The sequence below is a fragment of the Nonomuraea sp. NPDC052116 genome (assembly GCF_040680035.1).
In the GTDB taxonomy this organism is placed as follows: Bacteria; Actinomycetota; Actinomycetes; order Streptosporangiales; family Streptosporangiaceae; genus Nonomuraea; species Nonomuraea angiospora_A.
The window spans coordinates 379214-489565 of the sequence record NZ_JBFAWA010000002.1 but is presented as its reverse complement, the minus strand read 5'-3'; the positions used below and the strand labels follow the sequence as shown (position 1 = coordinate 489565).

Here is a 110352-nt window from a genome sequence, read left to right as displayed (position 1 = left end):
CTTCCGCTCCGAGGCGCTGAGCGCCAGCGCCCCCAGATCCTCGTCGAAGGAGGTGGAGGAGCCGGGGGAGGTGGAGGAGGCGGGGGAGGCGGGGGAGGCGGGGGAGGGCTCCGGGTCGATGGGCAGCGACTCGACCCGGCGCGCCAGCACGCGCTCGGTGACCAGGGTGATCGTGGCGGCCAGCACCAGGGAGGAGGCCAGCGAGAAGAAGTAGTTGGCCAGCGGCGTGACCGTGTAGGCGGGATCGACGGTGTGCGCGGCGGCCGTGGTGAGCCCCGACAGGATGGCGTCGGTCGGCGTGATCAGCGGGCTGGCGTCGTAGCCCGCCGAGATCGACACGAACGCCACCACGATGCCCAGGATCGGGCTGCGCCCCACCGCCCGGAAGGCCAGCGCGCCGAGCGGGATGAGCACGACGTACGCGGCGTCGGAGGCCACGTGCGCCACCATGCCGGTGAACGCCAGCGCGAACGTCACCCACTTCGGCGACACCCTCGACACCCCGGAGCGCAGCACGGCGGCCAGCAGCCCCGAGCGCTCGGCGACGGCGACGCCGAGCATGACGACCAGGATCGTGCCGAGCGGCGGGAACGAGGTGTAGTTCGTGACCGCGTCGCCGACCATCATCCGCACGCCGTCGGCGGACAGCAGGTTCTTGGCCACGACGGTCTTGCCCGTCGCCGGGTTGACCGCCGACACCCCTGCCGCCGCCAGACCCCAGCTGACCAGCGCCAGTAACGCGGCCAGGATGACGAACAGCCAGAACGGATGGGGCAACCTGTTGCCCAGCCGCTCGATCCCGCCCAGCACCCGGAGGAGGCCGTTCAGGGACCGCGAACCTGTCACCGTCTCGGACGCGCTCACGGGCACGCCTCCTTCCCGCATTTCGGTCAACCATTACACGCGGTAAGGAAGCGTCCTGACAAGAGTCAGGTCAAGAGACGGCGACAACCGGCTCCCGGAGCGGCAGCCGTACCTCGAACCAGGTCTCGCCCGGAACCGAGCGCACCTTGATCTCCCCGCCGTGCCGTCCGGCCACGATCCGGTACGAGATGTCCAGGCCGAGACCGGTGCCCTGACCCACGCTCTTCGTGGTGAAGAACGGCTCGAAGATCCGGTCCTTGATCGCCTCGGGCACGCCGGGGCCGGTGTCGCCGATCTCGACGATGGCCTCGTCCTCGTCGTGCGCCGTGCGGATCGTGAGCGTGCCCCCGTCGCCCATCGCGTCGAGCGCGTTGTGGATGAGGTTCGTCCAGACCTGGTTGAGCTCGCCCGCGTAGCAGGGGATGGGTGGCAGCGTGTGGTCGTAGTCGGTGGCCACCGTGATGCCCGGGGGGATCTTGCCGCGGAAGATCGCGACCGTGCTGTCGAGCAGGTCGTGCACGTCGGCCTGCTGGAACGGCGCCCGGTCCATCTGCGAGTACTGCTTGGCCGAGCCGATCAGCGACGTGATGCGCTCGGTGGCCTCGGTCACCTCGTTGAGCATCTGGGAGATCTCGATCGCCTTGGCCAGCCACTGCACCGCGGCGGGAACGCGGTCCTCGCCCACCTTGCCGCGGATCTTCTCCAGCGCCTCGGGCGTGAACCCGGCGTTGACCAGCGCGGGAGCCAGGTCCCACGCGTCCTCGATGCCCAGCGCGTCCAGCGCGTCGCCCAGCTCGTCCTCGGCGTCGGACGTCTCCAGCGGGCTGCGCTGGGGCAGCTTGCCCAGGTTGGCCGTGCAGGACTCCTGCCACTCGATCAGCGTGCGCAGCTTCTCCGGCGGGATGCCCTCCTCGGCGAGCTGGGCGAGCTGGAGCCGCGAGGTCTTGATCAGCGAGCGCAGCTCGCTCGCGGCGCGCACCGCCGCGGCGGCCGGGTTGTTCAGCTCGTGCGTGAGCCCGGCCGTGATCGTGCCGAGCGCGGTCAGCCGCTGCCGCCGGTCGATGACCTCCCTCTGCATCCGCCCGCCCGACAGCATGCCGTCGAGCAGGTGCATCGCCATCGGGAACCACTCGGCCACGATGTAGGCGAACTTCTTGGCTGGCAGCAAGAACATCCGCGTCGGCGCGGTCGTCCGCAGCGTGTGCTGGTACGTCTGCGGCGCCCGGTCGCCGAGGTAGGCGCTGGTGGCGCCGCCGTAGACGCCGGGCTGCGACGCACGGGGCATCGCCACGGTCCCGGCGCTGACCGTCTCGCTGATCATCTGAATCTCGCCCTCGAGCAGCACCGCGAAGCACTCGGCCGGGTCGCCCTGCTGGAGGATCACCTCGTCCTGGCCGAACGTGCGCACCTGGCCGCTGTTGGCCAGCTTGGTGAGCTGCTCGTCGTTCAGCCGCTCGAAGAGGAAGAGTTTGCGCAGTTCATCGATGTCGATGTTGGTCATTGCTTCTCCAAGTAGCGATGCACGAGCGCGACGGCCATCGCGCCCTCGCCGACGGCGGAGGCCACTCTCTTGATCGAGTCGGCGCGTACGTCACCCGCGGCCAGCACCCCGGGCACGTTCGTCTCCAGGAAGTACGGCTCGCGCCGCAGCGGCCAGTTACGCGGCCGCTTCCCGCCCTGCACCAGGTCGGGCCCGGTCAGCACGAACCCCTTCTCGTCGCGTTCGACCGTCTCGCCCAGCCACGACGTGTACGGCTCCGCCCCGATGAACACGAACAGCCACTGCGCGTCGACCGTGCGCTGCTCGCCCTTGGTCGAGAGCGTCAGCCGCTCCAGGTGGTCGTCGCCTTCACCGCCGACGACCTCCGTCTGGAGGTGCACCTCGATGTTGGGGATCGCGGCGATCTGCTCGATGAGGTAGTGCGACATGGACTTCTCCAAACCGTCACCCCTCACCAACAAATTGACCTTGCTGGCGAATCCCGACAGGTAGACGGCCGCCTGCCCGGCCGAGTTGGCCGCGCCCACGATGTAGACGTCGGTGTCCTGGCAGGACGGCGCCTCCGTCAGAGCGGCGCCGTAGAAGACGCCCCGGCCGGTGAACTCGTCGAGCCCCGGCGCGTCCAGCCGGCGGTAGGTGACGCCGGTCGCCAGGATCACCGCGTGCGCGGCGATCTCCCCGCCGTCCTTGAACCCGACCACCCGCGCCTGCCCGCGCGGCTCCAGCGAGACGACCTTGCGCGCGGTCAGCAGCTCCGCCCCGAACTTCAGCGCCTGCCTGCGCGCCCGGTCCGCGAGCTGCTGCCCGGAGACGCCGTCGGGGAAGCCCAGGTAGTTCTCGATCCTGGAGCTCTGCCCCGCCTGGCCGCCCGAGGAGTAGGCCTCGACCAGCACGGTCCGCAGCCCCTCCGAGGCGCCGTAGACGGCCGCGCCGAGCCCGGCCGGCCCGCCGCCGACCACGATCAGGTCGTAGAAGTCGGTGGCCGGCGTGGTCGACAGGCCCACCGCCGCCGCCAGCGTGGCCTGGTCGGGCGACTCCAGGGTGGTGCCCTCGGCGGTCACCACGAGCGGCAGGTGGCAGCCCTCGCCGGCCGCCTTCACCAGCTGCTCGCCCTCCGGGTCCTCCGACAGCATCCACCGGTACGGCACGTGGTTGCGGGCCAGGAAGTCACGCACCTTGTACGACTGAGCCGACCACCGGTCGCCCACCACCCGCAGCTCGGACCGCTCGATCCGGTCCGTGCGCATCCAGGCGTCGAGCTGGCCGTCGATCACCGGGTAGAACTTCTCCTCCGGCGGGTCCCACGGCTTGAGCAGGTAATGGTCCAGATCCACCACGTTGATCGCCTGGATCGCGGCGTCGGTGTCGGCGTAGGCGGTCAGCAACACCCTGCGCGCGTACGGATACAAGTCCATGGCGGCCTCGAGGAACTCCACGCCGTTCATCTGCGGCATGCGGTAGTCGGCCAGGATGGCCGCCACCTCGTCACCCCGCAGCCGCATCTCCCGGACGGCCTCGATGCCGTCCCGGGCCGCCTCGGCGCGGACAATCCGGTATTCCTGGCCGTAGCGGCGTCTCAGGTCGCGGGCCACCGCCCGTGAGACGCCCGGATCGTCATCAACGGTAACGATGACCGGCTTGTCCATGTCTTCTCCCCACTCGTCCCTACTGGAAGCATGTCATGTGCGGGGGAGTCGGTAGGCACTCGCTCATATCATGGTCGGATGCGTACACGCGATCGCATCATCGACGCCGCCGAGCAGGCGATTCGGGAGTTCGGCATCGCGGGTGCCACCACCAAGCGTATCGCCCAGCAGGCAGGCTGCTCCGAGGCGCTGCTCTACAAGCACTTCGCCGGCAAGGAGGCGCTGTTCCTCGCAGTCCTGCTGGAGCGGCTGCCCGCGCTCGGCCCCGCGCTGGAGCGGCTGCGGGAGAGCACCGGGCAGGGCGACCTGGCCGGCAACCTGGCCGAGTTCGCGCTGATGGCGCTGGAGTTCTACACCAAGGCCGCGGCCATCGCCTCCGGCCTGCTGGCCGACCCGTCGCTCATGGCGGGGTTCAGGGGCATGCTGGCCGCCAGCGACATGGGCCCGCACCTGCCGATCCGGGCGCTGGCCGAGATCCTCCGGGCCGAGCAGCGCGGCGGCCGGCTCGACGAGGGGATCGACGCCGACGCCGCCGCGTCGATGCTGATGGGCGCCTGCTTCCACCGGGCGAACCTGACGTACTACATCGAGCTCCCGGAGGCGGACGAGCCCTGGGCCGCCGCGATCGCGCGCACGCTGGTGCGGAAGTGACGCCCGTTACGCGATGACGCGGCTCTCGCCGCCGTCCACGAGCATCGAGATCCCGTTCACGAACGAGGCCCGCTCGCTGGCCAGGAACGCCACCACGTCACCGACCTCCTCCGGGTTGCCGACGCGCCCGATCGGCACCGCCTCGCCCCGCCGGGCCAGCCCCTCCTCGTCGCCCGCCAGCGTCCGCAGCCGGTCGGTGTCGATCGGGCCCGGCATCACGTTGTTGACCAGCACGCCGTCGCGGGCCACCTCGCGGGCCAGCGTGCGCACGACGCCGGCCACGGCCGAGCGGGTGGCGTTGGACAGCGCCAGGCCGTCCAGCGCCTCGCGGGCCGACCTGCTGGTGATCGTGACGATGCGGCCCCAGCCGCGCGAGCGCATCTCGGGCAGGACCGCGTACATCAGGCGTACGGTGCCGAGCAGGTTGCGCTGGACGGCGACGTCCCAGTCGGCCAGGCTCGTCTCGTCGAAGCGGCCGGACGGCGGTCCGCCGGAGCTGGCCACCAGGATGTCGATCGGGCCGAGCACGTCACGCGTCTCCTCGACCACCCGCCGGGCCGCGGCCGGGTCCTCCACGTCGGCCAGCACGGCGTGCACGACCTTGCCGTACTCCTGCAACTGCACGACCGCCTCCGCGAGCCGCTCCGGGTTGCGGGCGGCGACGCAGACGTCGCAGCCCTCCCGCGCCAGGCTCTTGGCGGCGGCGAGCCCGATGCCCGCGCTGCCTCCGGTGACGAGGGCGACCTTGCCCGAGATGCCGAGATCCATAGGGGCGACTATAGATCGTGCGGGAGTGCCGCGACCTCTGCGTCGGGGGTGACGCGGGTGAGCTTGTCGGGGTTGAGCAGGCCGTAGATGCGCGTGATGACGCCGTCGTGGACGTCGATCAGCACGACCTGGCGGTGGCCCGCGACCCGGGTCCAGAGGGCCGGCTGGCCGTTGAGCTCGATCAGCCGGGAGTCGGCGAAGTCGTAACGGCTGAGCAGGCCGTTGAGGAAGGCCATCACCTTGTGGCGCCCGAGGATCGGCCGCAGCGCGGCCCTGACCTTGCCGCCGCCGTCGTTGTAGGACACGACGTCCTCGTGCAGCAGCTCGGTGAGCGCCGCGAGGTCGCCGCCCGCCGCCGCGTCCATGAACTTCGTCAGCAGCTCGGTGTGGTCCTCGGCCGACGGGTGGAACCGGTCGCGCCCCTCGGCGAGCCGGACGGAGGCCCGGCGGTGCAGCTGCCTGGCGTTGGCCACGGAGATGCCGACGATCTCCGCGATCTCGTCGTACGGGAGCTCGAACGCCTCCCGCAGCACGAACACCGCCCGCTCCGGCGGCGACAGCCGCTCCATCATGTGCAGGGTCGCGTACGAGACGGTGTCCCGCAGCTCGGCCGTGTCCAGCGGTCCCGCCTGCGCCGTCATCACCGGCTCGGGCAGCCACGGCCCCGTGTACGCCTCGCGCTTGACCCGCGCCGAGCGCAGCTGGTCGAGCGCCAGCCGCGAGACCACGGTCACCAGGAAGGCGCGCGGCTCCTTGATCTCGCTCCGGTCGGTGCCCTGCCAGCGCAGCCAGGCCTCCTGTACGACGTCCTCGGCGTCCCACATGCTGCCGAGCAGGCGGTAGGCCAGCCCGAGCAGCATGGGGCGGTGCTCCTCGAAGTCCACGGTTGGCATCATGCCCGGTCACCGGCGAGGGTGCCGAAGTGGGGGCGGCCGACGGTTCATGGGTGGAAAAGCCGCGGTAAGCATGATGAGCTTGGCGGGTGGCGAGAAATCTGATCCTGTCAGGAGGCCCGTTCCACGACTTCGCCGCCACGTCGGCAGCGCTCGCGGAAGTGCTGACCGAGGTGGGGGTCGAGTCGGAGATCACCGAGGACATCGCGGGCGCGCTGAGCGAGCCGTCGGAGGTCCAGCTCATCACCGTCAACGCGCTGCGCTGGCAGATGGACCACGACCGCTTCGCCGACCTGCGTGACGAGTGGCGCTTCGCCTTACCGGCGCAGGCCCGCACCACGCTCCTCGATCACCTCGACCGGGGCGGCGGGCTGCTGTGCATGCACTCGGCGTCGATCTGCTTCGACGACTGGCAGGGCTGGCCGCGCGTCCTGGGCGGCTGTTGGACCTGGCCCAAGTCCCACCACCCGCCCCTGGGGTGGACGGGCGTGCGGGTGCACGGCGATCATCCGGTGGTCGAGGGCCTGCGGGACTTCGACGTGGTGGACGAGGTCTACAGCGACCTCGACATCCTGCCGGACGTCGAGCCGCTGGCGTCCTCGAACGGCCAGCCGCTGGTCTGGGCGCGGCCGGTGCGGCGCGGCCGGGTGTTCTACGACGCGCTGGGCCACGACACCAGGTCGTACGACAACGAGGTGCACCGCACGATGCTCCAGCGGGCCGCGCTGTGGCTGCTGAAGCGGCCCGTCACCATCACGGAGTGAACGACCAGCCGCTCCAGCGGGTCACGTCCACGAGGATCACGGGGCCGCCGGGCCGGTGCTCGCGATACTGGCCGTACTTGGCCGCCAGCGCGTCGAGCGCCGGCTCGCGCTCCGGCCCCTCCTCGACGACCGCGGCCAGGCCGTCGGCGCGGGCCCACCACAGCCGGGTCCAGTCGTCCTCGTAGTGGTCGGCCAGCAGGCTGACCCGCGGGTTCTCCCGGATGTTGCGCACGCGTCTCAGGTCGGTGGTGGTCTTCGGCTTGTGATCGATCGCGGTCACCACCCGGTCCGCGACCACGGCGAAGGTGACGGGCACCAGGTGGGGTGTCCCGTCGCCGCTCGCCGTGGCCAGCCGCGCCACCCGCTCGCCCCGGAACCTCGCGCGGGCCCGCTCGCCGTCCATGCGCCCCATTCTCACCGCCGGCGGATCGGTCCGGAACTTACAAGACCGCATGTCGCCGACGTGGGCACGATGAGTCCATGAACGTGAACCTTTCCGCTATCCCCGGCTTCCTCGCCGGGCACGCACGAGTACTGGACCGCCGCCGCTACGACCTGCTCATGGGCGACGGCGACGCCGCCTCCGCGCTGGGCGCGCTGGAGGCCTACCGCAACCCCGACGGCGGCTACGGCTGGGGCCTGGAGCCGGACCTGCGCTCACCCGAGAGCCAGCCTGGGGCGGCGCTGCACGCCTTCGAGGTGTTCGCGGACGTCGCCCCCGTGACCTCGCCGCGGGCCGCGGCGCTGTGCGACTGGCTGGACTCGGTCACGCTGCCGGACGGCGGGGTGCCGTTCTCGCTGCCGCTCACCGTCGGCGAGGCCACCGCGCCCTGGTGGGCGGGCGGCGACGCGGGCACCTCGTCCCTGCAGATCACCTCGATCTCGGCGGCCGCCGCCCACCGCGTCGCGGCCCACGACCCGGCCGTGGCCGCGCATCCGTGGCTGGAGCGGGCCACGCGCTACTGCCTCGACGCGATCCAGGAGCTCGACAAGGCGCCGCACGCGTACGTGCTGGCGTTCGCGGTGCGCTTCCTCGACGCCGTGTACGACACCCAGCCCAGGGCGGCCGACCTGCTCAAGCGGCTCGCCGCGCACATCCCCGCGGACGGGCGGGTGCCGGTCGAGGGCGGCACCGAGTTCGAGACGCTGCGGCCGCTGGACTTCGCGCCCCACCCGGGCGGGGCGGCCCGCGATCTCTTCGAGCCCGACGTGATCGCGGCGGACCTGGTACGGCTGGCGGGGCAGCAGAAGGACGACGGCGGATGGGAAGTGGACTACGCGCGCATCTCCCCGGCCGGGGCGCTCGACTGGCGCGGCGCCGTCACCGTGAACAACCTCGCACTGCTGCGCGAGAACGGCCTCATCTAGGGGGACAGGCGGCGGGCCGACTCCGACTCCTGGGCCATGCGGCGCAGCGCCTCGAACGCCTTGCCGTACAGGACGGTGCCGAGCACCAGGGCCTCCACGGCGGCGTCGCGCGGGCCGTCGAAGGGGATGGTGTTCATCTCGACCTCGGAGACGAGCTTCTGCGCGATCTCGACGTACGGCTTCAGGTCGACGGGCAGGCCGAGCTGGCGCATCCGGACGATCGTCTGGGCCAGCTCGTCCCGGGCGGGGGCGGTAGGCGTGACGTCCCAGCCCTGGCCGGCGACGAGACGGTCCACCTCGTCGCGGGCGGTCTGCCACTCCTCGCCGGGCTCGGGCTCGACCGTGGCGCTCAGAGCGTAGTGGGCGGTGCCGAGCAGCAGGTGCACGGGGAGCGACTCGTCCTCGACGGCCTCGATGATCTTCTTGATCGAGGCGACGGGGAGCCGGCCCACTTCGAGCAGGGCTCGGATCAGGCGGAGTCTGCGCAGGTGGGACTCGTCGTACTCGGCTCTGGTCGCGGCTGTCTGCTCGCCGGGGTGCAGCAGGCACTCGCGGAGGTAGTACTTGATCGTCGGGATGGCCACACCGGACTTGGCACTGAGTTCGGAGATGCGCATCGCTAGATAATAGCGCTATCCAGAGCGGGCGAGGTGCCGGGCGGCGCTGAGGAGCTCGTGGACGTCCGTCTGGCGGTTCCAGAGGAAGACCACTTCCAGCGGCGGCACGTCCTCTTTTATGGGGACAAATGCGAGTGTGTCGGGGATGGTGGTGCCCTCGTGGACGCACAGCGCGTAGCCCGCGCCTTCCTCCACCATGTTGATGACCAGGTCGTGCGTGGCCGCGGCCGGGCCGAGGCGGGGGTGGAGGCGGTGCCGTACGAACCCCTCCAGGAAGCGGCGGGCCCCGGCGACCGCGTCGGACTCCGGCATCACCAGCGGCTCGCCCGCCAGGTCCGCCAGCGACAGCGCCTCGTACGACGCCAGGGGGTGATCGCGGTGGAGCAGCGCGCGCACCGGGAAACGGTGGACCAGCATGCGGGCCACGCCCCTGGGCAGCGAGCCCGGCGCGTAGCCGAGCCCGGCCTGCAGGGTGCCGTCCGCGATGGAGACGATCTGCTCGGCCGTTCCCATGGGGGCCACGCGCAGGTTGGAGGTCTGGAGCTGGGACAGCAGCCGGGCCACCACGTCCGCCAGCCCGTCGGCCACGCCTAGACGCGCGGCCGTGACCCTGTTCCTGGCGGCGGCCACGGCGCGGTCGAAGGCGTCGACCGCCACGGTGGCCTGGGCCAGGAAGGCCTCGCCCGCCTCGGTCAGCTGCACGCCGCTGGACGACCGGCTGAACAACTCGACGCCGATCTCCTTCTCCAGGGCTCTGAGCTGCTCCGACAGCGTGGGCTGTGCGATGTGCAGCGCGGTGGCGGCGCGGCGGAGACTGCCCGCGCGGGCGATCGCCATCGCGTACCGAACGTAGCGTAGATCCATCCCTCACCTCAGCGTGATGATGGGCTTATCGGTTGATCACTCCTCCGTATTACAAGAGGACCTGCCTCCCGTGAAGATATTCAGTTATCCACTGGTGGCGACATTTCCGGATTGGATGTGGTTGACGAGCAAGCGCTTGTCTCGACAGTCGGGGCGGGCTAGCGTGCGTCTACGGAGCGGGCCACCGCGAGGGAGCGCCGTCGCCTGGACTGAGGAGCGCCGGGAGCGGAGCGACCCGAGCGACGAGGGAAGGCGACGGCTTGAAGCGACCGAGCCCGCCTCACGGAGTGAGGCCATCGACACAGCAGCCGTTCGGGGGGTTGGCGGCGGTGGCCGGGGTCGGGATGACGGCGCTGACCAGGGAGTCCGGGCGGAGCGAGCTGGAGCTGGCGGTCGAGGCGTGCCGGGCGGCGTGCGCGGACGCGGGCATCGGGCCGCGCGACGTGGACGCGGTGCTCAGCTACCACCTGAACGACTCCGCCCCCGTCGTCCAGGTCGCGCGGGCCCTGGGCATCGAGCGGCTCGGGTGGCACAACGACATCGCCGGGGGAGGCACGCAGGCGGCGTCGATCCTGGGCGACGCGGCGATGCTCATACACGCCGGGTTGGCGCGAAATATCGTGGTCTATCGGGCGCTCAACGGCCGCTCCGGCAAGCGCATGAACACCGTCTCCACCGGCCCCCAGGAGCGTTTCACGTACGGGCTGGCCGGCCCGATCCCGCTGTTCGCCCTGGCCGCGACCCGCTACCTGCACGACACGGGCCTCACGGAGGAGCACCTGCACGCGGTCGTCGCCCAGTCCAGGGAGAACGCCAAGGCCAACCCCCGGGCCCTGCGCCGCGAACCCCTGGAGCTCGCCGACTACCTCGCCCGGCCGTACGTGAGCACCCCCCTCCGCACGGTCGACTGCTGCCAGGAGACCGACGGGGCCTGCGCCCTCGTGGTCAGCGGCGTGCTCGACGGGCCGCGCGTGCGGGCGGTCGTCCGCGGGGGAGGCCCCGGCTGCTCGTCGATGGACCGCGCCCCGGACGTCACCGCGATCTTCTCGGCGTACGTGGCGCCCATGCTCTGGGAGGCGTCCGGGCTGCGGCCGTCGGACGTGGACGTGGCGCTGCCGTACGACGCCTACTCGTGGCTCGTGCCCCGGCAGCTGGAGGACTTCGGGCTGGTCGAGCGTGGGGATCTGGGGCCGTACCTGCTGGAGCGCCGGCACGCCTGGGTGAACCCGCACGGCGGGCTGCTCTCGGAGGGCTACGTGCACGGCCTGAACAACGTGGCCCAGGCCGTCAGGGAGCTGCGTGAGGGCCGTGAGGTGGCCCTTGTGACGGGGTTCGGGGGCAGCTACGGGAGCGCCGCCCTGCTCGTACGGTGAAAAATCGGCTGAAATGCTGATGAGGCCTCCGACATGTACGGGGTGATCCGATCCCGACGACCGAGGAGGCCGACCATGGGGACCGCCCGTGGATGACGACCGGAGGACCCGGTTCGAGGCCGTTTACCAGCAGACGTACGAGCACATACTCGGCTACGCCATGCGCCGCTGTGACTCGCCGGAGGACGCGGCGGACGTGGTCGCCGAGACGTTCGCGATCGCCTGGCGCCGCATGGACGTGCTGCCGCCGGGCGGCGCGTCCAGATTGTGGCTGTACGGGGTGGCCAGGAACGTGCTGGCCAACCACCGCCGCGGCCAGGCCAGGCACCGCAACCACAGCATGGAGCTCGACGCCGACCTCGCCGACCTGTACGCGCACTCGCCCGAGACCAGTGTCGAGCTGGGCGCGATCGCGCGGGCGTTCGAGCAACTGTCCGAGGACGACCGGGAGCTGATCTCGCTGGTGGCCTGGGAGGGCCTGGACCGGGCCCAGATCGCCACCGTGCTCGGCTGCTCGCGCAACGCCGTCCGCATCCGCCTCCACCGGGCGCGCAAGCGCTTCTCCAAGGCGCTGGCCGCGGCGGGCGTGACCGTCAACCACCTGATCATGGAGTCCGCATGAACAACCTGCAGCACCTCGCCAGGGTCCGCGACGAGGATCTGGCGGGCCAGGCGTCCGGCGCGGGGGCGCGGGCGCTCCTCGCCTCGATCACCTCCGAGGAGCCCGCCGCCGAGTCTGCCATCGGGCCCGCCCGCCGCCGGACCTCTCGGTGGCGTACCCGGCTGGTCGTGGGCGCCGTGGCCGTCACCGGGCTCGCCGCGGCCGCCGTGATCGCCCCCGCCGTCCTCGGCCCGCGCGGCCCCGCCACCTCCTACGCCAACTCCGCCATCGACATCGAGCTGCGCGGCGACATGTACGTGGCCACCATCAAGGACCCGTTCGCCGACTACGCCAAGTACACCGAGGGCTTCAAGGCCGTGGGCCTGAACGTGAACCTGGAGGTCGTGCCGGTCTCTCCCACCCAGGTGGGCCAGATCACGGGCATGCGGCTGAGCGGCCCGCTGGCGGACAACGGCGAGTCCATCACCAACGGCACGTCGCCCGAGGGCTGCGCGTTCGGCAGTGCGGGCTGCGCGATGACCGTCGAGGTGGCCCGCGGCTGGACCGGCTGGGCCTCGGTCCGGCTGGGGCGGGCGGCGCGGCCGGGGGAGAGGTACCAGAACTGGCGCTCGGCCATGAAGAAGGGCGAGATGCTGGCGGGCTACCGCGCCGACGGGAAGACCGTGGGCGAGGTCATGGCCGAGGTTCGCCGGCGCGGCCTCGAGGCGGTCTTCCAGATCATCACCCCCGCGCCGGACAACGACGGCTACGGGGTGGACCCGAAGCAGCAGTCGGCCAAGGTCGGCGACGACTGGATGGTCTGGGAGGTCCAGTCGGAGAAGGCCGGAGTCGTGCGCCTGATGGTGACCAAGGAACGGCTGCCGAAGAACCCCGTCTACGGCGACACGAAGATCCTGGACGAGTAGCCGGGATCAGACGGTGAAGGCGGCGTGCCGGGCCGGTGCCTCGGCGTCCGGGAGCAGGTCCCGGGCCGCCAGCCAGGCCGCCGCCCCCGCCGGGTCACCCGCCGTGACGGCGTCCGCCAGGCGGTCGTGGACCGCTCGCTGGACGGGGCCCTCCGACGTGAGCACGCCGCCTGCGAGCACGATGGGCAGGCCGGGCTCGTGCACCTGGGCCGCCGTGCTCGCCAGCCGGGCCGCGGCCTCGGCGACGAGGGCCCGCGCTTCCGGGTCGCCCGCCTCGGCGGCCTGGCTGACGAGGGGCGCCAGCTCGGCGAGCGCCAGCGGCGGCCGGGCGTGCACCGCCGCCGCGAGCTGCGCGACCGGGTCCTCGCCCACGCCGTCGGGCAGCAGCTGCCGGACGACGAGCTCCGCCAGCCGCCCACCCCCGGCGCTTCGAGCGGAGAGGGCGGTGAGGGCGCGGACGGTGGCGCGGGCGGCGGCGTGGCCGAGCCAGAAGCCCGAGCCCTCGTCCCCGAGCAGCCACCCGTACCCGTCTGCGGTCGCCGTCTGCTCGTGATCGGTAATTTTTGCCGCGATCGCCCCCGTCCCCGAGATCAGCACGGTGCCCGACGGCGAGGAGGTGCCGGCCGCGAACGCGGTCACGGTGTCGCCGACGACCCGTACCGGCAGGCCCTGGGGGAGGAGCGGGCGCAGGACGCGCCCGGCCAGCTCCCGGCACGCCGCCGGATTCCCCGCCAACCCCAGAACCACCGCGTTGACGTGCGGTAACGAGGATGAAGCCGCCTCCCGGACGGCGGCGGTCAGGTGCGCGCAGGCCCGGTCCATGCCGAGCGTCACCGGGTTGGCGCCGGGCGCGTGCCCCCGCCCCACCGGCGCCCCGTCCACCGTGAACAGCGCGGCCCGCGACGAGGTGCCGCCCGCGTCGATCCCGAGTACCAGCATGTCAAAAATTATTGCCCAAACGCCTTGACGGTGCCAGGTCCTGGTCATAATTTTCATCACGTGGAACTACTCAACCGCATCGAGGCCGAGCAGCGCGACATGCCCGAGGCGCTGCGCAAGGTGGCCGAGGTGATCCTGGCCGCGCCCGCCGAGGCCGCCCGGCTGACCATCGTCGACCTGGCCGAGCGGAGCGGGACGTCCACGGCGACCATCACGCGCTTCTGCCGCGCTCTCGGCTTCACCGGGTACGCCGAGCTGCGCGTGGCCGTCGCCACCGAGACCGGCCGCAAGGCCCAGCAGACCTGGCACACCGACATCGGCCAGGAGATCCTCCCCGACGACAGCCTCGACAAGGTGCTCGGCGTCGTGTCCGGCAACGACATCCGCCTGATCCAGGAGACCGCCGACCAGCTCGACCTGGCCGTGGTGGACAAGGCCGCCCAGGCGGTGGCCAGGGCCGGGCGGGTGCTGCTGTTCGGCGTGTCGAGCAGCGCGGCGGTGGCCAGCGAGATGGAGTACCGGCTGCAGCGCATGCGCGTACCGACCTGGAGCAGGTCCGACGCCCACAGCGCGCTGACGGACGCCGCGCTGCTCGGACAGGGCGACGTGGCGATCGGGATCTCGCACAGCGGCCGGACGCGCGAGGTCATCGAGGTGCTCGCGGAGGCGAGCAGCCACGGCGCGATCACCGTGGCCGTCACCTCGCAGCCGCGCTCCCCGCTGGCCGAGGTGGCCGAGCTGGTGCTGACCACGGCCAGCCGCGCGACGAGCTTCAGGTCGGAGGGGTTCGCCGCGATCCACTCGCAGCTCCTGGTGCTCGACGTCGTGTACGTGTCGGTGGCCCAGCGCACGTACGAGCGCACCAGGCAGGCATTCGACGTGACTGTCCGGGCGGTGGCCGGACATCGACTCCCGGAAGGGGATTTATGACAGTAGATCCAGCAAAGTTCGCTCAGCACATCGCCGACCTCGTCCGGACGATTCCGGAAGATCCGGAGATCGCCCGAGCTGCCGGCCTCTTCGCCAAGGCGGTGAGTGGAGGCGGCGTCATCCAGGCGTTCGGCTCCGGCCACTCGGAGGCCGTCGCGATGGAGATCGCCGGCCGCGCCGGCGGCCTCGTGCCCACCAGCAAGCTCGCGCTCAGGGATCTCGTCCTGTACGGCGACGCCCCCCGCTCCGAGCTGGACCGCTACGACCTCGAACGCGACCCGTCCGTCGCCCGCGCCATCCTCGACCTGGCGCCCGTCCATCCCGGCGACCTGTTCGTCATCATCTCCAACTCGGGCGTCAACGGCGTGGTCGTCGAGCTGGCCACGCTCGTCAAGCAGCGCGGTCACGACCTGATCGCGATCACCTCGCGCGCCCACGGCGAAGCCGTCGCGTCCCGCCACCCATCGGGCCGCAAGCTCCTCGACCTGGCCGACGTCGTCCTGGACAACCGTGCGCCCTACGGCGACGCCGTGCTCCCCCTGCCCGACGCGGGCGCCTCCGTCGGAGCCGTCTCCACGATCACCTCGGCGCTGCTGGCCCAGCTCGTCGTGGCTCAGACCGTACGTAATCTGCTCGAAGCGGGCGAGGTGCCGCCGGTCTACCTGTCGGCCAACGTCCCCGAGGGTGACGCCCACAACCTCAAGCTGGAGGCGCTGTACGCCGGTCGCATCCGGCGCGGCGCCTGAGTCCTCCGCAAGCTGTCACGAGCTCTGTTCGGCATGCCCGGAATCCGGGGCCGGACCTCGCAAGGAGAACCCCCCATGTACCGAAATATCGGAAAAGTTGTCCTCTCCTTAGTCCTCCCTCTCGTCCTCGTCGTCGTGGCCCTGGTCGCTCCGGCCAGCGCCCAGCAGTCCGTACGCCTCCAGTACCGCACCAGCGCTCCCGGAGCCACCACCGCCCAGGCCGAGCCCTGGCTCCAGCTCTTCAACGACGGCACCACCACGATCCCGCTCAACCAGGTCAAGATCCGCTACTACCTGACCGGCACGGAGACCTACCGCTTCGCCTGCTCCTGGGCCGTGGTGGGCTGCTCGACGGTGACCGGGCAGTTCGTCCGCCAGTCGGGCGCCGACCAGTACCTGGAGGTCGGCTTCAGCTCCGGCAACCTGGCCCCCGGCGCGAACACCGGCGACCTGCAGCTGCGCTTCTACCGCGCGGACTGGCAGACGTTCACGCAGAGCGACGACTACTCCTACGGGTCCAACACCACCTACACGAACTGGGACAAGGTCACCGTTTACGTCAACGGCCAGCTCGCGTGGGGGCGGCCGAACGGCACCGAACCCACCCCCACTCCCACGCCCACGGTCCCCCCGACGGGCTCGGCGGGCGTGCTGTTCGACGACTTCACGTACACGGGGTCGAGCGACCCCCGCCTCGCCCAGCGCGGCTGGACGGTGCGCTCCAGCTCCGGCGGCCCCGGCGTGCCCGGCGCCACCTGGTCGCCCTCGGCGGTCTCGTTCCCGGGCGGCCTGCTGACGCTCGACTCCACCACGAACGGCACCGCCGCCGGCACCGTCCAGACCGAGCTGTCCACCGCGAACCGCAAGTTCTTCGAGGGCACCTACGCCGCCCGCGTCCGCTTCAGCGACGCCCCGACCAGTGGCCCCGACGGCGAGCACGTGGTGCAGACGTTCTTCACCATCACCCCGCTGCGCTACAACCTGGACCCCGACTACGGCGAGCTCGACTTCGAGTATCTGCCGAACGGCGGCTGGGGCGAGCCGTCCAACATCCTCTACACCACCAGCTGGGAGACCTACCAGGCCGACCCGTGGCAGGCCGTCAACACCCACACCGAGGAGCGCGCGAGCTTCGCCGGCTGGCACGACCTCGTGATCCAGGTCTCCGGCGGCCGGATCAGGTACTACGTGGACGGCCGCCTGTTCGCCGACCACGGTGACATCTACTATCCCGAGACGCCCATGTGGATCATGTTCAATAACTGGTTCATCGATCTTCAGGCCGCCACGGGGACGCGTACGTACCGGCAGCAGGTGGACTGGCTCTACTACAGCAAGAACGAGGTCGTCCCGCCCGCCGACGTCACCGGCCGCGTCGCCTCCCTGCGCGCCGCCGGCACCTCCTTCACGGACACCGTCCCCAACCCGTGACAAGGATCGCCATGAAGAACCGCATCCTGGCCCTGGCGGCCGTGTTCGCGGTGGCCGCGTGCGGCGCCGCCGAGGAGCCCAAGACGTCCGCGGGCCCCGCCAGGCTGACCGTCTGGATCATGGACGGCAGCGTCACGCAGGACCTGCTGAAGAAGTTCGAGACCGAGTACGAGGCGGCGCACAAGGGCGTGGACCTCGACCTCCAGATCCAGGCGTGGGACGGCATCGGCGAGCGCGTCACCGCCGCCCTGGCCAGCACCGACGCCCCCGACGTGATCGAGGTGGGCAACACCCAGGTCGCCCAGTACTCGGCCAGCGGCGGCGTCACGGACCTGACCGGCAAGATCGCCGAGCTCAAGGGCGAGGACTGGCTGCCGGGCCTGGCCCAGCCGGGCAAGGTCGACGGCAAGCAGTACGGGATCCCCTGGTACGCCGCCAACCGCGTGGTCGTCTACAACAAGGACCTGTTCGCCGGGGCCGGCATCAAGGAGCCCCCGAAAACGCGGGATGAATGGCTAAATATCACCGCAAAGCTAAATAAAAACGGAAATCAGGGCATCTATCTGACCGGGCAGACCTGGTACGCCCTGGCCGGCTTCATCTGGGACGAGGGCGGCGACCTGGCCGTCCAGGAGGGCGGCAAGTGGAAGGGCGCCCTCGACACCCCGCAGGCCCTGGCCGGGATGGACTTCTACCAGCGCCTCCAGGCCCTCGGCAAGGGCCCCAAGGACGCCGACGAGGCCAACCCGCCCCAGCACGAGGTCTTCGCCCAGGGCAAGGTGGCCCAGGTCATCGCCGTCCCCGGCATCGCCGCCCGCGTCCTGGAGGTGGACCCCAAGCTGAAGGACAAGATGGGCTTCTTCCCCATCCCGGGCAAGACGGCCGACAGACCCGGCACCGTCTTCACGGGCGGCTCCGACCTGATCATCCCGGCCGCGTCCAAGCGCCAGGAGGCGGCGTACGAGCTGGTCCGGGCCCTGGCCGGGGAGCGGTTCCAGACCGAGCTGGCCAAGACGATGAGCTTCGTGCCCAACCGCACCTCGCTGGCCGGCGTGCTGGACGGCGACGAGGGCACCGCGGCCATGGCGAAGGGCGCCGCGGGCGGCCGCGCCACCCCGAACACCCCCAACTGGGCCGCCGTCGAGGCCACCTCCGTGATCAAGCAGTACATGACCGCCGTGCTCACCGGCGCCGACCCCGCGACGGAGGCGAAGAAGGTCTCGGAGTCCATCACCACGACCCTGAACAGCGGGTCCTGAATGCGCGGCACCAGGAGCCCGTGGCCCTACCTGCTCATCGCGCCCACGGTGGCGGGCGGGGCCTTCCTCCTGCTCTACCCGATGCTCAAGGCCGCGGTGATCTCCTTCCAGCACTTCCGCATGGGGGAGCTGATCAGGGGCGGCGCGGCCTTCGCCGGTCTGGACAACTACGCCGAGCTGCTGGCCGGCGAGGAGTTCTGGCGGGTGCTGTGGCGCACGCTGGGGTGGACCGCGATCAACGTGGTGCTGATCGTGGTCCTGTCCACCGGCGTGGCGCTGATGCTCGCCCGCCTGCGCCGCGGGCTGCGCCTGGCCCTGATGAGCGCCCTCGCCCTGGCCTGGGCCACCCCGATCATCGCGGCCACGACGGTGTTCCAGTGGCTGTTCCAGTCGGAGCTCGGGGTGGTGAACTGGCTGCTGGTCGCGCTCGGGTTCGACTCCTTCCGCGGCTACCCGTGGTTCGCCGACGGCACGGCCACGTTCGCCGTGCTCGTGGTCCTCGTCGTGTGGCAGTCGGTGCCGTTCGCCGCGCTCACCCTCTACGCCGGGCTGACCACCATTCCGGTGGAGCTGTACGAGTCCGCCCGGATCGACGGCGGCACCGGCCGACAGGTCTTCTGGAAGGTCACCCTGCCGATGCTGCGGCAACTGTTCGCCCTGGTCGCCTCGCTGGAGGTGATCTGGGTGGCCAAGTGCTTCCCGCAGATCTGGGTGCTCAGCCAGGGCGGCCCGGACGGCGCCACGACCACCCTTCCGGTGTACGCGTTCAAGATCGCCCGGGTGCTGCACCGGTACGACCTGGGCTCGGCGGTCGCCATGCTCACCGTCGTCATCCTCGCCGTCGCCCTGGTCAGCAACCTGCGAAGGATGGTCCGCCAGTGAAGAGGCTGACGCTCAACGCGGCCGCGGTCGTCGTGCTCGTGATGACGATCTTCCCGGTCTACTGGATGTTCCTGACCGCGTTCAAGCCGACCGGGGAGATCCAGGCGGCCACGCCGACGTTCTGGCCGGCGCACCCGACCCTGGAGCACTTCGTGACGGCGGTGAACGCGCCGGGGTTCTGGACCTACTGGCGCAACAGCCTCGTCGTCACCGTGGTCGCGGTGCTGGTCGCGCTGGTGACGGCGCTGCTGGCGGCGTTCGCGGTGGCCCGGATGCGCTGGCGGGGGAGAGGGGCGTTCGTGATCGCGGTGTTCGCGGCGCAGATGGCGCCGTGGGAGGCGCTGCTGGTGCCGGTGTTCATCATCGCCAGGGACACCGAGCTGCTGGACTCGCTGGCGATGCTGACCGGCGTCTACTTCATGATCACGTTGCCGTTCACGATCGTGACGCTGCGCGGGTTCCTGGCCGCGATCCCGCCGGAGCTGGAGGAGGCGGCGCAGGTGGACGGGTGCGGCCGCCTGGCCGCCTTCCGCCGGGTGGTCTTCCCGCTGCTGGCGCCCGGGCTGATGGCGACGTCGCTGTTCGGGTTCATCACGGCGTGGAACGAGTTCGCGTTCGTGAACGTGCTGATCATCAAGGACCAGGACAAGCGCACGCTGCCGGTGTGGCTGTCGTCCTTCCGCGACGTCTTCGGCACGGACTGGGGCGCCACGATGGCCGCCGCCAGCCTGTTCGCGCTGCCCGCGCTGCTGCTCTTCCTGTTCCTGCAGCGCCGGGTGGGCACCGGGATGACGGCGGGGGCCGTCAAGGGCTGACGGCGGTGAACGCGGTGTGCAGGGCCTTCGCGTCCGCCTCCGGGAGCAGGTCCCGGGCCGCCAGCCAGGCCGCCGCGCCCGCCGCGTCCCCCGCCGTCGTGACGTTCTTGTCCGCCAGCAGCTTCACCACCGCCTGGCGTACCGGACCCTCGCTGGTGAGCACGCTTCCGGCGAGCACCACCGGACCGGACACGTGTACGCGTCCGAGCGTGGCGACCAGGCGCTCGGCGGCCTCCCGCGTGACCTGGAGCGCCGCCTCGTCGCCTGCCTCGGCGGCCTGGCTGACCAGCGAGGACAGCGCGGCCAGGCGCATGTGGTCGGCCTGCGCCAGCCGTACGATGCGGTCGGCGACGGCACGCGGCGCGGCGGGCCGCTCGTCGCCGAGGAAGTGCTCCACCACGAGCTCGGCCAGCGCGCCGGTGGGCGGCGCGCCGCGGTCGAGGGCGCCGACCACCTCCTTGACGGCCTGGCGGCCGATCCAGAAGCCCGACCCCTCGTCGCCCAGCAGCCAGCCCAGCCCGTCGGCGATGGCGTCGAGCCGGAAGCCCACGATCCTGGCCGCCACCGCCCCCGTGCCCGACAGCAGCAGCGAGCCGTCGGGCTCCGGCGAGCCCGCGGCGTAGGCGATCGGCGTGTCGCCCATGTAGCGCGGCCCCTCCGCGATGCCGTGCCCGGCCCAGACCTTCGCCAGCTCGGGCACCATCTCCGCCACGTGCCCCGCCACCCCGGTCAGCGACGCCACGACCCGCCGGCCATCATGCGCCCCCAGCGCCTCACCGAGCGCGGCGGCCACGTTGGCCACCGCCTTGCCCAGCCCGTGAGCAGTGGGATTGCCCGCGCCAGCCCGGGCGTAGCCGACCCTGGTGCCGTCGAGCGCGTGCACGGCGACCCGCGTGGACGTGGCCCCGGCGTCGACACCGACCACTAGCGATTCAGTCACGGTCCGAGTCTGGGGGTTGACGCGGACCGGAAGCAAGAATAATTTTCGCCAGAAGACCGGGTATTCGGAAGGAATATTCGTGACTTCAGGAGCGCTTGGGCGCGTCGAAACAGAACTACCCGGTTTGCCGGAAGCTTTGCGCAGAGTCGGCGAGGTGATTCTCGGCGATCCTGCCGAGGCGGCGCGTTCGACCATCATCGCGCTCGCCGAGCGGGCCGGCAGCTCGCCGGCGACCGTGACGAGATTCTGCCGGGCGTTCGGCTTCTCGGGGTACGCCGAGCTGCGCGTCGCGCTCGCCACCGAGACCGGCCGGGCCGCGCAGGCGGGCTGGGGAGCGGGCGTCGGCCACGAGATCGGCCCGGACGACCCGCTCGACTCGGCCATCGAGGTGATGGCCGCCGCCGACGCCAGGCTCATCCAGGACACCGCCGCGCAGCTCGACCTCGACATCGTCGCCAAGGTGGCCGACGCGATCGTGGCCGCGCCGCGCGTGCTCCTGGTCGGCGTCTCCACCAGCGGCAACGTCGCCGCCATGTTCGAGGGCCGGCTGCGCCGCATCGGCGTCCCCGGCTGGAGCGCCGGCGACGCGCACGTGGCCCTGTCGGAGGCGGCCCTGCTCAAGGACGGCGACGTGGCCATCGGCATCAGCCACCGGGGCCGCACCCGCGAGGTCATGGAGGCGCTGGCCGAGGCCGGCAGCCACGGCGCGCTGACGGTCGCGGTCACCTCCTTCGCCCGCTCGCCGCTGGCCGAGCTGGCAGACCTGGTGCTGACCACGGCCAGCAGGGAGACCACGTTCCGGCTCGGCGGGCTGGCCGCCGTCCATTCGCAGCTGTTCGTGCTGGACGCCGTGTACGTGGCGGTGGCCCAGCGCACCTACGAACGCACCAACGAGGCGTTCGAGCGCACGATCAGCGCCGTGGAGAGCCATCGGGTGGAGAGAGGCTGAATGACGTACGCAACCGAGGTCCTCGATCTGGCACGCCAGGTCACGGAGAGCCAGGCCGAGCCGGTACGGGAGGCGGCCGCGCTGATCGTGGCCTCGATCCGGGCGGGCGGCGTGGTCAACGCGTTCGGCTCCGGACACTCCGAGGCCATCGCCATGGAGATCGCCGGACGGGCCGGCGGCCTCGTCCCCAGCAACCGCCTCTCGCCCAGGGACCTCGTCCTGTACGGGGGCCACGCGCCCGGCGTGCTGACCTCCGAGCTGGAGCGCGACCCGGCCATCGCGCACGAGATCTACGACCTGGCGCCGGTGGCGCCGCAGGACGTGTTCGTGCTGATCTCCAGCTCCGGCGTGAACGGCACGGTCGTCGAGCTGGCCACGCTCGTCAAGGAGCGCGGGCACCCGCTGATCGCGCTCACCTCGGTCAAGCACAGCACTCAGATGACCTCGCGCCACCCGTCGGGCCGCAAGCTGCTCGACCTGGCCGACGTCGTGCTGGACAACGGGGCGCCGTACGGCGACGCCATCCTCGAGCTGCCCGGCGGCGGCACGTACGGAGCCGTGTCCACGGTCACCTCGGCGCTGCTCGCGCAGATGGTGGTCACCCGGGCGGTGGACGAGCTCGTGGCCATGGGCGAGACGCCCCCGATCTACATGTCGGTCAACGTGACCGGCGGCGACGAGCACAACAAGGCCCTGGAGAGCCGCTACGCAGGCCGTATCCGACGCGGATCATAGAAAGTCAGGAGCAGTCATATGCCCAACACCCCCCATATCAGCCGGCGTGAGCTCCTTCGCGGCGCCGCACTCGTACCCGTGGCCGGCGCGCTGGCCGCCTGCGCCACACCGGCCGCCAAGCCCACCGCGTCGTCCTCGGCGGCGCCGGTCGCGACCAGCGCGGCCAACCCGTTCGGCATGGCGGACAACAAGCCGCTGGAGGTGTGGATCTTCGACGGCGGCTTCGGCCAGGACTACGCCAAGAACATCCACCAGCCGCTCTTCAAGAGCAAGCACCCGAACGTCGAGATCAAGCACAACGCGACCAAGGAGATCACCAAGGTCCTCCAGCCGCGCTTCGCCGGCGGCAACCCGCCGGACGTGATCGACAACTCCGGCGCGAACGCCATGGACTTCGGCGCGCTCGCCCAGGACAGCCAGCTCCAGGACCTCACCCCGCTGCTCGACGCGCCCAGCTGGGACGACCCGAACACCAAGGTCCGCGACACCATCGACCAGGCCGTCATCGACCTCGGCACGTACGACGGCACCTTCAGCGTGCTCGGCTACGTGAACTACATCTTCGGCATCTGGTATTCGCAGAAGGCCTTCCGTGACAACGGCTGGGAGGCCCCGAAGACCTGGGACGAGTTCCTCAAGCTCTGCGAGACCATCAAGAAGTCCGGCAAGATGGCGCCCTTCACCTATGCCGGGAAGTTCCCGCAGTACCTGTACGAACCGCTGCTCACCATGGCCGCCAAGATCGGCGGCGCCGAGGTGCTCGTCAACATCGACAACCTCGAGGACGGCGCCTGGAAGAGCGACGCCATGAAGACCTCGGCCACCGCCTGGGCGGAGATCGGCGCCAAGTACCTCATGGAGGGCACCGCCGGCCTCGACCACGTGCAGACCCAGACGGCCCAGAACAAGTACAAGGTCGCCATGCTGCCCTCCGGCTCCTGGCTGGAGAACGAGCAGAAGACGACCACCCCGGCCGACTTCGAGTACGGGATGTTCCCGATCCCCGACTTCGGCAGCTCCGACAAGCTGCCGTACGGCAGCCTGCACAGCCAGCCGAGCGAGAACTTCATCGTGCCCTCCAAGTCCCCCAACCCCCAGGGCGGCATGGAGTACCTGCGGGCCATGCTGTCGAAGAAGGCGGCGGGCGACTTCAGCGAGATGGTCAAGACGGTCTCCGTGGTCAAGGGCGCGGGCGAGGGACGGCAGCTGTCGCCGGGCGCCGAGAGCGCGACCAAGGCGTTCGCCGCCGCGGGCACGAACGTCGTCTACTACCGCTGGCAGACCTGGTACGCCCAGCTCAAGGACGAGGCCATCGCCGCCACCGGCGAGCTGATGACCGGCGGGCTCAAGCCGGACGCCTACCTCGAGCGCCTGCAGAAGAAGGCCGACGAGATCAAGAACGACTCCTCGATCAAGAAGTACAAGCGTTGATGATCTTCAACAGGTATCGCCGCGGGCTGTTCATCACCTCGTTCCTGGCAGCCCCGGTGATCCTTTACCTGGTCTACGTGATCTCGCCGTACATCCAGGCGTTCTACATCGCGATGACCGACTGGCGCGGCGTGACGGCCACGCCCACGTTCATCGGCCTGGACAACTTCAAGCGGCTCTTCGGCGACGGCACGTTCTGGAAGGCCGTCACGCACAACGGCGCGCTGCTCGTGCTGCTGCCGCTGATCACGATCGTCATCGCCCTGTTCTTCGCCTTCCTCCTCAACGTGGGCGGCGCGCAGGGCACGTCGGGGATCCGCGGGTCGAAGTTCTACCGCGTGGTGTTCTTCTTCCCGCAGGTCCTGGCCGTCACGGTGGTGGCGGTGCTGTTCCAGCAGGTGTTCCGGCCGGACGGCAGCGGCATGCTGAACGGCCCGCTGATGGCGCTCGGGGTCAGGCCGATCGGCTTCCTGTCCGATCCCGACGTGGCGTTCTGGTCGGTGCTGGGCGTCATGGTGTGGCAGGCGGTCGGCTTCTACGTGGTGCTCTTCTCCGCCGGCCTGGCCTCCATCCCCAGGGACATGTTCGAGGCCGCGCAGATCGACGGGGCCGGCCGGGTGAGCCTGTTCTTCCGCATCACGCTGCCGCTGCTCTGGGACACCGTACAGGTGGCCTGGGTCTATCTGGGGATCCTGGCGCTGGACGTGTTCGCGATCGTCTGGGTGATGACCGACCAGCACGGCGGCCCCGACTGGTCGACCACGGTCATGGCCGCCGAGATCTACCGCAACGCGTTCCAGTACTTCCGCTTCGGCTACGCCTCGGCGCTGGGCGTGATCATGTTCCTCTTCACCGTCGGCTTCGCGATCCTCTCGCTGCGCCTCTCGCGGCGCGAACGAATCGAGTACTGATGACAACGACGATCTCGTGGACGGCGGCGAACTCCCGCAGGCTCGCCCGCCAGGAGCGCAGGCGCCGGCTCGGCCCGCTGGGCGTGCTGACGCATGTCGCGCTGCTGGTGTGGGCGCTGCTGGTGATCGTGCCGATCCTGTGGACGTTCCTGGCCTCGGTCAAGAGCGAGGACGAGATCTTCGGTGACGCCTGGTCGCTGCCGGCCACGCTGCACTGGGACAACTTCGCCAGGGCCTGGGAGCAGGCGCACATCGGGCAGTACATGCTCAACAGCGTCATCGTCGTGGCGTTCAGCACGTTCGGGACGATGCTCATCGGGTCGATGGCGGCGTACGTGCTGGCGCGTTATCCCTTTCGCGGCAACCGGGCGATCTACCTGCTCTTCGTCTCGGGTCTGGCCTTTCCCGTCTACCTGGCCCTGACCCCGCTCTTCTTCGTCGTCCAGAACATGGGCAACGTGCCGCTCATCGGCCCCTTCATCGGCCTGAACACGCATGCGGGCCTGGTCCTGGTCTACATCGCGTACTCGATGCCGTTCACGGTCTTCTTCCTGTCGGCGTTCTTCCGTACGCTGCCCACGGCGGTGGGGGAGGCGGCGATGGTGGACGGCGCGTCGCACACCCGCGTCTTCTTCCAGATCATGCTGCCGATGGCCAAGCCGGGCATCATCAGCATCACGATCTTCAACATCCTGGGCCAGTGGAACCAGTACCAGCTGCCCCTGGTGCTGCTGCAGGAGCGCGACAAGTGGGTCCTCCCCATGGGCATCGCCGACATCTCCACCGCCGCCGGATACGACCAGGACTGGTCGGCCCTCTTCGCCGCCCTGACCCTGGCGATCCTGCCGATGCTGGCGGTCTACACGGTCTTCCAACGTCAGATCCAGAGCGGCCTGACCTCTGGAGCCCTCAAGTAGCGGGGGCTTAGGCTGCGGGGTGTGACTGGCGAAATCCGCGCGCTGCTGGCCCGCCATCTCCCCGACTATCGGGTGCGCTCCATCGATCGGCTGGGCCAGGGCCTCGACAACACGGTGTACGAGGTCAACAACGAATTACTGGTACGGCGTAACAAGGCGACGACCCCCGAGGAGAACCGCCAGGAGGTCGCCCGCCTGGCGGCCGTCAGGGAGTTGTCCCCGCTACCGGTCCCCGAGGTGGTCTTCGCCGACGACGAGTCGGGGGCGATCGCGTACAGCAAGCTCCCGGGCGAGCCCCTCAACCGGCACCCCGCCGCCGACCCCCGGCTCCTGGCGCAGCCTCTGGCCGAGTTCCTCAGCGCCCTGCACGGCGCCTCTCCTGACAGGATGCGCGACCTCGCGCCGCTGGACACCTACCCGGCGCTGACCCTCCTCCAGGACGCGGAGCTCGACTACCGCGACGTCGAGGCCCACGTCCCGGAGGAACAGCGCCACCTGGTGGAGCGCTTCCTCCGCGAGCCGCCGCCGGACGAGGCCGGCGAGCTCCGCTTCTGCCACAACGACCTGGGCACCGAGCACCTGCTGACGGACGCGGCCACCAGCACGATCACCGGCGTCATCGACTGGACCGACGCCGCCCTCACCGACCCGGCCCACGACTTCGCCCTGATCTACCGCGACCTGGGGCCCGAGATCTTCGAGCTGACGGTGTCGCACTACGCCTTCTCCCTGGACGAGGCGGACCGCGCCCGGATCCTCTTCTACGCGAGATGCGCACTCATCGAGGACCTGGCGTACGGCCTGAGCACAGGCCCCCACCACTACGCCGAAGCCGCCCTGACCCACCTGGCCTGGACCTTCGGCTAGGTCGCGCAAGCGCCACCCACCCGTCGCCCGATTCCGGGGTGGGCCTGCTGGAGCCCGCCCCGAGCGGTCCTCGCTGCGCTCGTCCCGGGACGCGCCTGGCGGCGCGCACGGTCTTCGCCTGGGGCGCTTCGCGCTCAGGCGTCGCCCCCAGTCGGGCCTGGTCCCGACCCCTGGAGGCCTTCGCTCCGCGAAGACGTCCTTATCCAGGCGCAGGCTTCGCCCGCGCCCGCCTTCAGAAATCCTTGGAAGAGCAGCCTTGAAGACGCGGACGCCGAAGAGCGGCATCTCGCTGGGCGCCGGGTGAGCAGGAGCTCCCTGCGGAGATTCAAGGGCACCGGCTTGCCAAGGTGACAGCGGAGGGTAAAATCTCAGACACCAAGAGCTACGATTGCGGTGTGAGGAGCTGCCGGTCATGGTGCGCCCGATGCCTACACTGGACATCGTGTCGGCCCCTGTGCCCCTTCGCGGCTCTGCGGCGGCAGTCGCCTATCTGCTGGCGACCGCCCGGGCGACCGGCACGCGTGTGAGCCGCACCAAGCTCTCCCATCTCCTCTATCTGGCCGACCTCCGCGCAGTCGAGCGGGGATTGCCCGCCGGCTCCGGCCTCGAATGGCGTTGGAGCGCCAGCGGTCCCCACAGCTTCCGTCTGGTCGAGGTCGAGCGTGACCTTCGTGAGGCGGGCGTGATCATCCTTGATGAGAGTGCGGATCCTTTCGCCGGTCGTCGTGAGTGGACCATTCACCTGGTCGATGTTCCTCGGACGGTGGTGAGCGTCGAGTTCGCCATGATCATGCAGGCCGTTCTGGCCGACTACGGGCGACTTTCACCAGGCCAGTTGTGTGACCTCACGTGCCAGACGCTTCCCATGAGGGAGGCGAGTAGACAGCGTCGGGCCGACGCGCGACTAGACCTTGCTGGAGGGCCACCTCTGCCCGACCTGGGCTCCGGACTGGCTTCGCTCCGCCGGTGGGTGGAGCGCAATCCGCTGCCTGAGGACGAGCCTGGTGGTATCGAGGATCTCGCGGAAGAGATCCGTCACCTCGCAGAGCATCGGGCGGAGGCGATCCGCCGACTCTTGGAGGAGTAGGTGCCGGGGCCCTACATCGTCGGAGGCGTTTATCTCGTCACCGACAAGACGCTTCGTCTCATCCCTGAAGAAGAACGAGTGGTCCACGACGAGCGACGTCCCGTGGTGGTCGTCACCGGAGCTCAGTCCAACAGCGATCCTGAATGGCCGTTCATTCTCGCTTGTCCCATCTCTGGCTCCACTTCGCGCCGGACGCGGTTCGACGTGCAACTCGCCAAAGGCCAGGGTGGAGCCGTCAAGAAATGCTGGATCAGGATCCCGGCCGTGCAGCCCTTACCGAAGTACGCCCTCGAAGACCGCACCGGCGTGCTGGACGAAGACCTGTTGACCCAGGTTCAAGGCCGGCTCGCTCAGTATCTTGGCCTGCTCGACTGACACATCGGCACGTGGCCGACGACGGCGCCTGGCGGCGCGCACGGTCTTCGCCTGGGGCGCTTCGCGCTCGGAGAGCTCAGGCGTCGCCCCCAGTCGGGCCTGGTCCCGACCCCTGGAGGCCTTCGCTCCGCGAAGACGTCCTTATCCAGGCGCAGGCTTCGCCCGAGCATGCCGGCACCCGCCTCCAGAAATCTTTGGAAGAGCAGCCCTGACGAGGCGGATGCCGAAGAGTGGCATCTCGCTGGGCGCGCGGAAGAGGAAGGCCGATCATGATGGGTTACGTACGTTGGAAGGACATTCGGGCCGAATATGTCGGCCGTGCCGACGGCGAGGAAGCTGTGGAGCCGGGCGAGCAGGAGTTCCTTGCGGAGATTCAAGGGCACCGGCGTGCCAAGGTGACAGCGGAGGGCAAAGTCTAAGAGGGTGTTTTGATCCTCGACCGTCAGCAGCGCGTGATTTCTTGAGCGCTCTTCGAGCGGGAGGTTCTGCATCGCCCTCATCTGTCGCATGCCTACGCCCTTTTGGGCCGGGCCCCTCGCGCTCGACGCTGCGGCCACCAATGGCTGCCGAGCGTGGCCCTCAGGTGGCAAGCTCAGCGAGCCCCGGCGTCGGCGGGATTGTCCGTGTAGCGCAGCAGGTCTCCCGGCTGGCATTCGAGCACCTCGCACAGCCGGGCCAGGGTGGAGAATCTGATGGCCTTGCCTTTGCCGGTCTTGAGGATGGACAGGTTGGCGATCGTTACCTCGACCCGGTGGGACAGCTCGGTCAACGTCATGCCGCGCTGAGCGAGCAGCTCATCGAGCCGGATCTCGATGCGCCCGTTGAGCTCGCCTGGTGGCACTCAGATCGTGCCTTCGATCTCGTCGAGCATGGCCAGGCCGCGCCCGATCACTTCCGCCACCACGAACGCTCCCACACCCATCAGCACGGCGACGAGCGGCCAGTCGACGTCGCCGGGCACCACATACGCGTCGATGGTCATCATTCGGGCCGCCACGCTCTTCGCCGCGAAGTCGAGGGCGCAGGCCACCAGTGAGCCAAGGGTGAGGACCGCACCGATCCTCCGCAGGTCCCGCACCGCGTCGGCGGAGAACAGCGCACGGTCGCCGGCCACACCCCGGCTGGTGATGCGGACGAGCCAGAACAGGGAGAAGAGCATCACCAGCGCGCCAGGCAGCCATGTGAGCAGGTGCAGAGCGGCCAGCAAGGGCGCGCGCGCCGGATCGTAGAGGGTCGCTTCGATCATGACGTCCACCGCGCGTACTCCCGGGGCCAGAGCTCCGTCGAGCGACGCGCGGGCATGCGACGGCCAGAGCCCGGTGAAGCCGTAGTCTGCCTTCACCGTCGGCAGGGCAAGGATGACGTCGGCAATCAGCCGCGCGAGGGAAGCGAGCACACCAAGGACGAGAACGGTGGTCAGAAGCGCGTGCAGACGCCGAGTCCACGCGCCGACTGCCGAGGGCACGGTTGCTGTCGAGCTGGCGGGCATCGCCGGTCTCCTTTATCGTTTTTCGATGAGAACATAGCTCACGATAGCATCGAAAAACGATAAAACAAGCGGAGCTCCGGCATGCGCGCGGCACCTGCGGTACCCAGGGGCGCTTCACGATGAGCGTCGCTCGGAAAACCGGCATCAGAATGTGTTCTGATTTATTCTGGCGGTGTGAGTACCAGCCATGCCGACGCTGTCACCTTCTCCGACCTGTCCAGGAATCCTCGCGCCGTCGCTGAGCGTGCGGCGCGGCTGGGTCGTGTGCGCGTCACCCACCGTGACGCCCCGGACTTCTATCTGACCACAGCCGACCGTGCGGAGCAGCGGGAGCAGACTCTGGCTACCGCGTCACGTCTGTTCCTCGCCTTGATCAAGCACGACCCCAACGCGCGCACACTGGTCATCGCCATGCCCGAGGTCTTTCCCTGGGTTCGCCACCTCACGGTGGACGAACTGCGCGCCTTCACCCTCGAACTGGTCGAGGCGCTTTCCGACGCTGCTGAGCTGGAAGTCGACACCACGACGCAGGAGGTCATCGCCGGGTGGCGGGCAACAGCCCGCATCAAGGCGGATCCCGCACGCTACGCCGAGGCTCGCAAGGCCACCACGGGCGACTTCGGGCCGGTTGAGGTTTCGGCGTGAGCCCCGAAGCGCGGCGACCGAGTAACGGTGCCGCCCACGGATGATGAAGGTGATGTGGGGACGGCGGCTCGGATTCGGCTGGGTGGGGGACGTCGGTCTGCGTTGCTTGGGGCGTGACACCGGTTCGCGATGAGCCCCGATTCGGCTCATTTCACCGGCTGCGGAGACGAGGTGCGCGTGGTCCGTCGCCGGTCAGGCGGTGTCAGTCGTCCCAGCGTTGGGCGTTCTGGTCGTTCAGGGAGCCCGGGGGCTGGGGGATGACGCAGAAAGGCAGTCCGGCGGGGTCCTCCATGACGCACCAATGATCGTTGACCAGCCGCAGCCGTCGAGCCCCGAGGGCCTCCAGGCGTGCGGTCTCCGCCTCCAGGTCGTCGGTGTGGATGTCGAGGTGGACGCGCGCGGGGCCCGTCCCGAGCCGCTGGACGAGCAGGGCGAACACACGAGCGGCGGCATGGGCAGGCCGGCGCATATGGCTGCGGGTTCGGCGAAGGGGCGATGGGAGTTCGGACGTGCTCCCAGTCGGGTGGTACGGCCCGACCCCTGGGCGTCAGTGGCCGAGGAGGGCGAGCACTCCGGCGCCCAGCGGGCCGAGCCACTGGGCGATGCGGCCCAGGGCATCGATCAACGTGGCGCCGGAGTCGGCGAGCGCTCCGGCACGCTCCAGCCCCGAGGTGAGCTCCTGGAGGTGCCGGCCGGCCTGCTCCCTGTCGGGGGTCTCTCCGCCCACCGCGTCCTCGACCGCCGACAGTTCGCGCTCCGCGCTCTGGCGTTCGGCCGCGGACAGCCTCAGCTCGTCCAGGGCGCTCCTGATGGCGTCCAGGTCGGCGTGGAGGCCCTGGCCGGCGAGCTGGTGTCCCGCGACGCCGTGGATGTCCCGCCCGGCGGTCTGGTGATGTCCGCCCACGTACTGTGTGCCGCTCCCGGCGTTCACCGGCCCGCTGACGTTCCCGAAACGGAAGGTCTCCCCCATAACCGTCACCTCTCCCTAGGGCCGCGGCCCGTGCCGCCGCCGTCTGCGCTGCTCCGCGCGCTTGCGCGCGGCCTTGGACATGGACGAGCCGATCCCCGCGAGCACCCCACCGGCCAGGAAAAGACCGAAACCCGCTGGTGCCTGGGGAATCCCGGGAATCAACTCCTGTGTCATCGGGTTCGAGAAATCCTTCGAGGCCATGGCGCCGAAGATGAGGGCCATCCAAATACCGAACCCGGTGAGCGCGATCAATGAGCCGAGGACCATGAGCACGCGCCCGAACCCTTTTCCCTGGAAGACTTCGTCGAACGGCTCATAATCGGCGTTGACTTGAACGTCATAACTGTCGCCATAAATGTCCCGGCCGGCGTTCTGGTGGTGCCCGCCCACGTACTGGATGCCGCTTCCCGCGTTCACCGGCCCGCGTACGTCCCCGAACTCGTAACCTGCTGACGGACCCGTCCCGGCAGGCTGGACGAACCGCAGCTCCGCGTACCCCATCCGCAGTTGGTCCCCGTCACGGAGCACTTGACCACCGGCGATCTTGTGACCGTTGAGCCAGGTACCGTTTCGCGACCCGAGATCGTTGATGACCACGTGGTCGCCGTTCCGGTCGAGCGACGCGTGCCGCCGGCTGACGCCGTCGACCTCCAGCAGGATCCCCGAACCCCGCATACTTCCGATCTCGGTGTGCCCGCCGGGAATGTCGAACCTGATCCCGGCCATTCCCCTGCTGACAACGAGCAGCTGGGGGTGAGAACCCATGCGCACCTCCCCATGGCGCCGGCCCCCGAATGACGAACAGCACAATCAAAGCAAATAATAAAGCTCGATCCGGCCGGCTTTTATAAGAGCCGGCGAATCCCTGCAATAGAGCGGCTCCGAAATGGAACGCGGGCCGCGGTGTGGTCGGCCGCCGATCATGACGTCGGCAGACGGCCAGGGCCTCGTCGCGTCGCAGGCTCGCCTGGCCGGAGCGCACGGTCTTCGCCTGCGAGTTCGCCGTCGCCTGAATTCCTACTCGTTTGATAATCTCGGAACCATGGCTGAGACCTTGTACAGCATCGGTGAGGGTCCCTCGACCCGGGTGAGCCTCTCCCTGGCCGAAGGGACGGCTGAGGCGATCCGCCGCCGGGTGGGCAAGCGGGAGTTCTCCGCGTTCATCGCCGCGGCGGTGGAGCGCGAGCTGCGTGGCCAGATTCTGGACGAATATCTGGCCGACTACGAGCGCCGCAACGGCCCTGTGCCGGCGGAGGAGCAGGAGCGGGCCCGCCAGGTGTTCGACGAGGTGTTCTCGGAGGAGGAGGCGTGGCGCGCCGCAGGCTGACGCATGAGGGGACTCTCGTCCTCGACTGCGAAGGGTTGTCGAAACTGCTGGGCGATCAGCCGTCCGTCGTCGCCATGGTTGCGGAAGCGCGAAGCCGCGGGATGGAAGTGGTGGTCAGCGCCCTCACCATCATCGAGGCCGCCCACCGCCGGACGGATCGATCCCGGCTCGCGTGGTTGTTGTCCGGCACCCGGATCGTGCACGTCGGGGAGGAGGAGGCGAGAGCCGCCTCGGCGCTGCTGGTCGGGGCCGGGCTGCACGGCCACAAGTACGCGATCGACGCGGTCGTGGCGGAGATGGCGGTACGGCAGCGGCGGCCGGTCGTCCTGCTCACCTCCGACATCGACGACATGGCCAAGCTCCGCGGTGAGCGGGTGCGGCTCGTCGCGGTATAGCGACGCGCGCCCGGCGGGAAAACCGTTCGCGGCGGTGTGCGGGGGCGTGGTTTGCTGCCGGGCATGACGTCGGCATGGGTAGGTCAGCTCGTACGGTTGCGCGCCATCGAGCCCGAGGACTGGGAGGCGTTCCACTCCTTCGACGAATACTCCGACGCGGTCAGGAGCGGAGAGCAGCTCCACCCGCCGCAGTCGGCGGCGCGGGCCAGGAAGTGGGCCGCCGAGCTGGCCGAGCGAACCCAGGGCCTGGACGATGTGCGCCTGGTGATCGCCACCCGGGACGGGAACACCCCGGTCGGCATGATGAACACGCACAGCGTCGACCGGGTGCACGGCACCTTCGCGTACGGGATCGGCATCGGGACGCCCCACCACCGCAAGGGGTACGCCGGTGACGCCGTCGTCCTGCTCCTGAGGTACATGTTCTTCGAGCGCCGCTTCCAGAAGGCCGAGGCGTGGGTCTTCGGATCCAACGAGGCGTCGCTGGCGCTGCACCAGCGGCTGGGGTTCGTCGAGGAGGGCCGCCGGCGCAGGAGTCACTACGCCAACGGCCGTTACGACGACGAGGTCCTGTTCGGGATGACGATCGAGGAGTTCGCCGAACGCCACGCCTCTTAGCGAGCGGGGAGGTCCGCACGGACCCGGCGGGTGGCCGTGACCACGTTCGCCAAGGACGCCTCCACCTGCTCGTACGTCCGGGTCTTCAGCCCGCAGTCCGGGTTGACCCAGACCCGCTCCACCGGCAGCGCCGCCAGCGTCCGGCGCAGCAGGTCCTCGATCTCCGAGGCCGCGGGCACCCGCGGCGAGTGGATGTCGTAGACGCCGGGCCCGAGCCCCCGCCCGAAGGTCCCGACCGTGCCCAGGATGCGCGCGCCCGAGCGGGCCGACTCGATGGTGGTCACGTCGGCGTCCAGGCCGTCGATGGCGGCCAGGATCTGGTCGGCGTCCGAGTAGCACAGGTGGGTGTGGATCTGCGTGCGGTCGCCGGCCCCCGACGTGGCCCGGCGGTACGCGGCCACCGCCCACTCCAGGTAGTCGGCCTGCGCGGCCCGCCGCAGGGGGAGCAGCTCGCGAAGGGCGGGTTCGTCCACCTGGATGACCGACACCCCGGCCGCCTCCAGGTCGCGTACCTCCTCCCGGACGGTGTCCGCCACCTGGAAGACGACGTCGCGCAGCGGCAGGTCGTCGCGGACGAAGGACCAGGCCACGATGGTGACGGGGCCGGTGAGCATGCCCTTGACCGGCTTGTCCGTGAGCGACTGCGCGTACGTGGCCCACCGCACCGTGATCGGCGACGGGCGGCCGACGTCCCCGTGCAGGATCGGCGGCCGGGTGCAGCGGGAGCCGTACGACTGGACCCAGCCGTTCCTGGTGACGGCGAACCCGTCGAGGTGCTCGGCGAAGTACTGCACCATGTCGTTGCGCTCCGGCTCCCCGTGTACGAGGACGTCGAGCCCGAGGCGTTCCTGGACCCGGATGACGCGCTCGATCTCGGCCTCGACCTGCCGCTCGTAGTCGGCCTGCGAGAGCGTGCCCGAAGCGAGCGCGGCCCGGGCGGCGCGCAGCGAGCCGGTCTGCGGGAACGAGCCGATCGTGGTGATCGGCAGCGTGGGCAGCCGCAGGTGCTCGGCCTGCGCCGCCGCCCGCACCGCGTACGGGCTGCGCTCCTCCGGCACCACGGGCGCGGGCAGCGCCACGGAGGGCGCGGTGTGCGGCGCCTCCCGCAGCGGGGACCGCGCGAGCGCCACCACCTCCGCCACCTTCTGCTCGGCGAACGCCAGCCGCCCCTTCAGCGCGGGGTCCAGCTCCGGCTCGGCCTCCACGTCGTAGGGGACGTGCAGCAGCGAGCACGACGTGCTGACCACCACCTCCGAGGCGCGCACGGCGCCCAGGGCGGCCAGGGCGCGACCGGGCGAGGTGCGCCACACGTCGCGCCCGGACACCACGCCCGCCACCACGGTCTTGCCGGTCAGGTCGAGCGCGGGCACGGCGCCGCGGACGAGGTCGATCCCGATGGCCTCCACCGGGGTCTCGGCCAGGACCGGGAGGGCCTCACCAAGGTCGCCGAAGTAGGAGGCCACGAAGAGCCCGGGCCGGGCGGCGAGGGAGCCGAGCCGCGAGTAGGCGGCGCGCACGGCGGCCAGCTCTTCGGCGGTCCGGTCGCCGACCAGCGCGGGCTCGTCGAGCTGGACCCACGAGACCCCCTCGGCGGCCAGCGCGGACAGCAGCTCCTCGTAGCAGGCCAGCACGTCGTCCAGCCGGTCCAGCGCCGAGCCCAACAGCAGGAACGTCACCGGCCCCACCACCACGGGCCGCGTCTCGTACCCGAGCGCCCGCGCCTCGCGCACCTCGGAGAGCGGCTTGGCCGCGTCCAGCTTGAACACGGTGTCGGGGCCGATCTCCGGCACGATGTAGTGGTAGTTCGTGTCGAACCACTTCGTCATCCGCAGCGGAGCCAGCCCTTCGGTGCCCCTGGCCATCGCGAAGTAGGGGTCGCCGGCCTCGCGGTAGCGCGCGGGCACCGCGCCCAGCAGCACCGCCGTGTCCAGCACCTGGTCGTACAGCGAGAACGTGTTGGACGGCAGCCCTTCCAGCCCCAGCTCGGCGAGCCTGCGCCAGGTCCGCTCCCTGATCCCGGCCCCCACCCGCTCGAGCTCCGCCCGGCTCGACCGCCCGTCCCAGTACGACTCCAGCGCCCGCTTCAGCTCCCGCCGCGGCCCGATCCTCGGATACCCGAGCACCGTGGACTTGGGGAATGGGGACATCTCTGACTCCCTTGATCTCGTTCGGCTGATCGCAGGCATCCTGCCGAGCACTCGGGAGCTCGTGCATCATGGATTGGTGCTGCTTATGCTCAAGGAGATGCACTGCTTCGCCAGGGTCGCGGAGCGGCTCAGCTTCTCCAGGGCCGCCGCCGACCTGGGGATGTCCCAGCCCGCCATGAGCCAGGCCATCACCCGGCTAGAGCGCGCCGCCGGGGTCAGGCTCTTCGAGCGGACGGCCCGCGACGTGCGGCTCACGGCGGAGGGCAAGGCGCTGCTGCCGTACGCGGAGCAGGTGATCGAGTCGGTCGGCGCCTTCGAGGCCGAGTCGGCCCGGCTGGCCAGGCCGACCATTCATCTCGCTTATCCACCGCTCGTCGGGACGCTGGCGGCGCGGATCGTCAGGCGGCTGGCGGGCCGCACTCCGGCGATCGGCGTGGAGCTGCGGGCGGCGGGCCGGGGCGCGGCGGTGCGGGCGCTGGCGGACGGCGAGGTCTCGGCCGCGATCCTGGCCACTCCGGCGCCGGCGCAGTTCGTGACGGCGGCCAGGTTTCACGTGACGGTCGACCATCTGGCCGTGCCCGCGGGTCACCGGCTGGCCTCCAGGGCCAAGGTCACCCCAGGCGAGCTGGGCGGGCAGGTGCTGCTCACGCCGGGCAGCCGCCCGTGGCCGGGGCTGCCGGGGCGTTCGCGCATGGCGGCCGACGACGACTTCGCGGCCGCGCTCGACCTGGTGGCCGCGGGCGCCGGGCTGCTGCCGATCCCGCAGCTCCTGGCCAGGACCATCAGGAGGGACGACGTGCGCTTCGTGCCGCTCGACGCCGGCGACCTGCGCATCACGTACGCGCTGGCCTGGTCGAAGGAGCGGGTGACGCCGGAGCTGATGGCTCTGGTGCAGGCCGTCCAGGACGCCCTGTGGACTAGGTGAGGGGGAGGTTCTTGAGCGCCTCGCGGCGGCTCAGGCCCGTGATGCCCTTGGCGTTGACGTAGCGGAGCACTTCGTCGGGGTTGGTCTTGGCATATTCGCGTAACGCCCAGCCGATCGCCTTGCGTGCGAAGAAGTCGTTGTCCGACAGGCTCGGATCGATGCACGCGTACAGCAGGGCCGTGTCGGTGCGCTCCTTGAACCGGTTCTGGCTGAGGATCGCGGTGCGCCGCTTCCACAGGTCTCGGTCGTGCGCCCACTCCAGCATGAGCGGCCGCATGGAGTCGGGGTAGGTGGTCAGCAGCCCGCCGACGCGGTGGGTGGCCAGCTCGTCGACGAGGTCCCACCAGGCCCCGGTGACGATCATCTCCTCGTACATCGGCACCGTGTAGAGGGTCTGGTAGTCGCGGTAGAGGTGGTAGCCGGACAGCTCGACGGCGGCGTAGCGCTCCTCGCGGTATTCGGCCTCGCGCCACAGCGCCAGCACGGCCCGCCGCCACTCCGGCGCGGTGTCCAGCCGGTGCTCGGCGAACACCCGCCGCAGCGCCGCCCGCCTGCGCACCGCCTGGACGCCGAGGAACGGCATCGTCGACTTCATGTACGTGCGCATCGCCTCGGCCTTGCCGGGCTCCGCCGCCTCCTGCAGCGCCAGCCGCACTGCCTTGCCGAGGCTCATCCCTTTTGCGTGGTGCGCTCGCCGGTGCCGAGGCCGTCGAAGAGCACGGTGATGTAGTGCTCGGCCAGCCCGGCCGTGTTGAGCCGGCCGCCGGGACGGAACCAGCGCACCGCGACCCAGATCGTGTCGCGGATCATGCGGTACGTCAGCTTCGGATCGACGTCGGACCGGAACAGCCCGGCCGCCTGGCCCGCCTTGATCTGCGTCACCCAGATCTGCTCGACCTCGTCCTCGGCCTTGACCAGGTAGTTGAACCGCTCGAACTGCCGCAGGTAGTTCCAGTCGTTCTGCATGACGGTGATCGCGGCGCGGTGCGGCTCCAGCGTGCCGAACCCGATGCGGACCATCTCCGACAGCACCGTGCGGGCGTCGGCGCTCGTGTCGACCGCCGCGCGGTAGCGGGCGATGAGGTCGTCGAGGAAGGTGGACAGCACCTCGTCGACGATCGTCTCCTTGGAGTCGAAGTGGTGGTAGAGACTTCCGGAGAGGATGCCTGCCTCGTCGGCTATCTCACGTACTGTCGTGGCCTGGAAGCCCTTACGTGCGAAGAGCTCCGCGGCGAGCTTGACGAGGTGGTCGCGGCGCTCGGAGGCGGACCCCGAGCTCGCGCGCTGACGCTTGGCCGGGGTGGTCGTGGTGCCGGAGTTCTTACGCGTGGTCACGACACCATTATGAGCCCTCGCACAATCGCTTGTTCACCTAACTGACGCAGCTCATGCGGCATTCCGTGCCGTACCAAGCGCTTGCTACGATGCGATGATGGTGAACGAGGCGTACATCGTCGGAGCCGTCCGCACCCCCGTCGCGCGCAGGAACGGCGGCCTGGCCGCGGCCCATCCCGCCGATCTCGGCGCGCACGTGCTCAGGGAGCTGATGAACCGGACGGACGCCGACCCGGCGGCCGTCGACGACGTGATCTTCGGCTGCGTGGACACGATCGGCCCGCAGGCCGGGGATGTCGCCCGCACCTGCTGGCTCGCGGCCGGGCTCCCCGAGGAGGTGCCCGGCGTCACGGTGGACCGCCAGTGCGGCTCGTCCCAGCAGGCGCTGCACTTCGCCGCCCAGGCCGTGCTGTCCGGCACGAGCGACCTGGTGGTGGCCGGCGGCGTGCAGAACATGAGCATGATCCCCATTTCGGCCGCGATGCTCGCGGGCCGCGCCTTTGGCCACGAGACGCCGTTCGGGGGGTCCAAGGGCTGGGTCGGGCGGTACGGAACCCAGGAGGTCTCCCAGTTCGCGGGGGCCGAGCAGATGGCCGCCACCTGGGACCTGTCGCGTGAGGAGATGGAGCGGTACGCGTACGAGTCGCACCGCCGGGCCCTGCACGCCATCGACGCCGGGCGCTTCGTGCGCGAGATCGCCCCCTACGAGGGCGTGGCCACGGACGAGTGCCCGCGCCGGGACACCACGATCGAGCGGATGGCCGGGCTCAAGCCCCTGGTCGAGGGCGGCCGGCTCACCGCGGCCCTGGCGTCCCAGATCTCCGACGGCGCGGCGGCCCTGCTCGTCGCCTCACCCAGGGCCGTACGGGAGCACGGCCTGACCCCGCGCGCCCGCGTGCACCACCTGTCGGCCCGCGGCGCCGACCCGATCGTGATGCTCTCCGCCCCCATCCCGGCCACCGCCCGCGCCCTCGGCATGACGGGCCTGTCCATCGGCGACTTCGACGCGATCGAGATCAACGAGGCGTTCGCGCCGGTCGTCCTGGCCTGGATCAAGGAGACCGGCGCGGATCCCGCCAAGGTGAACCCGAACGGCGGCGCCATCGCGCTCGGCCACCCCCTCGGCGCGACCGGCGCCGTGCTGGCGGTGAAGCTGCTGCACGAGCTGGAGCGCACGGGCGGACGGTACGGCCTGCAGACCATGTGCGAAGGAGGAGGGCAGGCGAACGTCACCGTCATCGAGCGCCTGCCTTCCTGAAAGAAGGTGCTGACGTCAGAAAATACCTCTAGCAAATAGGAAACTTTCCTATTAGATTTCGGGTCATGCCCTTGAGCGGTGACCTGCTTCGCCTTGCCGACGCCGTCCTCTTTCCCGGTTTCGCCGGGCACACGCCTCCCGACTGGCTGCGCCGCCGGCTCGGTGAGGGGCTGGCCGGCGTGGCGCTGTTCTCGCGCAACATCGCCGACCCGGCTCAGGTGGCCCGGCTGACCGCCGCGCTGCGCGCGGAGAACCCCTCGGTGCTCGTCGGCATCGACGAGGAGTCGGGGGAGGTCACGCGACTGGAGGTGGCCACGGGGAGCAGCCGCCCCGGAGGGTACGCGCTGGGCGTCGTGGACGACGTGGTCCTGACCGAGGCCCTGGCCAGGGACCTCGGCGGCGAGCTGGTGGCGGCGGGCATCACGCTCGACTTCGCCCCCTCGGCCGACGTGAACTCCAACCCGGACAACCCGGTCATCGGCCTGCGGGCCTTCGGCGCGGACCCGGTCCTGGTCTCCCGGCACACCAGGGCGTTCGTCCGCGGCCTGCAGTCGGCGGGCGTGGCCGCGTGCGCCAAGCACTTCCCCGGGCACGGGGACACCTCGGTCGACTCGCATCACGGCCTGCCCGTGGTGGCCGACGGGATCGAGGACGCGCTGCTCCCTTTCCGGGAGGCGATCAAGGAGGGCGTCAAGGCCGTCATGACCGGCCACCTCCTCGTGCCCTCGTACGACGCCGAGCTGCCCGCCACGCTCAGCCCCAAGGTGCTCACCGGGCTGTTGCGGGAGGAGCTCGGGTTCGAAGGAATGATCATCACTGACGGCATCGAGATGGCCGCGGTGGCGGGGGCGTACGGGATCGGGGGCGCCTCCGCCCGTGCCATCGCCGCCGGGGCCGACGCGATCTGCGTCGGCGGCGAGCGGGCCGACGAGGCCACCGCCGCCGGCATCCGCGACGCGATCGCCACGGCGGTGACCCAGGGACTGCTGCCCGAGGAACGGCTGGCCGACGCCGCTCGAAGGGTCCGCGAGCTGGCCTCGTGGGCCGCCTCCTCGGGCAGCCAGGCGTCCCGCGACGGCTCCGTGGGCCTGGCCGCCGCGCGCCGGGCGATCCGGATCACCCGCCGGTCCACCGCCCCCGTGCTGCCGCTGACCTCGGCCGCGTCCGTGGTGGAGCTGGCCCCCGTGATGAACCTGGCCATCGACAGGAACACGCCGTGGGGCGTCGGGCAGCCGCTGGCCCGCCTGCTGCCGGGCACCATGGTGACCCGGCTGGAGGTGGGGGACACGACGGGTTCGGCGCTGGAGCGCCTGCTCGGGGAGGCCACCGGGCGGCCCCTGGTGATCGTGGTCCGGGACGTGCACCGGCACGCCTGGCAGGAGCAGGCGCTGCGGCACCTGCTCAGCGCCCGGCCCGACGCCGTGGTGGTGGAGATGGGGCTGCCCGAGCGGTCGGACCTGGGCGCCGTCCACATCGCCACGTACGGCTCCGCCCGGGTCTGCGGGCAGGCCGCGGCGGAGGTGCTCACCGGTAGGCTCTGATCCCGTGAACTTCGACGGCGAGGATCTTTCCCGCAAGGCGCTGGCCGATCGGCTCCCGGCGGACGAGACACATGTCTTCCGCGAGTGCGACCTGACGGAGACCGACCTGTGGGGCGCCCCGCTGGCGGGGGCCAGGTTCGAGTCGTGCGTGCTGGACCAGACCGACTTCCGCAAGGCCGACCTCGACGGGGCCTCGTTCACGGGCGGGGGCGGGATGCGGACCCGCTTCAACGACGCCGACCTCATCGACGTGACGTTCACCGACGTGGACCTGTCCTCGGCGCAGTTCGGCGGCGCGCTCCTCACGGACGTCTCGTTCACGGGGTGCCGCATGATCGGCGCCGCGCTGACGGGCTCGCGCGGCACCGGCTTCAAGGTCGCCCGCTCCAACCTGACCCTGGCCAACCTCGGCGGGTGCTCCCTGCGCGCGGAGGTCATCGAGGGAGTCCGCTTCGACGACGCCGACCTGTCGGGGTGCGACTTCACGGAGGCCACGTTCAGCGACTGCCGGTTCATCGGGTCGCGCCTGCTCCAGACCAAGTTCAACAAGGCCGATCTGCGCGGCGCGGACCTGGGCGAGCCGGACGACGCGAAGCTGCGTGCGTTCGCGGGCGCGATCATCAACCAGACCCAGGCCAACGCCATCCTGGCCGCCCGCGGCATCACCGTGCTCTAGCCCCGGGCGCTCCGCTCGTTTGCTCATTCGGCTGCCGATAGTCAGATCATCGATATATATTGATCATATGAAATCCATGCAGGAGCCCACGTTCCTGATCCTGACCGCGCTGGCGGCCGGGCCGCAGCACGGGTACGGCGTCATCACCGACGTGGAGCGCATCTCCGACGGCCAGGTCCGCCTGCGCGCCGGCACCCTGTACGCCGCCTTCGACCGCCTCCAGGCGGAGGGCCTCATCGAGGCCGACCGGGAGGAGATCGTGGACGGGCGGGTGCGCCGCTACTACCGGCTCACCGGCGACGGCGCGGCCAGGCTGGCGGCCGAGGCCGAGAGGCTGCGCAGGCACGCCCGGGCGGCCACCGCGCGCCTGCGCGCCGCGGGGGCGGGAGGCGTGGCATGAGCCCGCTCGAAGCCCGCTACCGCCGCCTCCTGGCCTGCTACCCGCGCGATCACCGGGAGCGGCACGAGGAGGAGATGATCGGCGTGCTGCTGGCCGGAGCGCGGCCCGGCCAGACCCGCCCGCATCCCGCCGACGCGGCCGACCTGCTGTGGGGGGCGCTGCGCGTGCACGTCCGGCGGGCGTTCGGGCCCGTCTCGGGGCCCGTCTGGCGCGAGGGCCTGGCCGTGGCCGTGGCGCTGTGGCCGCTGCTGATGCTGAACACCGCGCTCGCGGTTGTGCTGCTGAGGATCGTAGAGATCGTGCAGTCCGCGCGGAGCATCGGTGCCGACCTGTTCCGGGAACCGATCTGGGTCCTGTACCTCGTCGAGCCGATCGTCGTCGCGGGCCTGCCCGCGCTGGCGGTGCTGCTCGGCCGCCGATGGATCGCCGTGCTCGGCGCGGTCGCGCTCGCGCGTTACCTGGCGGACCCCTGGAACGGGCTGGACCTGTTCGTCCTGTCGTCACCGGACGGTGTGCGGACCTTCCTGGTGCATCTGGCGCAGCCGAACACGGGCCTGGTCCTGCTGGCGCAGGTGGCGGCGGTCGTCGCCGCCTTCCTGCCCGGGGCGCGCCGTGCGCTCGCGCTCATTCCCTGGAGGTCCTTCCTGCTGTGGGGGCCGCTCGCGCTGGCAGGGCTGACGGCCAGCAAGGCCATCGTGCGCTGGGTGAACGTGATCGACCATCACGACGTCGTGGTCTGGAAACCCGTGCCCTGGCTCGTCGTGGTCTCGCTGGCCGCCGGCGTCGCGTGCCGGTCGGAGCTGGGGAGGCGGGCGGCGCTGGTGCTGTTCCTGCCCGCGGCCGCCCTCGGCGACCTCGGGGACCTGCTGTGGATACCCACCTCCACGGTCCTGGCCCAGCTCGGCTGCGCGGCCCTGGCCTTCGCCGCCGGCGCCACCCTGAGCCGCCGCCGCAGCAGTCTTGCCACCGGCGGCGTCACCGCGGTCTGAGCCCGGCCGCGCCCGCCGCTCTCCGGAGTGCGGTCAGGACACCTCCATTGTGCGGCCCAGGTGGGTCAGGGCGGTCTCGGCGTCGGCCATGATGCGCTCGATCAGCTCGCGGCAGGACGGCAGGTCGTCGATCACGCCCACCACCTGGCCCGACGCCATCACCCCGAGGTCCGCCCGGCCCTCCACCATCGCGGCCCGCAGCAGCACCGGCGTGTTGGCCGCCTGCAGGACCTGGGCCCAGGTCAGGTCGCGCGCCCGCCTCATCCGGCGGCCCTCGCGCAGCATCTCGCCCCACGACAGCCCCGACAGCCGCTTGAACCTGGCCCCGTTCACCACCGCCCTGACCAGGCGCGAGCGCTCCAGCGACGCCACGAACGGGGTCAGCAGGACCCGATGGGGCACCCCGTCCACCCTGGTCGTGACGACCGTGTCCCGCGTCGCCAGATAGAGCTTCTTCACCTCGTCCGGTACGGGGGAGTCGCTCGTCAGCAGGAACCTGGTCCCCATGGCGATCCCGCAGGCCCCGTACGCCAGCGCCGCCACCAGCCCCCGCCCGTCGAAGAAGCCCCCGGCCGCGATCACCGGGATGTCCACCGCGTCCACGACCTGGGGCAGCAGCAACGTCGTGGCGACGGAGCCGGTGTGGCCGCCGCCCTCGCCGCCCTGGACGATCACCGCGTCCACGCCCCAGCCCGCCACCTTCTCCGCGTGCCGCCGCGCCCCGACCGACGGGATCGTGACCACGCCCGCGTCCTTGAGCCGGGCGATCAGGTCCCGTTCGGGCGCCATCGCGAACGACGCCACGCGCACGCCCTCCCTGATCAGCACCCCGATCCGCTCGGCGGCGTCGTCGGCGTCGGAGCGCAGGTTCACCCCGAACGGCGCGTCCGTGCGCTCCTTCACTCGCCTGATCGCGGCGGTCATCTCGGCCAGGGACATCGTCGCGGCGCCGATCACGCCGAGCCCGCCGGCCTGGGAGGTGGCCGCCGCCAGCCGGGCGCCCGCGACGTACCCCATGCCGGTCTGCACGATCGGGTGGCGGCACCCGACCAGGGACGTCAGCGCGGTCCTCACGCCGGCTCCCGGTCCCGCAGACGCTCGGGGTCGAGCCGGTCCAGAACCTCCAGCTCCTCGACGGTCGGTCCGCGCGTCCTGGGCACGTTGTCGGGAATGTCCAGCTCGAAGCCGGTCGCCGCCACGACGTCGTCCACCTCGACCCCCGGGTGCACCGACACCAGGCGCATGGTCCCGCCGGGGGTGCGGAAGTCCAGGACGGCCAGGTTCGTCACGACGCGGCGCAGGTCGAAGGCGCCTCTGTCGGTCCCGACCCCGCTGACCAGGTCCACCGAGGGCACGAACACCCGGGGGGAGTGGCGGGGGATCCAGTAGCTGGTGGGGTCGCAGCGGGTGTTCCCCGGAGCGCCCCGCACGCCCAGCAGCTGCGCCTTGGGGCGGGCCCAGTCGCCGATGCAGGAGATGTTCGTGTTGCCGTACCGGTCGATCTGGCTCGCCCCGAGCATGACGTGCCGGCGTCCGTTCAGCACCAGCCACAGGTGCTCGCGGAACGGCAGCCACCCCTCCACCACCCCGGGCGCCTCGCCCAGCGCGGGCACGTCGCCGGTGAGCAGGCAGGTGCCGTCGTGCGTGAGCAGCTCCGGCTCGAACGTCAGCCGCGCCAGCCGCGCCGCCAGCACCGTGACCGGCCCGCCGATGCCCGCCGCCAGGATCTCGCCGTCACCCCGGAACGCCTCCGCGCACGCCACCACGCACACGTCAGCCCTGCTGGTCATCGAACTCCTCCCAAGGCGTCTCCACGTAGCGCCGCTGCAGCGCCTCGTCGCGCCCGTAGTCGGGCTCGCACGAGGTGAACCCCGCCCCGCCGGGCGCCTCCACCACCCCCGCCACCATCGACCGGCTGATCAGCAGCGACTGCACGGGGCCTTCCTTCAGCAGGTTCTCCACGACCCGCTCGCACGAGACGTAGCACCGCCGCGCCGCCTTGGCGTAGAGGTCGTCGAAGTACGGGTCGGTCCCCAGGTACTGGGCGTTGCCCCGCGCGTCGGCCCGGTTCAGGTGGACGAGGGCCACGTCCATGGTCAGCGCGGGCACCGCGACCAGCTCCTCCCCGTCCGCGTACGGCGACCGCACCGTCCGCAGCCCGGGGTTGACGCGCAGCACGTCCGACCCCAGCCCCGCCCGCGTCGGCAGGAACGGCAGCCGGTGCGCCGCCGCGAGCAGCCCGAACATGAACATCCCCTCGTCGTACTCCACGAACTCGATCTCCCCGGCCTGCCTGGCCCGCCGGAAATGGGGTTCCAGGGGGATGGAGTCGAGCGTCACGAACGGGGCCACGACCTTGCGCACCTTCTTCGCCGCGCACAGCATGCCCACGTCCGGGCCGCCGTACGAGACGATCGTGAGGTCGGTGGCGGGGGAGCGCAGGAGGGCGCGGACGAGGGCCATCGGCTTGCGCCGCGAGCCCCAGCCGCCGATCCCGATCGTCATCCCGCTCTCGACCGTGCCCGCGACCTCCTCGGCCGACATCAGCTTGGTCACGTGAATCGCTCCCTGTGCCGGTCTCCGGCGCCCATCAGGTTCAGCTCGAAGGTGAAGCCCTGCTCGAAGCGGTAGCTGCGCTTGACGTCCACGGGGTCGATGCCGTTGAGAGACTCCTTGGCGCGGCGGATCACGTACGGGTCCTTCGCGGCGATCTGCCCCGCCACCTCCAGCGCCGCGTCACGCAGCTTGTCGCGCGGCGCCACCTCCAGCACCGACCCGAACGCGTGCAGCTCGGCCGCCGTCACGTTCCTGCACGTGTAGACCATGGCCCGCATCAGGTGCTGCGGCACCAGCCTGGCCAGGTGCGTGGCCGCGCCCAGCGCGCCCCTGTCCACCTCGGGCAGCCCGAAGTACGCGTCGTCGCTGGCCACCACGATGTCGGCGTTCCCCGCCAGGCCGACGCCGCCGCCCAGGCAGTGGCCGTGCACCGCCGCGACCACCGGCACCGCGCACTCGTAGACCGCCGCGAACGCCGCGTAACACGCCCGGTTGACCCCGACCAGCGCCTCGTATCCCTCGGCGTCCCGCAGCTCCTTGATGTCGACCCCGGCGTTGAACCCGCGCCCCTCGGCCCGCAGCACCACCACCCTGGTCTCCGGGTCCTCCCCGGCCCGCCGGACGGTCCAGGCCAGCTCCTCCCAGCCGTGCACGGTCAACGCGTTCACCGGTGGCACGTCCATGACCACCTCGGCGATCGGCCCGGCCCGCAGAGTGATCCCCATGAGACTCCCTGGTTGCACCTAACGCTTGCTTGGTACGGTAGCACCCGTGACCGTGACTTACGACTACACGGGCAGGGCCGTCCTGGTGACCGGCGGCACCCAGGGCATCGGCGCGGGGATCGCCCGCGCCTTCCGGGAGGCGGGCGCCGACGTGACGGTCTGCGCCCGGCGCGAGCCGGCCGCCCCGGCGCCGGGGATCCGGTTCGCGCGGGCCGACGTGCGGGTGGCCGAGGACGTCGAGCGGCTGATGTCCGGGTTCGACCGGCTGGACGTGGTGGTCAACAACGCCGGCGGCTCGCCGTACGCGCCGCTCGACGGCACCTCGCCGCGCCTGCACGCCCGGGTCGTCGAGCTCAACCTGACGGCCCCGCTGCTGGTCTCGCAGTTCGCGTATCCGCTGCTCGCCGCCGCCGGCGGGGCGATCGTGATGATCGGCAGCGCCAGCGGCGCCCGCCCCTCGCCCGGCACCTCCGCGTACGGCGCCGCCAAGGCCGGGCTGCACCACCTGGCCCGCTGCCTGGCCGCCGAGTGGGCCCCGGAGGTGCGCGTCAACACGGTCGTCGTCGGCCTCGCCGCGACCGAGAACACCACCGGGAACGCCGCCTCCCACTACGGCGGACAGGAGGACGGGATGGGGGCGGCCATCCCGTCGGGCCGGATGGCGACGCCCGCCGACGTGGCCGCGGCCTGCCTGTGGCTGGCCGCGCCCGGCTACGTCACGGGCGCGGAGGTACGGGTGGACGGCGGCGGCGAAATCCCTGCCTGGCGGCACCTGGCCTCCAGCGACATTTCCTGATATCTCTGCATGATCCTTCTGGGAGGTCTGTGTGGGAATCTGTGCTGGCCGCGTGGTGATCGTGACGGGCGCCGGACGGGGGATCGGGAGGGAGCACGCGCTGGAGTTCGCCCGGCAGGGCGCCCGCGTCGTGGTGAACGACCTCGGCACGGGCCCCGGCGGCGAGGGCGCCTCGGGAGGCCCCGCGCTGGAGGTGGTCGCGGAGATCGAGGCGCTCGGCGGCCAGGCGGTGGCCAACTGCGACGACGTGTCCGACTGGGGCGGCGCGGCCCGGCTGGTCAAGACCGCCGTCAGCGCGTACGGCCGCCTCGACGTCCTGGTGAACAACGCGGGCTTCGTCAGGGACCGGATGCTCGTCTCCATGACCGAGCAGGAGTGGGACGACGTCGTCCGCGTCCATCTCAAGGGCCACTTCCTGCCGTTGCGCCACGCAGCGGCGTACTGGCGGGAGAGCGCCAAGGCGGGCGAGCGCGTCACGGGCCGGGTGATCAACACCTCGTCCGGCGCGGGCCTGCTGGGCAGCGTCGGCCAGGCCAACTACTCGGCCGCCAAGGCGGGCATCGCGGCGCTGACCCAGGTGGCCGCGGCCGAGCTGGGCAGGTACGGCGTGACGGTGAACGCCGTCGCCCCCGCCGCCCGCACCCGCATGACCGAGGAGGTGTTCGCCGCGACCATGGCCAGGCCGGAGTCCGGCTTCGACCCCATGGACCCGGCCAACATCGCCCCGCTCGTCGTCTGGCTCGGCTCCGAGGGATCGGGTCACGTGACGGGGCGGGTGTTCGAGGTGGAGGGCGGCTCGATCGCCCTGGCCACGGGCTGGCGCCACGGCGAGCGGGCCGAGCGCGGCGCCCGCTGGGACCCCGCGGCCGTCGGCGACGCGGTCGCCGGGCTCCTGGCCGCAGCCCCGTCGCCGGAGCCCGTGTACGGGACGTGAGCCGGACGGGTCAGCGCATGGCCGAACGGGCGGTCGGGCGGAGCAGGATGCGCTCGGGGGCGGCCGTCAGGCGGGGCTTCAGCATCGGGAGGTCCACCTCCCGCTCCTCCTCGGCCGGGTCGAAGCGGGCGAGCCACACGAAGACGTTCTCCCCGGTCCGGATCGGAAGGCGGGGGAAGGTGTTCTCCGAGTGCTCCGTCTCCAGGCACGCGACGGGCGGCACTCCGGCCTCGGCCAGCACGGGCGCGACCTCACGGGCGAAGAAGGCGGAGAAGCCGTCCTCGACGTGGTAGATCGTGGCGGCGTACAGGGACTCCGGCAGCTCGGTCGCGCCCGCGGGCGGCCGCTCCCAGGCGGGCGGCTCGGCCCCCACGGAGTGCAGGAGGAGCACGTCGTCGCTGTCGATCATGGTGGCGTTGGCGGCGTCCCGATGGGCCTGCCACACGGGACCGCCGTAGAAGGCCTCCAGCGCGTCCTTGCGCGCCGCCATGGACGGGAACGCGCGAAGCCAGGCGAACCGGTCGGGCGCGCCCTCGTCGCGGAAGGTGCCGGTGACCCGCATGCCCGTCGCCTCCTGGGTCTCCACGAATTCGCGCTCGAACAGCTCGATCAAGGTGTCCCGCTGCCCGGGCAGCAGCGTGTACTGGCGTAGTTCGAAGATCATGCGGCGGACGTTAGGTCCCGGTCACTGACATCCTCTGTCAGCGTATTGGGCGAATAATATTCTGGTAACTCATAGCTACCGATCGACAACTCACAGTTATATGCTCGCTGTGACCTTGATCTCCTGCGGTCAAGAAAGGTCAAAGGGGCGGCGTGCCCGTGCTCGCCGGCCCTGAACCCTACCGGCGAAGGAGCAGAAGTTGATCAAAAGAGTGTGCGCCGCCGCAGCCGTGCTGGCCGCGGCCGTCGGCGGCGCACTCCTGGCTGCCCCGGCTCACGCCGACGACGACTGGTTGGGGCCGCTGAGCGGCGACACCCGCGCCGGCAACTGGAGCGGCAACAGCGACTCGTCCCAGTCGGGAAACAACTTCGGGAATGTCACCGGCGTCAACCGCGGCAGAGAGTTCTCGACCAACGTCAACAACGTCAACGGCATCGCGCCGACCGCCACCAACGGCGGCATCACGGTGACCTACATCTTCTACTGACCGGCTGACGTCCAAAGCCAACACGATCTGAAAGGACCATGACCATGGTGAAGAAGCTCTGCGTGACCGGTCTCGTCGCCGCCGCCGCTGCCGGGGTGACCCTGCTGGCGGCCCCCGCGTACGCGGACGTCAACGCGGGTAACTCCAGCTCCAACCGCAGCTCCTCGCAGTCGGGCAACAACTTCGGCAACGTCGTCAGCAGCAATGTGAGCGGCCGCGGCGCGACCAGCGTCAACAACGTCAACGGCAACGCCGCGACCGCCGCCAACCGCAGCATCGTGGGCATCGAGGACATGGTCGAGATCGACTAGCCGAGAGGCGCACACCAGCCCCGGACCAGGTCGATCTCGTGGAGAAGGCGCTCGCCGCCGTACCTCAGCCCCTTCTCCACGCCAGGGTCGACCTGGTCCGGCTATCCGGAGGCGAGAGCCCGGCCGAGTCCTTCACCCACAGGCGCAGCAGCCCCCTGAAGTGCTCGACGAAGCGGTCACGCTCATGGGCCGGGTACGTGGCGGTCACGGTGTCCACCAGTAACCGGTCGAACTCGGCCCCGGCCACCCACTCCAGCACCACCTCGTCGATGTGCGCCAGGCGGTCCTGGCAGAACTCGTGGTAGCGCTCGGTCTCGAAGTACGCGTCGGCCAGCCGGCGGTATCGTCACCACCTCCTCGCCCACGGACGGCGACAGGAACGCGTGATCGACGACGTAGCGGGCGTGCATCGGCTCCTCGGGCCTGAAGCGCATGACCATGGTCTCCACGCCGATCGACAGCGACCTGGCGAACGCGTCGTACCCGTCGATGGCCTGCTGGAGGTGCATGAGCATCTCGCCGCTCTGGTCGTAGGCCCGGTGCAGCTCGTCCCGGTCGCGCACGAGTGACACGCCGCGCCAGGCCCCGCCGTCGTAGGGCTTCATGAACAGCGGGTAGCCGATCCGCTCCGCGACCTCGTCCAGGTCGAAGGGCTCGTTGGGTCAGACGCCAGGGAGCCGGCCGTTGCGGAACAGGTCGACGAACCGTTGATGGTCTTCCCGGGCCTGTGCCCCGTACCGGTGGGCGAAATCCACCAGCATCCCGATAAATCCGGGTTTGTCGTTGCCGATGACCGCCACGATCGCCTCCTCCGTCGAGAAGTCGACCAGGTCGTGACTGGACTCGTCGTCGGCCACCGAGTGCATGCGCGCCACCGCCCGCCCCAGGTCCTGCACGATCGAGCGCAGCTCGGCCGGCTCGTTCACGTCGTCCCAGCCCAGGTCCGCCGAGTAAGGCGACACCTCGGCCACGAGTTGGCCCACCCCGTTGAGCGTCGTGTATCCCAGCCAGGGATCGGCGTACGCCTGCAGCGCCCGCTGCGACTCCGCCGTGCGATGCCCCTGGTGCAGGAAGTACGAGGCCACCTTCTCGTCGGTGACGTGACGGGCCACCGCGGGCACGGCCGCCTGCTTCATGTAGAGGATGACGTCGTTCTCCAGCGCCTGCGAGCGCCCTTCGAGCAGCAGGTTGTACGAGGGCAGCCCCGCGGAGCCGATGCCCACGCCCTTGCGCAGCGCCACATCCTTGATCACGTGCTCGACCGGGTTGGCCTGCACGGGCAGCGTGGTCAGGTACTCCTCGAACGCGGCCAGCACCGCCTTCCTGGTCGCCGCGTCCACCGGCTCCCGCCCCTCCATGAGTGCGAACCGCCGGTCGTAGTCGTCGATCACGGTCTCTATGTCCAGCAGCGCCACCCGTGTGCTGAGCCGCGCCGTCTGGAGCACCCGGTGCAGCACGCCGCTGGTGGTCTCCAGGGTGAGCGAGCCGATCGCCTCGTCCCCGCCCGCGGCGAGGGCCCCCAGCTCGACCAGGTACGCGGCGGCGAAGTCGGTGACGAGCACGCTGATCGAGTCGTCGGACAGCGCCTTGGCGTAGCCGATGAGCGCCACGCTGGCGGCGAAGCGCTTGAGGTCCCAGACATACGGGCCCACGTAGGCCTCGTCGAAGTCGTTGACGTTGAAGACGAGGACGCCGGAGGCGTTCATGTACGTGCCGAAGTTCTCGGCGTGCAGGTCGCCGTGGATCCAGACCCGGCTGGTGGGTTCGTCCAGGTAGGAACGGTCCGCGTAGGACTCGGCCATGTCCGCGTAGAACAGGCAGGCACTGCCCCGGTAGAACGCGAACGGAGAGGCCGCCATTTTCCGAAATTTCCGCCTAAAAGCCGCGGGGTCTCGCTTGATCGACTCGCCGAACTCTGCCATGAGGACATCGAGCAGGAAGGAGGAGCGTGCGCCCATGCCTCGGACACTAGATCCCCGGGACCTTGCCGACCACCCTGATCTTTCCCTGACAGGCCCGCGTCAGGGTAGGCGCGGACGTCCCACGTCAGGGGTGCTGCGAGGAGACCGAGACCACCTCGCCCGTCATGTACGACGAGTAGTCGCTGGCCAGGAAGACGATCACGTTCGCCACCTCCCACGGCTCCGCCGACCGCCCGAACGCCTCCTTGGCCGCCAGCTCCGCCAGCAGCTCCTCGCCGGTCACCTTCGCCAGGAACGGGTGCACCGCCAGCGAGGGCGCCACCGCGTTCACCCGCACGCCGTGCTCGGCGGCCTCCAGCGCGACGCACCTGGTCAGCGCCATCACCCCGGCCTTGGCGGCGGCGTAGTGCGACTGCCCGCGCTGGGCCCGCCAGCCGATCACCGAGGCGTTGTTCACGATGACGCCGGAGCCCTGGGCGATCATCTGCCTGAGGGCGGCCCTGGTGCAGCGCATGGTGCCGTTGAGGGTGACGTCGATGACCGTGTGCCACTGCTCGTCGGACATCTCGGCCAGCGGCGCCGTACCGCCGAGACCGGCGTTGTTGACCACCACGTCGAGCCTGCCGTGCGCCTCCACCACCGCGTCGAACAGCGCCAGCACCTGCGCCTCTGACGTCACGTCGCACGGCACGGCCAGCGGTTTGACGCCGGTGAGCTCGGTCAGCGCGTCGGCGGCGGCGGCCAGGCGGCGCTCGTGCCGGTCCGAGACGACGATCGTGGCGCCCTCCTCGGCACAGCGCCTCGCGGTCGCGTAGCCGATGCCCGCCCCAGCGGCGGCCGTCACGAGCGTCACCTTGCCGTCGAGCAGTCCGTGCGCCTTCGGGTACGGGGGCATCCGTGCTCCAATCAGCGGGGGAGTCCCAGGGTGCGCTCGGCGATGATGTTCCGCTGGATCTCGCTGGATCCGGCATAGATCGTGTCGGCGCGGCTGAACAGGTAGAGCCGCTGCAACTCATTGAACTCGCCCTGCCCGGCCTCACCGGCCCGGCCGTCCTGGGCGTCTTGGGTGGGCTCGGTCACCAGCCCTGCCTTCCCCTGCACGGCCTGTGCCAGCTCGCCCAGCCTCCGGTGCCACTCCGACCAGTAGAGCTTGGCGATCGACACCTCGGGCCCCGGGTTCGGCCGCCGCAGCATCCGGAGCGCGTTCAGCCGCATGATCTCCAGCTCCAGCCACGACTGGACGAGCCTGTCACGCAGCACCGGATCATCGATCGCGCCCGTCCGTCCGGCGGTCTCGACGACCTTGGCCAGCTCCCGCCTGAACCCGATCTGCTGCCCGAGCGTCGAGGCCCCCCGCTCGTAGCCGAGCGTGGCCATCGCGACCCGCCAGCCGTCGCCCGGCGCTCCGAGGATGTTCCCCGCCGCCGTGCGCGCGCCGTCGAAGAACACCTCGTTGAACTCCGACGTACCGGTGAGCTGCACGATCGGCCGCACGTCCACCCCTGGTTGGTCCATGGGGACGAGCAGGTACGACAGCCCCTTGTGCCGCTGCGAGCCGGGCTCGGTACGGCACAGCACGAAGCACCAGTCGGCCACGTGCGCCAGCGACGTCCACACCTTCTGCCCGGTGACGACCCACTCGCCGCCTTCCAGGTGCGCCTTCGTCTGCACGTTGGCCAGGTCGGAGCCCGCCTCGGGCTCGGAGTAGCCCTGGCACCAGAGCTCGTCGCCGCGCTGGATCGGCGGCAGGAAGCGGTCCTTCTGCTCGTCGGTGCCGAACTCGAGGATGGTCGGGCCGATCAGCCCCTCGCCGATGTGGCCCACCCTGGCGGGGGCGTCGGCCCTGGCGTACTCCTCGTAGAAGGCGACCTGGTCCTCCAGGGACGCGGCGCGGCCGCCGTACCGCTCGGGCCAGCCCAGGCAGGTCCAGCCGGCCTTGCCGAGGTGGCGCTCCCACGCCTGGCGCAGTTCGTGGCCCTCGTGCTCGCGCCCGGGCCCGCCGAGCCCTCTGACGTGCGCGAACTCGCCGCTCAGCGCCTCCTCCAGCCAGACCCGTGCCTCTCCCCGCAGCCCCATCGCGCCTTGGGGAGCGTGCTCGCTGTGTCCTGACCACCCTGCGCGCCCATCAGAGACGCTCAACGAAGCCTCCGTAGCCCCCGCGGAAGAACAGCAGCGGGCCACCTTCGGAGTGCGTGTCGAGCTGGAGCACCCGGGCCACCACGATCATGTGGTCACCCGCCGGGTGCTCGGCCTCGATCGCGCAGTCGATCCAGGCCAGCGCACCTTCGAGCACCGGGTTGCCACCGGGGGAGCCGGTCCACTCCAGGCCCGCGAACTTGTCGCCGCCCTTGGTCGCCATCTGGGCGCACACCTCCTGCTGGTGCTCGGCCAGCACGTTCACGGTGATGACCTTCGCGCCGCGCACCTTGGGCCAGCTGGTGCTGGTGTAGGCGACGCAGAACGCCACCAGGGGCGGGTCGAGCGAGACCGAGGTGAAGGAGTTGGCCGCCAGGCCGGACGGCAGGCCGTTCATCGGATCGACCGCCGTGATCGCCACCACACCGGTCGCGAACCTCCCGAGCACCTGCCGGAAGCGGCGGCTGTCGAGGTGACCGTTCGCGCTGTGAGGTGAAGGGCCGGTCGGCATGGCGGCTCCGTTGCGAATCCTGCGCTGAGGGGGCGTCGGAAGGCCGCGACAGCCGTCCGGCGCGACGAGCCGGGCAGCGTGTGTGCTCATGGTCCGCCTCCTAGTCCACCGTCTGCGCTCTATCATACCAAGCGCTTGCTTGGACGGTAGGGCGAACCGGGAAACCATGTCAAGTTCGCATGCCCCACGGCGGGTAACGAGCCGCTGGCACCTGGTCGCGCACCTCGCCCACCCCCACCCGGGCGACCGGTGGGTGGGTGCGTTGACATGGGGGAAATTTCCGGCCTAACGTGACGTTTGTGCCCAAGCGCTTGCTTGATATCCGGGACCGCACCGCGATAGCCGGGGTCGGCTACACCCCCTTCACGAAGGACTCGGGCGTCAGCACCCTCACGCTGGCCTGCCGTGCCGTGCTGGCCGCGCTGGAGGACGCGGGGCTGTCGGTGGACGAGGTGGACGGGTTGGCCACGCACCGCGTCGGCGACTCCGCCGCACCCACGCTGGTGGCCCCCGCGCTGGGCCTGACCGACCTCGCCTGGCACCTCGACCAGTTCGGTGGCGGCAGTGTCTCGCACGCGGTCGTCGGTCAGGCGGCGCTGGCGGTGGCGGCCGGGGTGGCCGAGACGGTGGTGTGCTACCGGGCCATCAACGCCCGTTCCGAGTTCCGCATGGGCGGTACCGGCCGGGGTGTGCCGGCGAGCCCGGAGGTGCAGTATCAAGCGCCGTACGGGTATGTGGCGCCGCCGCAGCAGTACGCCATGTTCGCCCGAGCGCACATGCTGAAATATGGCACTCAAGCGGAGCATTTCGGGCAACTAGCCGTCACCCAGCGCGCCAACGCGGCCAAGAACCCGCGTGCCCTGATGCGCACCCCCATCACGCTCGACGACTATCTGGCGAGCAGGTGGATCGCGGAGCCGTTCCGGCTGCTGGACTGCTGCCTGGAGACGGACGGAGCCTGCGCCGTGGTCGTCACCACGGCAGAACGCGCCCGCGCTCTCCGCCGCCCCCCGGTGCTGATCTCGGCCGCGGCCTGGGGCGGCGGCACGTCCCACCTCTCGGGCCCGACCGCCGACCCCACGGTGACCGCGGCCGCCGCCCTGGCCCCCCGCCTCTACGCGCAGGCCGGGCTGGGGCCGGCGGACATCGACGTGGCCGAGCTGTACGACTGCTTCACGTACTCGGTGATCGTCCAGCTCGAGGACTACGGGTTCTGCGAGAAGGGCGAGGGCGGCCCGTACGTGGCCTCGGGCGCGACGGCGCCGGACGGCCCGCTCCCGGTCAACACCCACGGCGGCTTCCTGTCCGAGGGCTACGTCCACGGCATCAACCACATCGCCGAGGCGGTGTCCCAGCTCAGAGGCGACGCCGGGGACCGCCAGGTGCCCGGAGCCGAGGTCGCGCTGTCCACGGCCCAGCCCGGCTACATCCTGCCGGCCACCTCCGCCCTGATCCTGAGGAGATCATGATGACGGCCTACCGGCCCGAACCCGACCGGGACTCCAGCCAGTGGTGGGAGCGGGTCGCCGGGCAGGAATTCGCCGTGCAGGAGTGCGACGGGTGCGGGGCGGTGCGTTTCCCGGCGCGGGCGTTCTGTCCCGAGTGCCGCACGGAGGCGTGGCACTGGCGGGACGTGGAGCCCGAGGGGGTGGTCGAGAGCTGGATCGTCAACCATCAGCCGTTCATGCCGGGGTTCGGGGTGCCGTACGTGGTGGTGATGGTCCGGCTGGCGGCGGTGCCGGGGTGTTTCGTGTACGGGAACTGGTGCGGCGACGGCTCTCCAGAGGCCGGCCGGCGGGTGCGGGCCGCCTACCGCCGGGTCGACGAGCGGTTGACCCTGGTGGACTGGGTGCCAGTGGAGGATGACGGGAATCTGGATGATCATCCGGTCCAGCGCAAATCCTCCCGCTAGTTGACCTTGTTCCGGAAATTGGATTGGTACCGGAAAATCCCACCAGTCCCACCATCACGAAGGGGCCCACAGGTTCGGCTCCGAGGGTTGATGATGATGTCAGAAGGCGTCGACGCGGACGGCTCGGACTGGCGGCGAACGATGACTGATGGGATCTCGGTGACACACGTGACCTGCGGGTCACGAGTCGCGATCCCGCCTGCCCGCCGGTCCTCGACGGAACCACCCAGCCGGTCGTGCCGTGCCGTGACGGCGCCCGGCCCCGCACACCGGAGAAGCGTCTCCCTGGACGGGGCCCGGCCGTGGTCGGTGGGTGGGGTCGCCCGTGGCGACCGTAAAAAATGGGCTGCGCCGTTCTGGGCGGCGGCGAGTGCTTCGGGGTCGGCGAGGAACCTTGGTGACGTGCGCATCCGGAGGGCGGCGGGCACCTGGGGATCGGCGAGGACCCGAAGGCCGGCGAGCGCCCGGGAATCGGCGCGGACGGCGGTCACCCACGCGCCTGGAGCGCGGGATCCGCCTGGAAGGGCACGGCCCCCGCCCATGGCGGGAAGGCGCGAGGCCCTGCGTTGGTCCCTTGGAGGAAAACGCGCCCTGGCGGGCGTGGGGGACCCGCCAGGACGCGCTTCCTGTCCCGTGCGCGACGGCGCCAGGACTCCGGCGAGGGATGGAGTCCTAGACCGTTGGTTCGCGCACGGAGTCGATGGGGGAGTGTGAAAGCTCCCGTTGCCGGTAACGTGCGGCGATGCGTTGAGCTGCACCAACCGGGTCATCAATGGGGTGCGTGACGGGGGCGCCACCCTCCTCATTCCAGACAAAGGATCCGTCATTGCACCACACGGTCAGCTCAGTCAACACCGATAGCTCGCGCACACCGATGCCCATGCTCTGGTAGGTGTGGGTGAACCCCTGGCGACGCAACCCGTAACGCAGTAAACGTGTTGCTACGCAAGGGGAATGCCAGGGCAGGTACGGCGTACCCGTGCGGACCGGCAACACTGGCCTTCACCCCCTCACCGGCCTTTAGATGGATTTGTACCAACGAATGGATGATGGGCCGGTGGAGGTGGTTCGGTCAAGGGGTTGTGGCCTGCTAGAACCAGATCGTCTAAATTGTTGGAACAAAAGGGGTGAAAGTGGCAAGGTCGGTGCTGTATCAGCAGGTGGCTGCGGAGTTGCGTCGGGCCATCTACTCGGGCGTCCTCGGCCCGGGATCACAGCTGCCGACCGAGGCGCAGCTCATGGAAGACCATGGGGTGAGCAGGAACACCGTAAGGCTGGCCCTGGGAGAGCTCGTCAATGAGGGGCTCGTTACGCGCACGCCGCGGCGCGGAACCGTGGTCAGAGACCGCCGACCGCTGCTGATCTATCCGCAGCGGGAGCTGGAGCCACAACCTTCTGGGGAACTGCGGGAAGCCTTCGCCTATGCCGTGGCGCAGGAAGGCCGCGAGCCAAGCCAGTACATCGAGGTGCTGACGGTTTCTCCCGTCGAGGAGATCGCCAGCAGACTGGAGCTGGCGGACGGGGAATTGGCGGTGGTGCGACGCCGTCTGCGTTTCGTGGACGGCCAGCCGTACAACACCAACGATTCCTACTTCCCCCGTGATCTGGTTGCCGACTCCGAAATCGCCAGGCCCGGAGACATCGCGCGAGGGGCGAACCGGGTGCTGGAGGAGCTGGGGCATGCGCAGGTGCGCGTCACCGACGACATCTGGGCCCGTATGCCCAACCAGGAGGAGGCCGAGCGCCTCCAGCTCGAGCTCGGCACGCCAGTCATGGTGTATGTCCGAGTCGGATTCGACGGGGCCGACATGCCAGTGCGTGTCGCGGTGTCGGTGCTGCCCGCCGACAAACATTTGATCAGATACGAGCTCGATGGCCGCTAGCGAGCTCGATTGAAGGGGTGATCCCGCCGGCTGGGGCCGGGCGCAGCGAGAAATTAGCCGCCTCGCTGGCCTAGGGGAGTCGTGCATACTCCCCTAAATCGCCATTTATCCATATATATCGGGTTGAGGCCCCATTTTCGGCTACGCGCACCATTGCTTCATCACGCTTTGCGTATGCGCGTAAACCCTACGCAACGGGAGTTGTATTATGCACACCAACACGCTTCTTCACCCGCTCGCGCTCCGCAGAGCTGAGCCCGAGGACCTTCCCGGCGTGCTCACGCTGCTCGCGGACGCCTCCGAGTGGCTCTACTCGCAAGGAGTGCGGCAGTGGCCGCGCGGGGGCTTCGGCCCCGAGCGCATCGTGCCGCTCATCGAGGAGCGGGTGCTGTTCCTGCTCGAAGACGAGCTCAGATACCTGGACCCCGACGAATCGGCCCCGCCGGTGGCCACGATAGCCGTCGACGACAACGCGGACCCCGAGTTCTGGACACTCGACGACGACCCCGGGGCTGCCCTTTATGTCCACAAGCTCGCCGTGGCCCGTCCCTGGTCCGGCAGCGGCCTCGGAGACGCCCTCCTGGACTGGGCCGGCACCTACGCCCACGCGGCCGGGCTGCCGTGGCTGCGCCTGGACTGCGCCAAGGGGAACTGGCGGCTGCAGGAGTACTACCGCAGGCGCGGGTTCCGCCACGTCCGTACGGTGGACCTTCCCCACCGCGCGTCCGGTGCCCTCTTCGAGCGCCCGTCGCGGGACCAGACCACACCGGCCTTCCGTGACCTGACCATGGCCGAACTCATCTCCGCCTGACATCCCGCACTCATGGCCCCGGTCCCACCGGGATCGGGGCCAAGCGCGCGCCCCGCCCCACAGGGCACGTGGCGGGCTGCGGGCTTGTCCGGTGGGGCCCGGCAGGGGGTTCCGGTTGCGCGGGCGCTGTGGGAGCGTTTGGGGGCCTGGAACGGGCCCTGCGGCGGTGAGAGAGGCCGTTGGCGGGGACTTTTTGGTGTGATCAGCGGCGGAACGGTGCAGAGCACCATATAACCTCTCCTCCATGACCGGATCCCTGCTCGAGGTGATCGCCCTCAACGTGCGTGACGCCGTGGCCGCTGAACAGGGTGGAGCCGACCGGCTGGAGGTCGTCGCCGACATGGCGGCCGACGGGCTGACCCCCTCTCCGGAGACGGTTGCCGCGATCGCCGCGGAGTGCCCCCTCCCTCAGATGGTGATGCTCCGCTGTGACGCCAACTTCATCGCCGACCCCGACGTGCTCGACCGCCTGAGGCGGGACGCCAAGGCGTTGGCGCAGGCGGGGGCGGCGGGGTTCGTGTTCGGGTTCCTCGACGGCTCGGGGAAGGTCGATCTTACGGCGACCGAGGCGCTCATCCACGCCGTCTCGCCGCTCCCGTGGACGTTCCACCGGGCGGTCGATCACGCCGCCGACGTCCAGGCGTCCTGGCGGGCCGTGCGGCTGCTGCCCAACCTGGCCACCGTGCTCACCTCGGGCTCGCCCAACGGGGTGGGGGAGGGGCTGCCGGTGCTGAGGGCGCGCGCCGACGCCGGTGACGGCTCGATCATCCTGGCCGGGGGCGGGCTGAAGCCGGCGCACGTGCCGGCGCTGCTCGACTACGGCATCCGCGCCTTCCACGTGGGCTCCGCCGTGCGGGCGAGCTGGTCCGACCCGGTGGAGTGGCGCCTGGTACGCCAGTGGCGGTCCCTGGTCGAACGCGACTGACCCCGCCCGTCAGCCGGGCAGGGCCGCGTCCGCGCGCCTGAGCGCGGCCACCAGCGTGCGGATCGTGGCGGGCTCGTCCATGAGGCCACCCTCCGCCTCCCGCTGCTCCTCCCACGCTCTCACCCGCTCCTGGTACGCGTCATAGCGCTCCAGATGGAAGGCGTAAACGGTGGCGAACCGGCTCACCAGATGGGAAGGATGCATGTCCCACCCCTGGTAGAAGCCGTGCCCCAGCGAATGCCTGACCAGCTCGGCGTGCCGCCGCCACAGCGCGTGCACGTCACGGGTGAGCCCGGAGGCCGGAGAGGCGGCCAGCGACCCGTCCGACAGCTCCACCCTCGTGCCCGCGAACGCCGTCTGCATCACGTGCCGGGCGTGATCGCACGCCGGATGGTCCAGTCGCTGTTCGTGCGGCGGCAGCCCGATCGCGGCCGTGTAGTCGAAGACCCCGAAATGCGCCGCCGCGAGCCGCCCGCCCAGCGACTCCGCCAGGTCCCCGCGCAGGAAGTGCAGCGTCTGCGGCGCCTCCACCTGCATCTCGAACCGCAGCCGCACCTCCAACTCGTCCTCCAGCCGGGCCAGCACCTCCGTGAACTGACCGAGGTAGGCCTCCATGAGGATCTTGGGAAAGGTCACCGTGAAGCCCGGCGGCAGCTCGCCGGCCCGCCCCATCAGCCCCGAGAGGAACAGGTCGAGCGTGCGCACCGACCGCGCGGGATCCCCGTCGGCGAACGACTTCACCCGAGGCCCCCACCGCCGCGGCAGCGTGCCCGCCGCGTGCATCGTGGCCACCGCCTCGACGGCCTGCGCCACGTGATCGTCCTCCACCAGGTCGGGACGTACGCCGTACCCGTCCTCGAAGTCGATGCGCAGGTCCTCGATCGGCTCCGAGGAGAGCTTCTGGATCACCTTGGGGTGCACGGCGGCGGCCAGCCCGCCGGGCACCCCGAAGACCTCCGCCAGCGCGGCGGGATCGGGCAGGTGCGCCTTGACCAGGGACAGCGCCTGATCGCGCCACTCGGAGAGTGTGCGGATCGAGAACCGGTCGGCCGGGACGTAGACGGTGTGGACCGGCTGCCGGCCCGCGCCGGCGGAGGGATAGCGGGCCTGCTGGACCCGGTAGGCCTCGTCGAACCCCTCAGGAACGGAACGCACGGAGCATTGCCTCCAGGCCGACCAGCTTGACGCGTTCGCCGCGGCCCAGCGACCTGGCCAGCTCGGCCTCGGCCGCCTCGATCGCCAGCCAGTTCTCGTACGTCACGGGACGCACCCCGCGCGCGGCCAGCAGCGCGTCGATGGCCCCGCCGCTCACCCGCGGGCGATCCGAGAGGCCGGCGAGGAGCGTGCGGACCGTTTCCGCCGCGTCGGACTTGTTGGTGCCGATCACCCCGGTGGGACCGCGTTTGAGCCAGCCTGCCACGTATTCGCGGTCGCGCACCCGCCCGGCCTCGTTCGGCACGGTCATGGTCTGCTCCGAGAACGGCACCCCGGGCAGCGGCACGCTCTGGTAGCCCACCGAACGCAGCACCATGCCGACCGGCAGCGTCTCGAACTCGCCCGTGCCGACCACGCGCCCCTCCTCCGACAGGCGGGTGCGTTCGAGCTTGAGGCCCTCCACCCGTTCGGTGCCGAGGATCTCCACGGGCCGCAGCCAGAAGCGCACGTCGAGGCGGCGCGGGCGGCCCACCGGGTTGCGGGCGGCCCACGACTGCAGGACCTTGATGTTGCCCTGGATCTGGCGCGGGAAGTCGACGCCCAGGACGACGGCCTCGTCGGGGCGGACGCAGACGTCGGCGTTGGCCAGCTCGCCCAGCTCGCGCAGCTCCTTCAGGGTGAACTTGGCGTGCTCGGGGCCGCGGCGGCCGATCATGTGGATGGCCTTGACCTGGCTCGCCTCGAGGCGTTCGAGCACGTCGTGCGGCACGTCCGTGGAGCGCAGCTCCTCGTGGGTCTTGGCCAGGACGCGTACGACGTCGACCGCCACGTTGCCGACGCCGATCACCGCGACCTCGGAGCTGTCGAGCGTGAACCGCCCCGGATCGACGTCGGGGTGCCCGCAGTACCAGTTGACGAAGTCGGTCGCCGCCACGCTGCCGGGCAGGTCCTCGCCGGGGATGCCGAGCTTCCTGTCGACCATCGCGCCCGTGCAGTAGACGACCGCGTCGTAGGCGCCCAGCAGGTCCTCGACGGAGACGTGCGCGCCCAGCGTGACGCCGCCGAGGAAGCGGACCTCGGGCAGTTCGAGCACTTTCCGCAGGTAATTCGCGATCGACTTGATCGACGTGTGATCGGGCGCGACGCCGTACCTGACCAGCCCGTACGGGGTCGGCAGGCGTTCGAGGACATCGACCTCGACGGGCTCGGCCGACTGCTTCACCAGAGCCTCGGCCGTGTAGATCCCGGCGGGGCCCGACCCGATGACCGCCACGTGCAACGCCACGCTGCCTCCTAAGACTCGGTTACACGCGTCCCACCAGATGTAACCGGCCGGTGTGATCCAGGTATCCCCGATCGCCGGTCCGGATGAACCCGTCTCTCGCGAACACCGCATGATCGGTGTTCTTGCCAACGTAGCCGCTCATCACAGCCTCGGAGCGGAGGAGTACCTCGCCTTCGTCCTCATCTGACAGTACGCGTCCGCCGGCGCTCCTGATCGACACGTCCACACCGCCCCGGGGCCTGCCGACACAGACCTCGGCGTCCTCGGGCGGGTCGTCGGGCCGGGTGCCGAGCCCCAGCCCGGCTTCGGGGCAGATGTAGCGGTTGCACACAGGCACGCGGTATCTGTCCCGCAACGCCCTGATCAGCTTGGGCGGGGCGGGCGCGCCGGCGGACAGGACGAGGGCCAGGTCCGGCAGGTCCCCGCCGCAGGCCAGGATGCGCGAGAGCTGGTACGGGGTGCCGTGGAGCACCTCGATCCCATGCTCGCGGATCACCTTGATCGCGGCGTCCGGGCTCCATTCGGGCAGGACGTGACAGGTCCGCCCGGTCTGCAGGAACATCGGCAGCCGCGTGGCGAACCCGAGCCGGCCCAGCGGATGCGGCACCAGCCGCGCGTCGCCCGTCCCCCAGCGCGTCCCCGCCCCGTGGGCTCTGATCGCCTCCAGCTGCTTGTTGCCGAACACGACCCCTTTGGGCGGTCCCGTCCTGCCCGAGGTGAACGTGATCACGACCGGTCGTGCGGGGTCCGGCGGGAACGGCGGCGGTGGCGGCTCCCGCCTGCACAGGCTCCCGAGCCGGACGGGGGCGCCGCGCTCGATGGGCAGCGTCACCACGTCGAGCCCGGGCAGCGGCGGGAGCACCCCGGGGGCGGTGATGACGATGGCCGGGTCCAGCCGGGCCAGCAGTTCCGGCCGCTCGGTCCCGATGCCGGCCGTCACCGCGTCGATCTTCGCGGCCGCCACGTAACAGATCACGAACTCGGGCCCGTCCGGGAGCGCCAGCGCCACGACGTCGCCGACGCGCGTCCCCCGATGGGCCAGCCCGGCGGCCACCTGGTCGGAGAGCCGGTCCAGGTCGGCGAAGGTCAGCACGGCGGAGCCGGTGACGACAGCGGCGCGCCCCCCGAATCTACGTGCGGCCTCCCCGGCCAACAGGCGCAACATGGCAGCTCCTGGGGCAGATGGCGCTAATTTGACCCTACCCGCCCTGGAGCCCCGGCAGACGTTCTCACCTTGCCGGAGATGGAGTTCACTCCCTCAAGAGAGCCTCGGCCGACGTGCGGAGCGTCAGCTTGTCCACCTTGCCGTTCACGTTCACCGGCAGCGAGTCCACCACCACGACCCGCCTGGGCACCTTGTAGTTGGACATGTTGTCCCTGGCCCAGCCGATCAGCCCCGCCGGATCGACGGCGACCCCGGGCCGCGGGACGACGTACGCCACCCCCGCCTCTCCCCTGACCGGGTCCGGCACGCCCACGACCGCCACCTGCGCCAGCGACCCCTCCCGCAGCAGCAGCGACTCCACCTCGGCCGGCGAGACGTTGAACCCGTTGACGATGTAGAGCTCCTTCTTGCGGTCCACGATGGCCAGGTTGCCCGACGGGTCCAGCACCCCCACGTCCCCCGTGTGCAGCCACCCGTCGCCGTCCACGACCTCCGCCGTCCGCGCGGGCTCGCCCCAGTACCCCCGCATCACGCCGTAGCCCCGCTGCAGGATCTCCCCGCGCTCCCCGGCCTCGACCTCCTTGCCGTCGTCGTCCACGATCCGCACCTCGATCCCGGGCACGGTCCTGCCGGTGGTGTTGGCGATGACGTCGATGGGGTCCCCGGCGCGGGTCATGGAGACGACCGTGCCCTCCATCAGCCCGTACGCGTTGATCATCCGCTCCAGCCCGACCCGTTCCACCAGCCGCGTGATCAGGCGGGCGGGGACGGCGGCGGCGCCGCAGATGGCCACGCGCAGCGAGGACACGTCCCAGGACCCGCGGTCCAGCTCGTCCAGTATCCGGTGGAAGAGCGTCGGCGGCCCGGCCAGCACCGTGATCCGCTCGGAGGAGATCAGCGACATCACGGCGTCGGGCGTGAAGACGGGGATCGGCATCATCGTGGCCCGGCGCAGGACGCAGGCGATGAGCCCCGCGTTCAGCCCGAACCCGTGGCTGAACGGGGCGACGATCGGATAGCGGTCGCGCTCGTCGAGGGTGACGATCTCGGACCAGTCCCAGTAGCCGCGCAGGACCTGGGCGTGGTCGATCATGACGCCCTTGGGCACGCCGGTGGTGCCCGACGTGGACATGATCTCGCACAGGTCGTCGGGGCGTACGGCGAGCGCCCGTCCCTCGGCCTCCCGGGCGGAGACCCGCGTGCCCAGGGCGCGTAAGTCGTCCGGGCGGCGCAGGCCGGAAAGGGGCGGCAGCAGGTCGGCGAGGGGGGCGGCCGACGGGCCCGCTCCGGTGATGAGCACCTTGGCGCCGGTCTTCTCGATCAGCTGGGCGGCCTCGATGCCCTTGAAACGGGACGAGAGCGGCACGATGACCGCCCCCGCGTCCCAGATCCCGAACGCGTGCCGCACCCAGAACGCCGAGTTCACCCCCCACATCGCCACCCGGTCACCGGGCCCGACGCCGAGGGCGATGAGGCCGCGGGCGATCTCGGCCGCCGAGGCCCGCAGCTCGGACAGTGTCGTCTGCGTGCCGCCCTCGGCGACCACGACGGCGCCGGGATGGTTCTCTGCCTGGTCGCGAAGCATGCGGGGGAGCGTTCCCCAGTCCGGCATCGGTGCCATGTCACCCCTAGGTGATGAGAGCGCGGTCCCTTCCGAGGTGGTGGCCGCGCAGGTCGTTCACCGTGCCCGGCGCGGGGCTCTCGGAGACGTCCTGGGCGATCTCCACGTCGATCGAGATGGGCGTCAGCGCCTGGACGGCCTGCTGGACCCGCGACTTCCACATGGGGTTGCGGACCAGGCTCGCCCGGCTGAACGTGATCGTGAGCACGGCCGCGTCCAGCGTCCCCTGACGGCTGATCGACAGGTCCCAGCCGGACACGCCGTCGATCTTGGACAGCGCCTTCTCGATGCGCGGCAGCGCCAGCCACACGCCTCTGACCAGCACGTGGTCGCCCACCGTGTGGGCCGGTGCGGGTATGCCCGCACCGCCGAGCCGGGTGACCTGGCCGGTCCTGAGCACGGTGTCGCCGGCCGCGGAGGTGACGACCAGCTCGGCGAGCTCGGCCGCGGGGTCGGGGGAGTCGTCCTTGGTCAGCGCCGCCAGGCCCAGCACGTCGTCGGCGAGCGGGGTGAGCGGCTCGTCCTCCGACGCCCGCCACGCCAGGGCGCCGCCGGTGAACGGGCTCGCGAACACCTCCGTCACCCTGGCCTCGAACTCTCCCGCCAGGTGGGCGATCGTCCGTTTGGAGGCGATCTCGCCGGTGAGGACGATGTTCCTGATCCCGAGGTCCAGCGGGTCCAGCAGGAACTCCAGGTGCAGGCGGGCCAGGAGGTCCATCGCGCCCGTCGGGGTGCTGACCAGGGTGGAGGCCTTGAGGGCGGCCAGCGCGTGGTGCAGGCGCATCCGGCCGCGCGGGCCCACGTCGGCGGCGGCCTCGGCCACGTCGGCCGCGGCGGCCGTCCAGAGCGCGCCCGCGGGTTCGGCGAGTGCCACCACGACGCGCTCGCGCTCGCCGATCCCGCACTCACGCAGGGCCTTCACGGTCAGTACGTGGTCGCGGGGGTCCAGCGGGACGGTGCTCGACAGGTCGGGGGAGACGAGCAGGAGTCCGGTGGCGGACCGCGCGGCGGCGCCGAGGTCGTCACGGGTGAGCCAGCGGGCCATCAAAGCACCATCTCCGTACGGTCGAGCGTCCGGGGCGTCGGGCGGGCCGTCAACGTGCCACCTCGGTCATGAACAGCGTCATCGAGTCGCACACCCGCTCATGCGCCAGCCCGCCCACCTGCGCCTGGATGATGAGGTCCGTCGCACCCGCCTCGGCGATCCTGGCCAGGGCCTTGCGCGAGCCCTCCACGTCGTCGACCACCACCATCAGGTGCTCGCGCAGCGTGGCCATGGACTCGTCGGGCGGCATCCCGGCCGCGAGCTGCCCCAGCACCCGGTGGGTGGCGTGGCGGGCGTCGTAGTAGTCGGGCGGGGTGACGAGGTTGACCTGGCGGCGGATGTACCACAGGACGGCGTCGGCGGCCGAGGCGGTCGCCTCGTCGCGGGTGGGGGCGACGTACCAGGGGATCATCAGGGCGACGCGGCGGCTCGCGGGGTCGAAGCCATGCTCCGCCAGACATTCCCGATATTTCGTGATGTCTGAGGCCACGTCGTCGATGCCCTTGAGCATCGTCATGCCGAGCAGGTTGTACCCGTGCTTGGCCGCCGCCAGATAGCCCTCCAGCGAGGTCGACGCCACCCACACCGGCGGGTGCGGCCGCTGGGCCGGGCGCGGGTAGACGGCCACGTCGGGGATCTCGAAGAACTCGTTCGACCGGCTGATCGGCTCGCCGTCGGCCTGCCAGATGGCCAGCGTCGCCTCCAGCGAGTCCTCCCAGATCTGCCGCGACTTCTCGAACGGCCGCTGGAACGCCTGGTACTCCAGAGGCGAGGCCCCCCGTCCCGTGCCGAACTCCACCCGGCCGCCGCTCAGCACGTCCAGCGTGGCGACGCGCTCCGCCGTGCGGATCGGGGACTGGAACGGCAGCAGCACCACGCCGAGCCCCAGATGGATGCGCTCGGTGCGCTGCGAAATGGCGGCCAGGACCAGGTCGGGCGCGGAGGAGTGGGAGAAGCCCCTGGTGAAGTGGTGCTCCACGAACCAGGCCGTGTCGAACCCCAGCCGGTCGCCCAGCACGACCTGGTCGACCACGTTCTGGAACGTCCGCTGCTCCACTTCGCGGGTGCGACCGCGAACCTCCAGCTCATACCCCAGGCTGATCCGTAGGGACGTCATCGCGCCTCCGAAGTAGTGAACCAAGCGCTCGCTTGGTAGAGCGTATCAGCAGCGAAGACTTGCGGGAAGGGCGCGTGCCCGATCAGAGTGGATGGCTGTGAAGCGAAAGCGCGCGCTGCGGCGGCCCGGCCCGTACCCCGATTCCGCCGACGACGACCTCTCGCTCACCAGCGCCCGCAGGTATGAGGCGTTCGGCCGGGTGATGGCCGCGCTGGCGACCGAGGCCGACTTCATCGAGTCGTGCCGCGACCTGACGTGGTGGCGAGGGGCCGATCACAGCTGGCACATCGAGTGGCGCGACGGGCCGTACGCGTCCGAGGTGGCCTCACTGCTGGTCCAGCAGGTGCGCGACCCCGACTACGACGGCCCGCTCGTCGCCGAGGCCGGGCCGGGGAGCAGCGGTTCGGCCGTGCTCGACGTGATGGGCGTGCGGTTCGAGCTGCGCGCCATCGACCCGATCGGGCGGGCCACCGTACGGGAGCGGCCCGGCTTCTGGCGCCTGGCCGAAGCCCTCGACACCACCCGCCGCACCAACACCCGCCACCCCTGGGAAGAACTGCTCGGCGGCTGACCCGCCCCCGCTTCCCTCCTCCCCCAAAGGGGCCTCCGCCGGAGTGCGGCGGGATGCCGGAGCGCTAGGCGAGCGCGTGGGCCGCCAGGCGGGCGCGATGGGCTTGCGGCGGCCCGAAAAGCTGCGCGTCCGAGGTGGCCCGCTTGAGGTAGCGGTGCGCAGGATGCTCCCAGGTGATCCCGATCCCGCCGTGCACCTGGATGTTCTCACCCGCCGCCGCCAGATACGCCTCCGTGCAGTACGACCCCGCGATCGCCGCGTACGCCTCGTCGACCGCCGCCGCCCCCGCCGCCGACCTGGCCGACTCCACCACCAGCAGCAGATCGGCGAGCTTGTGCTTGATCGCCTGGAACGACCCGATCGGCCGCCCGAACTGCCGCCGCCGCTTCGCGTGCTCCACCGCCATCTCCAGGCACCGCTGCGCCCCGCCCACCTGCTCGGCGGCCAGCGCCGCGATCCCGAGGTCGCGTACACGGGGCCACGACGAGCCGTCGCCGAGCCGCCGTACCGGGGTGTCCCGGAAGGAGAGCTCCTGCAACGGCCGGCTCTCGTCCATGGTCCGGTACGTCCTCGCCCGCGCGGGCACGGCCGCCACCAGCAGCCCGTCCACGTAGACCAGCGCCAGCTCGCCCGCCAGCGCGTACGGGACCACGCCCGTGAGCAGACCGGACTCCAGCCGAAGGGCGCTCTCGCCCGGCGGCACCACGGTCGCGGTCGTGGCGCCGTCGGCGAGCGCCGGGAGGAGGTCGTGCGCCCCGCTCGCCGTGAGCGCCTCGACGGCCATCACCGCCGTCTGCAGGAAGGGGTGGGGCGACAGCGCCCGGCCCAGTTCCTCGCTCACGGCGGCCATTTCGGCCGGACCGCATCCCGCCCCGCCGTGTTCCTCGGGGACGAGCAGCCCCGCGATCCCCACGTCGTGCGCGAAAGCCTGCCACGGTGCGTCCGGCCGGTCGGCGAGGTAGTCGCGGACGACGGCGCGGAGCTCATCGGGGAGTGCCACGGACCCATGCTAACCAAGCGATTGTTTGTTTTGCATTCGGGTGGCCCAAATTTGCCTTTTTTGTACAGTCACATAATCTGGCACTGGTCATCCCAAGGGTTACCCGGGGGAGGGTTGACCAGGGAAATGGATATGGACGACACCAGCATCGACTACGCCGACCTGGCCGAGTACGACCGGCGGCAGCGCGGCATCGAACGTCACCTTCTGTCGGCTTTCTTCGGAGGACTCGCCGTCGGGCTCGTCGGCATGCTCCTCGCCGGCAAGGGTCCCGCGTGGGTCGGTCAGATCTACGACCCGTACGTCTATCTCGGCCTGTCGCTGGCCGTGGGCGCCACGGCGTCGGGGTTCGGGTGGGCGTTGCTGACGACGTTCCTGGCCGTCGCGTCCACGCTGGTCGCGGCCATGGGCACGAGCGCGCTGAGCGGCAGTATGGCCTTCGACGTCGTCGGAGGCAGCGCCGCCGGGCTCAACTGGACGCTCGCCCTGCTCGTCGCCTTGGGCCTGCTGGCGTTCGCCACCCGCAGGCAGGACGTCTGGGGCGACCTCGCGGCGGGCGCGGTCGGCGCGGCGCTGATCGCGGACGTGGTGGACCGGGCGACTCCGGGGTTCATCGACAGTGAGCGGTCCTTCTGGCCGGTCCCGGCGCTGTTGATCGGGCTGCTGTCCGTCGCGCTGGTGCTCCTGCTGCGCAGGAACGCCTGGGGCCGGGTACGCGCGCTGGCGCTGTCGGCGGTGTTCTCCGCTCTGTTCACGGCGTTTCTGGCCGCCTTCGTGTCCGGCTGGATCCCGTTGACGGTCTGAGTCCTGCGGGACCTGTGGATAAGCCCGCGCGCGACGCCACCCGGAGTCGATAGCCTGTAATCCTTCACATCCAGGTTCGAGCAAGGAGTAGCCGTGTTGCTGCGCATGTCGTCGTTGTTTCTTCGCACCCTGCGGGACGACCCGGCAGACGCGGAAGTGCCGAGCCACAAGCTCCTGGTCCGCGCCGGCTACGTTCGCCGGGTGGCACCCGGCATCTACTCCTGGCTGCCCCTCGGCAAGATGGTGCTGGAGAACGTCGCCAGGATCGTCCGCGAGGAGATGAACCGGATGGGCGGCCAGGAGGTGCTCTTCCCCGCCCTGCTGCCCCGCGAATACTACGAGGCCACCGGCCGCTGGACCGAATACGGTGACACGCTCTTCCGGCTCCAGGACCGCAAGGGCGCCGACTACCTCCTCGGTCCCACGCACGAGGAGCTCTTCGCCGACATGGTCAAGAGCGAATACTCCTCGTACAAGGACTATCCGGTCATCCTCTACCAGATCCAGACCAAATACCGCGACGAGGCCCGGCCCAGGGCGGGCATCCTGCGTGGGCGCGAGTTCCTGATGAAGGACTCGTACTCGTTCGACCTCGACGACGACGGGCTCAAGCACGCCTACGAGCAGCACCGCGACACCTACATCCGCCTTTTCGACCGGCTCGGCATCGACTACAAGATCGTGTTCGCCCAGTCGGGGGCGATGGGCGGGTCGGCGTCGGAGGAGTTCCTGGCGCCCACGCCCACGGGCGAGGACACGTTCGTGGCCTGCCACTCGTGCGGTTACGCGGCCAACGCCGAGGCCGTCGTCACGACCGCGCCCGCCGCCCGTCCGGTCGAGGACGCGGCGCCGCTGCAGGTCATGGACACGCCCGACACCCCGACCATCGAGACGCTGGTGTCGTACGTCAACGAGCACCACGGCCTGTCCGTCACCGCCGCCGACACGCTCAAGAACGTCGTGGTCAAGGTCACCACGCCGGGCTCCGACAAGGTCGAGACCCTGATCATCGGAGTGCCCGGAGACCGCGAGGTCGACTTCAAGCGCCTGGAGGCGGCGCTGGCGCCCGGCGAGCCCGCCATCTTCGAGGCCGCCGACTTCGCCAAGCACCCCGGGCTCGTACGCGGCTACATCGGGCCGCAGGTCCTGAGCTCGCTCGGCATCCGCTACCTCGTCGACCCCCGGGTCGTCACCGGCACGTCCTGGGTGACCGGCGCCAACGAGCCGGGCAAGCACGCCGCCAACGTGGTGGCCGGGCGCGACTTCACCCCCGACGGCACGATCGAGGCCGCCGAGGTACGCGCCGGCGACCCCTGCCCCCGGTGCGGCTCCGGCCTGTCCATCGACCGCGGCATCGAGATCGGCCACATCTTCCAGCTCGGCCGCAAGTACGCCGACGCCGCCGGCCTCGACGCCCTGGGCCCCGACGGCAAGCCGATCCGCATCACGATGGGCTCCTACGGCATCGGCGTCTCCCGGGCCGTGGCGGTCATCGCCGAGCAGGCCCATGACTCGCTCGGGCTCGTGTGGCCCCGCGAGGTCGCTCCCGCGGACGTGCACATCGTCGGGACCGGCAAGGAAAACCAGGTGGAGGCGGCCCTGGAGCTGGGGGCCGAGCTGGAGTCGCGCGGGGTGCGGGTGCTCGTGGACGACCGGCCTTCGGTCTCGCCGGGGGTGAAGTTCAAGGACGCCGAGCTGCTGGGGCTGCCGACCATCGTGGTGGTCGGGCGCGGGCTGTCGCAGGGGGTCGTGGAGCTTCGGGACCGGGTCTCCGGGGAGAAGTCGGAGATCCCCCTGTCCGAGGCCGCCGACCGCATCATCGCCGCGCTCGCCTGATCCAGGCCTTCGCGCCGGGCCCTTCGGGGCTCGGCGCATCGACCCGCCTCCGGGGGTAACGCACCCTTGGAGGCGAGCTCGAAGCGTCAGGCAGCGGGAACGGGGGTTCTGGTGCGGCGGCGGAGCAGGGGCGGGCCGATGAGGCAGGCGGCTGCGATGAGCAGGATGGCCAGGGAGACCGGGCGGGTGACGAAGATCGAGGGGTCGCCCTCGCTGAAGGCCAGGGCGCGGCGGAACTGGACCTCCATCAGCGGCCCCAGCACCGCTCCCAGGATCAGCGGCGCCACCGGGTACCGGGCCCGGTGCAGGATCCAGCCCAGCAGCCCGAACCCGTACGCCACCAGCACCTCGAAGACGCTCTGGGAGATCGAGTAGACCCCCAGCGTGGCGAAGGTCAGGATGGCGGCCGTGAGGAGGGCGGCGGGGACGGTGAGGAGCTTCACCCAGACCCGGATCAGCGGCAGGTTGAGCACCAGCAGCATCACGTTCCCGATGTAGAGGCTGGCGATCAGCGTCCACACCAGCACCGGTTGCTGGTCGAAGAGCTGCGGCCCGGGCTGCACGTTGTAGATCTGGAACGCGATCAGCAGCATGCTCGCCGTGGCCGACGTCGGGATGCCCAGCGTCAGCAGCGGCACCAGGACCCCGGAGAACGCCGCGTTGTTGGCCGCCTCGGGCCCGGCCACGCCCTCGATCGCGCCCTGGCCGAACTCCTCCTTGTGCTTGGACAGCCGCTTCTCGACGTTGTAGCTCAGGAACGTGGGAAGCTCGGCGCCTCCGGCGGGCAGTGACCCGATCGGCAGGCCGAACAGGGTCCCGCGCAGCCAGGGCTTCCACGACCTGCGCCAGTCCTCGCGGGTCATCCCCACTTTCCCGGAGACCGCGACCGGAGGTTGCGCCGGCTGGTGCCGGGAGGCGGCCGTGGAGATCGCCTCCGCCACCGCGAACAGTCCCACGGCGACCGCCACCACCGACAGCCCCTCGTAGAGGTCCGGCACGCCGAACGCGAACCGCGGTTGCCCGGTCATCTGGTCGATCCCCACCATCCCGATCGTCAGGCCGAGGAACAGGCTCGACAGCCCCCGTACGATCGAGTCCCCCATGAGCGAGGTCACCGTCACGAACGCGAGCACCATGATCGAGAAGTACTCGGCCGGCTGGATCAGCTTGGCGATGTTCGACATGCCGGGGGCCAGGAAGGTGATGACGACCGTCGAGATCGTGCCCGCCACGAACGACCCGATCGCCGCCGTGGCCAGAGCCGCCCCCGCCCGGCCGCGCCTGGCCATCGGATAACCCTCGAGCGTCGTGGGGATCGAGGCCGTCTCGCCCGGGATGTTGAGCAGGATCGCGGTCGTCGAGCCGCCGTACATGCCGCCGTAGTAGATCCCGGCGAACATCACGAACGCCCCCACCGGATCGAACACGAACGTCAGCGGCAGCAGCAACGCGATCGTCGTGGCGGGCCCGAGCCCGGGAAGCACGCCGACCAGCGTGCCGACGGTGACGCCGAGCATGGCGAGCAGCAGGTTCTGCAGGCTCAGCGCGTGGCCGAAGCCGTCCAGCAGGTTGCCGAGCACGTCCATCTCAGATCGCCAATCTGACCAGGCCCGGCGGCAGCGAGATGCCGAGGAGCCGGTCGAACAGGAAGTACGTGGCCAGCGCCAGCGCCAGCCCCACGAGCACGTCGCGCACCAGCCTCCTGCTGCCCAGCACCCTGGCGACGGCGACGAAGAAGGCGGTGGTCGCCTGCCAGTAGCCGGCCGGGACCAGGAGGATCGCGTACGCGGCCAGGCTGCCGATCAGGAGGAGGACGGAGGGCCAGTGCGGCTTCTCCGCCACCTCAGCGCCGGCATCGGTGGTGGCGGGGGCCGGCTCCCGCGTACCCGGTCTGAAGGCCTGGACGACCCCGATGACCGACACCACCGCCAGCCCGACCCCCACCAGCAGCGGGAACGCGCGCGGCCCCACCGCCTGGTAGCCCTCGCCCTGCGGGATCGCGAACGCCTGGGCCAGCACCACCACGGCCGCCGCCAGGAAGCCGAGCGAGACGATCCGCTGGGTCACTTGCCGAGCCCCAGTTCGCCCAGGATGGTGGTGACCTGGGTCCGCTGCTGGGCCAGCACCTGGCCGAACTGGTCGCCCGGCTGCCAGTCCTCGACCCAGTTGTTGCGCTCGAGCACCTTCTTCCAGCAGGGGGTCTGGCGCACCTTGTCCAGCAGGCCGATGACGTCCTGCTGCTGCTCCTTGGTCAGCCCGGCGGGAGCGAGCACGCCGGCCAGCGTGGAGATCGCCGCGTTGGCCAGGCCGAGCTCCTTCATCGTGGGCGCGTCGATCCCCGCGACCCGCTGCTCGGAGTCCACCGACAGCACCCGCAGTTCGCCCGCGGAGATCTGCGCGCGCAGCTCGGCGACGGTGTCGATGCCGGCCGTCGCGGCGCCGCTGAGCAGCAGGTTCAGGGACTCGCCGCCGCCGGCCGTGGGCACGAAGTTGACGTCCTTGGCGGCGACGTTCCGTTCCTTGGCCAGGCCCGCCACCGTCATCTGGCCGGGCCCGCCGAGCGAGCCGCCCGTCCACTTGACGCTGTGGGGCTTGGCCTCCATGGCGTCCAGCAGCGACTTCAGGTCCTTGTACGGCGACTTCGCCGCCACCACGATCGCGGTCGGCCCCCGGCTCAGCCCGGCCACGGGGGTGAGGGTGGCCAGGTCGACCGGCGACTTGTTGTTCACGATGCCGCCCAGCATGGTCACGCTGTCCATGACCATGAGCTGGTACGGGTCGCCCTTCTTCTTGGCGAACTGGGCCAGCCCGATGGTGCCGCCCGCGCCGGGCACGTTCGTGACCGTGGTGTCCACGTCGGCCACCTTGCACTCGCTGAGCGTGCTGGCGATGCCGCGCGCCCGCGTGTCCCAGCCGCCGCCGGGGCTGCCCGGCGCCATGATCGACAAGGGCTTGCTGGGATAGCCGCCACCCGAGTCGGTGGCCTCGCCCACGGCGCAGCCGCTGAGCGTCACGGCCACCGCGGCGGCGGCCAACAGTTTGATCTTCATGATGACTCCCGGGGGGTGAGGATCGATGCGAAGAAGTCCTTGACCGGCTCGAGCACCGACATCGGGTCGTGACCCACGCCCGGCACGACGTCGAACCGCACGTCGATGCCATGGGCCTCGAAGTTGTCGCGCAGCGCCCTGAGCCGTTCGATGCGGGTGACCCCGTGGGCGTCGGCGCCGTCCATCCAGTTGGAGTCGCCCTGGTTGTTGATCTCCCAGGTCTCCACGTCCGCACTGCCCACGACCATCTGCACCGGCACGTCACGAAGCTCCTCGAATCTGGGAGCGCTGCCGAACTCCTCCTCGAACCCCTCCAGCCCGATCCACCACGGGCTGCTGTGATCGATGTACGTTATCCGCCCTGGTGCACCGATTGACAATCCGGTGAGCCGGTCGGGGTGCAGGTAGGCGAAGCGGTGCACGAACTGTCCGCCGCCGGAGAACCCGTGCAGGAGGAACCGCTCGGTCCGTACGTTGAAGCGCTCGCCGAGCTCCTCGACCATGGCCAGCAGCGCGTGGTCGAAGCGGATGTCGCCGTACTTGAGGAACTTGAAGCTGTGCAGGTCGTACGGGTCGTCGCCGATGCCGGCGGGGAAGAGGGGGGCCAGGACGAGGCAGCCGTGCTTCTCGGCCCACTCGGCGAAGTTGTCCCGGTACTGCGGGCCGCGCCGTCCCGTGCCGTGCTGCAGAACCGCCAGCGGCAGGGGAGCGCCGTCCTGGTCGTGCGCCGACGGTACGTACAAGCAGTAGGAGAACCTCTGGTCGTACCTCGACGCGAATACGGTCGTCGCACCCGCCGAATAGAAGCCGGTCGGATGCTTGACCACGTGCAGTTCCTCAGCCATGACGCCACAGCCTGGGCAAACGCCGGGTGACTCTCAAGCAGATTGTCGTCAACGCGGTAATGTGCAGGGTGGCCGTCACGCTCCTCCTCGACTCCCCCGGCACCGGATCCGTCGCCGTCCAGCGGTCGCCGCTGGCCGAGCTGTGCGCCTGCCTCCACGTCCTCGACGAGCCCGGCCACCACCCCGGCAGCGCGAGCTGGGTGGCCAGGGCGCACGCCGGGCTGGACAGCGAGCTGCTGGCCACGGCCGCCGCCTGGGCGCCGCTCTGGAGCGCCTTCCGCGCCCGCTACCTGCTGCCGCTGTCGGCGGGGCCGGCGCGTACGCTGGCCGGCGAGCTGCGGGAGGTGGCCGGGCTGCCCATCGGGGACTTCGTGGCGATGACCGTGCAGGCCCTCATCGGCAAGAACGACACCGAGCTGGCGCCCAGGCTCAGCGACGAGGTGCTGCAGCGGCTGCGGCTGATCTCCACCAGCCGCATGGAGATCGGCGCCCGGCTGCGCGCCGATCCCGAGGCGTTCCGCGGCGAGCTGCTCGGCTTCCTCGCCGACTTCGCCGCCGCGGCCTTCGACGCCGAATGGCCGTCGCTGCGGCCGGCCCTCGACCGCGACCGCGCCGCACGCGTACGCGACCTGCACCGGCGTGGCGCCCTGGTCCTGGCCGACCTCCCGACCGCGTCCACGTCGTCCGGCGCGCGAGGGCCGCTGCGCGTCGTGTTCGACAAGCTCTACAACGCCACCGCCCGCGTGGACGAGGGGCGGCCCTGCCTGCTCGTCCCGACCGTGCACGGCCGGCCGCACTTCGTGATCAAGCACTATCCCGGCTACCCGGTCGTCATCCAGTACAGCGCCGACGGCGCCGCCACGCCGACGCTGGAGACGGCCAGACGCCGGCTCGCCGCGCTCCAGGATCCGACCAGGCTGCGGCTGGCGTACGCGATCCTGCGCAACCCCGTCGCCACCTCCGAGCTGGCCATCCAGCTCGGCATGACCGCGCCCCAGGTCTCCAGGCACCTGCGCAGGCTCAGGGAGGCCCAGCTCGTGCACACCCACCGGCGCGGCTCGGTCGTCTACTACCAGCTCGACGCCGACGCCGTCGAACGCCTCGGCCCCGACCTGCTCTCCGTCCTGTACCGGTGATGAGCCCGCGCAGTGCGGAGGGTCAGCCGCCCTCCTGCGACGCCGAGGGCGACGAGGGCGGGGACGGGGGCGGGGCTGCCGCGGGCATGCCGGGGAAGGCCGGGGGCTGGGCGGGACGGAAGGCGTACGAGCGGGTCGTCGCCTCCTGCATGGCCTGCGCGGCGTAGCGGCGCAGCGAGACGTCCTGCGCGGCGGCCAGCTCGAGGTAGGCGGCCGTGACGCCGGTCTCCAGGTGCACCGCCAGCCTGACCGCCAGCGCCGGCCCGGAGGGGAAGAACGGCAGCGCGTAGGAAGCGTCGGGCTCGGCCGGCCGCCCGCCCCGCGCCGTGATCAACGTGCGGAGCTGGTCGCGCTGCGTCCGGTGGGCGTCGAAGGCCGCGCTCATCCTGGCCCGCAGCGACCCCGACGTCCGCGCCCCCAGCAGCCCGTACGCGAACAGCACGGCGTGCTCGGCGGCCAGCGCCTTGCGGAGTTTCTCGACGTCGTCGGGGTTCACAGCGACCTCGGCAGGGCGAGTGCGTGGGCGGCCTCGCAGGCCCCGATGCTGGCGAGGAGCTGGGCCACGCCCGGTGAGACGCGGTCGAGCTGGCGGATCCGCAGGGCCGCCGCCTTGCGCTCCAGATCGCGCAGGCGCGACAGGGACGGCTTGGGGGAGGAGGTCGGGGTGGCGGTGACAGGCGGGGCCGAGGCCACGGTGACGTATTTGCGTAGCTCGTTCACGTGGGCCTGGTGACGATCACGGAACGGCACCAGTTTCTGCGCCCCGCCGGAGATCAGCGACGAATAGAGCGCGATCGTCCGCTCCTTCTCCGCGATCAGCTCCTTCAGCAGCGTGGTCTCAGGGGAGTCGGAGGCCCGGACGGACGGCTGCGGCGGGCCGGTGGCGCTGCAGGCGGTGAGAGCGGCCGCTCCGCCCGCCAGCAAGGCTCGCCGGGAGAGGTGACGCGGGCGCACGGGCTAGAACCTCCAGTGACGGTGGAGCCGACCGACGGGAAAGCCGCCCATGGGCAGGCGCACCCGATCGACGCCGCGGCGGCGGGCCCTTCGGGGGCTTTCTCGTCGGTAGCATCGTACGGGCTGGTGCCCGCGATCGCTGTCAGGCGACGCTCCGCCATTCGACCATGACGAGTGGCGCTCTTTCCGTGCCCCCATACAGATAGGGTGTCAACTGTCGTCGCTGGCTGAGCGGCCAGACGGCGGAGAGCCAGAGGCGAGGTCCGCCCGGCTGAGACATGACAATAGGGGAGGTCGATATGGGCAGCGCATCACCCCGCGACCACCTGATGAAGCTCCTTGAGCCTGTGGTCAGCGCGGAGGGCCTCGATCTTGAGGACATCACGGTCACCCAGGCCGGCAAGAGGCGGCTGCTGCGCGTGATCGTCGATCGCGACGGCGGCGTGAGCCTCGACGACGTGGCCGACGTGAGCCAGGCGGTCTCCACGGCCCTCGACGACGACGACTCGATGGGCCAGACGGCCTACACGCTGGAAGTCTCCTCGCCGGGCGTCGACCGCCCGCTCACCGAGCCACGCCACTGGCGCCGCGCCGCGAAACGCCTGGTGAAGGCCGAGATGCGAGACGGCACCGTGGTGGAGGGCCGCATTCTGGCCGCGGACGAGGCCGGTGTCGACCTCGACGTCGAGGGCGGCGCACGCAGACTTGATTACGAGGACCTGACCCGGGGACGGGTACAGGTGGAGTTCCGCCGGATCGACGACGTCGACGGCGACGAAGGCTAAGGGGGAGCCGTCGTGGACATCGACATGAGCGTCCTGCGCAGCCTCGAGCGAGAAAAGGACATCTCCTTCGACCTGGTCGTCAAGGCGATCGAGGACGCGCTGCTGATCGCCTACTTCCGCACCGACGGCGCGGCCTCCAAGGCGCGCGCCGAGCTCGACCGCAGCAGCGGTCACGTCACGATCTGGGCCGCCGAGCTGGACGAGGACGGCGAGGTCGTCAGGGAGTACGACGACACGCCCAGCAACTTCAGCCGGATCGCCGCCACCACCGCCAAGCAGGTCATCCTGCAGCAGCTGCGCGACGCCGAGGACGAGATCAACTTCGGCGAGTTCGCCAGCCGCGAGGGCGAGCTGGTCTCCGGCGTCATCCAGCAGGGCAAGGACCCGCGGGTGGTGCTGGTCGACCTCGGCAAGATCGAGGCCGTGCTGCCGCACCCCGAGCAGGTCCCAGGCGAGGACTACGTGCACGGAGAGCGCATCCGCGTCTACGTCGTGCAGGTGAAGAAGGGCCACAAGGGCCCCTCCGTCACCTTGTCGCGCACGCATCCCGGGCTGGTGAAGAAGCTGTTCGCGCTGGAGGTGCCCGAGATCGCCGACGGCACCGTGGAGATCGCCGCGGTGGCGCGCGAGGCGGGCCACCGTACGAAGATCGCGGTCAGGTCACGCAAGCCCGGCGTCAACGCCAAGGGCGCCTGCATCGGGCCGATGGGCTCGCGGGTGCGCAACGTGATGACCGAGCTGCACGGCGAGAAGATCGACATCATCGACTGGTCGGAAGATCCGGCCGAGTTCGTGGGGAATGCCCTGTCACCAGCGCGTGTTTCTCATGTCGAGGTGCTCGATCTCGAGGGGCGCGTCGCACGGGTGACCGTGCCCGACTACCAGCTTTCGCTGGCCATCGGGAAAGAGGGCCAGAACGCCCGGCTTGCCGCGAGACTCACCGGATGGCGGATCGACATCCGGCCGGATACTCAGGCCGAAGATGCCGCCGGTTCCGTAGATGCGTCAACACGGTAAGCTGGAATATGGTGGCCAAGCGACCCCACAGCGCACCTGTGTGGGCTGCAGGGTTCGTACGGCTAAGTCCGAGCTGCTCCGTCTGGTGCGGGTCGAGGACCATGTGGTCCCTGACCTGCGAGGACGGCTTCCTGGCCGCGGTGCATCGCTGCATCCGTCCTTGAGCTGTCTGGAGCTTGCCGAGCGTCGCCGAGCGTTTCCGCGCGCTTTCCGCGTGGCGGGACCGCTTGACGTCTCGCGCGTGCGGGCGCAACTGGAGGGAGACCACGCAAATGTCATGTAGGACGCCGAGTTGATGGGCGGAGTCAGATTGCTATGAGCGCCTGATGAGCACGCGGCGATGAAGACGTCAAGTTAGCGACGGTCCGGACGGCATAGCCAGCCTCCCGGGCCGAGTAAGGGAGTGCAGTGGCGAAGGTCCGGGTATACGAGCTCGCTAAGGAGTTCGGCGTAGAGAGCAAGGTCGTCATGGCCAAGCTCCAGGAGATGGGAGAGTTCGTCCGCTCGGCGTCCTCGACCATCGAGGCGCCGGTGGTCCGCAGGCTCACCGAAGCTCTGGGCGCATCGAAGGGTGGGCCCTCCAGAGGCGGCGGACAGCCGTCCAACAGGCCGCAGCCGCCCAAGGCTGCTCCCCGGCCGGCAGAAGGCCAGGCCGGTAACGGCGCCGCGCAGGCGCCGGTCCCCTCAGCCCCGCGTCCGGGGCCGGGCCCCAGGCCCGGTCCGGGTCCGCGTCCGGGCCCCGCGGGCGGCGGTCAGCCGCGCCCGCCGGTGCCCATGCCTCACCAGCAGCCGCAGCAGCCCGAGGCTGCTCGCGGTGAGACGTCCGGGGCTCCTCAGGCACGGTTCGAGAGCGGCGCGCCCGCGCGCCCGACTCCGGGTCCGCGTCCCGGCCCTGGCGGCGGTGGTGGCGGCGGTGGCCGTCCCGGCCCCAAGCCGGGTCCCGCGCCCCGTCCGGGTCCCAGGGAGAGAGACGGTGGCGGCGACCGGGGCGACCGGCAGGCGCCGCGTCCAGGCGCGCCCACCGGCGGCGGTCCCCGCCCCGGTCCGGGTCCCAAGCCGGGCCCGCGTGGTCCGCGTCCCGGTAACAACCCGTTCTCCTCGACCGCCAGCGGCATGGGCCAGTCCCGTCCGCCGCGTCCCGGCGGCCAGCGCGACGGCGGCGGTCCCGACCGCCGCGAGCGCCGCGACGGCCCGCCGCGCGACGGCGCGATGCCGCGCCCGCCGCAGGGCCGCGGTGGCACCGGTGACGCCGGTCCCCGTCCCGGTCCGCGTCCGGGCCCGCCCGGTGCGGGCGGTCCGCGTCCGGGTCCCGGCGCGGGTGGTCCCCGTCCCGGCGGTCCGCGTCCCAACCCGATGATGATGCCGCAGGGTCGTCCTGCCGGTCCCGGTGGTGGCGGCGGTGGCCGTCCCGGCGGTGGCGGCGGTGGCGGTCGTCCCGGTGGCGGCGGCGGTGGCCGTCCCGGTGGCGGCGGCGGTCGTCCCGGCGGCGGCGGCGGCTTCGCCGGTCGTCCCGGCGGCGGCGGTGGCACCGGCCAGCGCACCGGCACCGGTGGTCCCGGTGGCGGCGGCGGTGGTTTCGCCGGTCGTCCCGGTGGCGGCGGTCGCGGTCGCGGTGGCGGCACCGCGGGAGCCTTCGGGCGTCCCGGCGGCCGTCCGGCCCGCGGGCGCAAGTCGAAGCGGCAGAGGCGCCAGGAGTTCGACAACATGTCGGCGCCGGCGATCGGCGGTGTGCAGGTCGCTCGCGGCAACGGCGCGACGATCCGCCTTCCGCGCGGCGCGTCGCTGTCCGACTTCGCCGACCGCATCGGCGCGAACCCCGCCTCGCTCGTGCAGATCATGCTGCACCTCGGCGAGATGGTGACCGCGACGCAGTCGGTCAACGAAGAGACGCTGCAGGTGCTCGGCAACGAGCTCGACTACAACATCCAGGTCGTCAGCCCGGAGGAGGAGGACCGCGAGCTTCTCGAGGCCTTCGACATCGAGTTCGGCGAGGACGAGGGCGACGAGGACGACCTCGCCGCGCGTCCGCCGGTCGTGACCGTCATGGGTCACGTCGACCACGGTAAGACCAAGCTGCTCGACGCCATCCGCAAGACCAACGTGGTGGCGCGCGAGGCGGGTGGCATCACCCAGCACATCGGTGCTTACCAGGTTGCCGCCGAGCACGAGGGCATCGACCGGAAGATCACCTTCATCGACACCCCGGGTCACGAGGCGTTCACCGCCATGCGTGCCCGAGGCGCCAAGTCCACCGACATCGCGGTGCTGGTGGTCGCGGCCGACGACGGTGTGAAGCCGCAGACGATCGAGGCTCTCAACCACGCCCAGGCGGCCGACGTGCCGATCGTGGTCGCGGTCAACAAGATCGACAAGGAGGGCGCGGACCCCAACAAGGTGCGGGCCCAGCTCACCGAGTACGGTCTGGTGGCAGAGGAGTACGGCGGTTCCACGCTGTTCGTCGACATCTCGGCGAAGAACGGCACGGGCATCGACAACCTCCTCGAGGCCATCCTGCTGACCGCGGACGCCGAGCTCGACCTGCGGGCCAACCCGACGATGGACGCCCAGGGCATCGCGATCGAGGCTCACCTCGACCGTGGCCGCGGCCCCGTCGCGACCGTCCTGGTCCAGCGCGGCACGCTGCGCGTCGGCGACTCGATCGTCTGTGGCGAGGCCTTCGGCCGCGTCCGGGCGCTGCTCGACGACAACGGCGAGCCGGTCGATGAGGCCACGCCGTCCCGTCCCGTCCTGGTGATGGGTCTGACGGCCGTGCCGAGCGCCGGTGACAACTTCATCGTCGTCACCGACGACCGGATGGCCCGCCAGATCGCCCAGCAGCGCGCGGCGCGCAAGCGCAGCGCCGACATGGCGAAGTCGAGCCGTCGCCGCAGCCTCGAGGACATCTTCAAGGACCTCGAGAAGGGCAGCGTCGACGAGCTCAAGCTCATCATCAAGGGTGACGTGTCCGGTTCGGTCGAGGCCCTGGAAGACGCCCTGCTCAAGATCGACGTCGGCGACGAGGTCAGGCTCCGTGTCCTGCACCGCGCGGTCGGCGCGATCACCGAGTACGACGTCAACCTGGCCGTGGCCGACGACAACGCGGTCATCATCGGCTTCAACGTCCGCCCCGAGCCCCGGGCGCGCGACCTGGCCGAGCGCGAGGGCGTCGACATCCGCTACTACTCGGTCATCTACCAGGCGATCGAGGAAATCGAAGCGGCGCTCAAGGGCATGCTCAAGCCCGAGTTCGAAGAGGTCCAGCTGGGCACGGCGGAGATCCGCGCGATCTTCAAGGTGCCGAAGATCGGCAACATCGCCGGTTCGCTGGTCCGCTCGGGCCGGATCGTGCGCAACAGCAAGGCCCGCCTCATCCGCGACGGTGTCGTCGTGACCGACAACCTCACCGTCTCCTCGCTGCGGCGGGAGAAGGACGATGTCACCGAGGTCCGCGAGGGCTTCGAGTGCGGTATCGGCATCGGCTACAACGATCTCAAGGAAGGCGACGTCATCGAAACCTTCGAGATGCGGGAGAAGCCGCGAGACTAACGCGCGGCGCGGCGCCCGGCGGGAGATCCGCCGGGCGCCTCTCGCACGTCCTGGCCTGGTCCCCACCGCAGCAGGCCGGGCGTGCGTTCACCACACCAGATCAAGCGGTGGTTACCAACGATGTATGTGGGTGCTCTGACCCTGGACATCCTGCTCGGCGACGTCAGGTCGCTGAAGCAGAAGCGCTCTGTCGTACGGCCGCTGATCGCCGAGCTGCAGCGCCGTTATCCCAGCATCGCGGTGGCCGAGGTCGGCCATCTCGACCTGCACCGCAGGGCCGAGGTCGGCGTCGCGGTGGTCTCCTCCTCCGCGGGTAACTGCAACGAGATCATGGACGCCTGCGAGCGGATGGTGGCCTTCCGCCCGGAGATCGAGCTGCTGTCGGCCAGGCATCGGCTCTACAACGACGAAGATTGAACGACTGCACGGCCAGATCGTGCGTGAGGGGGAGCGAACATGGTGGATGCCGCACGAGCGCGGAAGCTCGCCGACCGCATCCAGCAGATCGTCGCCGAGATGCTGGAGCGCCGGATCAAGGACCCGCGCCTGGGCTTCGTCACCGTGACCGACACGCGCGTCACCGCCGACCTGCGCGAGGCGACCGTGTTCTACACCGTGTACGGCTCCGAGGCCGAGCGGTCCGACAGCGCGGCCGCCCTCGAGAGCGCCAAGGGGATCATCCGCTCCGAGGTGGGCCGCCAGACCGGCGTGCGCTTCGCCCCGACGCTGACGTTCAAGCACGACCCGCTGCCCGACTCCGCGCGTCACCTCGACGACCTGATCACCGCCGCCCGGTCCCGGGACGCGGAGGTGGCGCGCCGGGCCGAGAACGCCTCCTACGCCGGCGAGTCCGACCCCTACCGCAAGCCCGAGGAGGGCGAAGCGGACCTGAGCGAGGACGACCAGGCGTGACGCCCGACGTGCGAGACAGGGCGGATCGCCCGTTCCGTGCGGACTCCCGTACGGTCACCGGCGGCGCGATCCCCGAGGCCGCATGGGACCGGGCCCTGCGGCTGATCGGCCGGGCCGACGAGATCGCGCTGGCCTGTCACGTGACGCCCGACGGCGACGCCCTCGGGTCGATGCTGGCCGTGGGGTTCGTGCTGCGGTCGCTGGGCAAGCGGGTCGTCGCGTCGTTCGGCGACCACCACTTCGTGGTGCCGCGGCTGCTGCGCTTCCTGCCCGGCCAGGACATGCTGGTGCCGCCGGCGGACTATCCTGCGGCGCCGGACCTGATGATCACCTTCGACGTATCGACGTTCGAACGCCTCGGGCTCCTGCGCGAGAACACCGCCAGGGCCCGCGAGGTCATCGTCGTCGACCACCACCCCTCGAACGAGGGGTTCGGCACGCTCAGCCTCATCGACTCCACGGCCGCCGCGACGGCCGTGCTGGCCGAGCAGCTGATGTACCGGCTCGGCGGGGGGCTCGACCGCGACATCGCCGTCTGCCTCTACACCGGGCTGGTGACCGACACGGGGTCGTTCCGGCACTCCTCGACCACGCCCGCCGTGCACCAGATGGCGGCCAGGCTCGTGGCGACCGGGCTGCGCACCGACGAGATCGCCCGTGAGCTGTGGGACCGTTCCCCGTTCGGCTACCTCAAGGTGCTGGCCGCCGCCCTCGACCGGGCGGCGCTGGAGGACGGGCTGGTCTGGACGTACGTGACGCGGGTCGACCGGGCCGCGCACGGGCTCCCGTACGCGGAGCTGGAAGGCATCATCGACATCGTCCGGCGCACGGACGAGGCCGAGGTCGCGGTCGTGCTCAAGGAGGACGACCAGGGCGACTGGCAGGTGTCCACCCGATCCAAGGGCAACGCCGACGTCGGGGCCGCGTGCGCGGCCCTGGGCGGCGGCGGGCACCACAACGCGGCCGGTTACACCTCGCACGAGACCGTGGAGGCGACCATGGACGCCTTCCGGCGCGAACTTGGGAAGGTTGGATGGTCGAGAGCGGGCTGATCATCGTCGACAAGCCGGGCGAGTGGACGTCCCACGACGTGGTGGCCAAGATGCGGCGCATCGCGGGCACCCGCCGTGTGGGACACGCGGGCACACTCGACCCGATGGCGACGGGCGTGCTGGTGGTCGGCGTGGAGAAGGCCACCAGGCTGCTCGGCCACCTGACGCTGACCGAGAAGGTGTACGAGGCCACGATCAGGCTCGGCGTGAGCACGAACACCGACGACGCCGAGGGCGAGGTCACCGCCACGGCCCCGGCGTCCGGTGTCACGGCGGCCGAGATCCACAAGGGCGTCGCGGCGCTGACCGGGGAGATCATGCAGATCCCGCCGCAGGTGAGCGCCATCAAGGTGAACGGGCAACGCGCCTACAAGATGGCCCGCGCGGGCGAAGAGGTCGAGCTGCGGGCCCGGCCCGTCACCGTGCGGACGTTCGACGTGCTCGACATCCGGGCGCACGACGACGTCGTGGACGTGGACGCGGTCGTGACCTGCTCCAGCGGCACCTACATCCGCGCGCTGGCCCGCGACCTGGGCGCGGCGCTCGGGGTCGGAGGGCATCTGACGGCGCTGCGGCGCACCCGCGTGGGGCCCTACGGCCTGTCGCTGGCCAGGACCATCGACCAGCTCGCCGAGGAGTGCGTGATCCTGCCCATCGGCGAGGCGGTGGCGGCGGCGTTCCCGCGCCGGGACGTGACGGCCGAGGAGGCACGCGTCATCGGGCACGGGGGGCGGCTGGCGGCCGCCGGGCTGGGCAAGGGGCCGATCGGCGTCTTCGGGCCTGAGGGCGAGCTGCTGGCGCTGATGGAGGAGCAGGGCCAGGTGGCCAAACCCCTCGCCGTCTTCATCTCCTAGGCCCCTCTGAGGGCTTCGTAAGGGGTTATGCGGGTTTGCGGGCGACGATGATGTCGCGGACGATCGCCTGGTCGACCCAGTGCTCGAAGTCGGGGTAGTCCATCACCTGGAGCCCCGCCCCGTCGAGGATCTGGGCCAGCTCCGAGCTCTTGCCGCCGTAGGTGTTCCACGAGATCCCCATGGCCCCGCCGGGCCTCAGCAGCTCGGCCCAGCCGGGCACGGCCTGTCGCAGCAGCTCCATCGGGCTGCGCGACAGCCCGCCGCCGCCCTTGCTGCCGTGCTGGACCCCGTACGGGGTGTCGGTCACCAGGGCGTCGAACGAACGCGGCTTGAAGAAGTCCCTGCTCTTGAGGGTGTCGGCGTTGACCACGGCCAGGTGCTGCACGTCGCCGGCCTTGACCGCCTCCTTCGACAGCCCGAACGTGACGTTGAGCCGCCGCCCGACCAGGGCCCGCTCGCGCCGCACCGGCACGGTCTCGGCGGTGTGCTTGAGCCGCTTGTTGCGCAGCCAGGTCTTGATGAACCCGGAGTACGCCTCGAAGTCCTTGCCGTCGACGTCGAGCCCGTACGCGTCGTAGCCGTACATGAGGGCCTGGTTGAGCGTCGTGCCGCGCCCGCACAGCGGGTCGAAGACCGAGAGCCGCTCGCCCAGCCCCTTGGCCCCGGCCAGCAGGGTGACGTTGAGCAGCAGCTTGGTGAAGTGCTCGTTGGTCTTTCCGGCGTATTTCTGGATGGTGATCAGGTCGCTGCTCAGCCGGTCGAGCGACGACATGGAGAGCGGCCGGAGCAGCTCCCCTTCAACCCCGAAAATCGCATAAACAGAGGAAAGATTCGACAAAAGAGAAATATCCGGCTGCGTCAGCGGCTCGGATGTCTCGAAAGTCACATACGGCACACCGCCGACTGTGGTCTCCTCGCTGGCGAGGACCTTCCCGTCCAAGCCGTACCTGCTGAAGACCGCCAGCTCACTCCTGGTCAGCCGGATGGAGCTCTCCCCGTAGACCCGGTTGAAGGCAGGCAGGATCAGAAGCGCGTAACGAGGCATGATGCCCGATCCTATCGCCCTCGATTGGAGCGAACGGTGACGCGCGTGGCAGGCTTGTGGGGGATTGATCCGCCACAAGCGAATGGGGCCTAGCGTGCAGGGTTCGGGAAGGTCTGTCGTCACCATCGGCGTGTACGACGGGGTCCACCGCGGGCACCGGCGGGTGGTCGAACGCGCTGTCGCCATCGCCCGCGGGCGGGGGCTGCGCAGCGTGGCCGTCACGTTCGAGCCGCACCCCGACGAGGTCGTGCGGCCCGGGACGCATCCGCTGCGGCTCACCAGCCCGCGGCGCAGGGCCGAACTGCTGGCCGGGCTTGGGGTGGACGAGATCGACGTGGTGGAGTTCACGCTCGACCTGTCGCGGACGAGCCCGGACGACTTCGTCCAGACCGTGCTGGCCGAGCGGCTGGCGGCGGCCGTCGTCGTGGTGGGCGAGGACTTCCTGTTCGGCCACGAGGCCAGCGGGGATGTGGAGACTTTGCGGACGCTGGGCGACAAGTACGACTTCGAGATGGAGGCCGTGCCCCTGCTCGACGCCGTCTCCTCGGCCTCGATCCGCGCGCGGATCGTCACGGGCGACGTCGAGGGCGCCAGTGAGCAGCTCGGGCGGCCGCACCGGGTGGAGGGCGTCGTCGTACGCGGCTACCAGCGCGGACGCCAGCTCGGCTTCCCGACGGCGAACGTCGAGACCGCCCAGCACACCGCCATCCCGGCCGACGGGGTCTACGCGGGGTGGCTGGAGTGCGTGCCGATGGCCAATCTGCCCGCGCTCTACCAGGGGGAGCGGTGGCCGGCGGCGATCTCGGTCGGTACGAATCCGACGTTCGAGGGAGTGCCGCGGACAGTCGAGGCTTATGCGCTTGATCGGGATGATCTAGAGCTTTACGGGGTTCATGTGGCGGTCGAATTCCGCGCCCGGCTACGTGGCAACACCCGATTCGACTCCATCGAGGCGTTGATCGAGCAGATTCACGCCGATGTCGACGCCGCCCGCCGCCTCACGAGCTGAAATCCGCGAAATCGCGACGCGGATAAAGCCCGGAAAAGGAGCGCCCGAGCACTGCGCGTGAAGTGGTAACCTTGCATGTCGGCTCAGTAGCGGCGCCGCTGCGCGCTGCCCATGACGGCCTTCACGCGGCGACTGTAGGTACGCACGGTCGTTCGCATCTTTCATCATCGTTCACGCGTGCCCGTAGCTCAAAGGAGAGCCGTGTCCCTCGACACCGCTGCCAAGAAGTCCATCATCGGCGAATACGCGACGGCCGAAGGCGACACCGGGTCGCCCGAGGTGCAGATCGCACTGCTGAGCAAGCGCATCAGCGAGCTCACCGAGCACCTGAAGACGCACAAGCACGACCACCACAGCCGTCGTGGCCTGCTTCTGCTCGTCGGTCGCCGGCGCCGCCTGCTGAAGTACCTGCAGAAGGTCGACATCCAGCGCTACCGCTCGCTCATCGAGCGGCTGGGCCTGCGCCGATAGCATGAAAGGGAGCGGCGAACGCGCCGCTCCCTTCTCATATGGGTAGAGCCATATGGTCGGATATGTGGCGATGTGGATACGTTGTCACATCTGACCTACAACTGAAGATCCGAGACACACAGCCCCCGCGTCCGTTCAGCACCATGCGACCCGCGACGCCTGCGGGCCGGTCCTCGGTAGTGGCTTCCGGTAGGAATTTGACAGTGAGACCGGGCGCTTCGATCGAAGACCGGCGCTGCACCTAACGAGGGTGCCGGTGAGAAAAAGGGCGCGGGAGACCGACCACAAGGAGGTCCCCCGTGGAGGGTGTCCACACCGCTGAAGCCGTCATAGACAACGGCTCATTCGGCACGCGTACGATCCGGTTCGAAACCGGTCGTCTCGCACGCCAGGCGGCTGGCTCCGCCGTCGCCTACCTCGACAACGACACGATGGTGCTCTCAGCCACCACCGCGTCGAAGTCCCCGAAGGAGAACTTCGACTTCTTCCCGCTCACCGTCGACGTCGAAGAGCGCATGTACGCCGCGGGCCGCATCCCCGGTTCGTTCTTCCGGCGTGAGGGCCGTCCCTCCGAGGACGCGATCCTCACCTGCCGCCTGATCGACCGGCCGCTGCGCCCGTCGTTCGTCAAGGGTCTGCGCAACGAGATCCAGGTCGTCGCCACGGTGATGGCGCTCAACCCCGACCACCTCTACGACGTGGTGGCGATCAACGCCGCGTCGCTGTCCACCCAGCTCGCCGGGCTGCCGTTCTCCGGCCCGATCGGCGGCGTGCGCGTCGCCCTGATCGACGGCCAGTGGGTGGCCTTCCCGACGCACCACGAGCTGGAGCGGGCCACGTTCGACATGGTCGTCGCGGGCCGCGTGCTCGCGGACGGCGACGTCGCGATCATGATGGTCGAGGCCGAGTCCACCAAGGACACGCTGAAGCTGGTCGCCGACGGGGCCGTCGCGCCCACCGAGGAGACCGTCGCGCAGGGCCTGGACGCCGCCAAGCCGTTCATCAAGGTGCTGTGCGAGGCCCAGTCGCGCATCGCGCAGGTCGCGGCCAAGGAGACGGCCGAATACCCGGTCTTCCTCGACTACCAGGAGGACGTCTACGCCGCGGTCGAGGCCGCGGTGAAGACCGAGCTGACCGCGGCGCTGACCATCGCGGGCAAGCAGGAGCGCGAGAACGAGCTGGACAAGGTCAAGGCGCTGGCCGCCGAGAAGCTCCTGCCCGAGTTCGAGGGGCGCGAGAAGGAAATCTCCGCCGCGTTCCGCTCGGTGATGAAGAAGCTCATGCGCGAGCGGGTCGTCAACGAGGGCATCCGCATCGACGGCCGCGGCACCAAGGACATCCGCGCCCTTTCTGCCGAGGTCCACGTGGTGCCCCGGGTGCACGGCTCGGCGCTGTTCGAGCGCGGCGAGACCCAGATCATGGGCATCACCACGCTCAACATGCTGCGCATGGAGCAGGTCATCGACACGCTCAACCCTGAGCGGACCAAGCGCTACATGCACAACTACAACTTCCCGCCCTACTCCACCGGTGAGACCGGCCGGGTGGGCTCGCCCAAGCGCCGCGAGATCGGTCACGGCGCGCTGGCCGAGCGGGCGCTGATCCCGGTGCTCCCGACCCGCGAGGAGTTCCCGTACGCCATCCGCCAGGTCTCCGAGGCGCTCGGCTCCAACGGCTCCACCTCGATGGGCTCGGTCTGCGCGTCCACGATGGCGCTGCTGGACGCGGGTGTGCCGCTCAAGGAGATGGTCGCGGGCATCGCGATGGGCCTGATCGGTGAGGGTGACACGTACGTCACCCTGACCGACATCCTCGGCGCCGAGGACGCCATGGGCGACATGGACTTCAAGGTCGCCGGCACCAAGGACGTCATCACCGCCCTGCAGCTCGACACCAAGCTCGACGGCATCCCCGCGAGCGTGCTCGCGGCCGCTCTCAAGCAGGCCAAGGGCGCGCGCCTGGCGATCCTCGACGTGATGCAGGAGGCGATCAACTCTCCGGCGGAGATGAACCCGACCGCGCCGCGCATCATCACCATCAAGGTCCCGGTCGACAAGATCGGCGAGGTCATCGGCCCGAAGGGCAAGATGATCAACCAGATCCAGGACGACACGGGCGCCGAGATCACCATCGAGGACGACGGCACGATCTACATCGGCGCCACCGACGGCCCGTCAGCCGAGGCGGCCCGTTCGGCGATCAACGCCATCGCCAACCCGCACATGCCGGAGGTCGGTGAGCGCTACATCGGCACGGTCGTCAAGATCGCGGCCTTCGGCGCGTTCATCTCGCTCCTGCCCGGCAAGGACGGCCTGCTGCACGTCTCCCAGATCCGCAAGCTGCACGGCGGCAAGCGCATCGAGAACGTCGAGGACGTCATGAGCGTCGGCGAGAAGATCCAGGTCGAGATCGCCGAGATCGACGCCCGGGGCAAGCTCTCGCTGGTGCCCGTCGAGGTCATCGAGAAGGAGGCCGCGGAGAAGGAGGCGAAGGCCGCCGCCGCGCCCGCCGAGGGCGACGACGACGACACCACCGAGGCCCCGCAGGCCGAGGAGGCCGCCGCGCCCGCCGAGGACAAGGCGGAGCGGCCCCGCCGCACCCGCACCCGCGTCCGCACGCGCGGCAGCAGCGCCGACGGGGACGACCGGAACTCGTGAGCACAACCACGCTGCACCCCGGCCGGGACGGAGCCGGGGTGGTGAGGCGCACCGTCCTCCCAGGCGGGCTGCGCGTGGTGACCGAGACCATGCCGACCGTGCGTAGTGTCGCGGTCGGCATGTGGGTCGGCATCGGCTCGCGTGACGAGGCCCCCGAGCACACGGGGGCCACCCACTTCCTCGAACACCTGCTGTTCAAGGGCACCCCGACGCGCGACGCCATGGAGATCTCCGCCTCCATCGAGGGCATCGGCGGTGAGATCAACGCCTTCACCGCCAAGGAGTACACGTGCTACTACGCACGCGTGCTCGACGAGGACCTGCCGGTCGCGGTCGACGTGCTGGCCGACGTGGTGACCAGCTCGCTGGTGACCGAGGAGGACGTCGAGTCCGAGCGCGGCGTGATCCTCGAAGAGATCGCCATGCACGACGACGACCCCTCTGACGTGGTGCACGAGCAGTTCGCCGCCGCGCTCTACGGCGACTCGGCCATCGGCCGGCCCATCCTGGGCACGGTCGAGTCGATCAACACCCTCGGGCGCGAGCGGATCGCCGAGTACTACCACCGCTACTACCGGCCGCGCCGCACGGTCGTGTCCGTCGCGGGCAACATCCGGCACGAAGAGGTCGTCGAGCTGGTCACCAGGGCGTACGAGCGGGCGGGCGCGCTGGGCGGGCCGGCCGAGTTCGCGGCCCCGCGCACCAGCGGTCCCGGGGCCGAGATGCGTTCCGGCGTGCGGGTGCTCGACCGGCCGACCGAGCAGGCCAACCTGGTGCTCGGCACGACCGGCCTGTCCCGTACGGACGACCGTAGGTTCGCGCTGGGCGTGCTCAACGCGGCGCTGGGCGGCGGCATGTCGTCCCGGCTCTTCCAGGAGATCAGGGAGAAGCGCGGCCTGGCCTACTCCGCCTACAGCTACACCTCCGCCTACGCCGACACCGGCCAGTTCGGGATCTACGTGGGCTGCCTGCCGTCGAAGATCGACGACGTGCTCAAGATCTGCCGGGACGAGGTGTCCAGGGTGGTGGCCGACGGCCTGAGCGCCGACGAGATCATGCGCGGCAAGGGCCAGATGCGCGGCGGGCTCGTGCTCGGCCTGGAGGACACCGGCTCGCGCATGTCGCGCATCGGCAAGAACGAGCTCGTCTACGACGAGCTGATGTCGGTGGACGAGGTGCTGGCACGCATCGAGGCGGTCACTCCCGACGAGATCGACGAGGTGGCGCGGGACGTGCTCAAGCGGCCGCTCACGCTCGCCGTGATCGGCCCGTACGGTGACAAGGACTTCACCGAGGCCGTCCGCCCATAAGGATGAACCCGCCACATGGGTCCTGAACGGCCACGACAGTGAGCCGGCGGTCCCATGGGCGGGTTTTCCCGCTGGTATAGGGTTGGCCTGTGATCAGGGTAGGTGTGCTGGGCGCCCGCGGGCGCGTCGGCGTCGAAGTGTGCAAGGCGGTCGAGGCGGCCTCCGACATGGAGCTGGTGGCCGCGATCGACAAGGACGACCCCATCGAGGGCCTCGAAGGCGCCGAGGTGGTGGTCGACTTCACCCATCCCGATGTCGTCATGGGCAACCTCGAATGGGCGATCCGGCACGGCATCCACCCGGTGGTGGGCACGACCGGGTTCGACGAGGGGCGGCTGGAGACCGTGCGCGGCTGGCTGGCCGAGTCGCCGGGCACCCACTGCCTGATCGCGCCCAACTTCGGCATCGCGGCCGTGCTCATGATGCACTTCGCGCAGCAGGCGGCCCGCTACTTCGAGTCGGTCGAGATCGTCGAGCTGCACCACCCCAACAAGGCCGACGCGCCGTCCGGCACGGCCCGCCGCACGGCGGAGCTGGTGTCCGAGGCGCGTGCCAAGGCGGGGCTCGGCCAGATGCCCGACGCCACGAGCACGGCGCTCGACGGCGCCCGCGGGGCCGATGTCGGCGGTGTCCCCGTGCACTCCGTGCGGCTGTCCGGGCTCATCGCGCACCAGGAGGTGCTGCTGGGCGGTGAGGGCGAGATCCTCACGATCCGGCACGACTCGATGACCAGGGCGTCGTTCACGCCGGGCGTGCTGCTCGGGGTGCGCCGCGTACGCGAGCTCCCAGGTCTCACCGTGGGCCTCGAGCCGCTCCTCGACCTCTGACCTCGGCAGGGACCTCGGTAGGGGCCGCACACGACGTGCCCACAACCGTACGGTCGCGGGCACGTCGTGAGGAGAGGGTTCCGGCTCCGCACAGCCGGGCCTTACGATCATCAACATTAAAATATGAGCGGCGGGATCCGGCTCCACCATGAGATCGTGTCGGCATGGTGCGATGGGCCGAAACAGGTGAGCTCCCCGGGCTGACCGCGATCGAGCTGGCGGCGGACAAGCTCTTCGAGCAGGTTGACATCGTTTTCCCGCCCGGCACCACCATGATCGAAGAGGTCGACGACCCCCTCAGGGTCCTGGTCGAGGGGACGCCTCCCACGGGGTTCGCGCTGATCGGGTGGGTGGACGGCAACCTGCACCTGGACCAGCTCGCCGTGCATCCCGGCCACATGCGCCAGGGCATCGGCGGGCGGCTGGTCGCGGCGGTGCTCGACCACGCGCGGGCCGCCGGGGCGCCTGCCGTGACGCTGACGACCTACCGCGACGTGCCCTGGAACGCGCCGTGGTACACGCGGCACGGCTTCTCGGTGCTGCCCGAGGAGGAGTGGGGCCCGGAGTTGCGCGCGCTGGTGGAGCACGAGCGGGAGCTGGGCATCGAGATCGCGCCTCGCGTGGTGATGCGCCACTAGGCAGGCTACGGGCGCCGTCCGTGGTCAGGGCCGCGGTTGGCGGCGAACCAGGCGGCGGCGTAGTCGACGGCGGCGGCCAGCGGGAACAACCGGGCCTGCGCCGCGCCGACCGGCCCACACCGTACGTCAACATCCTGCTCGAAGTCGGCCCCCAGGCGCGCGAAGTCGCTGTCGTCCACCCGCACGTCCTCGAACTCGCACCACGCCCGCCCTTCCCCGTCATCCACCACGGCGCGGTAGCTGCGGCGCGGCGGGTCCGGGTGGTAGCGGTATTCGGCCAGGTGGAACGCGGTGCACCTGTCGTAGCCGACGCCGAGCAGCAGGACGAGGGCACCGGCCTCGTAGAGCCTGGCCAGGGGGGATCGCTCGCCCAGGAGGCAGTCGCGGGCGTGATCCCCGATGATGTGCGCCGCCTGCGGGCCCACGGCGGCGAAGGACGTCTGCGGATGCGCGCTGCGGCGGGCGTCCGGTGCGGTGCGGACACACTCGGGGATTCGGCCCATCCGTACGGACGGGGTGGAGCCGGGGTCGTAGGCGGGCATCCTCGACCGGAAGGCCTCGGTCTCCTCCGGCGACATCCCGGCCACGGCGGCGCGGTAGACCGGGGAGGTGTCGGAGTTGGCCGAGGTGCCGGTGGGCACGGTGAGCGTGCCGTCCGGACCCAGCGACTCCCTGAGGGCCGCGACCACCGTGTGCTCCCCGCCCTCGACCCGGCCGATGCTGCTGAGTGAGGAATGCAGCAGTACGACCTGCCCAGGCTCGACACCCAGAGCGGAGAAATCCCGACTTATGCGGGCATAATTCACCATGACATTCCCTTTTGGGGAGCACACTGATCGGGCACCGCGTCAGCTTAACTTTCGTGCGCCGTGACCATTTCCCGCTTTCCCGCTTTCCCGATTGAGAATTGCTCAGCCGGTCGCGGCGACGTACGCGTCCACCTCGGCCAGATAGGCGTCCTTGAGGTGCCGGGGGAGCCAGGTGATCTCGAAGGCGTTCCGTTCGAGCTGGGCCAGCTCCTCGCGGTTGAGCTGGAGCGCGCCCTGCAGCGCCTCGAGGTTTTCCCCCACGTAACCCGCGAAATAGGCGGGATCGTCGGAGTTGATCGTCACCCGCACGCCCAGGTCCATCAGCTTGCGGATGCCCTCGGCCTTCATCGAGTCGGTGACGTAGCCGTTGGAGATCGGGCAGCAGGTCAGCCCCATGCCCCGCTCCAGGACGACCTCCACGAGCCGCTGGTCCTCCAGGATGTTGACGCCGTGGTCGATGCGGTTGACGCCGATGTCCTCGACGGCCTGGCGGATGTGCTCGATCGAGTTTTCCTGGTCGACGTCGCAGTGCATGGTCAGGAGGTAGCCCTCCTGCCTGGCGCGCTCGTACACGGCCGCGAACTTGACCGGCGGGTTGCCCTTCTCGTCGGAGTCGAGCCCCACGCCCGCGATCCACTCCTTGTACGGCAGCGACTCCAGCAACGTCGCCATCGCGTATTCGGCCTGGAAGTCACGCAGGAAGCACATGATGAGCTGCGCCCGCACCCCGAGGCGCGCCTCCGCGTCCATCAGCGCCCGCCGCAGCCCGCGGATCACCACGTCGAACGGCACGCCGCGCGAGGTGTGGGCCTGCGGGTCGAAGAAGATCTCGGCGTAGCGGACGTTCTGCTCGGCGGCCTTGCGCAGGTAGGCCATGGCCAGGTCGTAGAAGTCGGGCTCGGTCCGCAGGACCTGCATGCCCTCGTAGTAGACCGTGAGGAAGGACGGCAGGCTGTCGAAGGCGTAGGCGGCCCGCATCTCCTCGACGGACGAGTACGGCAGCTCCAGGCCGTTGCGCCCGGCCAGCTCGAACTTGAGCTCGGGCTCCAGTGTGCCCTCGATGTGCAGATGCAGCTCGCACTTGGGCAGCCCCGCGATGAAGTCCTTCACACGCCCAAGCTTAGAAGACGATCGCCAGCCCCACGGCGAACAGGAGCCCGTACGCCAGCTGCAGCTTGCCCGTCTGCTGCAGCACCGCGATCAGCGCGGGGCCCACGGCCTTGCCCAGCACGGTCCTGATCGGGGGGATCGCCAGCGGCGCGGCCAGCAGCACGAGCGCGGCCCACGGCGTCACCGGGACCATCGCCAGCGCCACCACGAACGGCACCACCTGGCAGGCCACATAGAGCGCCCGGGTGCGCTCCGCGCCCAGCACCACGGCCAGCGTGCGCTTGCCGGCCTGGCCGTCCGTGCCGACGTCGCGCAGGTTGTTGACCACGAGCATCGAGCACGAGAGCAGCCCCACCGGGATCGAGGCGAAGAACGCCGGCCAGCTCAGCGACTCGGTCTGCACATATGCCGTGCCCACCACGGGCACGATCCCGAAGAACACGAACACGGCTATCTCGCCGAGCCCGCGGTAGCCGTACGGGCGCTTGCCGCCGGTGTAGAACCAGGCGGCGGCGATGCACGCCGCTCCCACCAGCAGGATCCACCACGCCCGCGTGACGACGACCAGGATCAGCCCCAGCACCGCCGCGACCGCGAAGCAGCCCAGCGCGGCGACCAGCACGTCACGCGGGCTCGCCGCCCGTGAGCCCACCAGCCGCATCGGGCCGACCCGCTGGTCGTCGGTGCCGCGGACGCCGTCGCTGTAGTCATTGGCGTAGTTGACGCCGATCTGCAGCGACAGCGCCACGAACAGCGCCAGCACCGCCCGCCACCATACGAAGCCGCCCTCGCCGATCGCCACGCCCGTGCCCACCATGACGGGCACGACGGCGTTCGGGAGGGTGCGCGGGCGGGCGCCCGCGATCCACTGGCCAGGGGTTGCCATGTCTGTCGTTCGTCCTCTAGCTGATGTCCGTCGTGAGCCTGATCATCCGGATCGGACGGCCCATGTCGAGCACGCGTTCGGCCATGTCCTCGCCCCAGCCGGCCGACTCCAGGAAGCCCAGCACCGCGTAGTTGTCGGCGAACACCCAGGTGACGATCTGCCGGAAGCCGTCCTCACGCAGGTAGTCGACGGTCGCGTTGAGCAGCCGGCTGCCGTGGCCCCGGCGTACGAAATCGGGGTCGACCAGCAGCGTCAGCATCTCGGCCACCACGGTGGGATCCAGGTCGGGATCCTCGGCGGGAGCGTGTGAGGCCAGCCCCACCACGCGTTCGCCACCCCGGGGGGTGGTCAGGGCGGCGCTGCCGCCCGCGCCGAGGGCGGGAAAGCCCTCGGTGTCGAGGATGGTCTCCACCGCCACCAGCACCCGGTGCCTGGGGGTGGGCGGGGCCACGATCGCCTCGTCCCACTGGCGCAGCCACATCTTCTCGGCCGCCGCGCCTGTCATCTGCTCGAGTGGCCCCTCGGGGAGGAAATCCCGATAGCCATAGCGCCAGGCGCGGATCTGACAATTCGCAACCTGGAGCACATCCTCGCGCCGGGCCGCCCGGACGCCTACGTCTGCCATCTCGGCCCGCTCCTTCGCCTGCCGTCCATGCCACAAGGCACGAGTTACACCGTATCGGTGTTTGACCCTTGGAGACGACGCGAACCCCTCTTCGCCGCCGATCTCGCCCAGAGCTTCCTCAGCCGGTTCGAGTCACCTCAGCCAACGCCCCGGCGAGTCGCCGCACCCCCTCGTGCAACTCGGCCAGATGGGCGGCGGCGATGTGCGTCACCCGGATCCTCGGCCCCGGCGGCTCCGACGGGTAGTACATCCTGCCCGGACTCACCAGCGCGCCGTTCCGCCTGGCGGCCTCGACCAGCGCGTTCTCGTCGACCTCGGAGGGCAGGCGCACCCACAGGTGCATCCCGCCGATGGGCAGCAGGTGCACCTCCGCCCGCGGCATGTGGGTGGCGAGCGCCGCCGCGAGGGCGTCGCGCCTGGTCCTGATCTCGCTGTGCACGGCCGCCAGATGCCGCTGCCAGGCCGGCGACCCCACGAACTCCAGCGCCGTCTCCTGCAGCGGCCGCGCCACGAAGAACGACTCCACGAGCTGGCTCGCCCGCAGCCGGTGCGCGGCCGGCCCCCTGGCGATCACCGCCGCCACCCGCATGCTCGGCGACAGGATCTTCGTCAGCGATCTCACGTGGACGACGGTGCCGTGCTGGTCCATGGAGGCCAGGGACGCCGGCGCCTGCTCGGTCAGGTATCGCGCGAAGTCGTCCTCGACCACGAACGCCCCCGCCGCCCTGGCCACCTGCAACACCTGCTCCCTGCGCTCCACCGGCAGGGTGGCCCCCGTCGGGTTCTGCAGGGTGGGCTGGCAGAAGAAGACCCTTGCGCCCGTGACGGCGAACGCCTCGGCCAGCAGCTCAGGACGTACGCCGTCCCGGTCGACGGGCACGGCCGTGGGCCGCAGCCCGGCCGCCCTGGCCGCCGCGAGCGCGCCCGGGTAGGTGGGCGTCTCGACCAGCACCGGCGTGCCCGGAGCCGCCAGCGCCCGGAACGCATGAGTGAGCGCCGCCTGCCCCCCGCTCACGATCAGCGCGTCGGCCGCGGTCACGTCGCCCCCGGTCTGCCCGGCGAACCACCTGCGCAGTTCCTGAAGCCCCGCCAGAGGCGGCATGGCCCACGCGTTCGGCCTGCGTACCGCCCGCGCCGCCGCGGCCCCCAGCTGCCTGTCCGGCCGCAGGCCCGCCGGCAGATACCCGCCGGTGAGGGGTACGACCCCTTCGGCCGCTGCCCCCAGCAGCGTCGCCACGGGCTCCTCGTCGACCACCCGGTCCCCGAGCGCCACCGTCTGCCACGAGAGATCGACCGCCTCCTGCGCGGCAGGCACCTGAGGGGCCACGAACACCCCGCTGCCGGGCCGCGCGACCACCCTGCCCTCGGCGGCCAGCTGCCCGATGGCCCTGGACACGGTGACGGGGGAGACGTTGTGCCGTCGCATGATCTCCCGGCTGGACGGCAGCCGCGCCCCGGGGCCTGCCCGGCCGGCCTCTTCGCGCAGTATCGCGGCGATCTGGGCGATACTGCTATCGTTGTCCATGAAGAGACAGAATAGCGCTACTGCTCCCGATGGAGTAGCACTCCCTCCCGTTCTGGATCGCGCCGCGCAGGGCACCTCTCTGGCTTTCCTGGGCGTTCTGGCCTTCTCCGGCTCCTTCCCCGCCACCGTTTATGCCATGGAGGGCTTCCATCCGTGGCTGGTGGCGATCGGCCGAGCCTGCATAGCCGGATTTATCGCACTGATCTGCCTTAAATTTGCAAAAATCCCAATAATTCCGCATAGGCGGGATTGGCCGTCGTACGCGCTCATCTCGCTGGGTGTGGTCTTCGGCTTCCCCGTCTTCAGCGGCCTGGCCCTGGCCCTGGGCGCCAGCACGTCGCACGCCGCCGTCGTGATAGCCCTCCTCCCGGCCGCCACCGCCGCCTGCGCCGTCGTCAGGGCGGCGGAACGACCCCGCCCGCTCTTCTGGGTGGCCTGCGCGGCGGGCGCCCTGGCCATCACGGCCTTCACCCTCACCCAGCACCAGGGCACGCCCACCTGGCCTGACCTGCTCCTGGTGGGCGCGCTGCTGTCGGCCGCGATCGGCTACACGGAGGGCGGGCGGCTGTCCAGGCGGACCCCGGGCTGGCAGGTCATCTCCCACACTCTCGTCCTCTCGCTCCCCCTCACCGTCCCCGTGACCGTCGCGCTGGCCCTCCTCACCCCCATCACGCCGACTCCCCACGCGATAGCGGGCTTCGCGTACGTGTCGCTGATCTCGATGTTCCTCGGCTTCATCCCCTGGTACGCGGGCCTGGCGCGGGGCGGCATCGCCCGGGCCGGGCAGACGCAGCTCACCCAGCCCCTTCTCACCCTGCTCTGGGCCTGGTTCCTGATGGGGGAGCGGTTCGGCCCGGCCACGGTGGCCACCGCGCTGGCCGTGCTCGTGTGCGTGGCCGTCACTCAGCGTGCCCGTACTTGAAAGGCGTGACGCCTGCACGCAGGATGGGAGAGGAGGTGTCATAACAATGGCGGACCTCACGATCCCAGAGGGCGGTTTCTGGCCCGCGCCGGAGATCCCGCAGCCCAACATCTATCCCATGGAGTGGCGGGTAGAGACCGAGAAGCTCGCCGCGATCTACGAGAAGTCCAAGCGCGTGGTCTGGAACCCGGCCGACCTGCCCTGGGACGGCCTGGACCCGGACGACTTCACCCGGGAGCAGCGGCTGGGAATCATGTACTGGTTCGCGGTCCTGGCGAACTTCGACGCTTCGGGGCCGGCGGTGTTCGCCCGCGCCACGATCCAGGCCTTCGAAAAGCACGAAGAGGACCCGGTCAGGAAGTGCTTCTTCTCGATCACCCGTGACGAGATGAACCACGAGGAATGCTGCCAGCGCACCATCGCCAAACTGTGGCCCGGCGGCCCGCTCGACTGGACCCCGTCGGACGATCTCGAAAGGGCCGCCCACAACAACATCGGCTGGCTCTACCACAACGGCGGCCGCTACTGGACCGGCTACACCTCCGCCGTCGGCAAATATTCGCTGCCGGTCCTCTTCACCAGCTTCATGATGGGGGAGATGGCCGCCTCGACGCTGTTCAGAGGAATGTCGTCGGGCACTCAGCATCCGGTCTTCAGCGAGATGTTCCAGCGAATAGGCAGGGACGAGTCCCGCCATCTGCAAATCTGCATGACCATTCTGGAGAACGAATGGCCGGGGCTCACCGACGAGACCCGCACCCTCATCACCCGCCAGCTCAGAGCGGGCTTCGTGTTCCTCAGCATGATTCTCTGGGAGCCGCCCGGAGGTTTCTGGGAGTTGCCGCCGTACTTCCTGCCCAACCACCGCGTTCTCATGGACCACGCCAGGCAGGCGGGCCTGGGCGTGCTGTCGTACGAGGAACAGGCGGAGAACTGGCGCGTGGCCATGGCCAGGATCCGCGCGATCGTGGAACGCTGGGGCATCGCCTTCCCCGCCATTCCCGAGCTGGACCTGGAAGGCGTAGAGGTGGACTTCATCGATCCGGAGGACATCATCCCGGTCTTCTAATATGCGTCCTATGTGGCCACGCATCGACGGACTCAGGGTTCTGGAGTTGGGCACGCCCGGCGAGTTCCGTACCCAGTTGACCGACCTTGCTTTGGCGGGCGAGAAGACGGCCACGGCCGGTCTGCTGCCCCTCGACTACCACGCCGAGGGCGAGGAGGTGGAGCACGTCGGCGAGCGCCTGATCCTCGTGGACGACGCGGGTGCGCGGGTGGCCGAGATAGAGATGACGCGGGTGGAGCTGACCCCGTTCGCGGCGGTCACCTGGGAGTTCGCCCAGGCTGAAGGCGAGGGCTTCCGCTCGGTGGAGCACTGGCGCGAGGGCCACCGCCGCTACTGGAAGAGCCAGGGGTACGAGGTGGACGACTCGACCATGGTGGTGTGCCTGTGGTTTCGCGTCGTGGATCAGGAAGGCGGCCGGCGCTCCACGGGCGCGACGTAACTGCCGCGGTGCGGGACGGTGAACACCCATCCCTGCTCCCGCAGCAGCGCTATGGCCCGCCGTACGGTCTCGCGGGCGGCGCCGTACTGGCGCACCAGCGTCACCTCGCGCGGCAGCGGCCGGTGTGCGACCAGCTCGCCGGCCTTGATGCGTTCCCTGATTTCGTCGGCGATCTGCTGGTAGAGCGGAATCTGCTCGGCCCCTTCGCCGGGGGAGCTGACGAACGTGCCCTCGCCCTGGCGAGTGTGGACCAGCCCTTGGTTGCGCAGCACCCGAATCGCCCGGCGCGCCGTGGTCCGGGCCACCCGGAACTCCCGCTGGATCCCCGCCTCGCTGATCACGAGATCTCCTGGGGAGAGCTTGCCGGTTATGCGTGACTTGAGGACTTCGCTGATCTGAAGATAGAGGTACGTGCCCCCCGAGCGATCCAGCACGTCTCAATGATATACAAGCGGCCTGACATGGGAGGGGGATTAAGAATCCCTATTCCTGGGCCACTTTTCCGGCTCATTCACAAAAGTGCCCCTATAAGGGACGGTGAACACCCATCCCTGCTCCCTGAGATGCGCCACCGCCTGCCGCACCGTCACCTTGGCTACGCCGTATTGCCGCATCATCACTTTCTCGCCGGGAATGGCCCGGTTCGGCGAGAGCTCGCCCTGGACGATACGCATGGAGACCTCCGTGGAGATCTGCTGATACAGCGGCACCTTCCTGGGTGAGCGCGGCGTCCCCGGCCGGCCGACGAACGTCCCCTCGCCCTGAATGGTGTGCGCCAACCCCTGCTCCCGCAGTTCACGAGCCACCCGCCGGGCCGTGGTGCGGGCGATGTCGTAATCCTTCTCGAGCGTCGCCTCACTGGGCACCGGATCGCCGGCTTTGAGTTCACCCCGCTCGATCTGATCGCGGACCAGGTCAGCGACCTGCTTGTAGATAGGCACGGGACCTTCGCGATCTAACACGGTACGGATCGTAGACGAAACCGTACAGACCTGCACAAGGAAAACGTCTAGTGGAAGGGTGGATACGTGCTCTAAACATACGGACCCAGCATGACGAGAACCGACGGCTATCCGGGAAGCACTATCGGTGACTCCGGCCGCCGTACCTCCTCGATCGCCACCCCCCGCCTTACCGCCAAGCAACAGAAAATCGGCACCCCACGAAATCGAAGCAACTCAGCTGGGTGGCGACTCGCCGGCGGGGGGACTTACCGGCTGTGGGGTTGCCGGCGGCTACGGCGACTCGCTGGGGCAGCCGCGGCGAAGGTCCCTTCCCCGTCCGCCGTCGTATGAGCGGAGATCGGTTTCCTCACTCGCCGTCGCATGAGCCCGTCCGCTGTCCCTGACGTCGCTCTCTGGGTCCAGTCGCAACGCGACCTTCCTCCGGTCCGCCGGCAACGCGCCTCCGGCGACTCGCTGGGGCTGCCGCGGCGAAGGTCCCTTCCCCGTCCGCCGTCGTATGAGCGGAGATCGGTTTCCTCACTCGCCGTCGCATGAGCCCGTCCGCCGTCCCTGACGTCGCTCAACTGGGTCCAGCCGCAACGCGACCCTCCTCCATGCCGCCGGCAACGCGCCCCCTGCGACCTCCCTCGCCCCGTGAGGCGCCGCACTAATCCAGGGACGCAGCGAGGCACAAGGCGCAGTAGGGCAGAAGGCGCAGTGGGACACGAGGAGCAGTGGGGCTATCGGACGCTCTCGTGCGAGGGCCACTTTCCGGGCTCATTCACATAAGTCCCTCTATAAGGAACAGTGAACACCCAGCCCTGCTCCCTGAGATGCGCAATGGCCTTCCGGACCGTGACCCTGGCAACCCCATGCCGCAGCATCAAGGTCGCATCGCTCGATATCGAACAGTTCGGCCGGAGCTTACCGCGCCTGATTTTCGCAGCGATATCATGAGCAATATCCAGATAGCGGGCCCTCTTCGCCCTTATCCGAGGAATACCGATAGGCCCAACAAAGGTGCCTTCGCCTTGCACGGTGTGGACAAGACGACGTTCGCGCAGCTCCCGAACCACGTTACGTGCGGTCGATCGCGCGACACCGAACCCCGCCTCCAACGCCGCCTCGCTCGGCACGGCCTCGCCGGCTCGCAACCGCCCGCCGACGATCTGCTCCTGGATCGCGTCAGCAATCTGTATGTAGATCGGGACCGGCCCGTCACGGTCGAGCATGCTCACAGCGTAGACGTCTGGATACAAGCAGGCGAGCACAGTCAGCCCTGGGGCCACGACTCCTTCGGCGACACGTAACTGCCGCGCTGCGCAACCGTGTAGATCCACCCTTGCTCCCGCAGGAGCGCCATGGCGCGCCGCACGGTCTCCCGAGCTACATCGTACTGCTCCACCAGCGCCGACTCGCCCGGTATGGAGCGCCGCGGCAAGAGACGACCCTCCTTGATCTGCTCGGCGATGTCCGTCGCGATCTGTTGGTATAGAGGGACTTTCCGCTGCTTACGCGGCGCTTCATCAGGCCCGCCGACAAAGGTCCCTTCGCCCTGAACGGTGTAGATGAGCCCTTCCTCGCGAAGTACGTGCACCGCCCGCCTGGCAGTGGTCCTGGCGACGCCGAACTCCTGCTGGATGTCCGCCTCGCTCGGCACCGGGTGTCCGGACGCGAGCCCGGAGACTCGTCGCCGAAGGATCTCGGCGATCTGGAGGTAGATGTGGGTGTCCCCGTCATAGTCGAGCACGCCTGCAACTTAGACCAACAGGTGCAAGACCTCCCATATCGTGCTGTCTATATAGACAGAGCATCCCTACTTTCTAGACAAGAGGAGACGACCAGACGTATTGTTCAACCGTGCCCAAGCCCCTCGACTGGCCCTGCTGCCAGATTGCGGTCCACGTGCCGGACCCACAGCCCGATCACGCCGTCATCAAGTGGTATCCCTCGTCGCCGCGCGCCGTACGTGTGAGAGTCCGGGATTACACGTGCGCTTGTAAGCCGATGTTCTACGAGCTGTGCCAGAGCGGCGGCCAGTACTTCATCCGCAGGACTCGTCGCCTTCGTCAAAAGGTGGTGGTCGAGGAAAGTCTCTGGAACACCCAGGCCAGCGCGCTGGCTATCTGGACCAGCCTGCTGGACGGCACAACCTACTGATCGCAAACGTCACGTGATCCTGTTTCTACGAGTTAAGGGCCTGCAGTTGACGAGCACCCCGAGTTGATCTTGTTTGGGGCGGCGCCGGTGCCAATGGCGTAGGTGTGGGCCATGGGTGCTCGGTCGAACGGGTAGTGCCGTGGCGGTGAATTCAGGGAGGCCTCAGCGGTGAATGTCGGCCATATCAGTAACAGCATGCAGCGCCGGTCAGGGCTGGTATGGGGAGTTCGGCCGGTTATGCGTTGCTACTGGTGATGTACTAGGCGAGCCCAGTTCGGCGTGCGCGGTCGCTCGCAAAGGAGACGACGACGTTCTGGCCGCCTTGGCCACCGGCGTGGACGCCGGGGAGGCGGCGTTCACGGTCGTCGCTGTCGTGGCGGTGGGTGCGGCGATGCTTTACACGATGACTTCGCAGTTGGTGAGCGGCCTGCCGCCGCAGTTCATCATGATGTGGAGGAACAGCCGGTGCTCGAAATGGCTTCATTTGGACAGTCCTGGCGGAAGACGACAGACCGCGATGGCCAGGCCGACCCTGGCTGGTCAGAGCGGGGGTTCGGCTTTCCAAGGGGTGCGGTATTCGTCGAAGCCACTCGCGTCTCCACTGACCAGGAAGCGTCTTGCATCCGAGCAGGTGTCCGTCCGATGCCGTTCCACCAGCCGCAGATGGACTCCACGGTGGACGCGGCGGTGTCGTGGTCAGCGCCCGTCGACCTGGCCGCTCCCGGAGGCCAGGTCGTGAATGCCGTACGGGATGGCCCTGCCCACCACGCCACACCCAACGGATAAGGCACTCATCGCTTGCCGCGGGCCTGGAGAGGGTGGACAGGTGTCCGGTTCGCGCTTTGGCCGCCGAGCGCGCGAACCGGACACCCTAGGTGATGGCACAACGCAGGTGCCATCGGGGGCGCACCTTGCGATCCCAGGCGACGCGCCTGCCCGAACGCCCGCCGAAGAGCGCCGGGCTTCGCCTGGGATCGGTGCGAGTGTCGGGCATGGTCCCGAGCCCTCCGGAGGCAAGGGACCATGCCGCTGCGAGTAATGGCCGGCTGACGTCCGTAACGGCCTACCCGCGGTATTAGATTCTCATGGCCGTCCCTTGGAAAACTGCAGTTCGGCGCTATACACAGGATGATTCCCTTTGGTGTTCGGTGGGTTCATGGTCCCTAGAGGAATTGATTTATGTAGGGATTCGCCGCCAGGCGGCATCCGTGATGATCAGGTGGTCGAGGAGCCGTAGCCCCACCGTCTCGGCGGCTCGGATGAGTTGGGCCGTGGCCTCGAGGTCGGATTGGCTCGGTTCGAGGGAGCCGGCCGGGTGGTTGTGGGCGAGGCCGAACATGGCCCCGCTCGCGGTGAGCACCTCCGTGATCACCTCCCGGATCGGCACCGCCGTATGGTCGGACGCGCCTTCGGTCAGGATCGAATGCTTCAGCACCCTGCCACGGGTGTCGCACACCACCAGGACCAGCCGCTCCTGCTTGCGGCCCCGGAGCAGCGGGGCGCAGTGGTTGGCGAGATCGGATGTGCTGGTGATCCGCTCGCGCTCCGGCCACGCGTCCGCACGGCGTACGAGATGGAAGGCCGCGGCGACTCGCGCGGCCTTGGCGGGGCCCACCCCGGGCACTGCGAGTAACCGATGCGGGTCCGAACGGCGGAGGCCATCGAGATCTCCGCAGTGCTTGATCACCTGGCTGGCGAGATCCAGGGCACTCGACCCGCGAAATCCCGAGCCGAGCAGCACGGCCAGCAGCTCGCGGTCCGCCAGCGCCGCGGCGCCGCTGGACATGAGCCGTTCGCGTGGCCGGTCGCTCTTGGACAGGTCTTTGACTCGCATCGGCAACCTCCGCGTCCGTTGTATCAGCGCGCACCGACAATCTCTGACCTGCGCTTTTGCCGGAAATCCAGCGTTCGACGCCGGATGGGTGAGATGTGTAAGCCCGGCACGCGGTCGTCCTCCGTGATCAAGGCGGAGGCGGGCCGCCCCGTCTGCGTGGCGATCCCGTACGGTGCCATCGGCCGCCCGCTCTCCGGTCACCACGTGATCGCCTGTACGAACATCCCGCCGGCCAGCGTCGCGACCAGGCCGCTCGATGTGGGGAGCGGGACCAGGTGCTGGGCGACCATGTTCGAGAGCAAAGACCGCATCTTCGCCGCAAACTATGGGTTGCCCTTTTGTCGATCAATGTGCCGTACAAACACTGATATACGGTGACATGTTCAAAGAACGCGGCCCAGCGCTCGATCGAGGGCCGCTCGTCGTCATCGCCCATACTGCCCAGGAGCGCCTCCATGGTCTCCTCGACCATTTGCTTCACGAGGTGGTATTTATCGCGATAATTCCGATAAGAAAGCGGCACGGCTCACCATCGCTCGCTCGGTGATCTCGCCCACGGTGAGACGTTCGAACCCGCGTTCCTCGATGAGCTCGGCCAGCGCGTCCCGTAACAGCTTTCGCGTACGGCGGACTCGGACGTTGTCAGCAGGCTGAGACAGGGCGGAAGCTCGGGGATGGGCTTTGCCGGGAGGCTGTGGTGGTCGGTCAAGAAGTGACCGCCTGTAGCGCTTGGGCGGCGGCTGTGGAGCTCCCTGGGGGATATTTGCGGAGATGTACAGGCATCGCCGCCCCGACTACATCACTGACACTCCAGCGAGGACTCCGCCATGGATCAGTCTCATCCTGGTCGGCACCGCCCAGACCATCGTCGGCGTGGGCGCATCGCGGCGCCGTACGCCTGCGGTCCGCTGCTCGTCGGAGACAGTGTGGGCAGCCTCCCGCTCCAACTCAGCCAGGCCGCGGGCACCAAGTTCACCGCCGGCGCCGTGAACGCGCAGTGCTGCCGCGGTCTCGACGCGCCTACCTGAGTGAGCGACGATGCGGCTCGCGGCAGGCCGGACGAGGACTTCGACGCGATCCTCAACGCCTACGGCGGTTCGCTGGGTGCGTACCGTCGTCACTTGCTCCCTCGCGGAGGCCGGAGCGTGACCATGCTTGCGGACGGGATGAGGTTCGAGCTGCCGACGGACCCGGCGTGTGCGCCCGCTCCCACCGTGCTCGCAGAATTCGTGGATCAGGGCAAATAAGCCCGATTGTGGACCGGATTGACCCGCTGGCAAGCCTTGCGGAGGCTCACAGCACCGTCAGAACCGGCTCGCCCGTCCAAAAGGAGGTGATCGCCGCCATGCCCGGGCTGAGGGGCTCCGGGCGAGAAGGGGCTTCGCCCGGAGACGCCCGCGTCCGAGAGCTCAGACGGGCATGCTGTACGTGACTCTGAACCGGTCGCCTGGAACGACGATGTCGCTCGTCTCGACGGGACGGTCACCTGCCCAATGGGTGCGCTCGATGTGCAGCACGTGGACGCCAGCCGCCAGATCGAGCGCGTCGCTCTCCGCGGGGCGCGGAACCCGGGTGTGCACGCTCTCGACGACTTCAGTGATCTTTATGCCGTGCGCGTACATCCTGGCGACGAGGCTCCGCCGCTCCTCCTCGGAGTGAGGGGTGAACTCCAGCGGCTCGTACGACGTGGCGAGCTGCAGCGGTCTGCCCTCGCCGCGAAAGATGTAGTGCGTTCTGGTAAGCGTGGTCGAGTCGCTGAGGCGCAGGCGTTTGGCGATGTCGGGCCCCGCTTCGGTTGGTTCGCTGTGCCAGTCCCATGTCACGCGTCTGCCCTGTGACTGCAGGTCGGCCGCGAACGGGGCGGGGTGATCGAGAAAGCGCCATCGGTAGAGCGGGGTGAGGTCGGGGCGTTCCCTGACGTAATGGCCCGAGCCCACGCGGCCGATGATGAGGCCCTCACCCGCGAGCACGCGTAGCGCGTGCCGGGCGGCGGTCTCTCCGACCTGATATTTACGGGTCAGCTGCGCTCGTGATGGGATCGGCGCGCCTGGGGGAAGGGTGCCGTCGGTGATCTGCCGCCGAATGTCTTCGACGACACGCAGGTAGACCGGATCTGAGGTGGCCACTAGTCCATCCCTGGGGGTTCGTGTGAGGCGTTGCCCCATGTTGCCGTATTCGGCAGGTAACCGACCGTCATCGACGGTCGTTGGAGCCCCAACTTTGCGATGGCAGAAAATTATCGGAGAAACCCTGTAACGCCGGTGTAAGAGGGGCCGATTCTCCGATAGAGGTCGTCGATGTGTGTACCCCCGAGCACATATCGGCGACCTCTTCCAATTCGCGTACTTGGGGCTGCGGCAGCACCCTGACCAGTGGTGTGACCTGGCCGAACGCGGCTGCTGGCCCGGTCCTTTGGGCGCATCCGCACCGTCCGGCGTCTGTGATGGGCACAGGCCTCGGAAGTCCGGTGAGTGCGCTGCCCCTCGAGCGGTCCTGATCAGTGCGACTCCTGGTCGCACGTTACCTCGTGAGGCCCGCGATGGGCGCCGGATTTCGAAACGAGCGGCGCCCGCGCTGTCGCTCGGGTACGCAGTCGTTTGAGTTCGGCGGTGGATGCGGCCACGGAGCTGCGGTGGCTGCGTTGCGTACGTGAAGCGGCCTGGCCGGTCGGCGGCTGAGCCGGTTGGAGGGCTCTCTTGCGGGGCATGCGATGGACGGGCTGTCGAGGTCCACGGTGGCCGCGCTGCCTCTTGAAGCAGCCTTGCTAGTGAGGTGAAGCCTGGTCGGCGCGCTGCCGTGCGAGGCTTGCGGTCAACGTGAGCTTTGGAGGCGGGATGGCCGCGTTGCCTGGTTGAGGCGACCTGGCTGGTGAGGCTCCTGGCCGGCCACGATGCTTTTGCAAAGGTCTGATAGCGGCGTGGCCTTTGAACGCCGGGTGGATGTGTCGCCGTTCGAGACGTGCACAGACCCTTCACCTTCCAGGGTGTGCACAGGTGCCCCGCCGTTCGAGCCATGCAGTGGGCTGCAGCTTTTCGACCGGCCGCGTGCGATGGGTGCGCTGCCATGAGAGGCGCGCGACGGATGCGCTGCTGTTCGCTGCGGTGCGATGGGGCGCACTGTTGTTCTATATGTCTGCCGCGTCAATGCGTGTGGCGACCGACCATCAGGCGCAAGTGGTCTTCTGATATCACCGCCGAGTGGCCGTACCTCACTGGGCCACTTTTCCCTAAGCTGGTGGCACTGACTCCGACATCAATCACTCTCCAGGACATATCCCGCACTGCCGCGCCAAGCCACAGCTGACCTGTGCTCCTCGGAGGTGTCCAAGCAAGAGGAAGCTTCATGATCGACATAGGCAAGCTCCTTCCATCCGACCGGGATGTCTGGGAGGACTTGTTCCGCGCGTACATCGACTTCTATCAGCGTGTCGAACCGGACAAGATGTACGACCGCGCATGGCAGGAGTTCCAGGCGGACACCCGTCTGCACGCCTTCGGGGCGAGGTTGGACGGCAGGCTCGTCGGCATCACGCACTTCTTCACCCACGCGAACACCTCGGCGCCCGACACCGACGTCTGCTACCTGCAGGACCTGTTCACCGCTTCAGAAGCCCGAGGCAGAGGCGTGGCTCGCGCGCTGATCGAGGCTGTGACCGCCTGGGCCCGGGAGCGTGGCTGCTCCCGCGTGTACTGGAACACGCATGTGTCAAACGCGACAGCACGCAGCTTGTACGACAAGGTTGCTGAGAATCGAGGTTTCATCAGATACCAGATCGAACTGTCGTTGTAGAAGCCTTGCAACATGACCGGGGCAACCGTGCGCAGCGGGGCTCACCTTTGGAAGCCGGGGGAGCATAACGGCTCCTCTGGGGCGTCCGCCAGGGTGGGAAAGTCCCTCGCAACTTCCGCCTGCGGCTTCCCTCCAGACGAGGGTCGTGGGCTGACGGGGGATACGCGTCGGGATCACCGAGGCTGGCGGCTACTCGGCCAGCCGGGCGCTGCGGACCCAACGGTCACCTACGGTGCCCACCGCGGTCTGCTGTGGCTTTGGCCGTCGAATGCGGCGCACTATGCGGGCTGACAGGTGCTTGGCCGCGGCGGGAAGGTCGAGTAGCCGGTGCGGCTGGCTGCGGCTGTGGGGTGTGGAACGCTATGCGGTCTGACGGGCGCTTTGGCTGCCCCTGGGGAGGTGGGGTAGCCGTCGCTTTTTCGTGGTGCTATGCCCGTGACCAGGCCAAATTGGTACACCGCTCTCGTGGACGCAATCGGATGCGGCGCGCTATGCGATCCGATGGGTGTTTCTGCTGCGGCGGGAAGATCGGGTAGCCGGTGCTGCTATCGCCTATGGCCGTGGGATGCGGCACGCCATGCGGCTCGACAGGTGTTTCGGTTACGGCGGGAAGGCCCGATAGCCCGTACTGCTTTCGGCTGCGACGGTCAGGCGTAGCGCTCTTGGTGAGTCTGCGGGGTGCTTTGGATGCTGCTGCCAGGTCTGGTGTTCTGCCTGGCCCCCATTCGGGCGTGCTTGCCAGGCATGGTGCCCCGCCTGGCGGGCGTGGTGGGCAAGGTGTGGTGCGGAGCGTGGCTTGCTGGGTGCGTCCCCGTGACTTGACGGTCAGTGGACGGGTTCCGATGTCAGGTGAGATGGTTGTCGTCGTCAGGGAAGCCTCTGAGATCCCCGCGAAAGGGGGCAAAAAGCGGCTCCAGGCAGGCAAAGCGGGGTGGCGGCGTCCAATGGATTTCTGAATCCAGGTAGCGTTCGCACTATGGCATCGCCAACTGGAACCACAGACGCGCCCTTCGGCCGCATGCTGACCGCCATGGTCACGCCGTTCACTCCTGACGGCGAGGTCGATTATGTGGCTGTGCGACGTCTTGCCGCATATCTGGTGGACGAGCAGCGCAACGACGGCTTGATCGTCAACGGGACGACCGGTGAGTCGCCCACCACGTCGGACGAGGAGAAGCAGCGCATCGTCAGCGCC

119 protein-coding genes (2 of these 119 only partly in view) are annotated in these 110352 nt (G+C 70.0%); 65 read left to right on the top strand and 54 right to left on the bottom strand.

Features of this window, described 5'->3' with window-relative positions; genetic code table 11:
- The 3 genes from AB0L65_RS05200 to AB0L65_RS05190 all read right to left on the bottom strand — a co-directional run.
- Positions 1–864, bottom strand: partial view of an AbgT family transporter gene (locus tag AB0L65_RS05200; protein ID WP_364240391.1) — the 5' portion only. 738 nt of this gene lie to the left of the window's left edge; the window shows 864 of its 1602 coding nt (coding positions 1–864); the start codon lies at positions 862–864; its stop codon lies off the left edge, out of view.
- A gap of 70 nt (positions 865–934) precedes the next feature.
- Positions 935–2365, bottom strand: coding sequence for an ATP-binding protein (locus tag AB0L65_RS05195; protein ID WP_364240389.1), 1431 nt, complete (start codon positions 2363–2365; stop codon positions 935–937).
- Positions 2362–4011 (bottom strand): FAD-dependent oxidoreductase, encoded by a 1650-nt coding sequence (locus tag AB0L65_RS05190; RefSeq protein ID WP_364240387.1) that lies wholly within the window; start codon positions 4009–4011, stop codon positions 2362–2364. Before AB0L65_RS05190 ends, AB0L65_RS05195 begins: the two co-directional genes overlap by 4 nt.
- Before the next feature lie 78 nt (positions 4012–4089).
- Between AB0L65_RS05190 and AB0L65_RS05185 the strand changes: the two genes are divergently transcribed.
- A complete protein-coding gene (locus AB0L65_RS05185) occupies positions 4090–4662 on the top strand; it encodes a TetR/AcrR family transcriptional regulator (protein WP_364240385.1) in 573 nt (190 codons plus the stop codon).
- A gap of 6 nt (positions 4663–4668) precedes the next feature.
- Here AB0L65_RS05185 and AB0L65_RS05180 read toward each other — a convergent pair whose 3' ends face one another.
- Positions 4669–5430 (bottom strand): SDR family oxidoreductase, encoded by a 762-nt coding sequence (locus tag AB0L65_RS05180; protein ID WP_364240383.1) that lies wholly within the window; start codon positions 5428–5430, stop codon positions 4669–4671.
- Between the two features lie 8 nt (positions 5431–5438).
- Positions 5439–6323: an RNA polymerase sigma-70 factor gene (locus tag AB0L65_RS05175; RefSeq protein ID WP_364240596.1), complete on the bottom strand. Its 885-nt coding sequence runs from the start codon at positions 6321–6323 to the stop codon at positions 5439–5441.
- A gap of 89 nt (positions 6324–6412) precedes the next feature.
- Between AB0L65_RS05175 and AB0L65_RS05170 the strand changes: the two genes are divergently transcribed.
- The gene (locus AB0L65_RS05170; protein ID WP_364240381.1) at positions 6413–7087 is read left to right on the top strand and encodes a ThuA domain-containing protein; all 675 of its coding nucleotides are present in this window, start codon (positions 6413–6415) and stop codon (positions 7085–7087) included.
- Here AB0L65_RS05170 and AB0L65_RS05165 read toward each other — a convergent pair.
- Positions 7077–7490: a TIGR03668 family PPOX class F420-dependent oxidoreductase gene (locus AB0L65_RS05165; protein ID WP_350724515.1), complete on the bottom strand. Its 414-nt coding sequence runs from the start codon at positions 7488–7490 to the stop codon at positions 7077–7079. The two genes, AB0L65_RS05170 and AB0L65_RS05165, sit on opposite strands and share 11 nt — an antisense overlap.
- A 77-nt stretch (positions 7491–7567) precedes the next feature.
- Here AB0L65_RS05165 and AB0L65_RS05160 point away from each other — a divergent pair, with 77 nt between their 5' ends.
- Positions 7568–8455 (top strand): hypothetical protein, encoded by an 888-nt coding sequence (locus AB0L65_RS05160; RefSeq protein ID WP_364240379.1) that lies wholly within the window; start codon positions 7568–7570, stop codon positions 8453–8455.
- Here the strand turns inward: AB0L65_RS05160 and AB0L65_RS05155 are convergent.
- A complete protein-coding gene (locus AB0L65_RS05155) occupies positions 8452–9072 on the bottom strand; it encodes a MerR family transcriptional regulator (RefSeq protein ID WP_364240377.1) in 621 nt (206 codons plus the stop codon). The two genes, AB0L65_RS05160 and AB0L65_RS05155, sit on opposite strands and share 4 nt — an antisense overlap.
- A 15-nt stretch (positions 9073–9087) precedes the next feature.
- Positions 9088–9936, bottom strand: a complete 849-nt coding sequence (locus AB0L65_RS05150; protein WP_364240375.1) for a LysR family transcriptional regulator — start codon at positions 9934–9936, stop codon at positions 9088–9090.
- 344 nt (positions 9937–10280) lie between these two features.
- On the opposite strand from AB0L65_RS05150, the gene AB0L65_RS05145 reads away from it, so the two are divergent.
- The 3 genes from AB0L65_RS05145 to AB0L65_RS05135 all read left to right on the top strand — a co-directional run bounded on the left by AB0L65_RS05145 (position 10281) and on the right by AB0L65_RS05135 (position 12836).
- Positions 10281–11309, top strand: a complete 1029-nt coding sequence (locus AB0L65_RS05145; protein ID WP_364240593.1) for an acetyl-CoA acetyltransferase — start codon at positions 10281–10283, stop codon at positions 11307–11309.
- Between the two features lie 88 nt (positions 11310–11397).
- Entirely contained in the window at positions 11398–11931 is a 534-nt protein-coding gene (locus AB0L65_RS05140; RefSeq protein ID WP_364240373.1) for an RNA polymerase sigma factor, read from the top strand.
- Positions 11928–12836, top strand: coding sequence for a hypothetical protein (locus tag AB0L65_RS05135; protein ID WP_364240371.1), 909 nt, complete (start codon positions 11928–11930; stop codon positions 12834–12836). The genes AB0L65_RS05140 and AB0L65_RS05135 overlap by 4 nt, the downstream gene beginning before the upstream one ends.
- A gap of 6 nt (positions 12837–12842) precedes the next feature.
- Here AB0L65_RS05135 and AB0L65_RS05130 read toward each other — a convergent pair whose 3' ends face one another.
- On the bottom strand, positions 12843–13775 hold the full coding sequence (locus AB0L65_RS05130) for a BadF/BadG/BcrA/BcrD ATPase family protein (protein WP_364240369.1): 933 nt from the start codon (positions 13773–13775) through the stop codon (positions 12843–12845).
- 60 nt (positions 13776–13835) lie between these two features.
- Between AB0L65_RS05130 and AB0L65_RS05125 the strand changes: the two genes are divergently transcribed.
- From AB0L65_RS05125 to AB0L65_RS05100, 6 genes are all read left to right on the top strand, one after another.
- A complete protein-coding gene (locus AB0L65_RS05125) occupies positions 13836–14705 on the top strand; it encodes a MurR/RpiR family transcriptional regulator (protein WP_355201494.1) in 870 nt (289 codons plus the stop codon).
- Complete coding sequence (locus AB0L65_RS05120; protein ID WP_364240367.1) at positions 14702–15451, top strand: SIS domain-containing protein; 750 nt, start codon at positions 14702–14704, stop codon at positions 15449–15451. The genes AB0L65_RS05125 and AB0L65_RS05120 overlap by 4 nt, the downstream gene beginning before the upstream one ends.
- Before the next feature lie 75 nt (positions 15452–15526).
- Complete coding sequence (locus AB0L65_RS05115; protein ID WP_364240365.1) at positions 15527–16882, top strand: cellulose binding domain-containing protein; 1356 nt, start codon at positions 15527–15529, stop codon at positions 16880–16882.
- Between the two features lie 11 nt (positions 16883–16893).
- The gene (locus AB0L65_RS05110) at positions 16894–18141 is read left to right on the top strand and encodes an extracellular solute-binding protein (protein WP_364240363.1); all 1248 of its coding nucleotides are present in this window, start codon (positions 16894–16896) and stop codon (positions 18139–18141) included.
- Complete coding sequence (locus AB0L65_RS05105) at positions 18142–19023, top strand: sugar ABC transporter permease (RefSeq protein WP_363967799.1); 882 nt, start codon at positions 18142–18144, stop codon at positions 19021–19023.
- On the top strand, positions 19020–19838 hold the full coding sequence (locus tag AB0L65_RS05100; protein ID WP_350724538.1) for a carbohydrate ABC transporter permease: 819 nt from the start codon (positions 19020–19022) through the stop codon (positions 19836–19838). The genes AB0L65_RS05105 and AB0L65_RS05100 overlap by 4 nt, the downstream gene beginning before the upstream one ends.
- Here AB0L65_RS05100 and AB0L65_RS05095 read toward each other — a convergent pair.
- Positions 19828–20778, bottom strand: coding sequence for a BadF/BadG/BcrA/BcrD ATPase family protein (locus AB0L65_RS05095; RefSeq protein WP_364240361.1), 951 nt, complete (start codon positions 20776–20778; stop codon positions 19828–19830). The genes AB0L65_RS05100 and AB0L65_RS05095 overlap by 11 nt on opposite strands.
- A gap of 79 nt (positions 20779–20857) precedes the next feature.
- Between AB0L65_RS05095 and AB0L65_RS05090 the strand changes: the two genes are divergently transcribed.
- The 9 genes from AB0L65_RS05090 to AB0L65_RS05050 all read left to right on the top strand — a co-directional run bounded on the left by AB0L65_RS05090 (position 20858) and on the right by AB0L65_RS05050 (position 28469).
- Positions 20858–21727: a MurR/RpiR family transcriptional regulator gene (locus AB0L65_RS05090; RefSeq protein WP_364240359.1), complete on the top strand. Its 870-nt coding sequence runs from the start codon at positions 20858–20860 to the stop codon at positions 21725–21727.
- Complete coding sequence (locus AB0L65_RS05085) at positions 21728–22462, top strand: SIS domain-containing protein (protein WP_350724543.1); 735 nt, start codon at positions 21728–21730, stop codon at positions 22460–22462.
- Positions 22463–22480: 18 nt separating this feature from the next.
- Positions 22481–23893, top strand: a complete 1413-nt coding sequence (gene ngcE, locus AB0L65_RS05080) for an N-acetylglucosamine/diacetylchitobiose ABC transporter substrate-binding protein (RefSeq protein WP_364240357.1) — start codon at positions 22481–22483, stop codon at positions 23891–23893.
- Positions 23893–24804, top strand: coding sequence for a sugar ABC transporter permease (locus AB0L65_RS05075; protein WP_364240355.1), 912 nt, complete (start codon positions 23893–23895; stop codon positions 24802–24804). The genes ngcE and AB0L65_RS05075 overlap by 1 nt, the downstream gene beginning before the upstream one ends.
- Positions 24804–25721 (top strand): carbohydrate ABC transporter permease, encoded by a 918-nt coding sequence (locus AB0L65_RS05070; protein WP_350724548.1) that lies wholly within the window; start codon positions 24804–24806, stop codon positions 25719–25721. Before AB0L65_RS05075 ends, AB0L65_RS05070 begins: the two co-directional genes overlap by 1 nt.
- A gap of 21 nt (positions 25722–25742) precedes the next feature.
- Positions 25743–26588, top strand: a complete 846-nt coding sequence (locus AB0L65_RS05065; RefSeq protein ID WP_364240353.1) for an aminoglycoside phosphotransferase family protein — start codon at positions 25743–25745, stop codon at positions 26586–26588.
- A 424-nt stretch (positions 26589–27012) separates the two neighbouring features.
- Positions 27013–27675: a hypothetical protein gene (locus tag AB0L65_RS05060; protein ID WP_364240351.1), complete on the top strand. Its 663-nt coding sequence runs from the start codon at positions 27013–27015 to the stop codon at positions 27673–27675.
- Positions 27676–28050 (top strand): type II toxin-antitoxin system PemK/MazF family toxin, encoded by a 375-nt coding sequence (locus tag AB0L65_RS05055; RefSeq protein ID WP_364240349.1) that lies wholly within the window; start codon positions 27676–27678, stop codon positions 28048–28050. It abuts the gene before it with no gap.
- Between the two features lie 269 nt (positions 28051–28319).
- Positions 28320–28469, top strand: a complete 150-nt coding sequence (locus AB0L65_RS05050) for a hypothetical protein (protein ID WP_364240347.1) — start codon at positions 28320–28322, stop codon at positions 28467–28469.
- 173 nt (positions 28470–28642) lie between these two features.
- On the opposite strand, the gene AB0L65_RS05045 is transcribed toward AB0L65_RS05050, so the two are convergent.
- Positions 28643–28891, bottom strand: coding sequence for a helix-turn-helix transcriptional regulator (locus tag AB0L65_RS05045; RefSeq protein WP_364240345.1), 249 nt, complete (start codon positions 28889–28891; stop codon positions 28643–28645).
- Positions 28892–29539 carry a DUF2975 domain-containing protein gene (locus AB0L65_RS05040; RefSeq protein ID WP_364240343.1) on the bottom strand — a complete coding sequence of 216 codons (648 nt, stop codon included), beginning with the start codon at positions 29537–29539 and terminating at the stop codon, positions 28892–28894. It lies immediately after the preceding gene.
- A gap of 174 nt (positions 29540–29713) precedes the next feature.
- Between AB0L65_RS05040 and AB0L65_RS05035 the strand changes: the two genes are divergently transcribed.
- On the top strand, positions 29714–30184 hold the full coding sequence (locus tag AB0L65_RS05035; RefSeq protein ID WP_364240341.1) for a hypothetical protein: 471 nt from the start codon (positions 29714–29716) through the stop codon (positions 30182–30184).
- A 202-nt stretch (positions 30185–30386) separates the two neighbouring features.
- Here the strand turns inward: AB0L65_RS05035 and AB0L65_RS05030 are convergent, their stop codons facing one another.
- From AB0L65_RS05030 to AB0L65_RS05020, 3 genes are all read right to left on the bottom strand, one after another.
- Positions 30387–30653 (bottom strand): VOC family protein, encoded by a 267-nt coding sequence (locus AB0L65_RS05030; RefSeq protein WP_364240340.1) that lies wholly within the window; start codon positions 30651–30653, stop codon positions 30387–30389.
- Between the two features lie 78 nt (positions 30654–30731).
- A complete protein-coding gene (locus AB0L65_RS05025) occupies positions 30732–31154 on the bottom strand; it encodes a hypothetical protein (RefSeq protein ID WP_364240338.1) in 423 nt (140 codons plus the stop codon).
- Positions 31155–31169: 15 nt separating this feature from the next.
- On the bottom strand, positions 31170–31919 hold the full coding sequence (locus AB0L65_RS05020; protein WP_364240336.1) for an FHA domain-containing protein: 750 nt from the start codon (positions 31917–31919) through the stop codon (positions 31170–31172).
- A 277-nt stretch (positions 31920–32196) separates the two neighbouring features.
- Between AB0L65_RS05020 and AB0L65_RS05015 the strand changes: the two genes are divergently transcribed.
- From AB0L65_RS05015 to AB0L65_RS05005, 3 genes are all read left to right on the top strand, one after another.
- Positions 32197–32481 (top strand): hypothetical protein, encoded by a 285-nt coding sequence (locus tag AB0L65_RS05015; RefSeq protein ID WP_185071741.1) that lies wholly within the window; start codon positions 32197–32199, stop codon positions 32479–32481.
- Entirely contained in the window at positions 32463–32876 is a 414-nt protein-coding gene (locus tag AB0L65_RS05010) for a DNA-binding protein (RefSeq protein ID WP_364240334.1), read from the top strand. The genes AB0L65_RS05015 and AB0L65_RS05010 overlap by 19 nt, the downstream gene beginning before the upstream one ends.
- Before the next feature lie 63 nt (positions 32877–32939).
- On the top strand, positions 32940–33494 hold the full coding sequence (locus AB0L65_RS05005; RefSeq protein WP_364240333.1) for a GNAT family protein: 555 nt from the start codon (positions 32940–32942) through the stop codon (positions 33492–33494).
- Here the strand turns inward: AB0L65_RS05005 and metE are convergent.
- Entirely contained in the window at positions 33491–35641 is a 2151-nt protein-coding gene (metE, locus tag AB0L65_RS05000) for a 5-methyltetrahydropteroyltriglutamate--homocysteine S-methyltransferase (RefSeq protein ID WP_364240331.1), read from the bottom strand. The two genes, AB0L65_RS05005 and metE, sit on opposite strands and share 4 nt — an antisense overlap.
- Positions 35642–35726: 85 nt before the next feature.
- Here metE and AB0L65_RS04995 point away from each other — a divergent pair, with 85 nt between their 5' ends.
- Entirely contained in the window at positions 35727–36566 is an 840-nt protein-coding gene (locus AB0L65_RS04995) for a LysR family transcriptional regulator (protein WP_364240590.1), read from the top strand.
- Here the strand turns inward: AB0L65_RS04995 and AB0L65_RS04990 are convergent.
- Both AB0L65_RS04990 and AB0L65_RS04985 read right to left on the bottom strand, forming a co-directional pair.
- On the bottom strand, positions 36559–37239 hold the full coding sequence (locus AB0L65_RS04990) for a DNA alkylation repair protein (RefSeq protein WP_364240329.1): 681 nt from the start codon (positions 37237–37239) through the stop codon (positions 36559–36561). The genes AB0L65_RS04995 and AB0L65_RS04990 overlap by 8 nt on opposite strands.
- Positions 37236–37901, bottom strand: coding sequence for a TetR/AcrR family transcriptional regulator (locus AB0L65_RS04985; protein ID WP_364240327.1), 666 nt, complete (start codon positions 37899–37901; stop codon positions 37236–37238). The genes AB0L65_RS04990 and AB0L65_RS04985 overlap by 4 nt, the downstream gene beginning before the upstream one ends.
- Before the next feature lie 100 nt (positions 37902–38001).
- Here AB0L65_RS04985 and AB0L65_RS04980 point away from each other — a divergent pair, with 100 nt between their 5' ends.
- The 5 genes from AB0L65_RS04980 to AB0L65_RS04960 all read left to right on the top strand — a co-directional run bounded on the left by AB0L65_RS04980 (position 38002) and on the right by AB0L65_RS04960 (position 42765).
- Entirely contained in the window at positions 38002–39159 is a 1158-nt protein-coding gene (locus AB0L65_RS04980; RefSeq protein WP_364240588.1) for an acetyl-CoA C-acetyltransferase, read from the top strand.
- Between the two features lie 65 nt (positions 39160–39224).
- Positions 39225–40700, top strand: a complete 1476-nt coding sequence (locus AB0L65_RS04975) for a glycoside hydrolase family 3 N-terminal domain-containing protein (protein WP_364240326.1) — start codon at positions 39225–39227, stop codon at positions 40698–40700.
- A 4-nt stretch (positions 40701–40704) separates the two neighbouring features.
- Positions 40705–41376 carry a pentapeptide repeat-containing protein gene (locus AB0L65_RS04970; RefSeq protein ID WP_364240324.1) on the top strand — a complete coding sequence of 224 codons (672 nt, stop codon included), beginning with the start codon at positions 40705–40707 and terminating at the stop codon, positions 41374–41376.
- Between the two features lie 67 nt (positions 41377–41443).
- Positions 41444–41776: a helix-turn-helix transcriptional regulator gene (locus AB0L65_RS04965; protein WP_363967765.1), complete on the top strand. Its 333-nt coding sequence runs from the start codon at positions 41444–41446 to the stop codon at positions 41774–41776.
- A complete protein-coding gene (locus tag AB0L65_RS04960) occupies positions 41773–42765 on the top strand; it encodes a hypothetical protein (RefSeq protein WP_364240322.1) in 993 nt (330 codons plus the stop codon). Before AB0L65_RS04965 ends, AB0L65_RS04960 begins: the two co-directional genes overlap by 4 nt.
- A gap of 33 nt (positions 42766–42798) precedes the next feature.
- Here AB0L65_RS04960 and AB0L65_RS04955 read toward each other — a convergent pair whose 3' ends face one another.
- From AB0L65_RS04955 to AB0L65_RS04940, 4 genes are read right to left on the bottom strand one after another with little or no spacing between them, the layout of a single operon-like run.
- Complete coding sequence (locus AB0L65_RS04955) at positions 42799–43839, bottom strand: nitronate monooxygenase (RefSeq protein ID WP_364240321.1); 1041 nt, start codon at positions 43837–43839, stop codon at positions 42799–42801.
- Positions 43836–44555 (bottom strand): CoA-transferase, encoded by a 720-nt coding sequence (locus AB0L65_RS04950; protein WP_364240319.1) that lies wholly within the window; start codon positions 44553–44555, stop codon positions 43836–43838. Before AB0L65_RS04950 ends, AB0L65_RS04955 begins: the two co-directional genes overlap by 4 nt.
- Positions 44539–45309 (bottom strand): CoA-transferase, encoded by a 771-nt coding sequence (locus AB0L65_RS04945; RefSeq protein ID WP_364240585.1) that lies wholly within the window; start codon positions 45307–45309, stop codon positions 44539–44541. The genes AB0L65_RS04950 and AB0L65_RS04945 overlap by 17 nt, the downstream gene beginning before the upstream one ends.
- Before the next feature lie 8 nt (positions 45310–45317).
- The gene (locus AB0L65_RS04940) at positions 45318–46046 is read right to left on the bottom strand and encodes an enoyl-CoA hydratase family protein (protein WP_364240317.1); all 729 of its coding nucleotides are present in this window, start codon (positions 46044–46046) and stop codon (positions 45318–45320) included.
- Positions 46047–46092: 46 nt separating this feature from the next.
- On the opposite strand from AB0L65_RS04940, the gene AB0L65_RS04935 reads away from it, so the two are divergent.
- Both AB0L65_RS04935 and AB0L65_RS04930 read left to right on the top strand, forming a co-directional pair.
- Positions 46093–46842 carry an SDR family oxidoreductase gene (locus AB0L65_RS04935; protein WP_364240315.1) on the top strand — a complete coding sequence of 250 codons (750 nt, stop codon included), beginning with the start codon at positions 46093–46095 and terminating at the stop codon, positions 46840–46842.
- Between the two features lie 31 nt (positions 46843–46873).
- Entirely contained in the window at positions 46874–47776 is a 903-nt protein-coding gene (locus AB0L65_RS04930; protein WP_350724581.1) for an SDR family oxidoreductase, read from the top strand.
- A 10-nt stretch (positions 47777–47786) separates the two neighbouring features.
- Here AB0L65_RS04930 and AB0L65_RS04925 read toward each other — a convergent pair whose 3' ends face one another.
- Positions 47787–48440, bottom strand: coding sequence for an NIPSNAP family protein (locus AB0L65_RS04925; RefSeq protein WP_364240313.1), 654 nt, complete (start codon positions 48438–48440; stop codon positions 47787–47789).
- 199 nt (positions 48441–48639) lie between these two features.
- Between AB0L65_RS04925 and AB0L65_RS04920 the strand changes: the two genes are divergently transcribed.
- Both AB0L65_RS04920 and AB0L65_RS04915 read left to right on the top strand, forming a co-directional pair.
- Entirely contained in the window at positions 48640–48927 is a 288-nt protein-coding gene (locus tag AB0L65_RS04920) for a hypothetical protein (protein WP_363967754.1), read from the top strand.
- Positions 48928–48971: 44 nt separating this feature from the next.
- Positions 48972–49238: a hypothetical protein gene (locus tag AB0L65_RS04915; RefSeq protein WP_350724587.1), complete on the top strand. Its 267-nt coding sequence runs from the start codon at positions 48972–48974 to the stop codon at positions 49236–49238.
- 64 nt (positions 49239–49302) lie between these two features.
- Here AB0L65_RS04915 and AB0L65_RS04910 read toward each other — a convergent pair whose 3' ends face one another.
- Positions 49303–49497: a hypothetical protein gene (locus AB0L65_RS04910; RefSeq protein ID WP_364240311.1), complete on the bottom strand. Its 195-nt coding sequence runs from the start codon at positions 49495–49497 to the stop codon at positions 49303–49305.
- 124 nt (positions 49498–49621) lie between these two features.
- On the opposite strand from AB0L65_RS04910, the gene AB0L65_RS04905 reads away from it, so the two are divergent.
- A complete protein-coding gene (locus AB0L65_RS04905; protein ID WP_364240309.1) occupies positions 49622–49807 on the top strand; it encodes a hypothetical protein in 186 nt (61 codons plus the stop codon).
- A gap of 93 nt (positions 49808–49900) precedes the next feature.
- Here AB0L65_RS04905 and AB0L65_RS04900 read toward each other — a convergent pair whose 3' ends face one another.
- The 4 genes from AB0L65_RS04900 to AB0L65_RS04885 form a co-directional block, all read right to left on the bottom strand.
- Positions 49901–51196, bottom strand: coding sequence for a DUF2252 domain-containing protein (locus tag AB0L65_RS04900; protein ID WP_364240307.1), 1296 nt, complete (start codon positions 51194–51196; stop codon positions 49901–49903).
- A gap of 88 nt (positions 51197–51284) precedes the next feature.
- Positions 51285–52055, bottom strand: a complete 771-nt coding sequence (locus AB0L65_RS04895; protein WP_364240306.1) for an SDR family oxidoreductase — start codon at positions 52053–52055, stop codon at positions 51285–51287.
- Between the two features lie 11 nt (positions 52056–52066).
- Positions 52067–53236, bottom strand: a complete 1170-nt coding sequence (locus AB0L65_RS04890) for an acyl-CoA dehydrogenase family protein (protein WP_364240305.1) — start codon at positions 53234–53236, stop codon at positions 52067–52069.
- Positions 53237–53285: 49 nt separating this feature from the next.
- The gene (locus AB0L65_RS04885) at positions 53286–53807 is read right to left on the bottom strand and encodes a flavin reductase family protein (RefSeq protein ID WP_364240582.1); all 522 of its coding nucleotides are present in this window, start codon (positions 53805–53807) and stop codon (positions 53286–53288) included.
- Between the two features lie 299 nt (positions 53808–54106).
- On the opposite strand from AB0L65_RS04885, the gene AB0L65_RS04880 reads away from it, so the two are divergent.
- The 5 genes from AB0L65_RS04880 (at position 54107) to AB0L65_RS04860 (ending at position 59338) form a co-directional block, all read left to right on the top strand.
- The gene (locus AB0L65_RS04880; protein ID WP_364240303.1) at positions 54107–55276 is read left to right on the top strand and encodes an acetyl-CoA acetyltransferase; all 1170 of its coding nucleotides are present in this window, start codon (positions 54107–54109) and stop codon (positions 55274–55276) included.
- Positions 55273–55719 (top strand): OB-fold domain-containing protein, encoded by a 447-nt coding sequence (locus tag AB0L65_RS04875; RefSeq protein WP_364240301.1) that lies wholly within the window; start codon positions 55273–55275, stop codon positions 55717–55719. Before AB0L65_RS04880 ends, AB0L65_RS04875 begins: the two co-directional genes overlap by 4 nt.
- A 1145-nt stretch (positions 55720–56864) precedes the next feature.
- Complete coding sequence (locus AB0L65_RS04870) at positions 56865–57602, top strand: GntR family transcriptional regulator (protein ID WP_313044680.1); 738 nt, start codon at positions 56865–56867, stop codon at positions 57600–57602.
- A 208-nt stretch (positions 57603–57810) separates the two neighbouring features.
- The gene (locus AB0L65_RS04865; RefSeq protein WP_364240299.1) at positions 57811–58413 is read left to right on the top strand and encodes a GNAT family N-acetyltransferase; all 603 of its coding nucleotides are present in this window, start codon (positions 57811–57813) and stop codon (positions 58411–58413) included.
- A 244-nt stretch (positions 58414–58657) separates the two neighbouring features.
- Positions 58658–59338, top strand: a complete 681-nt coding sequence (locus AB0L65_RS04860) for a copper homeostasis protein CutC (protein ID WP_364240297.1) — start codon at positions 58658–58660, stop codon at positions 59336–59338.
- A 9-nt stretch (positions 59339–59347) separates the two neighbouring features.
- Here AB0L65_RS04860 and AB0L65_RS04855 read toward each other — a convergent pair whose 3' ends face one another.
- The 6 genes from AB0L65_RS04855 to AB0L65_RS04830 form a co-directional block, all read right to left on the bottom strand.
- On the bottom strand, positions 59348–60493 hold the full coding sequence (locus tag AB0L65_RS04855; RefSeq protein ID WP_364240295.1) for an aldolase: 1146 nt from the start codon (positions 60491–60493) through the stop codon (positions 59348–59350).
- Positions 60477–61778, bottom strand: coding sequence for an FAD-dependent oxidoreductase (locus AB0L65_RS04850; RefSeq protein WP_364240293.1), 1302 nt, complete (start codon positions 61776–61778; stop codon positions 60477–60479). The genes AB0L65_RS04855 and AB0L65_RS04850 overlap by 17 nt, the downstream gene beginning before the upstream one ends.
- A gap of 19 nt (positions 61779–61797) precedes the next feature.
- The gene (locus tag AB0L65_RS04845; protein ID WP_364240291.1) at positions 61798–62943 is read right to left on the bottom strand and encodes an AMP-binding protein; all 1146 of its coding nucleotides are present in this window, start codon (positions 62941–62943) and stop codon (positions 61798–61800) included.
- Positions 62944–63028: 85 nt separating this feature from the next.
- Positions 63029–64528, bottom strand: coding sequence for an AMP-binding protein (locus tag AB0L65_RS04840; RefSeq protein WP_364240289.1), 1500 nt, complete (start codon positions 64526–64528; stop codon positions 63029–63031).
- A 43-nt stretch (positions 64529–64571) separates the two neighbouring features.
- Positions 64572–65609, bottom strand: a complete 1038-nt coding sequence (locus AB0L65_RS04835; protein ID WP_364240287.1) for a hypothetical protein — start codon at positions 65607–65609, stop codon at positions 64572–64574.
- Positions 65610–65658: 49 nt separating this feature from the next.
- The gene (locus tag AB0L65_RS04830) at positions 65659–66726 is read right to left on the bottom strand and encodes an LLM class flavin-dependent oxidoreductase (RefSeq protein ID WP_364240285.1); all 1068 of its coding nucleotides are present in this window, start codon (positions 66724–66726) and stop codon (positions 65659–65661) included.
- A gap of 91 nt (positions 66727–66817) precedes the next feature.
- On the opposite strand from AB0L65_RS04830, the gene AB0L65_RS04825 reads away from it, so the two are divergent.
- The gene (locus AB0L65_RS04825; RefSeq protein WP_364240284.1) at positions 66818–67297 is read left to right on the top strand and encodes a hypothetical protein; all 480 of its coding nucleotides are present in this window, start codon (positions 66818–66820) and stop codon (positions 67295–67297) included.
- A gap of 64 nt (positions 67298–67361) precedes the next feature.
- On the opposite strand, the gene AB0L65_RS04820 is transcribed toward AB0L65_RS04825, so the two are convergent.
- Positions 67362–68297 (bottom strand): acyl-CoA dehydrogenase family protein, encoded by a 936-nt coding sequence (locus AB0L65_RS04820; protein ID WP_364240282.1) that lies wholly within the window; start codon positions 68295–68297, stop codon positions 67362–67364.
- Positions 68298–68429: 132 nt separating this feature from the next.
- Between AB0L65_RS04820 and AB0L65_RS04815 the strand changes: the two genes are divergently transcribed.
- Both AB0L65_RS04815 and AB0L65_RS04810 read left to right on the top strand, forming a co-directional pair.
- Positions 68430–69101 carry a hypothetical protein gene (locus tag AB0L65_RS04815; protein WP_364240281.1) on the top strand — a complete coding sequence of 224 codons (672 nt, stop codon included), beginning with the start codon at positions 68430–68432 and terminating at the stop codon, positions 69099–69101.
- A gap of 93 nt (positions 69102–69194) precedes the next feature.
- Complete coding sequence (locus tag AB0L65_RS04810; RefSeq protein ID WP_364240279.1) at positions 69195–70937, top strand: proline--tRNA ligase; 1743 nt, start codon at positions 69195–69197, stop codon at positions 70935–70937.
- Positions 70938–71023: 86 nt separating this feature from the next.
- Here the strand turns inward: AB0L65_RS04810 and AB0L65_RS04805 are convergent, their stop codons facing one another.
- From AB0L65_RS04805 to AB0L65_RS04790, 4 genes are read right to left on the bottom strand one after another with little or no spacing between them, the layout of a single operon-like run.
- Positions 71024–72523, bottom strand: coding sequence for a tripartite tricarboxylate transporter permease (locus tag AB0L65_RS04805; protein WP_364240277.1), 1500 nt, complete (start codon positions 72521–72523; stop codon positions 71024–71026).
- Position 72524: 1 nt separating this feature from the next.
- Entirely contained in the window at positions 72525–73004 is a 480-nt protein-coding gene (locus AB0L65_RS04800) for a tripartite tricarboxylate transporter TctB family protein (protein WP_364240276.1), read from the bottom strand.
- Positions 73001–73987 carry a tripartite tricarboxylate transporter substrate binding protein gene (locus tag AB0L65_RS04795; protein WP_364240275.1) on the bottom strand — a complete coding sequence of 329 codons (987 nt, stop codon included), beginning with the start codon at positions 73985–73987 and terminating at the stop codon, positions 73001–73003. The genes AB0L65_RS04800 and AB0L65_RS04795 overlap by 4 nt, the downstream gene beginning before the upstream one ends.
- Entirely contained in the window at positions 73984–74832 is an 849-nt protein-coding gene (locus AB0L65_RS04790; protein ID WP_364240273.1) for a hypothetical protein, read from the bottom strand. Before AB0L65_RS04790 ends, AB0L65_RS04795 begins: the two co-directional genes overlap by 4 nt.
- 68 nt (positions 74833–74900) lie before the next feature.
- Between AB0L65_RS04790 and AB0L65_RS04785 the strand changes: the two genes are divergently transcribed.
- Positions 74901–75968 (top strand): DUF5937 family protein, encoded by a 1068-nt coding sequence (locus AB0L65_RS04785; RefSeq protein WP_364240271.1) that lies wholly within the window; start codon positions 74901–74903, stop codon positions 75966–75968.
- 22 nt (positions 75969–75990) lie between these two features.
- Here AB0L65_RS04785 and AB0L65_RS04780 read toward each other — a convergent pair whose 3' ends face one another.
- Both AB0L65_RS04780 and AB0L65_RS04775 read right to left on the bottom strand, forming a co-directional pair.
- On the bottom strand, positions 75991–76464 hold the full coding sequence (locus AB0L65_RS04780; RefSeq protein WP_364240270.1) for a ferritin-like domain-containing protein: 474 nt from the start codon (positions 76462–76464) through the stop codon (positions 75991–75993).
- Complete coding sequence (locus tag AB0L65_RS04775) at positions 76461–76922, bottom strand: hypothetical protein (RefSeq protein WP_364240269.1); 462 nt, start codon at positions 76920–76922, stop codon at positions 76461–76463. Before AB0L65_RS04775 ends, AB0L65_RS04780 begins: the two co-directional genes overlap by 4 nt.
- A 299-nt stretch (positions 76923–77221) precedes the next feature.
- Between AB0L65_RS04775 and rimP the strand changes: the two genes are divergently transcribed.
- The 8 genes from rimP to truB all read left to right on the top strand — a co-directional run bounded on the left by rimP (position 77222) and on the right by truB (position 85088).
- A complete protein-coding gene (gene rimP / locus AB0L65_RS04770; protein ID WP_364240268.1) occupies positions 77222–77707 on the top strand; it encodes a ribosome maturation factor RimP in 486 nt (161 codons plus the stop codon).
- A 12-nt stretch (positions 77708–77719) separates the two neighbouring features.
- The gene (nusA, locus tag AB0L65_RS04765; RefSeq protein ID WP_355201585.1) at positions 77720–78724 is read left to right on the top strand and encodes a transcription termination factor NusA; all 1005 of its coding nucleotides are present in this window, start codon (positions 77720–77722) and stop codon (positions 78722–78724) included.
- A complete protein-coding gene (locus AB0L65_RS04760) occupies positions 78708–79007 on the top strand; it encodes a YlxR family protein (RefSeq protein WP_185071781.1) in 300 nt (99 codons plus the stop codon). Before nusA ends, AB0L65_RS04760 begins: the two co-directional genes overlap by 17 nt.
- 125 nt (positions 79008–79132) lie before the next feature.
- Positions 79133–82270, top strand: a complete 3138-nt coding sequence (gene infB / locus AB0L65_RS04755) for a translation initiation factor IF-2 (RefSeq protein ID WP_364240266.1) — start codon at positions 79133–79135, stop codon at positions 82268–82270.
- Between the two features lie 120 nt (positions 82271–82390).
- Complete coding sequence (locus tag AB0L65_RS04750; protein WP_350724641.1) at positions 82391–82687, top strand: DUF503 domain-containing protein; 297 nt, start codon at positions 82391–82393, stop codon at positions 82685–82687.
- Positions 82688–82726: 39 nt separating this feature from the next.
- Positions 82727–83182: a 30S ribosome-binding factor RbfA gene (gene rbfA, locus AB0L65_RS04745; protein WP_350724643.1), complete on the top strand. Its 456-nt coding sequence runs from the start codon at positions 82727–82729 to the stop codon at positions 83180–83182.
- A complete protein-coding gene (locus AB0L65_RS04740) occupies positions 83179–84234 on the top strand; it encodes a DHH family phosphoesterase (RefSeq protein ID WP_364240264.1) in 1056 nt (351 codons plus the stop codon). The genes rbfA and AB0L65_RS04740 overlap by 4 nt, the downstream gene beginning before the upstream one ends.
- A complete protein-coding gene (gene truB / locus AB0L65_RS04735) occupies positions 84216–85088 on the top strand; it encodes a tRNA pseudouridine(55) synthase TruB (protein WP_364240262.1) in 873 nt (290 codons plus the stop codon). The genes AB0L65_RS04740 and truB overlap by 19 nt, the downstream gene beginning before the upstream one ends.
- A gap of 25 nt (positions 85089–85113) precedes the next feature.
- Here truB and AB0L65_RS04730 read toward each other — a convergent pair whose 3' ends face one another.
- Positions 85114–86133: an SAM-dependent methyltransferase gene (locus tag AB0L65_RS04730; protein ID WP_364240260.1), complete on the bottom strand. Its 1020-nt coding sequence runs from the start codon at positions 86131–86133 to the stop codon at positions 85114–85116.
- A gap of 82 nt (positions 86134–86215) precedes the next feature.
- On the opposite strand from AB0L65_RS04730, the gene AB0L65_RS04725 reads away from it, so the two are divergent.
- The 6 genes from AB0L65_RS04725 to AB0L65_RS04700 all read left to right on the top strand — a co-directional run bounded on the left by AB0L65_RS04725 (position 86216) and on the right by AB0L65_RS04700 (position 93045).
- Complete coding sequence (locus tag AB0L65_RS04725; RefSeq protein WP_364240258.1) at positions 86216–87142, top strand: bifunctional riboflavin kinase/FAD synthetase; 927 nt, start codon at positions 86216–86218, stop codon at positions 87140–87142.
- Between the two features lie 201 nt (positions 87143–87343).
- A complete protein-coding gene (rpsO, locus tag AB0L65_RS04720; protein ID WP_185071789.1) occupies positions 87344–87613 on the top strand; it encodes a 30S ribosomal protein S15 in 270 nt (89 codons plus the stop codon).
- Between the two features lie 299 nt (positions 87614–87912).
- Positions 87913–90270, top strand: a complete 2358-nt coding sequence (locus AB0L65_RS04715; RefSeq protein ID WP_364240256.1) for a polyribonucleotide nucleotidyltransferase — start codon at positions 87913–87915, stop codon at positions 90268–90270.
- Positions 90267–91580, top strand: a complete 1314-nt coding sequence (locus tag AB0L65_RS04710) for a pitrilysin family protein (protein ID WP_364240254.1) — start codon at positions 90267–90269, stop codon at positions 91578–91580. The genes AB0L65_RS04715 and AB0L65_RS04710 overlap by 4 nt, the downstream gene beginning before the upstream one ends.
- An 89-nt stretch (positions 91581–91669) precedes the next feature.
- On the top strand, positions 91670–92407 hold the full coding sequence (gene dapB / locus AB0L65_RS04705; RefSeq protein WP_350724657.1) for a 4-hydroxy-tetrahydrodipicolinate reductase: 738 nt from the start codon (positions 91670–91672) through the stop codon (positions 92405–92407).
- 164 nt (positions 92408–92571) lie between these two features.
- Entirely contained in the window at positions 92572–93045 is a 474-nt protein-coding gene (locus tag AB0L65_RS04700; protein WP_364240252.1) for a GNAT family N-acetyltransferase, read from the top strand.
- Between the two features lie 5 nt (positions 93046–93050).
- On the opposite strand, the gene AB0L65_RS04695 is transcribed toward AB0L65_RS04700, so the two are convergent.
- The 5 genes from AB0L65_RS04695 to AB0L65_RS04675 form a co-directional block, all read right to left on the bottom strand.
- Positions 93051–93854, bottom strand: coding sequence for an AAC(3) family N-acetyltransferase (locus tag AB0L65_RS04695; RefSeq protein ID WP_364240250.1), 804 nt, complete (start codon positions 93852–93854; stop codon positions 93051–93053).
- A 102-nt stretch (positions 93855–93956) separates the two neighbouring features.
- Complete coding sequence (locus tag AB0L65_RS04690; protein ID WP_350724663.1) at positions 93957–94964, bottom strand: adenosine deaminase; 1008 nt, start codon at positions 94962–94964, stop codon at positions 93957–93959.
- Positions 94965–94974: 10 nt separating this feature from the next.
- On the bottom strand, positions 94975–95850 hold the full coding sequence (locus tag AB0L65_RS04685; protein WP_355201604.1) for a 1,4-dihydroxy-2-naphthoate polyprenyltransferase: 876 nt from the start codon (positions 95848–95850) through the stop codon (positions 94975–94977).
- A 16-nt stretch (positions 95851–95866) separates the two neighbouring features.
- Entirely contained in the window at positions 95867–96475 is a 609-nt protein-coding gene (locus AB0L65_RS04680; protein ID WP_192790985.1) for a GNAT family N-acetyltransferase, read from the bottom strand.
- Positions 96476–96593: 118 nt separating this feature from the next.
- Entirely contained in the window at positions 96594–98000 is a 1407-nt protein-coding gene (locus AB0L65_RS04675; RefSeq protein WP_364240248.1) for a PLP-dependent aminotransferase family protein, read from the bottom strand.
- On the opposite strand from AB0L65_RS04675, the gene AB0L65_RS04670 reads away from it, so the two are divergent.
- The 3 genes from AB0L65_RS04670 to AB0L65_RS04660 are packed head-to-tail and all read left to right on the top strand — an operon-like array spanning position 97999 to position 100430.
- Positions 97999–98922, top strand: coding sequence for a DMT family transporter (locus AB0L65_RS04670; protein WP_364240247.1), 924 nt, complete (start codon positions 97999–98001; stop codon positions 98920–98922). The two genes, AB0L65_RS04675 and AB0L65_RS04670, sit on opposite strands and share 2 nt — an antisense overlap.
- Positions 98923–98968: 46 nt before the next feature.
- Positions 98969–99991: a hypothetical protein gene (locus tag AB0L65_RS04665; protein WP_350724671.1), complete on the top strand. Its 1023-nt coding sequence runs from the start codon at positions 98969–98971 to the stop codon at positions 99989–99991.
- Positions 99992–100001: 10 nt separating this feature from the next.
- Entirely contained in the window at positions 100002–100430 is a 429-nt protein-coding gene (locus tag AB0L65_RS04660) for an ASCH domain-containing protein (RefSeq protein ID WP_364240245.1), read from the top strand.
- Here AB0L65_RS04660 and AB0L65_RS04655 read toward each other — a convergent pair.
- From AB0L65_RS04655 to AB0L65_RS04640, 4 genes are all read right to left on the bottom strand, one after another.
- On the bottom strand, positions 100394–100864 hold the full coding sequence (locus tag AB0L65_RS04655) for a winged helix-turn-helix domain-containing protein (protein WP_364240243.1): 471 nt from the start codon (positions 100862–100864) through the stop codon (positions 100394–100396). The genes AB0L65_RS04660 and AB0L65_RS04655 overlap by 37 nt on opposite strands.
- A gap of 39 nt (positions 100865–100903) precedes the next feature.
- The gene (locus AB0L65_RS04650; protein WP_364240241.1) at positions 100904–101371 is read right to left on the bottom strand and encodes a GntR family transcriptional regulator; all 468 of its coding nucleotides are present in this window, start codon (positions 101369–101371) and stop codon (positions 100904–100906) included.
- 743 nt (positions 101372–102114) lie between these two features.
- The gene (locus tag AB0L65_RS04645) at positions 102115–102606 is read right to left on the bottom strand and encodes a GntR family transcriptional regulator (RefSeq protein WP_364240239.1); all 492 of its coding nucleotides are present in this window, start codon (positions 102604–102606) and stop codon (positions 102115–102117) included.
- Positions 102607–102647: 41 nt separating this feature from the next.
- Complete coding sequence (locus AB0L65_RS04640) at positions 102648–103124, bottom strand: GntR family transcriptional regulator (protein ID WP_364240237.1); 477 nt, start codon at positions 103122–103124, stop codon at positions 102648–102650.
- Positions 103125–103381: 257 nt separating this feature from the next.
- Between AB0L65_RS04640 and AB0L65_RS04635 the strand changes: the two genes are divergently transcribed.
- The gene (locus AB0L65_RS04635) at positions 103382–103534 is read left to right on the top strand and encodes a hypothetical protein (RefSeq protein WP_364240236.1); all 153 of its coding nucleotides are present in this window, start codon (positions 103382–103384) and stop codon (positions 103532–103534) included.
- A 1177-nt stretch (positions 103535–104711) separates the two neighbouring features.
- Here the strand turns inward: AB0L65_RS04635 and radC are convergent.
- From radC to AB0L65_RS04620, 3 genes are all read right to left on the bottom strand, one after another.
- Positions 104712–105368, bottom strand: coding sequence for a DNA repair protein RadC (gene radC / locus AB0L65_RS04630; RefSeq protein ID WP_363967676.1), 657 nt, complete (start codon positions 105366–105368; stop codon positions 104712–104714).
- A 491-nt stretch (positions 105369–105859) separates the two neighbouring features.
- Positions 105860–105967, bottom strand: coding sequence for a TetR family transcriptional regulator (locus AB0L65_RS04625; RefSeq protein ID WP_364240579.1), 108 nt, complete (start codon positions 105965–105967; stop codon positions 105860–105862).
- An 810-nt stretch (positions 105968–106777) separates the two neighbouring features.
- Positions 106778–107494 (bottom strand): GntR family transcriptional regulator, encoded by a 717-nt coding sequence (locus AB0L65_RS04620; RefSeq protein ID WP_364240234.1) that lies wholly within the window; start codon positions 107492–107494, stop codon positions 106778–106780.
- Positions 107495–108710: 1216 nt separating this feature from the next.
- Between AB0L65_RS04620 and AB0L65_RS04615 the strand changes: the two genes are divergently transcribed.
- Positions 108711–109157: a GNAT family N-acetyltransferase gene (locus AB0L65_RS04615; protein ID WP_364240233.1), complete on the top strand. Its 447-nt coding sequence runs from the start codon at positions 108711–108713 to the stop codon at positions 109155–109157.
- A gap of 976 nt (positions 109158–110133) precedes the next feature.
- On the top strand, positions 110134–110352 hold the 5' end (the start) of the coding sequence (gene dapA / locus AB0L65_RS04610) for a 4-hydroxy-tetrahydrodipicolinate synthase (RefSeq protein ID WP_363967670.1). Its footprint extends 699 nt past the window's final position; only the first 219 of its 918 coding nucleotides appear in the window; its start codon is at positions 110134–110136; its stop codon lies off the right edge, out of view.

Coding starts and splice junctions, on each gene's coding strand:
- AB0L65_RS04675 (WP_364240248.1), bottom strand. CDS start 98,000: ATGGACAACGATAGCAGTATCGCCCAGATCGCCGCGATACTGCGCGAA.
- AB0L65_RS05175 (WP_364240596.1), bottom strand. CDS start 6,323: ATGCCAACCGTGGACTTCGAGGAGCACCGCCCCATGCTGCTCGGGCTG.
- AB0L65_RS05185 (WP_364240385.1), top strand. CDS start 4,090: ATGCGTACACGCGATCGCATCATCGACGCCGCCGAGCAGGCGATTCGG.
- AB0L65_RS04685 (WP_355201604.1), bottom strand. CDS start 95,850: ATGGCAACCCCTGGCCAGTGGATCGCGGGCGCCCGCCCGCGCACCCTC.
- AB0L65_RS05145 (WP_364240593.1), top strand. CDS start 10,281: ATGACGGCGCTGACCAGGGAGTCCGGGCGGAGCGAGCTGGAGCTGGCG.
- AB0L65_RS04895 (WP_364240306.1), bottom strand. CDS start 52,055: ATGCCCCCGTACCCGAAGGCGCACGGACTGCTCGACGGCAAGGTGACG.
- AB0L65_RS04615 (WP_364240233.1), top strand. CDS start 108,711: ATGATCGACATAGGCAAGCTCCTTCCATCCGACCGGGATGTCTGGGAG.
- AB0L65_RS04840 (WP_364240289.1), bottom strand. CDS start 64,528: ATGCTTCGCGACCAGGCAGAGAACCATCCCGGCGCCGTCGTGGTCGCC.
- AB0L65_RS05130 (WP_364240369.1), bottom strand. CDS start 13,775: ATGCTGGTACTCGGGATCGACGCGGGCGGCACCTCGTCGCGGGCCGCG.
- AB0L65_RS05050 (WP_364240347.1), top strand. CDS start 28,320: ATGATGGGTTACGTACGTTGGAAGGACATTCGGGCCGAATATGTCGGC.
- AB0L65_RS04885 (WP_364240582.1), bottom strand. CDS start 53,807: ATGCCGACCGGCCCTTCACCTCACAGCGCGAACGGTCACCTCGACAGC.
- AB0L65_RS05120 (WP_364240367.1), top strand. CDS start 14,702: ATGACAGTAGATCCAGCAAAGTTCGCTCAGCACATCGCCGACCTCGTC.
- AB0L65_RS04915 (WP_350724587.1), top strand. CDS start 48,972: ATGGTGAAGAAGCTCTGCGTGACCGGTCTCGTCGCCGCCGCCGCTGCC.
- AB0L65_RS04995 (WP_364240590.1), top strand. CDS start 35,727: ATGCTCAAGGAGATGCACTGCTTCGCCAGGGTCGCGGAGCGGCTCAGC.
- AB0L65_RS04940 (WP_364240317.1), bottom strand. CDS start 46,046: ATGGGGATCACTCTGCGGGCCGGGCCGATCGCCGAGGTGGTCATGGAC.
- AB0L65_RS04865 (WP_364240299.1), top strand. CDS start 57,811: ATGCACACCAACACGCTTCTTCACCCGCTCGCGCTCCGCAGAGCTGAG.
- AB0L65_RS05030 (WP_364240340.1), bottom strand. CDS start 30,653: ATGCGCCGGCCTGCCCATGCCGCCGCTCGTGTGTTCGCCCTGCTCGTC.
- truB (WP_364240262.1), top strand. CDS start 84,216: ATGGTCGAGAGCGGGCTGATCATCGTCGACAAGCCGGGCGAGTGGACG.
- rbfA (WP_350724643.1), top strand. CDS start 82,727: ATGGTGGATGCCGCACGAGCGCGGAAGCTCGCCGACCGCATCCAGCAG.
- AB0L65_RS05155 (WP_364240377.1), bottom strand. CDS start 9,072: ATGCGCATCTCCGAACTCAGTGCCAAGTCCGGTGTGGCCATCCCGACG.
- AB0L65_RS04645 (WP_364240239.1), bottom strand. CDS start 102,606: ATGCTCGACCGTGACGGGCCGGTCCCGATCTACATACAGATTGCTGAC.
- AB0L65_RS04975 (WP_364240326.1), top strand. CDS start 39,225: ATGCCCTTGAGCGGTGACCTGCTTCGCCTTGCCGACGCCGTCCTCTTT.
- AB0L65_RS04660 (WP_364240245.1), top strand. CDS start 100,002: ATGTGGCCACGCATCGACGGACTCAGGGTTCTGGAGTTGGGCACGCCC.
- AB0L65_RS04635 (WP_364240236.1), top strand. CDS start 103,382: ATGTTCTACGAGCTGTGCCAGAGCGGCGGCCAGTACTTCATCCGCAGG.
- AB0L65_RS05165 (WP_350724515.1), bottom strand. CDS start 7,490: ATGGACGGCGAGCGGGCCCGCGCGAGGTTCCGGGGCGAGCGGGTGGCG.
- AB0L65_RS04845 (WP_364240291.1), bottom strand. CDS start 62,943: ATGTTGCGCCTGTTGGCCGGGGAGGCCGCACGTAGATTCGGGGGGCGC.
- AB0L65_RS05070 (WP_350724548.1), top strand. CDS start 24,804: ATGACAACGACGATCTCGTGGACGGCGGCGAACTCCCGCAGGCTCGCC.
- AB0L65_RS04945 (WP_364240585.1), bottom strand. CDS start 45,309: ATGTCGGCCGAGGAGGTCGCGGGCACGGTCGAGAGCGGGATGACGATC.
- AB0L65_RS04790 (WP_364240273.1), bottom strand. CDS start 74,832: ATGGCTGAGGAACTGCACGTGGTCAAGCATCCGACCGGCTTCTATTCG.
- AB0L65_RS05160 (WP_364240379.1), top strand. CDS start 7,568: ATGAACGTGAACCTTTCCGCTATCCCCGGCTTCCTCGCCGGGCACGCA.
- AB0L65_RS04875 (WP_364240301.1), top strand. CDS start 55,273: ATGATGACGGCCTACCGGCCCGAACCCGACCGGGACTCCAGCCAGTGG.
- radC (WP_363967676.1), bottom strand. CDS start 105,368: ATGCGAGTCAAAGACCTGTCCAAGAGCGACCGGCCACGCGAACGGCTC.
- AB0L65_RS04830 (WP_364240285.1), bottom strand. CDS start 66,726: ATGACGTCCCTACGGATCAGCCTGGGGTATGAGCTGGAGGTTCGCGGT.
- AB0L65_RS05075 (WP_364240355.1), top strand. CDS start 23,893: ATGATCTTCAACAGGTATCGCCGCGGGCTGTTCATCACCTCGTTCCTG.
- AB0L65_RS05015 (WP_185071741.1), top strand. CDS start 32,197: ATGGCTGAGACCTTGTACAGCATCGGTGAGGGTCCCTCGACCCGGGTG.
- AB0L65_RS04795 (WP_364240275.1), bottom strand. CDS start 73,987: ATGAAGATCAAACTGTTGGCCGCCGCCGCGGTGGCCGTGACGCTCAGC.
- metE (WP_364240331.1), bottom strand. CDS start 35,641: ATGTCCCCATTCCCCAAGTCCACGGTGCTCGGGTATCCGAGGATCGGG.
- AB0L65_RS05005 (WP_364240333.1), top strand. CDS start 32,940: ATGACGTCGGCATGGGTAGGTCAGCTCGTACGGTTGCGCGCCATCGAG.
- AB0L65_RS04700 (WP_364240252.1), top strand. CDS start 92,572: ATGGTGCGATGGGCCGAAACAGGTGAGCTCCCCGGGCTGACCGCGATC.
- AB0L65_RS04730 (WP_364240260.1), bottom strand. CDS start 86,133: ATGCCTCGTTACGCGCTTCTGATCCTGCCTGCCTTCAACCGGGTCTAC.
- AB0L65_RS05180 (WP_364240383.1), bottom strand. CDS start 5,430: ATGGATCTCGGCATCTCGGGCAAGGTCGCCCTCGTCACCGGAGGCAGC.
- AB0L65_RS04825 (WP_364240284.1), top strand. CDS start 66,818: ATGGCTGTGAAGCGAAAGCGCGCGCTGCGGCGGCCCGGCCCGTACCCC.
- AB0L65_RS05085 (WP_350724543.1), top strand. CDS start 21,728: ATGACGTACGCAACCGAGGTCCTCGATCTGGCACGCCAGGTCACGGAG.
- AB0L65_RS04925 (WP_364240313.1), bottom strand. CDS start 48,440: ATGATCTTCGAACTACGCCAGTACACGCTGCTGCCCGGGCAGCGGGAC.
- AB0L65_RS04860 (WP_364240297.1), top strand. CDS start 58,658: ATGACCGGATCCCTGCTCGAGGTGATCGCCCTCAACGTGCGTGACGCC.
- AB0L65_RS04950 (WP_364240319.1), bottom strand. CDS start 44,555: ATGACCAGCAGGGCTGACGTGTGCGTGGTGGCGTGCGCGGAGGCGTTC.
- AB0L65_RS05105 (WP_363967799.1), top strand. CDS start 18,142: ATGCGCGGCACCAGGAGCCCGTGGCCCTACCTGCTCATCGCGCCCACG.
- AB0L65_RS04835 (WP_364240287.1), bottom strand. CDS start 65,609: ATGGCCCGCTGGCTCACCCGTGACGACCTCGGCGCCGCCGCGCGGTCC.
- AB0L65_RS04805 (WP_364240277.1), bottom strand. CDS start 72,523: ATGGACGTGCTCGGCAACCTGCTGGACGGCTTCGGCCACGCGCTGAGC.
- AB0L65_RS04670 (WP_364240247.1), top strand. CDS start 97,999: ATGAAGAGACAGAATAGCGCTACTGCTCCCGATGGAGTAGCACTCCCT.
- AB0L65_RS04665 (WP_350724671.1), top strand. CDS start 98,969: ATGGCGGACCTCACGATCCCAGAGGGCGGTTTCTGGCCCGCGCCGGAG.
- AB0L65_RS04725 (WP_364240258.1), top strand. CDS start 86,216: ATGGGGCCTAGCGTGCAGGGTTCGGGAAGGTCTGTCGTCACCATCGGC.
- AB0L65_RS04900 (WP_364240307.1), bottom strand. CDS start 51,196: ATGGGCGCACGCTCCTCCTTCCTGCTCGATGTCCTCATGGCAGAGTTC.
- AB0L65_RS04960 (WP_364240322.1), top strand. CDS start 41,773: ATGAGCCCGCTCGAAGCCCGCTACCGCCGCCTCCTGGCCTGCTACCCG.
- AB0L65_RS05060 (WP_364240351.1), top strand. CDS start 27,013: ATGCCTACACTGGACATCGTGTCGGCCCCTGTGCCCCTTCGCGGCTCT.
- ngcE (WP_364240357.1), top strand. CDS start 22,481: ATGCCCAACACCCCCCATATCAGCCGGCGTGAGCTCCTTCGCGGCGCC.
- AB0L65_RS04890 (WP_364240305.1), bottom strand. CDS start 53,236: ATGGGGCTGCGGGGAGAGGCACGGGTCTGGCTGGAGGAGGCGCTGAGC.
- AB0L65_RS04815 (WP_364240281.1), top strand. CDS start 68,430: ATGGACGACACCAGCATCGACTACGCCGACCTGGCCGAGTACGACCGG.
- AB0L65_RS05115 (WP_364240365.1), top strand. CDS start 15,527: ATGTACCGAAATATCGGAAAAGTTGTCCTCTCCTTAGTCCTCCCTCTC.
- AB0L65_RS05190 (WP_364240387.1), bottom strand. CDS start 4,011: ATGGACAAGCCGGTCATCGTTACCGTTGATGACGATCCGGGCGTCTCA.
- AB0L65_RS04965 (WP_363967765.1), top strand. CDS start 41,444: ATGAAATCCATGCAGGAGCCCACGTTCCTGATCCTGACCGCGCTGGCG.
- AB0L65_RS04695 (WP_364240250.1), bottom strand. CDS start 93,854: ATGGTGAATTATGCCCGCATAAGTCGGGATTTCTCCGCTCTGGGTGTC.
- AB0L65_RS04760 (WP_185071781.1), top strand. CDS start 78,708: ATGCGTCAACACGGTAAGCTGGAATATGGTGGCCAAGCGACCCCACAG.
- AB0L65_RS05195 (WP_364240389.1), bottom strand. CDS start 2,365: ATGACCAACATCGACATCGATGAACTGCGCAAACTCTTCCTCTTCGAG.
- AB0L65_RS04750 (WP_350724641.1), top strand. CDS start 82,391: ATGTATGTGGGTGCTCTGACCCTGGACATCCTGCTCGGCGACGTCAGG.
- AB0L65_RS04990 (WP_364240329.1), bottom strand. CDS start 37,239: ATGAGCCTCGGCAAGGCAGTGCGGCTGGCGCTGCAGGAGGCGGCGGAG.
- AB0L65_RS05025 (WP_364240338.1), bottom strand. CDS start 31,154: ATGGGGGAGACCTTCCGTTTCGGGAACGTCAGCGGGCCGGTGAACGCC.
- AB0L65_RS05135 (WP_364240371.1), top strand. CDS start 11,928: ATGAACAACCTGCAGCACCTCGCCAGGGTCCGCGACGAGGATCTGGCG.
- AB0L65_RS05150 (WP_364240375.1), bottom strand. CDS start 9,936: ATGGATCTACGCTACGTTCGGTACGCGATGGCGATCGCCCGCGCGGGC.
- AB0L65_RS05040 (WP_364240343.1), bottom strand. CDS start 29,539: ATGCCCGCCAGCTCGACAGCAACCGTGCCCTCGGCAGTCGGCGCGTGG.
- AB0L65_RS05020 (WP_364240336.1), bottom strand. CDS start 31,919: ATGGGTTCTCACCCCCAGCTGCTCGTTGTCAGCAGGGGAATGGCCGGG.
- rimP (WP_364240268.1), top strand. CDS start 77,222: ATGGGCAGCGCATCACCCCGCGACCACCTGATGAAGCTCCTTGAGCCT.
- AB0L65_RS05110 (WP_364240363.1), top strand. CDS start 16,894: ATGAAGAACCGCATCCTGGCCCTGGCGGCCGTGTTCGCGGTGGCCGCG.
- AB0L65_RS04680 (WP_192790985.1), bottom strand. CDS start 96,475: ATGGCAGACGTAGGCGTCCGGGCGGCCCGGCGCGAGGATGTGCTCCAG.